The sequence below is a fragment of the Pusillimonas sp. ANT_WB101 genome, from assembly GCF_008369125.1.
Taxonomy (GTDB): Bacteria; Pseudomonadota; Gammaproteobacteria; order Burkholderiales; family Burkholderiaceae_B; genus Allopusillimonas.
The window spans coordinates 114,384-229,726 of the sequence record NZ_VOAY01000002.1 but is presented as its reverse complement, the minus strand read 5'-3'; the positions used below and the strand labels follow the sequence as shown (position 1 = coordinate 229,726).

The following is a 115,343-nucleotide window of genomic DNA, read 5'->3' as shown; positions in this document are numbered from 1 at the left end:
GCGAGGTGCCGACGCTTCGGCGATTGAGGCTCGTTTGAAAGCCGACGCCGATCATGAAATCAAGGCGGTGTGCATCGTGCACAATGAAACCGCCACCGGCGTGACCAGCAACGTTAATGGCGTGCGTGCGGCAATCGACCGCGCCAAGCATCCGGCCTTGCTCATGGTCGATACCATTTCATCGTTGGGTTCCATCGATTACCGCCACGATGAGTGGGGCGTGGATGTTTCGGTGGCAGGTTCTCAGAAAGGCCTGATGCTGCCGCCGGGCTTGTCCTTTAATGCAATCAGCGCCAAGGCATTGGCCGCCAGTGAACACGCGACGCTGAGGCGTTCGTATTGGGACTGGCACCCCATGATCGCCAGCAACGCCACTGGTTATTTTCCGTATACGCCCGCTACCAATCTGCTCTACGGCCTGCATGAGGCGTTAGAGATGATTTTTCATGAGGGGCTGGAGACGGTGTTTGCACGGCACCAGCGCCACGGTGAGGCGACCCGTCGAGCAGTGCTCGCCTGGGGCCTGGAAGTCCTCTGCGCCGACCCGGCTGAATACAGTCCGGCACTGACTGCAGTGATCATGCCGGAAGGCCACAGTGCCGACGCGTTTCGAAAGGTTGTGCTGGATCATTTCAATATGTCGTTGGGGCAGGGCCTCTCCAAACTCAAGGACAAAGTCTTTCGCATTGGGCATCTGGGCGACATCAACGATCTGTCTGTGTGCGGAACGCTTGCGGGCATAGAGATGGGCCTTGAGCTGGCTGGGGTGCCGCACAAAAAAGGCGGGGTACAGGCCGCCATGGGGTATCTGGCGCAAAACGCAGAGGTTAGATCCACAGCCGTCACCTGACGGACCGATTGCCCGCGAGAAGATTGCGCGGTCCGAGCCCGCAGGACGAAGAGCCTGCAGGCCTAAAACGAGGAGGAGTGACATGCGATTTTCAAAGCTATTACTAACGTCTGCAATGACCCTGGCTGTATTCACCATGGCGCCAGGAGCTCAGGCGGCCAAGCGGGTTCATGTGTCATATAACGTGGCCGAAGGGTCGAGTTGGGACAAGGGGGCTAAGGTATTCCAGAAGCTGGTAGAAGAACGCTCCAATGGCGATTTCAAGGTCAGCCTGCATCCCAATGCGGCAATGGCTGGCGGCAATGATCGCGTAGAAATGGAAATGGCGCAGGGCGGCGGTATTCAGTTCCTGATCAAATCAACAACCTGGATGACCGGGCTGGATCCCAAGTTTCAGGCGCTGGGCCTGCCGTGGTTGTTTCCTGATCATGAGACGGCCAACAAGGTCTTGGACGGCCCTGCAGGCGATGCTCTGATGAAAACCCTGGAAAATCGCGATCTGGTTGGTCTTGCCTGGGGGGTAAATGGCTTTCGCCAGGTGACTAACTCGCGCCTGCCGATCACGCAACCAGCCGATTTCAAGAATCTTAAGATCCGGGTGCCGGGAATACCGCTGTACCTTGCGATATTCAAGGAGTTGGGGGCGAACCCGACCACCATGAGTTTTTCCGAGGTGTTCACTGCGTTGCAAACCGGGACCGTGGACGGTCAGGAAAACCCGATGTCCTTGATCTCTTCTTCACGTTTTTATGATGTGCAGAAATACATGACCATATGGAACTATTCCTATGATGCCATCGTCTTCGCGACGGGTGCGTCATTCTGGAAAGGTCTGAGTCCGGAAGATCAAAAAATGTTCAAGGACGCCGCCCACGAGGCGATGGACGCCGAACGCAAAATCGTGGAAGAAGAAGATAAGATTTTGCCCGCCGAGTTGGAAAAGGCCGGTATGACGGTTACCAATCTAACCCCCGAGCAACTGGCTGTTTTCCAGAAGACATTGCAGCCGGTGTATGCCGAGTACAAGGAAAAACTGGGTGCCGATTTCGTTGAGCTGTTTGAAAACGGCGTAAAGCAAGCCAAGAACTGAGACAGATAGCCAGGGCATACTGGCTGCGGCTGGTGGCCCTGGCGAACTTTAGCTGATGCATCTCTCTTAAGAAAGAGGCATTTCATGAAGCAGATTACGCGGCCGATTTTATTCGCGTTCGTTCATATCGAGGAAGTCATTGTCGTGCTCTGCATGATCGGTATTGCAGTGCTGACTTTCCTTGCTGTGTTAACACGTTATGTGTTTAGTTTCTCTATCATTGGCGCTGATGAAATGGCCACGTTCATGTTTCTATGGGCGGCGCTGTTCGGTGCTGCGGCGGGCTTTAAGTACAACCAGCACGGCAGTGTGCCACTGCTTGCAAACCTGTTGCCTCGTGGGGCGCGCCGGGTTGCCGATTTGCTCGTTCTGCTCGTAATGGCAGGCTTTTTTCTGTTCTTAACCTGGTATACATGGCTGTTTCTTGCCCAGTCTTATCGTGTGGGGCAGACCAGCCCGGCTACGGGTATCCCGGTGTGGATCGTTAATGCCGGAATCTTTGTTGCGCTAGGCTTGTGCAGCCTGCGCTGTCTGATCGCCGTTGTGCGTGATCTGTCGGGGCGCTTGCGTTACCCCAACATGCCCAGACTGCCGGAGTAAGGCCGAATTATGGAACTCCCGAGCTCCGGCCTGCTTGCCTTCGTACTGTTCTTCTTGTTTTTGCTGGCCAATTTTCCCATATCAATTTCCCTGGGCTTGGCTGGTGTGGTCGCGTTTGCCATCTATGACCTGGCACCGTTTCAGACGCTACCCATGATTTTTTCGGGAGCCATCAGCTCTTTCACCTTGCTGGCTATCCCGCTGTTTGTCGTCGCTGGCGCGATGCTGTCCAAAACAGGGGTGGCGTCTCGCCTGATTACACTGGCGCAAGTCATTGTTGGTGAACTACCGGGTGGTCTCGCTATCACCGTCGTCGTTGCCGGCGCCTTTCTAGGCGCCCTCAGTGGCTCAAATATAGCGGCGATCGCCGCGCTGGGATTCCTCATCGGTGCCATGCACAAAGTGGGTTACCCCATTGGCTTTGCCACAGCAACGGTTGCGGCTGGATGCACATTTGGAGTCGTGATTCCACCAAGTATCAATCTGATTCTTTACGGTGTGATCGCCAATACCTCGATTCCGAAACTGTTTGCTGCAGGCATAGGGCCGGGCATTACGCTCGTCGGTGTGCTGTCCATTTACATCTACCTGGTTGCCAAGCATCGTCGTTACCCCATCGTGCCAGTCGAACGCAGCTGGCCGATTTTTTGGCGAACCTTGCGTGAGGCATCCTGGGGGCTGTTGGCGCCGGTGATTGTGCTGGGCGGAATTTATTCGGGCGTGTTTACCGCCACCGAGGCCGCCGCCGTAATGGTCGTCTACGTTTTTCTCGTTGATCGCTTTGTTTATCGCGAAATGAAGTGGCGCGAGTACCCGTACCTGATGCTGGAATCTGGCATCACGACCGGCGTGGTCATGCTGATTCTGGCCATGGCCTCCATCTTGTCATATGTGCTGATGATTGATGGGACTGCGTCCTTGATCCGTGACTGGCTGGTGCTGGTGAGCGGTGGCAGCAGGGTGATTATGCTGCTGTTGGTAAATTTTATTCTGGTTTTTGCGGGTATGTTTTTGGATCCGGTGTCGGCAATTTACCTGCTGGTGCCGTTATTTCTGCCAGCGGTGCAGGCGGTGGGCGTCGATACCATACATTTTGGCGCCATCATGACGGTTAATTTGTCCATGGCCCATATAACGCCGCCAGTCGGCCTAGCTTTGTACCTGGCCTCGCAGATTGCCGGCATACCCTTCACAACAGCGGCGCGCGCCGCCGTGCCTTTTGTGATCTGCGAAGTTATTGTGCTGATGCTGGTGACATTTATTCCAATTATTTCCCTAGGGTTTGTTTACTTGATCACTTAAGGAGTTCTGATGTGTGCGCACGTGTCGACACCCATTGATGTCGTCGAGGAAGCAACCATAGCAGGCTTGCAAAAACAGCTGCTGGCTGGCGAGTTGACCTGTGTCGGGCTGGTGGATGCCTATCTGGCACGCATTGCCCGCTGGGACCAAAACGGGCCGAAGCTGCGCGCTGTGCTGGCAGTGAACCCGGCGGCGCACGAGCTTGCGGCCAATCTGGATGCGACGCTGGCCTCTGAAGGCAAACTTTCAGGGCCTCTGCATGGCGTGATCGTGGCAGTCAAGGACAACTGCAATACGGCCGATATGCCCACGACGGGTGGATCCCTTTCGTTGCAGGGCACGGTAGCTGCAAAAGATAGCGCCGTAGTGCGAAAGCTGCGTGATGCCGGGGCGATCATACTGGCTAAAACAAACTTGCATGAGTTTGCCCTGGCAGGCACCACGGTCAGTTCTCTGGGTGGTCAGACGCTCAATCCTTATGATCTAACCCGCACGCCGGGCGGCTCTAGTGGCGGTTCGGGTGTGGCGGCAGCCATGAGTTTCGCGACCGTGGCCATCGGCACAGATACAGTCAACTCCGTGCGCTCGCCGGCGTCGGCCAATAGTCTGTTTGGGCTGCGGCCCACGCGAGGCCTGATCAGTCGCGCGGGTGTCATGCCCGTATCGCACACGCAAGACTCGGTGGGGCCAATGGCCCGAACAGTGTCCGACCTGGCGCGTGTCCTCGAGGTAATCGCAGGCTACGACGCCGAGGATCCCGTCACTGCGCGCTCGGTAGGCCGCACCCCGTCCACCTATGGCGCATCGCTACGTGACGATGCCTTTGAAGGCAAACGAGTAGGCGTATTGCGCAGCCTTATGGGGGGCGAGCCACAACATCAGCAGGTCAACGCAGCCATGGCTCGCGCAATACAAACCATGCGCGATGGCGGTGCGCAGGTGCTGGAGATCGATGATTCGGGTATTGATGCCGATGTTCTGCTGCGTGATGGTGACGTACAAAAATGGGAATTCAAACCTTTATTCGAGGCCTACTTGAAAACCTCGTCACAACGCGCTGTGCAGAACATGGACGATATCTTGGCGGGCGGCGGCTACCATCGAGAAACCTTGCAAGAGTTCCTGGAACAGGCCAATGGCGTTATCGATGCCGAGCACGATGTCGAGTACTTGCACCGACTCGCCGCACACGTTCGCCTGCAGGATCGCGTCTTGGCACTCATGGCCGAGCTTGCGCTTGACGCCTTGGCCTACCCTTTACAGAAATGCCTGGTCGTACCCATAAGCGTGGGTGGTCAGGCCGAACGCAATGGCATATTGGCTGCCCTGACTGGGTTTCCCGCACTGACTGTGCCCATGGGGTTTTCCACGCCTGATGCCAACGCGCCCTTGGGCGTACCCATGGGCATGGATTTGCTGGCCCGGCCTTTCGACGAACCCCTGTTGCTCGGGCTGGGATACGCCTTCGAGCAACGGGCTCGTGTTCGCAAACCACCCTTGCATACTTTATGGCCCGATTAAACATGTCGTGAGCCTGTTTCAGGGTCGTGCACAGTCCGGGTGCGCGGCACGATCCACAACCGGACCGAAGGAGACAAAGATGATCTATACAACTTCAAATCCGCAGTCCAGTATCTTGCGTCGACGCGTGATGGCTCTGGTTGCCGCACTGGGCGCAGCGGCAGCCTTGGGCGTGCCCAGTGTTTCTCAGGCGCAGGTCGAACTAAAACTTGGTCACGTCGGTAACCCGGGCTCACTGTTCCAGATAAGTGCCGATGAATTCGCCAAACGTGCGAATGAGAAATTAGGCGACAAGTACAAGGTCGTGGTGTTCGGCTCCAGCCAGTTGGGTGGCGATAAGGAAATGGTGCAAAAGCTAAAACTTGGCACCTTGGACATGGCGCTGCCCTCGACAGTAATGTCTTCCGAAGTTGATTTGTTCGGTATTTTTGAAATGCCCTACATCGTCAAAGATCGCGAACACATGAAGCGCATCGAAAAGGAGATCTTTTGGCCTAGCCTCGCGCCAGCAGCAGAAAAGAAAAACCTGACGATATTGGCGGTTTGGGAAAACGGCTATCGCCACATTACCAACAACAAGCGACCCATCGTCAAACCCGAAGACCTGCACGGCATTAAGCTGCGCACGCCCAAGGGTAAATGGCGCGTAAAGATGTTTCAGGAGTACGGTGCCAACCCCAGCCCAATGAGCTTTTCAGAGCTGTTCAGCGCCCTGCAAACTGGCGTAATGGATGGGCAGGAAAATCCGCTGACCCAGATTTATTCAGCCAAACTCCAGGAAGTACAGAAATACCTGTCTCTGTCCGCCCACGTATACACACCCGCCTATCTGACGGTAGGTACCAAGAAGTACGCCAAGCTGCCCGAAGACGTGCGCAAGATTCTCGAAGAGACCGCCCGCGAGAATCAGGCCTATGTGTATGAGCAGGCCGCAAAGGCCGATGAAGAATTACTGGGCAAGCTCAAGGATGCCGGCATGCTGGTCAATGAGGTCGACAAGGAGGCCTTCATCGCGGCCAGCAAGCCCATTTATGAGGAGTTCGGCAATGAGGTCGAAGGTGCGCAAGAACTTATCGTGCGTGCAATTGACCTTGGCAAGTAAATCGTGAGGTGACCCCGATGGACGCAGACATACCTGTAAGACCTGACAATCCCATGCATCGCTTTCGTAACGGTTACGGCAAGGTGCTGGAGTGGATAGTGGGCGCGCTGATGATCATACTGGCCGTCGAGGTGACCATAGGGGTTATCTTTCGATGGTCCGGAAACTCGCTGGTCTGGTATGACGAAACAGCGTCCTTGCTGCTGGCATGGCTTACGTTTTATGGGTCTGCACTGGCATCAGTGCGCCGCGCCCACATCGGTTGCCCAGAAGTGGTTGACGCCCTGCCTCCGCGGGGCCGACGCTACTTCAACATCATCGCACAGTTGCTCGTTATCGCGTTTTTTGCCTTGCTGGGGTGGATGGGCCTGGAAATCATGCCCATCCTCGCCGGAGACACCTTGGTGAGCTTGCCGTGGATGCCCGTCAATTTTGTGCATTCAGCCATTCCTATTTCGGCGGCGCTGATCCTGATTGCCGAGGTTATGCACCTTATTGATCTGATCCGCACACCAGATGATGCGGGAACGGCGTCGGCACTTTCCGATGGCCTGATCTGACTGGAGAACCCTCATGATCATGCTGGTTTTGTTTGGCGCTGTGCTGTTGTTGGTGCTTATGAATGTGCCGATTGCCGTGTCGTTGGGTATTGTTGCAGTTGTTGCCATGATAACCAGCCAGGGCATGGATATCTTGCCCAATGTCGCGTTGGTGACCTTTAACGGTGCGACCAATTTTCCGTTGCTGGCGATCCCGTTGTTCATTCTGGCTGGTGCCATCATGAACGCCTCAGGAATCTCTCACCGCCTTATTGCCTTCGCCTCCTCGATCTTTGGCTGGATACGGGGTGGACTGGCGCACGTGTCCATAGGTTCGTCATTATTCTTTGCTGAAATCTCCGGCTCGGCAGTGGCCGATGTGGCCGCCCTGGGCTCCATTCTCATTCCGGGGATGAAGGCGAAAGGTTATCCCGCGCCAATGGCGGCCGCCGTTATGTCGTCGGCCTCGACGCTGGCTATTATCATCCCACCTTCCATACCCATGATTCTGTATGCAGTAATGGCGGAAACCTCGGTGGTGCAGATGTTTGTGGCAGGGATTGTGCCGGGGATACTGGGCGGAGCAGGGCTGATGGGCGTTGCGTCGTTTCTTGCACGCCGCTACAACCTGCCGCGCGATGAGGCGTTTTCGATCCGGCGTGTGGCCCAGACTGCGCGCGAGGCACTGTGGGCCTTTCTGCTGCCCATTATTATTCTGGGCGGCATCTTTGGTGGTGTGGTTACCGCCACCGAAGGGGCAGCGCTAGCAGTCGTAGCAGCCCTGGTCGTAGGCTTATTCATCTATCGTGAGCTTAACCTCAAACAGCTGAAAAAAGCGATTCTTGAGGGCGGCATTCAGACCGCTATCGTCATGTTGCTGGTCGCAACCAGCGCCTTGCTGGGCACTTATCTGTCTGAGGTTCAGGCACCGCAGGCACTGGCACAGGCCGTCAGTGATTTTACGTCCAACAAATGGGTGGTACTGGCGCTGCTCAACGTCCTGTTTTTGTTTTTGGGTATGTTTCTGCATTCGGCGGCGGCCATTATTTTGGTCGTGCCCGTGGTAATGCCGTTGGTTCATATGGTTGGCATAGATCCCATCCATTTCGGGCTCGTGGTAACCATTAACCTGGGCATCGGTCAGCAGACTCCGCCGGTGGCCAGTGTGCTGATGGTGGCGTGCTCGATTGCCAAAGCCTCGGTGTGGGAAGTGACGCGGGTCAACCTCTGGTTCATCGGCATACTCGTCGCCGTACTGATGCTGGTGACGTATGTTCCCGTGACTGGGCTGGGCCTGGTTGAGATGTTTTATCGTTGACGCGACTAAAAAGGAAGCCTCATGTCTGATCTGATACAGGTGCAACACGATGGCCCTATCGTCACAGTTGTGCTGAACCGTCCTGACAAACTCAACGCCATGACGCGGCCCATGTGGCGACAGCTAGGTGAAGTGATCGATCAGTTGTCTGCCGATGACGCGGTGCGCTGCATCATCTTGCGCGGCGCTGGGGAAAAAGCCTTTTCTCCCGGCAATGATATTTCGGAGTTTCAGACCGAGCGCTCCAATAAGGCACAGGCCATTGAGTACGGGCGATTAATGCACACGACTGTACGTGCTTTAACGGAATGCCGGCACCCCCTGGTGGCGCAGATACATGGCATTTGTGTGGGCGGTGGCCTGGAGATTGCTGCGCTTTGCGATATACGTATTTGCGGTGAATCCAGCAGGTTCGGTGCGCCCATAAAAAATCTAGGGCTGGTGATGGCCTATCAGGAAATGGAGTCTATCGTGCGTCTGACTGGGCCAGATGTGGCCCTGGAGATTTTGCTTGAGGGCCGCGTGTTTGGTGCGGCGGAGGCCAAGGAAAAAGGACTGGTCACACGTATTGTGCCGGATGCGCAGGTGGCCGAACAGGCGCTGGCTGCGGCGCAGCGCATTGCCGAAGGGGCACCATTGGCGGCGCGCTGGCACAAAAAATTTGCCCGTCGTCTCGCCGACCCCACGCCAATTTCGGATGCTGAGTACGACGAGTGTTTCGATTGCTTTGACACTGAGGATTTTCGCATCGGCTATGCCGCGTTCCTCGCCAAGAAAACGCCGGCATTTCGCGGGCAGTAACTGAGGAGGCGCAATGTCTGAATCAAAGGCTCACAGCGGACCACTGGTTGGCATGCGCGTGCTGGAACTGGCCCAGATTATGGCCGGACCCACGTGTGGCATGATGCTGGCCGACATGGGCGCCGATGTCATCAAGGTAGAGAAGCTGCCAGGTGGCGACGATTCGCGTGGTTATAGTGAACCCCGGGTAAATGGCGTGTCAGCGCCCTTCATGATTTTGAACCGCAACAAGCGCGGCATAGGGCTTAACCTTAAACTACCCCAGGGTCGCGATATTTTGCTGCGTATGGTGCGCGATGCCGATGTTCTGACCGAGAATTTTCGACGCGGCACACTGGAAAAACTTGGGTTGGGCTATGACGTCTTGTCCAAGATCAACCCGGGCCTGATCTATTGTGCAGTGTCGGGCTACGGGCGCGACGGGCCCTATGCTGACAAGGCTGGCTTTGACCTCATCGCCCAAGGTTTTGCCGGGCTAATGTCGATTACCGGCGAACCCGGACGTCCTCCCGTTAAGACGGGCAATTCGATTGCAGATATTAATGCCGGGATACTCGCGGCCTCGGGCATTATGGCGGCCTATATTCATAAGCTGAAGACGGGCGAGGGTCAGGTGGTCGATACCTCGCTGATGGAAGCCGCAATCCAACAAACATACTGGCACGCGGCTTCGTACTTTGCCACGGGCGAGTCTGTGGGGCCTACAGGTTCTGCGCATTTGCTGACGGCCCCGTATCAGGCGTTTCGCACGCAGGATAGCTGGATCAATATCGGCGGGGCGAACCAGGCAAACTGGGAACGTATCGCCGAGGTGTTGGGTCATGCCGAATGGCGTGAAGACGTGCGCTTTGCCACCAATAGCGACAGGATGGCCAACTTGGAAGCACTGGTAGCGTTGATGGATGCGGTGCTGCAGCGGCAAAGCACAGCACACTGGATCGCGGCCTTTGACGCTGCAGGTGTGCCGGCCGGGCCCGTCCACACCATAGGCCAGGCGCTTTCACACCCACAAACGCTGGCGCGCAACATGGTCATCGATCTTGAACACTCCCAGGCAGGCCCGACCAAAGCCCTGGGATGCCCAATTCATTTTTCTCAAACACCGACCCAAGTGCGGCGGCCGGCACCTGTGCTGGGGCAACATACGCGTGAGTTGCTGCGTGAGGTCGGCTATGTTGATGCTGATATTGATGGGTTTGTTGCGGAGGGGGTGGTGGTGGATGCGGGGGGCTGAGTGAGTAGGAGAGGCTGAGCTAGTCGGCACCCACATCTGGCGGGAAGTGGCTGTACCGATTTGGGGCATGATCTAGGTCTAGATATTGTTCATAGAATACCCCCGTCCGAGATTTATGTATCTTATTCGGACGGAAGATAAGCCCATCAGAAATCATTGCACCGGCGCAGTAGTCAGAACCGATGCTTGATCTTGGCAGCCTTCATAATCCCATTTGCGGTATGTCGCGAGGCGCAGTTATTAGAAACAATTACGCTGATTGCGCCGTTACGCCACATCTGATGCGACCCCTTCTGACGCACATACAAAAAGCCGTGCCGTTTGAGCACGGCAATGACGCTTTCGTAGTACCCGTTCACGCAGTTGCCAATACCTCATGAAAGTTGAACCATGCTTCAGGGGTGCGGGGCGAACCGTGCACGTATTCTTCCATCAACATTTTCACAGCACCACTGGTTTCATGGATAAGTTCGTCGAGGGTTGCCGCTTCGACAATTAGGCCTCTGAGGTCGGGGCTGGTTGCGATAAAGACATTGGCTTCGCTGTCATGGTGGACATCAACGCGCAAAGAAATTGGAACGCCCAAATGGGCTACTATTTTCCAGAATGGTGATCCAACTTTATACATAGTTCCTCTCCCCGGCAATAATGCTCAAGCTATGTGTATGCATGCGGTAGGGACGATAAAGCAATTGCTTCTGCAGTGACCCACAAATGTTGACTCGTGCCTTGATTTACCGGCCGGGAGCCCGGCTGACCAGAACGATTAAGAAAGTATAGCATCGGTCGAATCCCATCAGAAACCCACCCTTTACACCTCCAAATCACCATCCCGCTGCACCAAATAGATCAGCACCAGCGCGATAGTGACTAGAAAACGAAATGCGCTCGGTACGCCATTCCATTGGTCGGACATCCACATGCCAAACCATTCGCCGCCTATCGACATAAAGCCAACCTGCCAAACGAAAAACCCCAACGATAAACCGGAGACGGCGACGTTTTTAGCCCGATTGAAGTCGTTCGCCGACGACTTTACTCGCTTGACGAGCCGATAAGCGCCGGCCCAGCAGAGCAGGGCGGTGAGGGCTTCGAGGGCAATAATAATAATATACGCGGCGTGATGCAAAGCCGGCAGGTCAATGGCTCGGTAGTGAATGGTCGAGGTAGGAAAGATGGTGTCCATGAGCAAGACATGCCGGACAAACTCGAAATTGCTTCCGTAGTCTGTCATGTTGCCAAAGGCCACCAGTGACGCAAAAAGCGCAATGCAAGCCACAAAGCCTATTTTTGAATATCGTATAAGCATTTCATCACGCCGATTTTAAATTCGCCCGATTGCCTTCAAGGCCCTTGATTGACCGCAGGCGTAACTAGAGATCAACCCGTCATAGTGTCGTTGGGCATTCATGTTTTTCTGGCTGTTCATGTGAGTATGCTGGATCAACGCGCTGGCGAAAACCCAAGGGTCGTGCAGGTACCTGAACTACACGCCTCGTTAATTTACCGCGTGTTTGCTGTGGCGTCTCGCCAAAGGCCTGACGGTAAGCCCGCGAAAATTCGCCCAGGTGTGTGAAACCGAAACGTGCAGCGGTGTCGCTGACCTTGCCGGCATCACCATCCTGCGACAAGGCTTGCTGTATGGCCTGCAGGCGTTGCATGCGCAGCCATTTCAATGGTGACTGCCCGCATTCGTCGTGGAACAAGGCTTGCAAGCGCCTGACTGACAGGCCGCAATGACTGGCGACCAGGGCCACCGGCAGGCGCTCACCCAGGTGCTCAAGCATATAGGCTTGCGCGCGCCGAATGGCCTGTGGCGCAGAGGGCGGTGGCACTGGCCATAAGTGTGCCGCCATGCTGTGTGGTTGGTGCAGCAGCAAAGTGGTGGCGAGCAACATCTCGGTTTGGGCCAGCAAGGCCGCTTGGGCAATACCCTGATTCTGGCCCACCAGCCCCGCGCATCGCGCCACCCATTGCAGCATGGGTATCAGTGCTTGCCAGCCCGCTGAATTCATGGGGATAACCGCATCGAAGCAAATGTCGGGGGCGTGTTCTTGCGCCGTCAGGCGACACCATGCGTCGGCAATGGCTTGCCGATCCAGGCGCAGCAGCACCTGTTCGTAATCGTGGCTGGCCTTGAAGTGAAACCGCCTGTCAGGGCTGATGAGGACTGCCCCTTGCGGCGACACATCGAGGCTGTGCCCATCGAAGTGAAACTGTGCCTGGCCCTGGGTGGGCAGCACCAGCAGGTAGTAGCCGTTAAGGCTACTGGGGTCGACGCTAACCTGCGCCCCATACCCGTAACGTAGCTTCAGCAGCGACAAATTGCCACAGGGCAGCACGTCGAGTTGGTTGTGGGTGATCTTGCCGCGCAGCACCTGAAATCGCGCCGAATTGAGTGCCTGGCAAACTAGCGGATGCGCCTCGTCAAAGTCGGCGGTATCGACGAGTCGATGCTGCTCGAACGGTACTTGGGCAAACAGAGATGCAATCATCTGACCTCACTAGTGCTGGGTGTACACATTTTGCTGGGCGGGGCATAGCGGTGCCCCTAGCCATGCATCATGAGGACCGGGGCGCACGCGCCCTGATATTGGTGCGGCGGGCTTCAACCTGATCAATATCGATAAAAAAGACAGCGCTTTTCCGATAGTGAATGGCGTGAAACCGATAGACGGCCTGGAGTCTGGGAGTGACCATAGCACATTCGCGCGCGGTGGCGGTATCGGATATTTGAGACTACGCCAGAAAGACGTGAAACACGCGGTGCTGATTCTTAAAGCATAAAAATTTGAAGCCCCTCTAAATTTTAAAAAGAACTATGAAGCATATATACGAACAACAATCCAAATCACGCTCCGTTCGTCATACCTTGCAGCCACGGCCTTTGAGCCAGGCCTTGGGGGCCTTGGGACACGGCGGGCGCATACTGTTGTTCGCGTCTGGTTCGTTAATACCGCTGGCGGCCGCTCAGGCGAACTTGCACTACGACTGTTCCAAGTCGACATCCAGCACAGAAGTTTGCACATTTTCTACAGATTCGACGACACCGCTGTGGGGGGCACTCACGTCAACGAATTCTACGCAAGGCCAAACAATAACGAATACCGCGAGTTTCAATATCAACGACAGCTACGTGGCTCCCGAGGCGATCAGCTCGGGAATAGAGTTTGGTGGAGAGTCTTTATACGGCATCAGGGTGGTAAATCAAGGAACTCACGGCAGTGACGATGGTAGCCAGAGCAATCGAGATGGAGGACCTGCTAGCGGGGCAATGCTAAGCACTAGCGGCTCGATCGTCCTTAACCTTGTAGATGCAACGCCATCCGGTATGGTGATCGGAGTAAGTGTAAGCAGCCTAGGGGGTGATGGGTTCGATCAGCCAAGCGATCACAATAACGGCGGAAATGGGGGGGCTGGTGGTTCTACGACTCTACAGAACTCGTCTGCTGTCACCATTACCGGCGGCACTCTGAACTCGGGTGTGGTGGGGGCATTGGTGGAAAGCCGTGGCGGCAAGGGAGGCAGGGACAATACCGCCGTCGTAGATTATTACGGCGGAAGCGGCGGTCAAACCCTGAACAGTGGCTCTGTTCAGTACGGCGTTGAAATGGATAACTACGCTGATGTCTCACTGGGAAGCGGCTCTAGTAATTTGCAGGGCGGCACGCGGGCATGGGGTGTCGCAGCTCAGAGCGTTGGCGGAGATGCCGGCTTATTCGATTCAAAGGGAAATGAGTCACCGATCCCCTATGGTGTCGGTGGAAATGCCTCGGGTGTGGACTTCTTAAGTAGCGGTAATGTCGACGTATTCTTGGCGAGCACATCGGATGTGCCTGATGGCGTAGTAGGCCTGCTAGCCAGAAGTATTGGCGGCCAGGGCGGTGGGAGCAACTGGAAGGGAGACGACGGGGGGAAGGGCGGTGACGCGGGGGTTGTAACGTTGAATGCAGGCCAGGCAGAGTTGAGTGCAGTCACGAATATCAATGTTGGTGTAAATCAGGCGGTGTCCGGGACAAGTGCAGGAATACTGGCTCAGTCCATAGGCGGAAACGGTGGTGAGCAATATTCTACTAACGCCTATGGTGGTAATGGCGGCAACGCCGGCCCGGTTGCGGTAGAGCTTTACTGGGTAGACCTCACCGCTACGGGCGACAAGGTGGCTGGTGTGACAGCGTACTCTTTAGGGGGCAACGGCGGTTCTGACAGCATGGACAGTTATCGCGACAGTGGTGGCAATGGGGGCACGTCCGGCACAGTGGCTGTTACGCTTAACGGCAAGAGCAGCCAAGAACAGACTAGTATATCCACCAGTGGTAGCGAAGCCATTGGTGTGTCAGCCCAAAGCATTGGTGGCTATGGCGGTTCCGCCGTCAAACAAGCGGGCGTGGGGCAGAACGGCGGGGCAGCGCAGATCACTGCTGATGTAAACAGCCAGGTGTCTACGCTTGGTAGCAATTCCATGGGCATGCTTGCGCAATCCATTGGTGGTGGTGGCGGCACGGGCGAAGACTTCACAAGCAGCTTGCCTGGAGGCAGTGGAAAAGGCGGCAATGGAGGCAATGGCGCCAGTGCCACCATTGCCTCTTCCGCAACCATCAAAACCCAGGGCCAGTATGGCCACGGCATGGTGGCTCAGTCTATCGGCGGGAGCGGCGGTGCAGGTGCAGTCGCCGACTCTATTGTGTCGCTGGGCGGTGCAGGTGGGGCCGGTGGTGCAGGGGGGGCTGCAACCATCACTGGCGCATCGAATGTGTGGACCTCTGGTGATTCTGCCATTGGCGTTATCGCGCAGTCGATTGGCGGTGGGGGTGGCACAGCAGGCTCGGCATCCGGCCTGTTTTCGATTGGCGGGTCTGTCAATAACTCGGGAAACAACAACGCGGGTACGGTAACCGTTACGGTTGACAGTGTTGATACAACGGGTGATGGCTCCATCGGCATATTGGCCCAGTCTGTCGGCGGCAGCGGCGGCAGTGGTGGCTCAGCAGTGGGCATTTCCTCTGTAGGCGGGTCGGGCAGCTCAGGCGGTTCCGGCGGCGAGGTGACCGTTAATGTGGGCTCAAACATCTCCACGCAGGGTAAGTATGCGTTGGGCCTTGTCGCTCAATCCGTGGGTGGAGGCGGCGGCAATGGCGGTGATTCATTTGCCATTTCAACAGCGGTTCCTGGCATTGCCATTGGAGGCAGAGCCGGGTCGGCCAGTTCGTCCAATAACGTTACTGTGCAAAACCTTGCTAACGGCCCAGCCAGCACGATTACAACCCAAGGTGATGGCGCGACCGCAATACTCGCTCAGTCGATCGGGGGTGGGGGCGGAAATGGCGGATCGTCGCAGCAGGATTCCTTCGAAGACCTTGTTTCGGTGTCCATTGGTGGGGCCGCCGGTGGCGGAGGTAACGGCGCTCAGGTCAACATTAATCTGAATGAGCTCACGGTGGCCACCAGTGGCATTAGCGCAGCAGGGCTCGTGGCGCATTCTATTGGTGGCGGTGGAGGCAACGGCGGCGCCGCTCATGGTTTTGATATGAACGTGGGGGTTAGCTTAGCTGTTGCAGTGGGGGGAACCGGTGGTTCAGGCGGCAGCGGTAGTGAAGTGTCAATTGATCTGGACAACGTTACGATCAGTACGGCTGGCGTTGGTGCAACGGGTGTCAACGCAAGTGTCAATGGCCAATCAGTGGCCGGGTCCGATTCATATGGCATTCTCGCGCAGTCAATCGGTGGCGGGGGCGGCAATGGCGGCAGCTCGGCCGCCTCTACGGTACCTATTGGCGTAACAATACCAGAGACCGATGTAAGCTTTGCCGTTTCATCCTCTACCTCTGTAGGCGGCTCGGGCGGTGTGGCAGGTAATGGCGGCGAAATCGATATACAACTGAACGACAATACGGCGATCTATACCGGAGGACAAGGCTCCCACGGTTTACTTGCACAATCCATCGGAGGAGGCGGTGGCAATGGCGGGGCATCGAAGGCGATGAGTACTGATATTGCCACGTCTTCCCAAAGCATCAGCGCCAATGTCAACGTCGGGGTGGGCGGCTCCGGCCAGGCCGGTGGAACAGGCGGCGTCATTAACCTGACCATGGGTTCATCAGCCACGATCACCACCTACGACGATCTTTCCAACGGACTGATGGGGCAATCAATCGGTGGCGGCGGCGGAAATGCCGGCGTAGGCAGCAGTAAGTCAGGCGGCATATCGCAGGGTGTGAACTTCAAGGCGGACGTGGGCGTGGGCGGCAAGGACGGCGCGGGCGGTTCGGGGGGCGTGATTACGGCTACGCTGCAAGATGGTTCGGTCATTAAGACCTATGGTTCAGGCTCACGTGGCCTGCTGCTGCAATCCCTGGGCGGCGGTGGTGGAGCAGCGCAAGGCACGACAGTCGATCTGGGTGGTTCATTGTCGACGGGTGGTGGAAGCGATGCGGTAGAAGACGAGCCAGATAGCGGAGGCGTAAAACTCACCGCTGCCGTGAGTGTGTCGGTTGGCGGGAATGGGGCTGTCGGCGGGGATGGAGGAGCCGTGACAGTGACAGGCAACGGTTCGATCAGCACCGTTGGAGGCGATGCGGACGGCATTCTCATCCAGAGTATTGGTGGCGGCGGAGGCCTGGCGGGCAATGCCGGCGCGGACGCCTCCGGTGGGCCGTCCAGCTATGCTGACCCGTCAGGTGGCGGCGATGATAATCCATCGGGTGGTGACGATCCTCCCAAGCCAGAGGTCACAGACCTGGGTAGCTACAGTCTTTCCGTTGCCGTCGGAGGCCAGGGTGGTGCAGGAGGCGAAGGGGGCGCCGTCGTCCTTAACTACTCAGGTGCTACCACTACCCAAGGCGACTTCAGTGATGCCATGGTCATACAGTCAATCGGAGGAGGCGGCGGCACGGGCGGCGCCTCTACGGCCAAAGGCGCGAAGGGCAGTTCGCAGGGAGTTGTCGCAGTGGGGGGGAGCGGCGGCGCTGCTGGCAATGGCGGCACCATTACACTGAACATGACCAGTGACCCAGCCAATCATCAAGGCACTCTTGCAACGTCAGGAGACGTAAGTTATGGCTTGCTTGCTCAATCCATTGGCGGGGGTGGTGGGCAAGGTGCCATTGCGTCGGACATCGTCACGAAGTCTACGGTAGAGAATCCATCCATTGTTGTGGGATGGGGCGGATCGGGTGGCAATGGCGGCAACGGCGGTACCATTAATATGAACGCATCCAATAGTGGGGTGTCGGTCGCAACGTCGGGCTATGACTCGCACGGTATTGTTTTGCAGTCTATAGGTGGTGGAGGTGGCACCGCTGCGATCGGTGGCGCGAGCCTTAGTGGCGCGACGAGCAATCCGCAACTTAGCTTGCAACTGGGCGGCGGCGGTCGTGAAGGAAGCAGCAGTGGCGGTGATGTCACGGTGAGCTCCTGGGTCAAGAGCCTTACCACGGGTGATCATGCCTTCGGCTTTGTGGCACAGTCCATCGGTGGCGGAGGCGGTATCGCATCTGCTGGTCCTGGTGCCAATATTCAGTCAGTCAACCTGGCTGCCCCCTTCACCGGTGACTCACTGCACGGTGGCAACCTGAGCATTGAGTTTGGTGCCAATAGCACTAACTCAGACGCAAGTTTCATTTCTACCAACGGGCGCGGATCGCACGGCGTTGTGTTGCAGTCCATCGCAGGCGGTGGCGGCATTGGTGGCGATACAGCCAATGGCCCATTGACTTTAGGATGGACGGACGGCGTCGTTTCGCCATCGTCAGGACAGGTCAGTGGCGATATCTCATTTACTCTGGGGGGCAGCGGTGGCGGAATCTATACGACCGGTGATGGCGCTCACGGCGTAATTGCGCAGTCTTTGAGCGCGCCCGGCGGGCTTGGCGGCAATAGCAAAGGCAGCTTCGCCGGTACCTTAGCCCAATTGAATGGCGGTGCCGGCGGCATTTCGGGCGGCATCACGCTGACATTAAATGGTAATGTGAATGTTCAGGGCGCAAACGCCTGGGGCGTTTTTGCTCAGACTTACGATACCCAGTCGGCTACACCCAAGCCCGTAAACATCACCGTGTCGGGGGATGTGACAGGCGGTGCGTCTGTGTCGAACCTAGCAACGGGTGGTGCAATCTGGATAGACAGCCCTGCTGCCAACACCGTGACGGTAAGCACCGCCGGCACAGTGAATGGCGCTCTGGGCCTGGCTGCCATCCAGCAAACCGGAAAGGGTTCAACCACCGTTTTGAATAGCGGTATCTTAAAGGGCAACCTGTTGGGTGCAGCCAGTTCAACGACGTCAGCCACCTTAACCAGTTCAGCCACATCAACAGCACCGATCTTACTGTCTAACTTCGGCACCTTCTCCAATGCCGACCTCGTGCAAGGCCATATCGTCAACCAAGGCCAGATGTTTATCGGCAAGACCGCCGACAGCGACACCATGCATGTTACTGGCGACTTCACGCAGGGCAGCCAGGGTGTGCTGCATTTGGCGACTGACTTTGTCAGCCAAAGCACCGACTTACTGAAAGTAGATGGGCACGCCAAACTCAGTGGACAGATCAAGGTGGTTGCCAGTACGCTGATGCCAAACCGTGAGCTGACGTTTCTGCAAGCAGCAAGCATTGCGCCAAATGCTGCGTTGAAGGGTGAGTCAGATCTGTTTACCTACCGAAGCCGACAGGTTGGCAACACGCTTGCAGTCTCGGCTGATCATGCCAGATTCAATGAAACCTCTGCGACGCATGGCGTAGCAGATAACCTGCAGGCCGTTGGCTCACACCTTCAAGAGGTTTGGGACCGAGGCAGCAAGCCAGAATTGGGCAAGCTGTACGCGGCTCTGAACAGGTCTGCACTGGGTGCGAAAGAGTATGCCAATGCATTGAACGACTTGTCGCCCGGCGTACTTGCTGCTCCTGCTGCGCTGAAGCAGGCCAGCATGGTCTCGTTCTCGAACTCTCTGATGAGCTGCCCTGCGTTTGAAGGCACCAGCACGCAGATGGGGGAACGCGACTGCGTTTGGGGGCGAATCACGGGCAATACAACACGATTGGACGACAGCCTGGGTACATCTGGTTTGAAATCTGAAGGTGTCATGTATCAGATCGGCACACAACGCAGCATCGCACCAAACTGGTTTCTGGGTGTGGCGGGTGCCTACGAAAACAAGACCATGCGTGCGGACGACGGGCGTCAGCGTGTAGAAGGAGACAGCGGCTATCTGGGTGTATCGCTCAAATACGAGAACGGCCCCTGGACCTTTGCGGGGGCCCTGACGGGTAGTTACGGTTCGTTCGACAACACCCGTCGCATTGCCCTGATGGGCGCACAGGCCAAGAGTGATTCAAAAATCATTTCCTTCGGTCAGCGCCTGCGCGCGGCATACACCTATGCCATGCCGCAGTCGTATATCAAACCTTTCATCGACCTGGACATCGTTCACACGCGTATGCCGTCCTTTGACGAACGCAACGCCGGCGCACTAAATCTGCATCTGGAAGGCGTGAACAAATGGTCGGCGGTGATTTCGCCCAGCGTGGAAGTGGGCGGGCGCTTTGACCTGAACAGTGGTTACACCGTGCGTCCCTATGCCAGCGTGGGGGTATCGTTTTCCACTACCGATAAATGGGAGTCACAAGCCCGCCTGACGAGTGCTCCGTCCGGCACTGATCTATTCAGGTCCACGCTGGAGACGGGGCGCATATTCGGCCGGGTATCGACCGGCGTTCAGGTGCTGAGCAATAAGGGTATGGACGTTAGCCTTCAATACGACGGGCTGTTGTCGAGCAAGGTCAATAGCCATTCAGGGTCGTTGAAGGCGACCTGGTCGTTCTGATTTCTGATGGAGTTATAAAGGCGGGGCATTACAGCGTAATGCCCCGTTTACGTTGGATGCCCCTGCATAGAGTGGTATTTGATCCTATTGTCATAAGTAGGGGGCTGGCCACTTTCGTATGGCACTGGCTCCCGATGCCTTTCGTGCGTCGTGCGTGACCTGGCTAAGTATTGCTGTTCTTCTGCAATATCAAAAAACGTTCCAGACTTTGCTGAGGTCAGTGGTCTGCAAGAGAGTGGTCTTGAGCTTGTCGATGTCCGTCTGAAAGCTAAGGAGCGACAACATATTCCCACTGACCAGTGCCGTCGCCTTTCAGGACTAGCTGGGCAGCATGGAATTTGTGCAGTGTGCTGCGGTGGCCTACGCTGATCAGGATGAGGTGGGGCAGGTGTTGGGTCACCAGGCGGTACATGGCATCTTCCAGGCCCTCATCCATGGCAGATGTGGCTTCGTCCAGTAGCGCCGCTTCTGGACGGGACAATAGCAGGCGTCCAAACGCTAACCGTTGCTGCTCGCCCAGCGACAGTATTCGGCTCCAGTCTGCGACTTCATCCATGCGGTCGGCCAGGTGGCCCAGCTGGACCAGATTCAGGACATCGCGCGCGGGGGTGTCATGGCCGACGCTTGATTCTACGGAGAACTCGTCTGGCAGGGCCTTTGGGTAGTACAGGGCGCTACGCAGTGTGCCCAGTGGCAGATAAGGCTTTTGCGACAGAAACAGAGTGTTATGTTCGGGGCGAAAGATACGGCCTTGGCAATGCGGCCAAAGGCCCGCGACTGCCCGCAGCAGGGTTGTTTTGCCCGCGCCAGAGGGGCCGCGTATTAGCAGCGGTGCACTGGGAAGAATCTCCAGGCTCAGCCCTGCAATTAACACGGTACCGCCAGGCGTTTGCACTGTCAGGTCTCGGATGGCAAGCTTGTCATTCTGCGCATGCAGTTCGGGGCGGGGCAGGAGCTTGGCCTGCTCTACCGCCTGATTGAAACCGCTCAAACGTCTGAGTGTTGCGCGGTACGTTGCGAACTGGTCATAGGCATTGCGAAAGAACGATAGGTTATCTTGCAATTGCCCGAAGGCTTGGGCTGTTTGCATCAGGTCGCCCAGGCTGATTTGCTTGGAGAAAAAGCGCGGGGCCTGGATGATAAATGGAAAGATCACCGCTGTCTGTGTAATTGAAAAATTGAATCCAAGAAATTTCAATGAACGATATACGATGGCCCATGCGTTGGCGATAACCTGCGCAAATCGGCTTCTAAGCAGGGCACCTTCCACTTTTTCGCCTGCATAAAAGGCAATGCTTTCCGCGTATTCGCGCAGGCGCACGAGCGCATACCGGTAATCGGCGTTGTAGCGCTCATTCAGGAAGTTAAGCTGAATGAGAGGTCGCCCGATCAAGATGGCAAATACGGTGGCGATGATTACATAGATAAACACCAAAAACACCATGCCGCGCGGGATTTCCAGGCTGCCGAGGGTCACCGTGCCAGATAACGTCCAGAGTATTAGCGTAAATGCAAAGGTGGACACCAGGGCATTGACGACGCCCATGGACAGCGTAAGCGAGCCCTGTACAAAGTCGGTAATGTCTTGCTGGATACGCTGGTCAGGGTTGTCGACAGGCATATCGAGATACTGGGTACGGTAGTAAGACTGATTGTCGATCCAGCGAGTCAGTTGTTTTTCGTTAAGCCAGATTCTCCAGTGGATGGTGAAGGCCTGTTGCAGATAGAAATCAAGCAGCGAACGAAATATATGGGTGGTTGCCAATATGGCAAATATCACCATGGCCATCCAGAAACCGCGTTCATCCAGCTTCTGCAGAGCGGTATACATGGTGTTGTACCAGTCTGAAAACAGTACTTGCAGCCGTACCGCGCATAGCGTCAGGAGCAGGATCAGGGCCAGCATGACGAGCGGGCGGACACTGCGGCGCGGCGAAAAGTATTCTGCCGACAGTTGCCAGAACTGTTGCCCCCATACTGTAAAACGCGCCAGCAGCCAGATGATGATGGCCCCGAATACAAGTGTAATGCCGTAGGCTTGAGCTATCCATATGCCGCTGTCCGCCAGAGCAGAGTGCCAATTTATCAATTTGTCAGGTACCAGTGATAGCGATTTTTTGGTTCAAGGTAAACACTGCAATACAAGCTACTAGAGTACGCCTCGCGCCGGGCCCATTAAGAGCAAAATAGCTATAACTTGATACACGAAAATTCATCGTTTCAACCTACTGCCTTGATGGAATCATGTTGTGACGTTTTGGGTTTTTGCATTGTATGTTTTTTTCAGAAACCTGCCACTCTTTAGCAGGCCAGCTTCATTTGGTGCGCCCCGCCATGACCTCGTCAGCGATATGGCGTGGCGTTTCCGCGTAATGCTTAAACTCCATCGTATAGCTGGCGCGGCCTTGGGTGGCAGATCGCAAGGTGGTGGAATACCCAAACATTTCCGACAAAGGCACTTCGGCACGAATGGCCTTGCCGCCACCACTTATATCGTCCATGCCCTGAACGGCGCCACGGCGTGAAGACAAATCGCCCATGACATGGCCGGCGTACTCTTCAGGGGTTTCCACTTCCACCGCCATAATGGGTTCCAGAATGACCGGGTCTGCGCGCTTGCAGGCCGCCTTGAAACCAAGGCTGCCGGCCGTCTTGAATGCCTGCTCGGAAGAGTCCACCTCGTGATAAGAACCAAAGGTTAGCCGCACCTTCACATCGACGACCGGAAACCCAGCCAACACGCCGCTGTTCATTGCATCGCTAATCCCTTTTTTAACGGCAGGGATAAATTCACGCGGGACCACGCCGCCTTTGATTTCGTCAAAAAATTCGAAGCCTTTGCCTTGCTCATTGGGTTCAACAGTGAGCACCACATGACCATACTGGCCCCTGCCGCCCGACTGACGTATGAACTTACCTTCTACCTCAGAGACTGTCTTGCGTATGGTTTCACGGTAGGCCACTTGTGGCCTGCCCACATTGGCCTCGACACCGAACTCGCGCCGCATACGATCGACGATAATGTCCAGATGCAGCTCGCCCATGCCCGAGATAATGATCTGGCCGGAGTCGTCGTCGGTGCGAACATGAAACGAAGGGTCTTCCGACGCCAGGCGCTGCAAGGCGACGCCCATCTTTTCCTGATCCGCCTTGGTTTTGGGCTCGACGGCCTGGGCGATAACCGGCTCAGGAAACGTAATGCGTTCCAGCGTAATGTGCGCATCAACATCGCACAGCGTGTCACCGGTGGAGAAGTCTTTCAAGCCAACGCAGGCTGCGATGTCTCCGGCACGGATCTCTTCTATTTCTTGTCGATCATTGGCACGCATTTGCACGATGCGGCCTATGCGGTCTTTTTTTTCTCTGATGGGGTTATAGACGCTGTCCCCTTTGCTGAGTACGCCAGAGTAAACACGCACGAACGTTAGCTGGCCTACAAAGGGGTCGGTCATCAGCTTAAAGGCCAGCGCGGAGAATTTTTCATCGTCGGCGGGCCGACGGCTGACGGATTTACCGTGTTCGTCAATGCCAGCAACGGGTGGAATGTCGACAGGGGAAGGCAGAAACTCGATGACGGCATCCAGCATGCGCTGCACGCCTTTGTTTTTGAAGGCCGAGCCGCACAGCATGGGCTGAATTTCTCCGGCGAGTGTGCGGATACGCAAGCCCTGAATAATCTCTTGCTCATCCAGACGGCCATTTTCCAGATACTTGTCCATGAGCGCTTCGCTAGCCTGAGCCGCTTCAGTAGCCATTTTTTCATGCCAGATCTGGGCCTGATCGAGAAGCTCAGCAGAGATCTCTTCGAATGCAAACTTGACACCCTGGGTGTCATCATCCCAGATGATGGACTTCATTCTGATCAGGTCCACCACACCGGCGAAATTGTGTTCTGACCCTATGGGCAAGACGATGGGGACGGGGTTGGCATGCAGGCGCTCCTGCATCATCTTGTGCACACGAAGAAAGTCGGCGCCAACGCGATCCATCTTGTTGACGAAGGCCAGGCGTGGTACGTGATTTTTGTTGGCCTGACGCCAGACCGTTTCCGATTGCGGCTGTACCCCGCTTACCGCGTCATAGACCATGACCACGCCATCGAGCACGCGCATGGAGCGTTCGACCTCAATGGTAAAGTCTACGTGCCCGGGCGTGTCAATGATATTGATGCGATGCTCGGGCAAAATGCCACCCATGCCCTTCCAGAAGCAGGTTACTGCTGAGGAGGTAATGGTGATGCCGCGCTCTTGCTCTTGTTCCATCCAGTCGGTGATGGCCGCGCCGTCATGGACTTCGCCCAGCTTGTGGCTGACCCCGGTATAGAACAAGATGCGTTCTGTAGTTGTGGTTTTGCCAGCATCAATATGCGCCGAGATACCGATATTGCGGTAGCGGTCGATAGGTGTCTTGCGGGTCATGGTGTCCCGACTCCTAGAGGTGTTTACCGCTAAGCATATACCTAGTTGTATCTTGTTGCTATTGGTCGATTATGTATGTGGCCGATGTGACGGTCGCGTTGCTCGTTGGTAAGCAGCCGTTATCGGGGGGGCGGTCTCTAGCGGCAGCTAATTGCTTAGCCAAGCCCAGTACGGCCTGGTCGACGCCGTCATAGTCCGACGCAGAAATGGTAACGCGCACGATGGATCGAGCCTCGCTGCCTTTCCAGGGGCGGCCCCGGTGCATCGTGGCCCGATTGTCCCAGAGCAGTACATCGCCTTCTTCCCATGTATGGGAGTAACGATATTCTGGCTGAGTAGCCTCGTCCATCAGGCGCGCAAGCAGTGCCTGTCCATCGTGCTCGTCCATCCCTTCGATAGCCCCGGCATGGGCGGCCAGGTACAAGGCGCGATGGCCATTTACGGGATTAAGCCAGGTAAGCGGTTTGCGCACGGGCGGAAGCGTGGCATGCTCTTGCTCACTCATCATGGCGGGGTCTATCTGGTTGCGCGACGTGGCATAGCTGTGGATTGCGACCTTGTCGATTAATTGGTCACGCGATGCTTGGTCCAGCCTGTTCCAGGCGGCTCTGGTCGAGACAAATTCTGTTTGACCGCCATCAGAAGGGATGATGCGCGCCGACAAGACGGAGGCGACAGCCGGCCAGGCCTTGAACGACCTATCGGTATGCCATAGCTGATTCGCCTTGGCGATGAGCAGCGCACGGTCAGATGGTGAAACCAGCTGACCATCAGGCCCTAAATTGTTCATGCGAGAGTAAAACGAGCCGTGCCCAGAGGACCCAACCTTGGTTCGCTCTAGCGCACCAAACGCGCGTGCGAACGTGGCTTGAATATCATCGGTGACGTTTTGCTTGCGCCACAATAATACGGAGTGCTCATCAAACGCGGCTCGTATTTTTGAATAAGCCGTAGCGTCACAGATAGCATCGAATAAATCCAGCCCTTTTACTTCGGCACCGAAATCAGAATGTAAGGGTACGAGTTCCATGTCTCACTTCCATCTTGGGTTTCTAATAGAGAAACTCTATCATCGTTAAGCTGGTGTGAGACTTATAAGCGGCGTGGTGTAAGCATTTACATATATGTGAAAATGAAAAGCATTTTCACTACATTAAATGGGTTTGCCTTCACAGCATTGCGATACCGGATCGAAGCTGTTCGAGGATGTCCTCGCACTTGGCATCCAGGCGCTCAACCGGGCCATGCACACCTATTGCAAATACCCTTCCAAAACGCTTTTCAGGCAGCAACATGGCGATGCTACCCGCGCCGTGCTCTAGCGTATGCTGAGAAATAATAAAACCGTTACGGCGCCCCTTTTGTATTTCTGGCAAAAGGGTATCAAGCGATACGCGTTTACTTGCAAGCTGCTCTCGAAAATTAACCCGGCGCACAATCAGGTCAATGTCTTCATCTGAGCGTAGCCCAAGCATTAGCCAACCTATGCCCGATTGCGCAATGGGCCGCGTCATACCAATTGGTATTGAGTACCAGATCGGCAATCGCGAGGGAATAAGATAAACGTATTGAACAAACAGATCGCTTTGCACGGCCAGGGTAATGGTTTCTCCACAGGCTTCGGAAAGCCCTTGCATCAGCGTCAGCACCTCTCCCTCACCAAACAGCGCACTGTGCACCCAGTTGCCCAGCGAGGCAACCCGCATTGTGGGCATATACGTGCGCGACACGCGATCGTAGTCAAGATAGCCCAGCGCAACCAGGCTTTTGAGCAGCGCTGAAGCACTGGAAGCCGGGTAGCCTAGTACGTCAACGAATTCCTTCAAGGCCATGGGGCGCTGGGTATCTTCAAAAGCCTCCAGAATTTCAAATACACGTTGGGAGGTTTTAATGGGTGTGTTAATCATGTTCTGATGGCGTTTTGGCAGCAGTGCGATGTCGTGAAGATAGCGTAGGGGGCTTGAGTTATTTTGATCATTGGTGGCTAAGCGGTATTGGATGGTGCAGGCAGGCAATCACGATAGAAATCGTCTCAAGGTAGGGCTGCCGGAATCGTTGGTATAGGCTTTGTCGGATGCAAACAGTGTGCGCTCGCCGCCACTGTGGGTGAGGATGCCGATAGACTCATTGTAGAGCCGTATAGTTACAAGCCGCCCATGGCAGTCGATTAAGAAAATCCATGTGTAGGGCCGTGGGCATACAAGCTACCAATGGCCTTCATTTAGAAAAAAGCCCACGATGCCGACACGACCGTGAACACTCACTATCTGCGTTTTCTGTCGCTACACTTCCTCGGAAAGTAATTGCTAAACAAGGCAGCCGCTAAATTCCCAAATAAGCTTGTCGTACGGCAGGATCATTAATCAGCGCTTGGGCTGGGCCGTTTTGCACGATATACCCCGTTTCCATGACATAGCCGCGATCTGCCGCAGAGAGCGCCAGATGGATATCCTGTTCTACGAGCAAGATCGCCACACCTTCGCGCTGTATGCTTACCAGTACGTCCATGAGTTGCTCGACGATAACCGGCGCCAGGCCCAGGCTCATTTCATCGACCATCATCAGCTTGGGTTTGGCCATGAGTGCCCTGGCCATGGCACATAACTGCTGCTCTCCACCCGACATGCTGCCTGCCAATTGGCGGCGCCTTTCCGACAGACGTGGGAAAATTTCGTACATTTTGTTCAAATCGCGTGCCACGTCAGCCTTGCCGCTACGCCGATAGGCACCCATTAATAAATTATCTTGCACGCTCATGCGGCCAAAGAGCTGACGGCCTTCCGGCACCTGCACCAAGCCCAGTGCAAAGGCCTGGTCTGCACCGGATTGCACTAGTTGATGCCCGTCCATCATAATGCTGCCGGTGCTGGGCAGCACGCAAGACAGCGCGCGCAGCAGCGTGGTTTTACCCGCGCCATTACTGCCCACCAATGCCACGACCTCGGCATGATGAACCTCGAGCGAGATATCGTGCAGTACCAGCATTTCGCCGTAACCAGTGCTTAGCCCCTGAACGGAAAGTAGAACGGGGGAAGAAATATCAGTTGTGCTCATGTGCGCCTCTTGCCCAGATACGCCTGAACGACAGCGGGGTCTGACAACACTGCATCCGTATTCCCTTCAGCGATTTTTTCCCCGTGATGCAATACGATCAGGCGGGTTGACAGACTTTTGATGGCCTTGATGACGTGTTCAATAACCAGCACGCTAATGCCCTGATCACATACTTTTCGAATAACGCCGATAAGCTCTTCGATTTCGACCATATTCAGGCCTGACATGACTTCGTCGCAGAGCAATACCTTGGGTTGCATGGCCAGCGCCTTGGCCAGTTCCAGACGCTTACGTCCGGGGCCGCCCAGCTCGTCGGCGCGTTGATCCACCTCTTTGCTCAGGCCAACAAAGTGCAGACAAACGCGAGCCTGTTCGCGCGCCAGCGCCAGTTTCGCCTGACCACCACCGCGCCCAAACAACGCACCAACGGCAACATTATCCAAGACGGAGAGCCCTGGAAAAGGCTGCATAATCTGAAAGGTGCGGCCGATGCCCAGTCGCGCGCGACGATAAGCTGCAAGCCCGGTAATATCCTTTTCCTGGAACAGGATATTACCGGCGGTAGGCTCAAGCGTGCCGTTGATCAGGCTGATTAATGTGGTTTTGCCTGCACCGTTGGGGCCAATTAAGCCCAGGATTTCTCCGGTTTCAAGTGACAAACTCACATCGTTGACGGCAACCAGGCCAGCGAATCGACGCGTAACATGACGCACTTCGAGAATAGCGCTCATAAGCGATGGTTCCGTATGTTTTCAATAAAGTAATGCCAGCCTGATTTGCGAAAATGGCGAAAAACATCAGCCAGGCCACGCGGCATCAGCACCACGGCGGCAACGATCACCACACCGAAGAACAGGCCGGCAATACTGGTTACTTCGCTGGATAAAATTTCAGAAAGCGCCGACAGGCTAAACGCGCCTATAACCGGGCCCAGCACGGTTCCCGGCCCGCCAAAGACAGCCATAATGATCATCTTGACGTTTAAGCTGATATCAAACGCGCTGGCGGGATCCAGAAACGTAATCCAATATGCATGAATGCCACCTGCCAGTGCGCTGAATACACCTGAAAGCGCAAAGGCGATCACTTTGTAGAGCGTGGTATTAACCCCCATGACGGCTGCCCCTTCTTCATTTTCACGTATGGCGATCAGACCAAACCCAAAACGGCTGCGCGTGAACCAAAATATCGTCAGGGTAATTAGCACTAATAACGCCAGTGCCAATTCATAAAACAGCGGGTCATTATTAAGCGGCGGCAATACCAGCCCAACATTGCTGCCCGCCAGCTCTACGTTAGACGTAATGGCGATCATGACCTGAGCCAGCGCCAAGGTGGCGATAGCAAAATAATGGCCTCGTAAACGAAGCACAGGCAAACCCAACAGCACCGCAAAAACCAAGGCCATCAGTGCACCCAAGGCCATGCCAACCCCAAACGGCAAGTGCCACTGCACCATGGCGATGCCCACACCATAGCTTCCTAAACCATAGAAAACAGAATTGCCAAATGACGCGTACCCTGTGTAGCCACCTATTATGTTCCAGCCTTGCGCCAGCACAGCCAAGAGCAGGGCATTGATGCCAAATTGCGTTAATACGTCATTGCCTAACAAGGGCACGCCCGCCAGTAGCGCAATAATGACGAGCAAGCCGGCAATGCGTAGAATTTTCATGTTGTACGCCCCAATAACCCACTGGGGCGAATGATAAGAACTAAAACCAGTATGCCGAAGCTGGCTACATCAGAAAAAGTCGGGCCAATATACAAGGCTGTCAGCGATTCAATAATGCCCAGAAACAGCCCACCTACGATGACGCCCAAGGGGTTTTCCAGTCCACCGATAATCGCAATGGCGAAGCACTTGGCTGTCAACGGCGCACCAATGTACGGGTTTATTTGCGATACGGTGCCGTAAAGCCCACCAGCAGCACCAGCTAACGCAATGCCCAAGCCAAACGTCATGGCATAAAGGTGGCGCGGCTCAACACCATACAGACGGGCCGCAACCAGGTTTTGTGCGGTGGCACGAATGGCACGGCCCAACCTGGTATGCAGCAGAAACAGCCACATTCCTACCGTTAATGCCAATGCCACCACAAAGGCAGCGAGCCGCACCACGGGGATGGTCACAAACCCCAGCGTCAGGCTGTTACCCGCGTACGACGGGTTGATGGCGCGAAAATCGGCTGTAAACACCAGTTGCGCCAGGTAGGTCAAGACAACTTCCAGGCCAAACGTTATCAGCAGGGTATTGAACATAGGCGCGCGCACAATCAGATTGAGTATGCCGCGTTGCAGCGCATAGCCTAATATGAACATGACCACGGCAGTAATGGGCAAGCCTAGAAAGGGGTCTATGCCCAGGTAGATGAATAGAAACCAAGACACATAACCACCCAACATAATGAATGCGCCATGTGCCAGGTTGACAATGTTCAGCACGCCCCACACCAGCGCCAGGCCTAGCGCCATGACGGCATACAGTCCCCCAAGAAGTATGCCGTTGACAAGAATCTGCACAAGCAAGTCCATGATGTCAGGCTCCAGGCAGGGTGTGAGTTAGCGAGCATTCCAGGCAGGCATGGGGTACTTGGGCGGTTGCACGAAGCCCTTGGCGTCGTAGACTTCAGCTACCTTGTCGTCTTGTACCTGTATCACGGTCTGCGGCAGGCTAATTTGCCCATTTTTTTGAAATGCGATGGGGCCATAAAGGCTGTCAAACTTAATCTTGGCCAGTTCGTCGCGCACTTTTTGCGGGTCTGTTGTTCCTACGTTTTCGATGGCCTGCACAATAGTTTCAACCGTGGCCACCCCAGACGCGGCATGATAGTCGGGGTCGTAGTTGTATTTGGCCTTGTATTCAGTAGCAAACTTCTGTGCATCCCCGAACCAACGGTCTTTCAGTTTGGCCGAAGGAAGCCACGCCGTCATGCCAAAGGCATAATTTGCATCGGCACCCAGCGCCTTGCGAAAGTCTTCGCTAGGAACGCCCACGGTGAAAGAATACATTTTGGGTGCGACAGCCAGGCTCTTGGCTTGCCGTACAAAGTTCAAGATCTCGGTTTCATGGCCGGCGACCAGTACTACGTCAACTTTCTTGCTTTTGATTTGCGAAAGCAAAGTGTTGAAATCGGTGGCATCTGAGCTATACCGTTCATCCATGGCAATATCAAACCCGGCGGCCTTGAGCATAGGGCGTGTGCCGTTGGCCACCGACACGTCGAACGCGTCATCAGCATAAAGCAGGGCAATAGTTTTAGGGTCAGGCTTAAGCTGCTTAAGCATCTTTATGGTGCTGCCAAAGTAATCGCTGGCCGGTGCCAGGGTGCCAAATATGTATTTGAAATTACGTGCAAAAATCTGGTCAGATGCACCACCACCTTGCACCATGGGTATTTTGTATTTTTCAGCCACAGCAGAATCGGCAATGGCGAAGTTGCTGGCAAATGGGCCCAGCAGCATATTGACCTTGTCCTGAGAAACCAGCTCGGTATATTGGCGTACGCTCAGGTTAACGTCAGACTGATTATCGTAAAGCTTGAGCGCTAGTTTTTCAGTTTTGTCGCCAACCTTTACGCCGCCAGCAGCGTTGATTTTGTCGATGGCTAGCTGATAAGAATCGCGATAATATCGGCCGGTGTTGGCCAGCGGCCCAGTTAATTGCACAGAAGCGCCCAGTACGATATCTTGCGCTTGTGCGCTGCTGACGGGCAGGGCAGCAAACAGCGCGATACTTAGGGCAGAAAAGAAAAAAGAAGTATTTCGTAGGGTCATGACATAGTCTCCTGAAAGAACATTTTGTCGTAGCGGACCCCCTCCGTTTACTGCATCCTCGTAACAAGTGTAGTACCGTCAGGCGGCTCTAATCCACTTATTATTGCTTAAACCTTAAAATAATCTCGGCCGTGATCTAACGAATTCAGCTCGTGTCAGGCCTCTATCGACGGCCAACGGTGCTTGGCTGAGCAGCGACATCATTGGTCATGCCCGGCAGGTGTTGCTCCCCCGAGCTATTAATGCGACGCGAATGAGTGGCTCGCCGAGCACTAGCGCGACTTAAGTTGCTACGATGCTCGCTTAGTACAAAGATGTAGCGAGGGCACATGGCAGCAAAGCCGTTGTGGGCCAGCCAAGCACGCATCGTACTCTTAGCATAGTCTTTGCACGGTGAGTTTGATTTGTCAGTTTTTGTCACATATTCAGGCTAGAATTCAATGCGAGGCAAAACCTCCGTTTTGCACCTTACTCTCATTTGTTGGGTTCAAAAATACATACAAATCGTAGCTAACGGCTCCCCCTGCACCGCATGATGACATACATATACCGGGCCTTTCTCAGATCGAAAGCTTCCCTCAAATTGGAGGTTTTTTGATGCTTGCCTCTTTGAAGAGAGCCGTTCTCGGCTCTTCTACTCTGGATTTGCGCCGGTTAATTTTATTGCTAGCCCTGATCAGTGCGTTTTTAATGCTGGCCAATAGTTTATTTGCTAGCTATCGCGTTCAACGGGAAGTATTAATCGAAAAAACGCTAGAGACCAATTACGTGTATGCCACGAAAGTGGCTCTCACTGTAGATGAGTTTCTGCATTCGGCTCAGCAACAGCTTCAATACGCCGCTGGCACAATTGCAAACCACTATGACGATCAGTCTTTTTTGCAGGCAGAGGCGGTGCGCTTAAAGCGGCAAACCGATAGCTTCAATTCCGTTGTAATCGTAGATGACACGGGCGTGGTTCGAGCAACAGATCCTGATCTTAGTATTACTGGAGACCAATTAGGGTCCGCTGGTGCGTTGCAATCTCTGGGCGAGCGCAAGCCTTTAATCAGCCCTCCGTTTGTTTCGCACACAGGGAAATTACTGCTTACCGTTTCTCAGCCGGTATTCGATGCCAGCGAAAATTATCTGGGTTATATCAGCGGCACTATTTATCTGGAGGAGCCGAGCACACTTAATCGTGTGCTCAGGCGCTCCTCTCATCGAGATCGGTCATACCTATATGTTATCGACAGCAACCGGCGCTTGTTGTACCACCCGCAAGCCGAGCGTGTCGGAACCATTGTGGGCGCGAACCTCGCCGTTGATGATATTGCTGCAGGCAAGTCTGGCATGATGCGTGTGATTAACAGTCAAGGCATTGATATGCTGGCGGGATATGCTTTGGTTGCAGGAACAGATTGGGGCATTGTGTTGCAACTTCCCGTCTCAGATACGCTGAAGCCGCTCAGCGAGCTGCTTACCCGCGTGCTGCTCAATGCATTACCGTTAGCTTTGTTGATTGCGCTGATCATTTGGCGGTTCGCACGGGCAATTGCACAACCGTTACGACGTCTGGCCGAAAGCGCAACCACAATGGACCGGCCCGAAACGACGTCAGAGATCAAACAGACATTGGCTTGGTATTTTGAAACGGCAAACCTGAAAAAAGCACTGTTAGCTGGTATTGAACTAATGCACGGCAAGATAAATAAGTTAAGCGAGGACGTACAGACCGATTCTCTAACTGGGTTAAGCAACCGAAGGGCCTTCGATTACGCCATCGAGAACTGGCGGGACGATCATCGTGCCGTCTCTCTCGTAACCGCCGACGTCGATCACTTCAAGCGTGTTAACGACACGTATGGCCACGATATGGGGGATGAAGTCTTGCGGCGCTTGAGCAATTTGATGCGGTCATGTTCGCGAAGTGGCGACTTACTTTGTCGAATAGGTGGCGAAGAGTTTGCTCTTTTACTTCCAGACACTGATCTCGCCGTGGCAGGCGACGTGGCTGAACGTTTGCGGCAATTGGTAGAGCGGACACCGTTCGACCCCGTTGGAAATATTACGATTTCATTGGGAGTAGCACATTGGCCATTAAATGTTCAAAGTATTGACGAGCTGCTGAAACGATCCGATGAAGCGCTTTACCGTGCGAAACGCAATGGACGAAACCGCGTTGAGACGGCAACGTGAAACTGCCTGTTATAACTTTGTTTGTAAGCCTTGAGGCGTTAGTGCTCAGGCCATAGTCTTTGATCGGGGTACCACTGGTCTGGCTGCCTGACGACGCCCTTGTTTCAAAACCTCCGAATAGAGCGCGATTGCAGGGTACCAGAAGATGCGGCAAGTTCACGCTACACGGCCGGCCTCGAACTATCACCCTCACCGGTCCGCATAAAGCCTCCTCTTTTCTGTTTCAACGTTTCTTTTCAGGTGGGGCAGACGCGGCAGATGCAGCAGATGCAGCAGAGGGAACAGGCTCGGCCATCCAAGCCCGTTCCTCTGCGACTATTGGCATCTGAATGACTCTTTCCGGAATTTCCCAGATGACCAAGTTGGCAGGGGTCTTTTCGAAGTCAGGGCTGCTGAAGTAGCTTTCGGCTGAAGCCCAAAAATCACCACCGTCCTTGGCAAAACTCGGTACTACAGTACCCAGGTCACTCTCTAAAAAGGAAGCGAACTCGGACGTTCGCGAATAGGAAGTACCGATCAGCGCCAAGCTCGACAGATCCACATCGCCGAAAAGGTCTTCGCCTTCATCCTGTGCGCCTTGATTGCCCTGAGGGCTGACGGGCGCTTGTGCGGTATCGATCATCGTAAATGTCGTTTGCGCTACCTGATCTGGCGCAGGTTGCAGTTGTACCGGCAACCAATCTATTCCAGCCAACTTGACCAGATCCCCAATTCGGCTTTGGGGCTGGCCATGTGCAAGTTTGAAATGACGGGTGGGCGTAATATCTACACCAGACGTGCGGACCAAATCAGCGGTTGCCCCAGCTGCAGCTTTGGCGCCAAGCTCGTTCCAATGCGTATCTGTGCGCAAAAAAACAGCCTCTTGGCCAGCCTTGGCGAAGGTCATCAGCGTTGATGTTGCGTCAACCACCTGCACCTGTAGCCCACGCAAACCCTCCACCCAAGTGTTCAGACGCGTGGCGATACTGTCAGGGCGATAAACGGCGCAAAGCTTCTGTTGTTCAATACGACTTTTGTCCGGAACAACCAGCACAAGCAGGTTAATACCCCGCTTGTGTAGCCTGTCACGGACTTCGACAACCGTTGCCAGCCGCGCGGCTGCGTTGTCCTTGGCTTTTGCATGCACAGTAAGCTCATCCGTAAGAAAGAGCCACCCAGGGCAACCTTGTCTGACTCGATCCCCTAAGTTGCCGAACAGCAACCAGCCACCGGCGCGTTCTATGTCAGCCAAAGCTTCAGTTACTGGAGCATGGGACAATTGATCGGCGATATGTCTGGTAGTCCTTCCATCCATGATTTGCCCAACTGACACCGGCGTGGCGCTCAGGTCCACTTTTCCAAACGCCCAGCCCCATAATATGGATGCGCAGGCTGCAGCCATTGCAATGATCAAGACCACACCCGCCACAGCTCTGGCTGAGCGTGGTGGCAAATCTGCCCATTTTATAGAGGTGTCAGGCGTTGTCATGACAGTTGGCGCTCAGAACTGAAAATACAAAAACGGCACGGCTTTTCTGCTAGCCACTAAAGCAAAAGCCAACAGAAAACCAGCGACAGGCCAAAGGTCTGCCACACTGAGTACAGTGGGAGGCACGCCCCGTCTAAATGTTTCGCGGAAATACGGAGCAACAATGCAAGCGATTCCCAGAGACATTGCAACGATATGGACGGCTTGTAGCTCTACGCGCAAAGCGTCACCCATCCCCCAACCGCTTAGTCCGAGCTGCACCGTGTAGAGCAGTTTGGCAGTCTGGAAATCCGCCGCCCGAAAGACAACCCAAGCCATGCAAACGAACACGATGGTCATCATACGTGACAACACCCTTGGCCCCGTTGGCCAATTGGCTTGGTGCCAAACACGGGCGATCGCCAATGCGAAGCCATGTGCGAGACCCCACAGCAGAAAATTCCAATTGTCGCTGCCATGCCACATGCCGGCGATCGCCATGGTAAGTATCAGGTTCACGTAGGTGCGACTGACGCCCTTGCGGCTGCCTCCCAGCGGTATATAGAGGTAGTCTCGTATCCAGGTGGAAAGAGATATATGCCAGCGCCGCCAGAAATCCTGGATACTCGTGGCCAGATAAGGGTGATTGAAGTTTTCCGGGAAGTGGAAGCCCAGCATTTGCCCCAGCCCTATGGCCATTGCACTATAGCCAGCAAAATCGAAAAAAAGCTGTAAAGAGTAGGCCAAACAGCCCAACCAGGCATCCATAAATGTCGGGGAGGGTAGGAGGAACGCAATGTCTACGAGTGGAGAAAGCGTGTCGGCAATCAACACCTTCATACACATGCCGACCATGAAACGACGAGCACCGGCAGAAAAGTCCACCCAGTCGAAACGACGCGACGCGAGCTCTTTTGCCATCCAGTCATAGCGCAAGATGGGTCCCGCGATCAATTGGCCGAACATGGCCAGGTAAGCGCCGAACCAGATGAACCGGCGTTGGGGCTGTACATCGCCACGATAGACATCGACCAGATAAGAAATGGCCTGCAAAAGTATGAACGACAGGCCTATGGGTAAGGCAATGTGCTGCCACTGCAGCGGCATAGTGCCTATCAGGGGTACGACATCGTTATACGTCTCCGCGAGGATGTTGGCATACTTGAACCAGAACAGAATCGAGGCGTCCACCACGATTAGCGCCGTCAGTACCCATAAACGGGCGCGCTGCGAAATGAATAGGCCGGGTGCCATAAGCAGGCCACCGGCCCAGGTCACGGCAGTCAGGCCGATGAGCAATAGCAGATATGCGGGGCTCCACCATCCATAAAAAATCCAGCTCCCGATGAGCAACACTGTATTGCGCCAGGAGTCCGGCGATACGGCGTAGACCAGCAAGAATAAAGGCAGGAAGAGTGCTAAAAACTCTAGAGAAGTGAAAACCACGCTAATCCAATCAGTTTGCCACTGCGTCCTTCACGTAGAAAAACCGATCTGCCGGGTCGCCAGGTGCCAGGAAAATCGAGTAGCGTTCTCCGGCAACTAAAGTGCCCATGTCGACGGGTTCCCCGACGGGGTTCCCGGCGCACACTAACTGCACCGCGAGCTTGACTGGATTAACTTGTCGGCGGGTGGAGGCATCTTTCGCGATACCTTCAAACAAATTAACGGTGCGTCCTGCCACTTTTAACGTGGCTGGCGCGCATTGCGCGTTCATGTTGTAGAAGACCACTGATGCTTTAATCGCGCTGAAGTCGTCGGGCGTTTCTCGCAGGGTCAGGGCTTGTAACGTACCGTTAACCGTGGTTCCCATAACTGTGATGAACTCGCCCGGCTTAAGTGTTAGATCCACATTAGCCTGGCTGTGATCCGTCAACAATTGACCGTTGATCTTGGAGCCTCCAGCCACCGATCGAAACTGACTGGCACGCTGCCCGGCATCCAGGCGAAGTTCTAATTTGGAGCCCGACGCAATGACGCGTAAACCCTTTGCGTCACCATCCACAAAACGCAGGAATGCAGAATCTGCTGATGGCCCAGTCGGATAAAGCTCGATCTCAGTCCCCCATGAGCCACTGCTCATGCCTAGGGTTAGCACCATTGCGACAAACACCCTCATGGTTTTCATCCGGTTCATTTTTTCTTTAATCCTTGCACCACTGGCATGGTTGCCAAGGTTTTGGCAATTTCGTCGCCCCAAGTCTGGTAGCCTGAAGCAGTAAAATGCTGCCCATCGGTCGTGGCCCACTCGCCGGGCTTGGATAGCGTAAGAGAGTCGATATACTCGCAAGGGGCAACGTTGTTTTTGAGGAAGGCCGATACTTGTTTGACACGAGCATATGTCTTTTTATACTTGCCCCCCTCGGTTCCCCAGGCTGGGCCTACCCAGGCGCAGGCGGTTTGGGTCGTGCCTATCGCTTTGGTTAGGGCCGTCACCTGCTGCCACACCCAGGCCTTGGGGAAGACATCTTTGTCATAGCCCGCCATGGCATCGCCCATCACAATCAGCAGCAAGTCGGGCTTATCCTTTGCCAGAAGTTCGACAATAGGCGTCGTGGGTGCCGTACGACCCAGAAGTTTTACCTTCTCGTCGCCCAGGCGTTCCGCCGCCCCGCATGTACCAGGGACAGTTTTGAGCCAGTCGTCGGCGTTTGTGCCGCAGACCCCTAAGGTGTGTACTTGCGCCCCTGCCCGTTCGAGGTCCATATGCAAGGACTCAATTAAATAATTGGGTGTCGTCAGATGGCTGTCGCCAATCATCAGAATGGTTAAACCAGCAAAAACGGATGTCAGCATAATTTAATTAACTTAGCGTTGAGGTGAGGTTTAGCGACCAAAGGTTTCTCCATAAGGAGAGCGATAGGGTTCCACGGGAAGGCTCATCAAGCCGGCTTGCGGATGAAAGTAGTAGCGCAGGTATAAGCCACCGGACCATTGGCGATAATCGCTGGCGTTATCTGCACCCGCCGTGGCACCCAACGCCCAGGAGGACGCCAGGCGGTACTCGGCAGACGCCCGCAAGTTATAGCCCACGCCCGTTTTGCTCTGTCCCCGATACATGCCATCGCTCAAGCCGCCCAGCTCTGGGCGATTGAGTCGGGCAAGTGCGGACTGGACTCCGGCCTGCATATTGGCATTGTTTGGAAAAAATGGAGCGTCCGCCTGCGAGAACTTTTGAACGCCAACTGCGCCGTCCACTCGCCAGGTCAGTCGACCTTGACGTTGCGCCCAAGTAAACGGCAGGCCAAGGCCATAATACTGCCTGGGGCTGAAGTAACCGCCATGGCCATACGTGAAGTGGCTAAGGTTTTCGTTATAGAACGTGGCGTTCAGGTTCACACCCGCAGTGACCTTGGTGTTGGGTTCATCGACCAGACGGAAGTACGTGCCGGCGTTGATTTCCGTACGTTGATTCGACGCCACGTTTTTGCCTTGCAGACTATGCCATGCCGCGCTGCCATATATCCCTGCGTCGCCAAAATCCTTGGACAGTGTCAAGCGTGCCCCTGTGGCGGAAACGCCACCCCATTCCTGGCCTGTGCGCTCGTCCTTCATGCCTGCAAACGACAAGACGCTATCGGTCACCGGTCGGCTCGACAGGTCCAGGCGGTAGCTGACGGTACCGGCGTTGTCCAACGTGCCATCAAACAAGACACCACCAGTAAACGACTGCTCCTGGAAGCCTAGCGGTGTGACGCCGGCATCCAGCGTTACGCCAGGCATTTCATAACCCACCGACAAGCCCACACCTTTTTGGTTCTTAGTGTTTGGTATCGAAGAATCATTCAAGAAGGCCTGTGGACCACCGCCGAATGTACCGCGCGCATAAGGGTTGCTGCTTAAGGAACCGCTGCTCAGTGCGACGGGCGTCACACGCACATTTGCTTTACCGTTGCCCACGGGGAAGCGTATTTCGACCGGCAGTTGTGCCTGCTCAAGCTTGCTCGTGCCTGCATCGCCACTACGGCTGTGAAACTCGGTTCCTACGCGTATCTCGGGGCTGCGTTCTTGTTGGATGTCATCCAGCTCACGGCCCAGTGGCGACATGGCTGCGCGGGCTACCTCTGCGCTCAAAGCTTGTTGATCCTGAGACGCTCCGGGCGCGAAGGGGTTCGCCGCAGTGCGCGCGGAAAGCGGAGCTGCCGCCAGCATCTGATCCGAAGATGATCCCGATCCGTATCTTTGTCCCATCCCTTGATCTTGCGCTGTTACCGGCCGCGTTGCTGATCCTGTGATGGGGTCTGCGATGTGACCCGTTGCAGATCCTGCTATGGATCTTGTTTTGGGTCCCGTTTCTGAACTTGGAATGTATCCTGTTTCTAGTCCTGTTCCCAGTCTTGACCCTGGCCCCGGTAGCAAGGGCGCGATGATGTCTTCAGGCGTTTGCGGTTGCGCAACTAAAGCGAAGTTCGGCGCACCGACGGCGGCGACTGCACTTGACTGAGAAGTTTCCAACGCCACGGCTTTTTTCAGCAGTTCCTCAGCCTCGGAGGTCTTACCCTGGGCCCGGAGCACGCGGGCTGCGCCACTAAGGATATCAATCTGTTCGGGTGCTAGCGACACAGCGATCCGCGCCTGGCGTGCTGCATCGCGATCATTTTTCAGTTGTTGCGCAACTTGTGCAGCCCCTAAATGCAGGATGGCGTTATCGGGATCGGATCGAAGTAAGTCTTCATATAACGCGGAAGCTTTGGTGCCATTTCCTGAGGCGGCGTGCATACGCGCCAGCGCCGCAATGGCATCAGGATTTTTGGGTTTCTTTGCCAGAACAGGCGCGAGCATATCGTAGGCAGCGGGCAGCTCTCCCCGTTGACGTAACGCGTCGGCCTGGCGTATGCGGTATGCGTCAGACAGATTTTCCAGAGATTTTCGCTGAGTGGTTGTCATCTGTTGGGTAGCCAATTGGCGCATGACGATTGCGGCCTCGACATCTTGATTCGAACTTAGCAAAAGGCCGGCATAAGTCAGCGAGGCATCCACGCTGCGAGCACCTCCCTGTTGGCGCAGCGGTCGTAGCACCGCCAGACCACGAGCTAATTCACCCATCTGAGCGTATGCGCGCGCTACAGCCCCCAGGGTTTCGATATCATTTGCATCTGCGCTCTGTTCGATTTGCACAAGCGTGGCCAAAGCTTCCGGCTTACGCCCCGCGCGACCAAGCTGCACAGCCTGCTGAATCTGGAGTTTGCGGCTGACCGACGTGTAGAAACTTTGCATCGGGGCAGTGCGTTGGCCAGTGGGTATACGGTTGAGCGTGCCATAAGCTGTCGCCAGGTCCCCGCGTTCATTCGCCATCATCGCGCTTACATACAAGGCCTGAGGGTCATTGGGGTTCGTCAAAAGCAAACCATCGATCAAGCCACGGGCGTCTTGCGTTCGGCCTTTTTCTTGATATAGCTGTGCCAGTTGATAACGCAACCATGGGTTGCCTGGATCAGCGCCCAAGGCGTCTTCGAGTGAACGGCGGGCCGACTCCACATCGCCTGACTGGCGTGCCACCTTGGCCAGACCCTCTAAGGCTCCGGCGCTATTCGGTTTGCGTCGCAAGATATCTTGATAAGCAGCCTTGGCTTGGGCTGTGTTGCCATCGTCCAATTGCAAGTCTGCCAACATCACGTTCGCAGCCACTTCTGTGGGCTGGCGCTTGGTCGCTTGTATTAGCAGTTTTTGTGCATCTTGGGTTTTGCCTGCCTGGCGCAAGGCGTCTGCCTGCTCGATATCATGCCAGTACTCAGCGGAGCTTAACGCTTGTTGCCAAGCTTGATTGCCGCGGCGCGCTTTTGTAAGGTACGTGCGAGCATCTGCCCAGTTGCTCTGGTGCATGCGCACTATACCCATGCCGCCTAAGGCCTGATTATCGTTGGGGCGTTTGGCTAAAATAGCCTCGAATTCCGCCTCAGCACGCGCCGTGTCACCCTGATCGAGCAACTTCATCGCGCGATCTGCACGGTCTCGTAAGGGGTCGGCACGCGGCACGCTTGCTGTTTTTGCGGCACGTGTAGGTTCGACCTTGCTCTTTGCACCCTGTTGCAACTGTAGGCGAATTTCTTGGTCATCGGGGTGTTTGACCAGGTACTGCTCGAGCAACGGGCGTGTATCTGCGTTCGGAGCGCCAAGCCATGTCAACGCATCGCGCCAGATCTCGGTGACTTCGCTACCGATGTCCTTGCGTTCGGCCAACACTGCCAGCCTTCTGATACCTTCTGGGCGAGTAGCTTCGTTACGAGCCAGATGGCGCGCCAGCGACAGGGCGATCTGCGGATCATTAGGCCACTGTTTAGCCAGTCGCTGTAAACCCGCAATTGCCTCGGGCAGCCCGCCGTTCGTATAGCCCAGGTAGGTGTAGTATTCCCATCCAATTTTCCCTTGCGGCGGTTGGCCACCCAAGGCTTTTTTGTAGCCCGCGATAGCCTGATCTAACTCACCTGAGGTTGCCTGCAAGCGCGCCTGCTCAAGAGCTTCCATGTTTTTGCCGGTGTGCAAAAGAATATCTTGTTCCAGCAATGGCACCAACAAACTTTGCGGGTTGGCTGACTTGAGCTTTTGCAAATAGCCTCGCGCATCGCCCAGCTGCTTGTCAGCCAGCTTTAGCGTAGCCAGGCCATACAGGGCCTGCGGATTGTCCGGGCTGATGAGGAGCAGCTTGTTCCAGGCCTCAGCCGCACGCGCGCCATCGTTGCGCGTCTGCCAGTAATTGCCCTGGTCAACCAACGTCTTGGTTGTATTGTCCTGGGCCCATCCTACTGTTGGCAAAAGCGCCACGCACAGGCCCAGGGCTAGTTGCTTGTACCGAGACATTCCTTCTCCCACGATATCGATAGCGTTCCATCAGGTTTGAAACGGAAATAGTTATTGATCCAGCCCATGCCAAACAGGCTGAGCACATAGTCGTAATAGGGCGGTTGGCCTTGCTGCGAGCTGTCGGATAGTACCGATTTACGGAGCATGGCGTCGACGCGTGTTTGTTGATGAGTGAGTAGTACCGACTGGCCCTTGGCTTTGAAATAAGGCATCAACGCAGCTGAAAAACCAAATGGGCCTGTACCTTTGGAGACCCCCGTCGTCATGTCGACCGATTCAGGCGGCACACCACCTTGATCTCGCGTCAAGGCAACCATGCCATTGAGTGCCTTCAACATACGTGAGTACAACGGATCTTCTGGAGCAGTCAGGCCAGCCCATAAATAGGTGCGAATGGCATCATAGCTGCCTACGGGCCCTTTGATGGGGTCTGTGATAAACAGTGGCGATGGATCGAGTACTTGGTAGGTGGCCCAGTCTGGTGCAAGCCCAAGAGGAGACACCGCCTCCATTAATGCCGCCGTGTTGTTGGCAATGCCACCCCAAGGGCCAGAAGGCGACTCGCTTTGCAGGCGTCGCAGCAAAGGCATGGGCAGATAGCTGGGATTAAGCTGCCAGGCATTGTCTTCATGCTTAATAAAATCGCGCCTGCCCGGCAATAACATCAGGCCAAATCCGGGCAGATCGGCCAACTCTTGTGACTCGACCAGTGCCAGTAAGGCGTGCGCCTGACGCGTGTAGTTGGGTTCTTGCCATAATCTACCGGCCTCCAGCAAGGCATATACAAACCACAGATCCGCATCCGATGCAGAGTTGTCATCCAGTACACGCCACGTATCATCGTCAGCCCGGCCCCATATCCAGGAAGGTAGTTGTTGGCTGAGATCGCCGGCCCCCAGGTTGTTGATACTCCATTCCCAGAGCCGGTCGAAAGTCGTGCGATCGCCGGCGACCAATGCAAAGAACATGGCGTAAGACTGCCCTTCGGACGAGCTGTGCTGCTTGTCGGTGCTGGCATCGAGGACGCGCCCACTGTCTTGAACGAAATGCGTACGAAAATCGTTCCAAAGTGGCCAATGTACGGTGCAGTGCTGCTGCGCCGACGCCAGCGGCATTTGACACAGCAGCAGCAACAAGGCGCACCATAGCCGCATGAGCCATGGATCATGACGAAGTAAGCAGTGACGGATTCCCACCATAGATCTCCGCTATGCGTGCTATCAGACTCGTCGCGGCTTGCGCCACAGACGCCAGCCGATAAACGCTGAAATTAATAGTAGAAGCACGGCCACAGACCCCAGCACGCGGTTGAATGCTGGCAGATTTGGCCAGTATTGAGCCACTGTCCATTCAATCTGCCGCCACAGACCTAACCTGCCGTTGGAGTAGGTGTACTCTGCAATCAATGGATTCAGCCGCTGCTCACGCACAACAACCAAGCTGCCCTGCAAACCTTGCTCGTAGCCCTTTTTACCCAAGAGAGCATTAACGGCGTAGGCCTGTCCTTGGGGCTCTCCGCTGGCGATCAGAACCACGCTTCGGCCGGCAGTTACGGGGGACTCGAACCCGGCAAACAACGCGTTGGCGCCTGTGCTGGTATATGCCAAATCAGTACGGACTGGCCGTTGAGATTCGCGCGGATCAGGCGTGATCCAGTCGCGGATTTTTTGCGTCAAGTCTGACGTGCCAAAGCGTTTGTTCTGGCCGCTAAGGCTTGCTGGCATGTATTTAGCCCAGTCGGATAGCCAGCCCTGTTCACCTGACGCAATGATGATCAAATCTTTATCGGCTTGTTCCAGTTTCGATTGCCCATAGGCCACCGTGACGTGTGTAGCTGGGTAGCCGGTTGACATGCCGAACCGGCCCATCAACGTTAGATAAGTAGTTACGTCTTCGGTGAATGGCTGGTCCGAGAGCACAACTGCTGTTTGGGACAGATCAGCCAATCTGGTAAACGGGAAACCGCTGTTGCCGAAAGCTGCCAGATCCGGCAAAGGGATAAAGTGTGGGTAGTGTGTCAAGTCTAACGTGGAATCGGGATCGATGCGTCCACGAACATTATCAATAATGATATCGCGACATGCGCCTTCTTTTACGTAGTCATACATGAACTTGAACTCAAGTTCAGAGCGCGACATCAAACGCTCCAACGGGATTTCCACCTTGGCATGAATGGGCAGCATCTCGTCGGATGACAGGCTCTTTAGCCAGTTCTTGTCATTGATTTGGTCTGCTGAACGCAGGGGAAAGGATTTCAGAAACTGCTCTTTCGCACTGATCAATAATGCAGAGTTCACCTGGCCCGGCTGTGGCGTATAGCGATAGCGTAAATCTACAGGCACTGGCTTTGCTCGCCAACCAAAGAGATCAGGCGGCAGTCGCAGCGGCAGACGCACCGGCGCATTGTTATAGCCAGTGGCACTCAGAGCCTGCTCGGAAACGAGCTCGCCGAACTTGATCGGGCGATCAGTCTGCAGCCAATTAGGGGCATCGTAAGGCTTGCGGGCAGAGAGCTGATCCAGTTCAGTAATAACCGCAACCTGGCCGGAGAGCGTCGCGCCACCGGTAACCAATGCTTGTGCGGCGCGTTTTATTTCTTCGTCATCGCGTCCGGCAATCAAGAGCAGTTTGCCAAATTCGTCGTTGGGATTAGCGGCTACGGCCAGCGTTGGTCCGGTAAAGGCATCCATGTGCCCGAAGCTCGCTGTGTTGCCCTTGACGAATACAATGCCATTTCCTTGGCGTGGATATCCGCCATCAAAATTGGCAGGAAACGAGGCACCACGATAGCCGGCCAGAGCGCCAAACCAGGAAGCGACCATTCCCGCTGATTCCATTACAGCGGCGTCTTTGTCGTTGCTAAAAATGAAGGGCAGGTCCAGAGGCCGCGTGTCCCGATAATCAAAGAAGGGCAGCGGCAATATCGATAGCTCTTCCGGTAAGGATATACGCTGCACCGCCAGATCTAATTGGCTTTTGTTACTGACGCTAGCCCACAGGCTGGAGTGCACTGGATCTTCGCATTCGAGGGTGTAGTGTCCGATAAGTTGCAGGCGCAGATGATTGAACTCAGTGATCAGCGAGGGCGGCAGCTCGACGCTGCGTTGCAGCGTTTTTCCTGCTTCGTCACGCGGCACCATCAACGTTGTCACCACCTCATCGTTGATCAATACATTAATGTGTGAAAGATCGCTCAGGAGCGCCGGCGAATAACTATAGGTCAGGTTAACCTTGGCCCCGGTGACGACTTCGTCCGCACGAATATTGAATGGAACACTATCGCTCCCATCTACGCCTCGCAGGTAGAACGGATAACGCGCGCCTAGTTGTTCGAGCGTGAGTTTGTACTGCGGCACCAGGGCTTTAGCTGTCTCGGTCTCGGGCACATGTTCGACTGCATCAGCCGGTGCTGGCGTACCATCCATCTGCGGCAAGCTTTGGGCGTGCGCGCCGGCTGCCAGTGAAAAGGCCAGCAAGACAATTCTTATTAGTGAAATGCCACAACGCGAGGGCACAGCGCAAACTGTCATTTGGTGTTCTCTCCTTCTATTACTCATCTGAGTCCTGAATTCGCAGACGTTGCCGCGCCCGTGCGTGCAAAATCGAATAAAAAACAGCCCCGGCCAGCAAGGCGCCGAGCAAATACACGGCAATCAGCGCCAGCGGATAGCGGCCGAAAAACCATAGTGTGGTTTGATAGAAACCCAGATTGCCGACGTAGTAGGTTCGGCCTTTGGACACAGACTCCACACGATTGTCATAAACAATCGATAGCCCGCCCTGCACGCGCTGCGCCTGTGCTTCATTATCAATGAGCAACTCGACTGCGCTAAGCAGTTGTTGACCATCTTTTCCCCGTGCCACGATGACGCTGCGGCTTGAGGATACGGGTGACTCGAAACCGGCAAAGTAAGCTGGACTCGAGCGCGCTGAAACCGCAGTTGGCGAGGGGTGTGTACGGGTGCCTAATAGGTTCGATAGCCGAGTTATGATGTCGCCCGGCTTCCAGCCTGAAACGGCAGCTGCGTGGTTGTCCGAACGTTCGGCCTGCGGTAGCCGGTCTGCCCATTGAGTTAATAAAGGCGATGGCTTACCTGACTCGATCAGTAAAATGTCTTTACCGACCAAATCAGCTGCCTCGGCGCCGTGCTTCACCTTTATGCCTGTCGCCGGATACCCAGTGACTCGCCCCGCGCGCCCCAGTAAAGTCAAAAGTGCTCCATACTCCGATGGGCCAGACTGTGCGGGCACAATGGCGATAGTCTCAGAGAGATCTGCCATGCGCGTAAAGGGAAAGCCTGAAGTGCTGAAGGCGGCGAGATCCGGCATCGCGATATGGTGTGGTATCCCCGACAGATCAATGGTGGATTCCGGGTCAATGGCGCTGCGCCGGCTATCCAACAGACTGTTTCGGCACTCCTCCTGGGGCGGTACCCGGTACCCAAATTGAAACTGCATACTTGCCAGTGACCCCAGCTTGTCTAGTGGAACATGCACTGTCCGTTGTATTGCGGAAAGATCACCACTCATCCATTGTTGGCCGGTTTTCATGCGGTCGGCAAGTGGGAACCGGGCAATATGGGTATGGTTAACAGAGACGTTCAGGGCCCCTTCGTCATCATCGGAAGTTGTCGATTGTTGATAGCGCAGCTTAATCGGCACGGTTTTGATACGCCAGTTGGACAGGTCAGGGGGCAGGTTCAGATTGATGCTGATAGGGGGTGCGGCACGCCCTCGCCGGGTCAGGTCATCAACCGGCAACAATTCGCCAAGCGTCACCGGCCGATTGGTGGGTAACCAGTTAGGAGCATCGTAGGGCTGGCGCGGCTCGACCTGCAGCTTGTTGAACTGCGCCGTAGCGCCACTTAACGTCTGAGCGCCCAGAGCCAAACCCTTTGCTGCCGACATGATTTCTTCGTCGTTACGGCCAGTGACTATCAGCATCTTGCCAGTCGGGTCATTTGGATTAGGACGTATCGTGACCGTAGGCCCGACCGGTTCGGGCAGGTTCATACCAGCCACCCCCTCTGCGGCACGGCCAATGAACACGGCGTTCCCGTGCTCGGGCAATTTATCTGTGCTCACAGGAAAGTGGGCACCACGATATCCAGCCAGGGCACCGAACCACGAGGCCAAAACGCCTGCGGCCTCCAAGCGCGCATCCGTAACACCGCTGATCACAATTGGCAGGTTCAGGCGACGTACGTCACGAGGATCGAAAAATGGGCTGGGTAACAAACCAAGCTCGTCAGGCAGAACCAAAGGCTCCACATCGAATATGAGGCGGCTTTGCTTGCCGATATCTGCCCATAAGTCTGGGTGGACGGGGTCTTCACAGCGCAACGTATAGTGCGCAATGAGTTGAATCGCCAACTGGTTATAGGGTTGCAAAAGCTGGGTGGGCAGATCGGCTTTTACCCTATTCCAGCCGTCTTCGTCATGTCGAGGCTCCGAGAGCGAGATCGTGGACACTACCTCGCCGTTAAGCAGGACGTTCAAATGTGACAGTTGTTCGATCAAAGCGGGCGAGCGACGATAGGCCAGGTCTAGCTGCAAACGCTTCACGTGCTGATCTGAGCGTATACCAAAGGGCAAACCCTGACGATCGTCCACGCCGCGCAGCGCCAAATCGTCATCAAGATTGCCAATTTGCTGAAGCGCGAGGGCATAGTGGGTACTATCTGGGCGCTTATCGGCACCGGCATAGATTGTCTGTGCCCGCACGGCCCCCGCAAGCAGCGCTATGATTAGCAGACCCAGACAAAAGTAGAATTTTGTCAAACGGACCTTGCCTGTATCTACCGCGAAGGCTGTCACCGCTCGGCCTCAGATTTAGAGACTCGCCCAGTCAGATTGCGTGCGTTGCGGCCAAACTCACGCCATGTCTCCGTAGCTAAAAGGCTAAAGCCACGCCAGCCAATAGCACTAATTTGCTTGAGAGCTTGCAACGGAGCATCAGGTACCGACGCATTCCAGACCCTCGCCCAAATATCTGCGCGGGCGAACGTCATTTGAGTCAACGCAATCTGCTGTGCAATCGAAAGGTCATCGAAACGCACACCCAGGCGATCATCCTTAACAAAGCGCGCGGTTGCTGGAAAGACCTCTTCTTCATCACCTCGGAACAGGGAAATATCCACTGCATCGCCAATTGCCAGCCCCATTGGAGCAGGCAATACCAGACCAAGACCATTCTGAGAGAAGTCGCTGACCGTACACGCGATACGGTGTCCATTAGGCAACCCCAACGTGGCGCGTAAATTAGTTCTGACGCGCGGCGACCCCCGTACTTGGCGTCGTTCGCCCGCAACCGCTATGCTGGCGCTGCAGATGACAACATTGTGCATGGTCCAGACCATATTAATCATGATGGCCAGTGCGTTGCTTGTGTCACCTTTGCCCCAGAGGAGCATAACGATGCCGACCATCATGCCGATGAGATTAAGACTCAACAAAATGATGTACGGCCGTGCCAACATCCAGTCGAAGTAGGAGTGTTCGTTTGTGCCACCCTTAGCGGTGACGTTGAACTTGGCGCTATCCGGTTTGAACAACGTCGCTATGGTAGGGCGCATTAAGTACCAAGCCAGGACTGACTCAAAAATTTCATTCCAAAGCGTGTGGCGGAACTTGCCCTGGATTCGAAAGTTGGTAAGCTGCGCATGAAGAATATGAGGCACGGCGTACACAACAATTAGCAGGGCGGAGGCATGAAATACATGTGCTCCAAAAAATAGGAACGCCAGTGGCGTCGTCAGGAACACTACGCGGGGCAGGCTATAGAAGAAGTGCAGCGCCGCACTTAAATAACAGATTCGTTGGCTGAAGGCCAGACCTTTGCCCAGCATCGGATTGTGACTACGGAAGATCTGTGCCATGCCTCGGGCCCAGCGTATCCGTTGACCAATATGCCGTGATAAGTTTTCGGTCGCCAGTCCCGCAGCTTGGGGAATCGCCAGATAAGCCGTATTAAAACCCAGGCGGTTCATCTTGAGTGCTGTCAGTGCATCTTCGGTGACGCTCTCGACGGCCATGCCGCCAACCGCCAGCAGGTGCTCACGACGCAGAACGGCACAAGACCCACAGAAAAAAGTGGCATTCCAGAGGTCATTGCCATCTTGTGTTAATCCGTAGAACAGATGGCTTTCGTTGGGTACATTATGAAAGATCTCAAGATTTTGCTCGAGTGGGTCAGGCGAAAAAAACACGTGAGGTGTTTGGAGCATGGCCAGATTGGGATCCTTCAGAAACCAGCCCATGCATATTTGTAAAAACGAACGACTGGGAATGTGGTCGCAATCAAAGATCACAATGAATTCGCCGTCTGTGCGGGCTAAGGCCGCGTTGATATTACCGGCCTTTGCGTGTTCATTATTATCCCGCCTCAGGTAACCCACTCCGGCCAGGCTGGCAAATTCTTGAAACTCATCACGTCGCCCGTCATCCAGCAGGTAAATGTTAAGCCGATCGGCAGGCCAGTCCTGTGACAGTGCGGCAAGTACCGTTTGACGCACGACACTTAGAGGCTCGTTATAAGTCGGAATATAAATGTCTACGTTCGGCCACACATCCATATTGGCGGGCAGCATTACGGGCTTGCGATGCAAGGGCCAGGCCGACTGGAAGTAGCTTAGCAGCAGCACCGTCAAGGCATAGAATTCTGCAAGCAACAGGCCATAGCCAAACATGCTATCCAGCCAAGTCTCGAAGCCCAGAGTATTCGTGACACGCCAATACATGTATCGCAGCGATGTCGCCACTGAAATAGACATTAGCACCAGCGTGATGTAACGCGCCGGCGATAATTTGTTCAGTGCATAAGCAATAGCGAACGTTAGCACTGCAAAGGCAAACTGGTAGCTCAGATCAAAGGGAGTCAGCACCACAGCCAGGCCCAGCAGGCCGGCAATTACCAAGCTTACGCCCCGGACCCATCCATGGCGCCATAAGGAAACACCAACCAGCCAGTTTTCAAACTTTTCCATCATCAGGACACCACGTAGCCATCGGTGGCGAGACGGTCAATAATCCCCTTGGCACAATTCAGAATGTCATGAGCAGCCTCGCTATGAGGGGCATACTCGAAAACACTCTGGCCAAAGGCTAGCGCTTCGCTAATCGCCTGATCGTAATGCACCGTCCCGATGAGGCGGTTGGCGAAGGTCGAACGCAACACATTCGCGACGTCTTTGCTCAGAAGGCGCGTCTGGTTCATTTGATTGATGATGACGCCATAATCGCGAAAATGTGGCTGGTGCGAGCTGTACGTTTCTATCAGCTTTAGCAGCTGTGGCAAGGTGACGTAAGAGCCTGCATCCGGCAACACGACCGCCACTACCTCTGTGGCAGCCGAGAGCGCTTGCATCATATAGACGGAGGCTCCTGGTGGCGTATCGAGTACTACGATGACATTGGGATCTAGATTGAGTCCGCACAAAGTATCGCGCAACCAATGAGGTTGTTGGGCCAATATTGACTCAAACGCAATGCGTTGCGTTTCGCTGTAAACCCCGTAAGGAATCAGTGACAGGCCTGATGCGGTGCGCCGGATGGATGCAGCTAACGATTCAGGCTGACTGGAGGCGTGCACCAGCCCCGTATCGTTGTCGAGATCAAGCGAAAAGTGGTAGCCCAAGCCGTTTTGAGGGTCTAGATCAATAGCGAGCACCTGGTGCCCGGACAGTTGAAGCGCCACGGCTAGGTTGGCTGAAATTGTACTTTTGCCTACGCCTCCTTTGGTCGAGAGGACCGAGAGGATTTTCATGGCTGATGCTCCAGGACAAGCAGTGACTGCTTTTCAAGAAACATTAGCGAGCTGCGCGAGAAAAAATGGGATACCGGCTTATCAGAAGAAACAGCGGCATGAGATCCACGAAGGGACGTGATGGTCATAGTGCGTTTCATTTCTGATTACCTACCAAGGCAGTAGCGGGCGTAATTAATACGGCCAAGGCTGGATTTAGCGTACTTTAACGCTCACTTATCCGCATTGCCTTTGCTCGACCACCCCAAAATATGCAACACAGAAAGGTAACATTAAATATTGCAAAACATTGTCAGGTTTTGTTAACATTCGCGATTTTTAACGATAAATACTTGTTTGTCCTAGTAGCAGATGTAGGATAAAAGAGACTGCGCATGAAGTCGAAAATACCAAATACAAGCAGAAATCAGCAAAGACCTTGGGCAAAAAACATACTGTCAGCGATGACTTTCATGCCTTGCGCAGTCGGCTAAATAGGGATTGCATGGATGACGCGGGCTTTGGCATCGGCTCATCAGGAGGCATTGGGAGCGACACCACCGTCTCATTCGTACGCTCCAGCCGAGCAAACACGGTACGCAGCTCAGTGGCAGCCACTGCGTCGCCACGAACATCTGGACTAGAACAGGTCGCCGGCGGCTCTGTGAGCTTGGCGGCAGTCGCCCGCACGGGCTTGTTCGCCTGTGGTTCGCATTGTTTTGGGGGCGCCTGGTTGGCAAAGGGTTGGCTGACCCTAGGAGGTGGCGTGATACCCAAGGAAGGCTGCTTGAATAGCGGCCAGCGTTTGCGCGCCTCAAGCTGCTCGTTGGCGCCGCTGATCTCACGATATTGATCAGCCGATTTTTCATCAAAAAAGGCAAATAAGTTTGTAATGTCGTTAGGGTTTTTCATCGTTAATACCATAGGACGTTTGGCCAGTAATGTGGGGCACCAATATGCTGAAGTGCGGGATGCGGCTTAGTGCACCGTTTATATTAGCGACCAAATTTATAGCTCAAAGCACCTGTGTCGCTGACGCCAACTTGTTGGACCTGCAGACCATCTCCAGCACCTAAGAACACAAACCACTGTTGATAAATGCCTTCTAGAAAGCTACCGACCCATTCCATGGCTTCTCTTCCAAATACGGCCTCTAGTGGTGCGTAATCATGAGTAATCGAAATGCAATCATGCTGTTCTTGGATTTTCACAAATCCCCAGCCCATGCGTGTCCAATGTTCATTTGCGGCTGCTTCTAAATCGATCAGAGTTTCACACGTGGGCAATACTAAATCTTGCCCGGTGTGTACACCAGCGTCTCGCATCAATTTACGTAAGGTGTCGCTCGGCGCCCAATTTTGCAGCGAAACGGCTAGTGAACGTAAAAACAATTCCCATTGCGCTCCCCGACGTTGGCTTTCCAGGTAGCTAATGACGTGGCTTTCCATCTTAATGTTGATTCCGGTTGATGCGGCGTATGCACACCGCTTGTGATGATCAGTCTGTTGGCTATAGGACTGCTTTGTTGGGTGTTAAAAGGCTAATTGTTCGAGCCTAATGCCATTTAGTAAACAGCCAAAATTATTTTTTTAAGATGCTAATAATAACCTCAAATTATTTCTAATAGTTGCTGGTCTTAATGCGTGTCTGTAACATTTGATTAACTAATCCGTTAACTGCTCGATGAATAAGTCGATTTGCCAACCGTCCTCGCACCGACGCTTCAAGTCCGTAGTGTCACTGTGTACAACTTCTTATTTTAAGCGGTAAGTTTGTTTAAAATGTTTGCAACGGTTCGCTTCTTCGTTAATTGTAATTTATGTTTTATTGTGTTTAATTAACCAACTCTTGGAAATCCACACAACCTTGGCCTTCTTCAATATGCGCGCGGTTAACGCGCATGTGTCAGCAGGTCGCGAAGAATGGTAGCGATCAAGGATATGGCCATCGTAGTGTGGTGCCTCTTGGTACGCGAGTCATACGGCGTCAATGATCTCCGCTCATACGCCGGGTCTTCCGTGTGGTGGATTTCAATAGCGCATTGCTGCCTGGCGGTAAAGACCAGGACATTACCGTAAGCCATGATACGTTTTCCTGCCTTGATCCTCGCGTATCCAGGGTTTTTATCACCGAGAACGAAGTCAACTTCCTGGCCTTTCCTGATTTGGAAGACAGTTTGGTGATATTTGGCGGCGGATATGGTTTTGACATGCTGCAGCAAGCGCAATGGCTGCATACTAAAGTGGTGTATTACTGGGGCGACCTGGATACCCACGGATTCGCGACTCTTGACCAGCTACGCAACCACCTGCCTCATGCCGTTTCTTTCCTGATGGATAGTGCCACCCTTATGGCACATAGGGAGCAATGGGTGACCGAGCCGCAGCCTATATTGCGTGATCTGCCACGCTTAACACTCCAAGAACGCGCGGTCTACGACAGCATCCGCTGGCAGCGGCTGCAAGACAATGTATACGTGCGGCTGGAGCAAGAGCGGATATCGTTCGGGTGGTTAATGCAGGCCCTGAACGATATTCGGCTTTTTACCCCTTAGGCCGTGCATCACTACGGCTCAACCGGCCAAAATTACTTTTGTATATCCGGTGCGACTGAAAGGCGGGCGGGCGCATTACGCTAGGCGACAGGCGGTGACTTATGGCGAGTCGGTCGATGTCGTGACGCTGTTTCCGCTTTGATGATTTTTCCGTGACGAAGACACATAAGTAAGCCGAATAATTTTGTTAAATTTGATTCATCGTAGTTTGACTGCGATTATTTAAGTCTAATTGAAAATTGACTTTAAATTAGAAAAGTTGTAAATATCGTAGTATGGCTACGATAGGTAAAAGTAAGTTAAATGCACTCTACACCCAGCTTGCGCCGGGAATGCCGCTGACATCGAACGATTTGGCTGCACTGGGTATCTCTGCAGACTTGGCCGTTCACTACGTCAAGGCAGGCTGGCTCACGCGTCTGGCGCGTGGGGTATATGCTCGGCCGAACGATACCGTGGCCTTGTATCCCAGTCTTTTGCTATTGCAACGTCGGTATACGGGGCTGCATGTCGGCGGCAAATCAGCTCTCGATTGGTACGGTGTGCGGCAGTATGTGTCGCAGCAGCCGGTACTGCATTTGTATGGCTGGACGGCAGGGCGTTTGCCTGCGTGGTTCATCGAGCGTTTTCCGGCTGAGTATCATCGCAAACGCTTGTTTACCGAGCAGCCAAACGCTTTGCTGCACGTTGGTCCCTTCGAGAAGCGCGATGGCGCGCCGCTGGTGTCGGCACCGGAGCGGGCGTTGCTGGAGTTGTTAAGCGAGGTAGGTGTGCGCCAGCCATTGCAGGAAGCCCGCGAAATTATCGAAAGTGCCTACAGCCTGCGTGCCGACGTGTTGCGTGAACTGCTACAGCATTGTACGAGTGTCAAGACCGTGCGGCTGTGCCTTCAGCTCGCACAAGAAGCATCGCTGCCATGGGTGGCCAAACTTGATCCGACTGCACTGCCCACGGGCAGTGCCCGGCCCTGGGTGTCTCAATCGGCCGATGGCATGCTGGTACTTAAACCATGAATCAGATTTATTTAGATACCGCACGTTTGTTGACGCATGTGGCGCCGCTTGTGTTCGTCGATGACACGTTTGCCTTGAAGGGCGGTACGGCAATCAATCTGTTTGTGCGTGACATGCCGCGGCATGAGGTGCTGTTTACGTCGCTGCAGGACATCCGGTAAGACTACAAGCATAACTTCCAGGCATCCGCTGGAAATGAATCTGTTGATATTTCACATCTGGCTATTTTATAAATGCTAGAATGCATGAAATATAAATGAAAAAACAGTCACATGGCTACCATCAATACTGCCACCGAGTCTGTGAAAGGTGGAGCTTCTCGCCTCGCAGGCCAACTCAAGCCGGGTCGTGTTTACCGACGCGAGGACTTGGCACGTCTTACTACGGCTGTGGACAGGCACCTGCGCCAGCTAGTGGCCAGTGGTAGGTTGAAAAAACTCGCCCAGGGCCTTTATCACTCGCCCAAACAATCCGCTTTTGGGCTTCTGCCTCCTGCAGACGGTCTGGTGGTGGAGAGCTTCCTGCGTGACAAAGATTTTCTCGTGTTTTCTCCTTCAGCCTACAACACCGTAGGTTTGGGTACCACGCAGTTGTATAACCGTACTCTGGTTTACAACCATAAACGTCACGGGGTCTTCACACTCGGAAACCGGCAGTTCGATTTTCGTATAAAGCCGCGCTTTCCCAAAAAGCTAAGCCCAGAGTTCCTGTTCGTCGATTTGTTGAATAATCTGGATGAGTTGGCTGAAGATCACGATGCTGTATTACATCAAGCACACGTCAAATTGTCATCTTTCGACTCTACCCGCCTTGAACGAGCAGTCGAAAACTATGGCAGCATGGCTACACGTAAGCGTTTTCGTGAGTGGTTGGATGGCTGATTTCTTGCACGATCGGCGAGATTTCGATCAGTTGCTTACGCTGGTAGCTGATGAGCGTGGCCTCGATCCTACGTTGGTTGAGAAAGACTACTGGATCATGCATTGTCTGTGGGGCTTGCAAGACCAGGGCTTTCAGTTCGAACTGAAGGGCGGAACCTCGTTGTCAAAAGGGTTTGGGGTCATCCACCGATTCTCAGAAGACATCGATATCCGGATCGAACCGCCGATAGGTATGGATGTGAAAACTGGCCGTAACCAGGATAAGCCAGCACACGTCGAGTCAAGGCGTACCTATTACGATGACCTGGCCACACGCATTCGTATTCCCGGTATTGTCGGTGTAGAGCGTGATACGGAGTTTGACGACAGCAAGATGCGTAGCGCGGGCATTCGCTTGATCTACACGCCGCGTGTGGCAACTCTGGCTGGCATCAAGGACGGTGTTTTATTGGAGTCTGGGTTTGACGACACAGCTCCAAATCGTCCGATAACAATTTCGTCTTGGGCGTTAGACCTTGCCCTCGAACGAGGGGTCGATGTATTCGACAATCGCGCAATAGATGTGTCTTGCTACGCACCAACCCACACCTTTGTCGAGAAGCTGCAAACCATCTCCACCAAGTACCGTCGATTAGATGAGTCTCGGGCGTTCCCTGCTAATTTCCTGCGACATTACTACGACGTGTATTGTTTGCTCGGCATACAAGAGGTTCAAGACTATTTGCAGAGTCCAGCCTATCAGAAACGTAAAGCGCAGCGCTTTCGCACTGGGGATGAGCAAGTAATCACCCGCAATCCCGCTTTCCTCTTGAGCGATACTGAACAACGTAAGCGCTTCGCTGAGCAATACCAGAAAACCAGAGCGCTGTACTATCAAGGGCAGCCTGATTTTGAAACGCTACTGGCCCGTATTCACCACTATCTTGATGTTATGTGAGGTGCGCGGTTGTACGCCAAGAGTATGAGAAATAGCGCTGCAGTCGTATAACGGTCGCGATTCTGTTGGTGTTGTTAAAACAAATGGTCCTTCTTCATCGACACGTTGAAGGTGAAGCCTTTTGCGCCTTCAAGGGTATCAGCGTAGGTTTTATCCATAAGGGTTCAAGCTTAGTAGTGTGCCGTCGGGGAGCTGGCTCATCCAACGTTTATTACTGCCCGTGCGCAGGGCATAGCAGGCCCAAGAGATTATCCACGTTCACAACGTCGGTTTCCCGCGCCCAGGTGAGGAACAGGCGAACGGCTTTCACGCTGGTGCAGCAAGCTAGCAACTGGCCGAGCAGTTCCTTGCATGGTGAACGCAGGCCGTCAAAGAGATTGCGTGCTTCTTGCAGGCTTTGCCTGGTACCGGCGTCGTACAGCATTTCCAGCACGGCGCGCTCGGCGACCGATACGCACAAGCCTTCGGGTTGGCCAGGCGGCGTGCCCAAGTTCTTGGCAGGCAGCGTATTGTCGGGCCAGTCGAAAAGACTGGCGTAGACGTAGCGCGCCGGAAAGCGCGCGGTGAACCAAGTTGGCGGGGTGTGGCGGACGGTTACCCCACAACACCAGCGTATGGCGGCTGCCCAGGTTGTGCCTGACACCATGCATGGCTAGGGCGCTCTTGCCCCCGACATAAAGGCCGGACACGTGTTGTTGGAGAAACTGCAATGCGCCATAGACGCTGAAGTTGTCATTGGGGAAGGCGTAAACGCCTTGAGCTAGGCGCACGAGCCATCCATTTTTGGCATAGGATGCGGCGAGCGTGGGCGACTCCCCAAGCGCGGCCAGGGTGGCCAAATTAAATGGCGCACCGCGTGGAAGGTCAGATTGCAGACGTTTGATCAGATTGTGTCTTTAATTTATATCCATAGATTATAAATAGCACAAAATCTAATCATTTTTTCGGGTTTTTACAGAAAGGATATGCGGCGACAGTCCTACGGGCAGTTCACGTTGTTGAGGTCGTTGACTGTAGTTATCCGGAATTTCTGGACAACTCAGTTTCGCTCCAGTTCGTAATCTAATGTCTGGCTATGTGCCGTACGGAAAAGCATAATTTCATGAAACTTCAACTCGGACAAGAAGCATCGCTGCCTTGGGCACAGTCAAGGCGTAGCACACTTACGTGTAGGGGTGGGGTTCGCGTAGTTACGCTTGACCATTTCGCACTTTAATTTCTTGAGCAGAGTTTGGCTGTATTTTTTTGTCGACTGCCTGTCCGAATATGAGAGCTGTCTACGGGGAATAAGTGTTTATTGTGGTCAATGGCTGGTACGACATACGTCCTTATTATTTATTTCTCAAGCGCAGGGATAATCGTTTGAATTAAATCGATGACTGTTTCGACAGCTGGCGTCAACGTGAGATGGGCGTGATGAATAATACTGCAGGTTAAATTCGCACCATCGGAATAAGTCATTGGAAGTTGTACTAATTGCCCTGACTGAACGGATGAAAAGATGGCCTCACGCGTTGAAAATAGCACTGTGTCGCCGGACATGGCAACGTCCCGTAAGGCGTCAATGTTGTTGCATTCCAAGGTAATAGGCAGCTGTTCACTATCTGTCAGTCCATATACTGTGGCAAGTTGTTGCCGGGCGCGCGGGGGCAGATCGGTGGTCGCTAAGCCGTACTTCATGACTTGTTGAGTTAGCGCTGATGGGGATACTTTCAATAAGGGGTGGTCGGCTCGAACAAATAGCCCCGCTGTTTGATTAGGTAAAGGTCGGGTCGCGTACTGCGACGATGGCGGCAAGCTGTGCGTAATGGCCACTACAAAATCTAGCTTCTTGCGGTCAAGCTTGTCGAGCAACCGGTGCCAGCTTTCTATTTCTACATGAATGCTAATGCGTGGGTAACCGACAGCAATTTGTCGTAATAAGGGCGAAAGAAATGCCGCAGCAGGGAAAACGCCTGCGCCAAAACGAACCTTACCTGTATTGTGGCCGCGCAACATGATGGCGTCGCGCTTAAGCGCATTTGCCCCAGTCAATAGATGCTCTACGTGTTGGAGCATGAATTGCCCAGACTGTGTTAGCGACACACCACCTGGAGTTCTATCAAAAAGACGCAAATCAAGCGTCGCCTCAAGAGACTGGATACTGCGGCTCAATGCAGATTGAGTTACATGAAGCCTTTGTGCCGCACTTGTATAGCTTTTTTCCTCGACTAGGACTGCGAAGTGCTCCAACTGACGAAGACTGAACATGATGATTTTTTCTCATAGAATCTTCAACTATTATGCATTTGATTCGTGGTCGTATCAACTCTATATTGATTTCTTGGTCGATTTCAGTGGTTTTGTTTATTTTTTTACTGACCGGCCATTTTAATTACATCGCACTGCGAAAAAATTATTACCACCCTAAGGGGGGAGACACTATGTACATAAAAAAAATGTTCTGTGCAATTCAGCAAATAGGCGTTGTCGGAGCTGTTTGCATCTTAAGTTTGACGTCAACCGCAGCTGTTGGCGCAAACGTAGAATGGCCCGCGCCTGGTAAGCCGGTGAACCTGATAGTTCCATTCCCTGCAGGATCAGGATCGGACACATTGGCACGCGCTATCGCTCATAAAGTATCGGAGCAGACAGGGGCCACTATCGTGGTCGACAACAAACCAGGTGCAAGCACCATCATTGGCGCCCAGCACGTGAGTCGTGCTCCTGCGGATGGCAACACGCTGCTTTACACCATAGTTGTCACACACACGCAGAACCCGCACCTGTTTAAAGATCTGCCCTATGACCCCTTCAAAGACTTCACACCCATCGTACAGGCGGTTCGATCAGCCACGGTTCTTGTTGCCAATAAGGATGCTCCGTTCAATACCACTGCAGAAATGATTGAATATGCCAAGAAGAATCCAGGAAAGCTTAATTTTGCTTCCTACAGTATCGGTTCGACCTCTCACTTAAATGGTGAGCTTCTGAAAATGAGCTCCGATATTGACATTGTTCATATTCCGTACAAGGGTACCGCCGACGCTACGGTCGCACTGATGGCAGGTGATGTGCAGATTTATTTTGATGGCACAGCAACCGCCGTTGAGAATGGCAAGGCCCGTAAAGTCAAACTGCTGGGGCCGGCTACAGATAAGCGACTGCGTGTGTTGCCTGACCTTCCGACGCTCGCTGAACAAGGTATTCCTGGGTTGGATATCGTGGGATGGCAAGGGATATTCGGCCCTGGCAACATGCAACCTGAACTGGCAGAGCGAATTGCATCAGTTTTTCGGGACGCATTGCTCAGTGAAAAAATCACCAAAATGGTTGAGACACAGGGTAACGAAATAAGCGGGGCTGGTCCTGAAGAGTTTAAGTCGATAGTCAAAAATGATTATCAACGATGGGGTGATGTCATAAAAAAAGCGAATATCACACTCCAATAAACCGTACGAGAATTATTACAAGGAATGACGATGCATGATCTTTTAGTGCGTGGTGGCACAGTAATTGATGGAACGGGAAGCCCGGCTTTTGTTGCGGATGTCGCGATAACTGATGGTCGAGTTCAGGCTGTTGGTACAGGGTTAGGCCCGGCTCGTCGCGAACTAGATGCTGACGGTTGTGTCGTTACCCCTGGGTGGGTAGATGTGCATACGCACTATGACGGCCAAGCTACTTGGGACCCTTACCTGAGTCCCAGCACCTGGCATGGCGTGACGACGGCAATCATGGGCAATTGTGGTGTCGGCTTTGCTCCAGTTAAACCCGATCGGCGGGAATGGTTGATTAAAGTGATGGAAGGCGTGGAAGATATTCCAGGCACAGTCCTATCTGAGGGAATTGAGTGGGAGTGGGAAACCTTCCCTGAGTATTTGGATGCGTTGGACCGGCGCCCTAAAGCCTTAGATATTGGTGCCCAGATCCCTCATTCTGCAGTTAGGGCGTACGTAATGGGTGATCGCGCCATCCATCATGATGAAGCTTCCCCTGCTGACTTGCGTGAGATGCGTGAAATAGTGCGCGAGGGGCTGTTAGCCGGCGCAGTGGGCTTCTCGACAGGGCGAACTTTTTTGCATAAGTACGATGGGCGAAAGTACCCTCCAGGTACTTTTGCCACTGAAGACGAGGTGATGTCGTTAGGTACCGTCATGGCCGAAGTGGGTCATGGAGCCTTTCAGATGACGAGTAATCATCCAAATATGGAACAAGAGATGCCGTGGTTGACGGCCCTTGCAAAGCATAATCAACTTCCCGTGCTCTTTAACCTGCAACAGACTGATGAGGCCCCCGATGTTTGGAAAACCATACTGGGCTTACTCAATGATGCTCAAACAAACCAAGTGCCATTATTTGCGGGTATCAGTGGGCGCCCACTAGGTATCTTGTTTTCCTGGCAAAGTACCTTACATCCTTTTATAGGGGTGAGTGCCTATAAAGCGTTAGGCTCACTTCCTTTCAAAGAAAAGCTTAAAAAGCTTCGAGACCCAGCAATTCGTGCACAAATCCTGCAGGAGAAAACAGAGCACCTAGACCGTCGTTCCGCGACGTTGTTCGGCAATTTTCATAAAATATTCCCCCTTGCAATCAATGGTGTTGCTGAGTATGAGCCGGCACCAGAGCACAGCGTTGCGGCAGTCGCCCGGCATACAGGGCGTGAACCTCTTCACATTATTTATGATTGGATGATGGAGAAAGAAGGTACTGCTATTTTATATTTTCCTTCGTTTAACTACTCGAATGAAAACTTGGACCATCTGCATGATCTATTGCAGCATGAAGGCACAGTAAATAGCTTATCCGACGGTGGGGCTCATTGTGGCTATATTTGTGATGTAAGCATGCCCACATTTATGCTGACACATTGGACTCGCGATCGCACGCGGGGGGCACACTTGCCCTTGGAATGGATCGTCAAAAGACAAACGTCTGACACGGCACGCATCTATGGGTTAACTGATCGAGGCATTTTGAAGCCAGGATTTAAGGCCGATATCAACATCATCGACATGGAGAAACTGCAGGTGCATGTTCCAGAAATGGTGTTTGATTTGCCGGCAGGAGGGCGACGCCTTGTTCAGCGAGCGGACGGGTATGTTGCGACGTTGGTGGCGGGTGAGCCTATTTTTCTGAATGGGGAAGCTACGGGTGCTTTGCCAGGCAAATTGTTGCGTGGCGGCAAAATACAAGGAGGGAAACATGCTTAATGTGGACGTTATTCAGGATCAAGCCCAAGCTGAGCGCGGTAGTATCGACGACACGGCTATTAACCAGCTTTTTGATAACGCGCGCACCTACCGAGACTGGTGGCCTACGCCTGTACCCTCATCTACGTTGAAAGAGTTGTATAGGCTTGCCGCATTGGGGCCAACCTCGGCCAACTGTAGCCCCCTGCGGGTTATGTTTGTGTGCAGTGAAGATGCTAAAGCCCGACTACTGCCCCTGGTCGACAAAGGAAATCGCGCGTCCACGAGCAGTGCTCCAGTCACCGCCATCCTCGCGTACGATCTGCGCTTTTATGATCAGTTGATTCATCTTTATCCTCATCAGGCCACTGCCGCGTCTTGGTTTAATCGATCCGATACCTTAATTGAACGCACCGCCCTGCAAAACAGTAGCCTACAGGGCGGCTACTTCGTTTTGGCAGCGCGCGCATTAGGGCTTGATTGTGGGCCAATGGGCGGGTTCGATGCTGAAGCGATAGCCAAAGAGTTTTTCCCAGACGGTTCATGTCGGGTTAATTTTCTTTGTAATCTAGGAAATGGTCGGGACACTTCTGGCTACGAACGCTTACCACGGTTGGATTTTATGCAGGCGTGTGAGCTCGTTTGATGGGCGCATCGGAGAGACTGCGCGACGGCGATGTAATGTTTGTCGTACCCATATTGGGCTTTATCATGCCTAATATGGGTATGTTTGACTAGATCTATTTATGTGATTTAGCTATGCGAATTCGGCCGAAACATGCGGGCCTTTCTACAGCAGTGGATAGGCACCTGCGTGAGCTAGTGACTAGTGGCAGGTTGAAAAAGTTCGCCCAGGGCCTTTATCACTCGCCCAAACAATCCGTTTTTGGGCTTCTGCCTCCTGCAGACGATCTGGTGGTGGTGACCTTCAGGCCCTTCCAAAGTGTGACGCGCCGCGTCACAAATGTCGTTCGGCACTCAATTTCGGCTTGACTGGTGCTACTTCGGGGTGAGTGCATCAACCATAAATATTCCTAAACGGGCAGGTAGAAAAAAATCCGGCTTACTTCTGAGCAGGTATAAAAATCAAATTTTCACCTGCGTCGCTAAATACCGCATCTCGAATTGTCGTCTCGCCTGTTTGCCAAGACCGTGCCGACTTTAATGCTATTTATTTTTTAGGGTGATTATCGTTCGGTTGCGAAGCCGAACTGTTGAGACCTGCGTCTTCCTCTAGCATGATTAGTGCCCCGATGATGAGAGCTTGCATACCCTGAATCAATTCAGTTTCCATCTCCGCTTCTTCCGCTGCACGGTCGGCTTTCACGGTGGGTTCTTGTCCTGCTACCGAATATACCGTGTCGCTTACGGCGATGCAGTGGAATGCCACCGTCGCAAGTAGCCAGCGTGATTTTTCCTCAGAAATTCCGTACGTACAGGCAATATAGCTCTGGTGCTCTCTGATTTTTGCGAGCATGGGTTCGGTTGCCGCCAGTCTGCGGATCACGTAGGGCGTTAGCCCGGGATGGGCCTTGACGAACTCTCGTATAGATGTCGTGAACGTGATCAGGTAATTTTTCAGTCCGTCATCGCCATTGCCTTCGCCCCGCGGAAGATCCCAGCGGGTGAAGATGGCCTCTGCGACCAGGTGTTTGAGCGCCTCAAGACTCGAAACGTGTTTGTAAAGCGCCATATGGCTGACGCCGAGTGCGGCGGCGACGCCAACAAAGGTAATGTTGGGCAAGCCGATCTGGATGCCCGCGTTAGCAATTCGTTCGCGTGTGATGGTAGGAGGTCGCCCGCGCGCTGCCACGTCTTTTGGTGTTTTCATGTCTGTTCCTTGCCTGATCATAACAATCCTGTATGCGGTTTGCATGACGTCTATTAATTAGTTTACTATCATGCAACAAATTGTTGGTCTTAGTGTTGTTAGTGATTTTTTGCCCAGTTTTCGGTCAAGCATTAGAGACCAATTGACTGGTACTGAGTCACTGCCTATTGTGCGGGCCAGGATGTTATCAGGGCTTAGTTGCACGTAATGGCCTGGCACTGCGACGGCCATTGTCAGCTCTTCAGGAGAGCACAAATTGACGTAGACACGTTCAGTGCAATAACGATCTGATTGCAATGGAATTTGCTTAATCCGCTGCTGCAGCAAAGTGGTGCCTGCAAGAACGGACGTATGTTGTTTTTTGATTCGAACGCTTGGTACGTCACATGTACAAGCGTGATTTCTGTGTAGCACGTCATCGACGGCGTCATTAACGGTTGTCGAGATTGATTGAGTACAGCGCAATGATTTAAACGTTCAAACATTAAAGGTAATAGTTCTCTATCTCATTATTGTTTTCATTACCGATTTAACAAAAACCATCTCCTCTACAGAAAGGATCCCGATATGCACACGCCGTGCCATCAGTACCACATCGTATGTTCTTTACTAGGAAGAACGAGTCAATACCCCGCATTCACCCTGAACCGCACAGCTTGCGCTGTGCGGATGGCATTGCTACTCGGACTGGCGTTCTGCACTTTAGTTGTGGCCACACCAACATTGGCACAGCCGAGCGGTGACGTGGCAGACGCGCAAGTAAAACAGACTCAAACATCTTCCTCTGACGATGTCGCTGCGTTGCCGAAGATCACGGTGCAAGGCCAAGAGGGGGGAGCCGTTCAGACTTATCCGGGTGGGCAAGTGACGACTGGCGGTCGCGTTGGGCTACTTGGCGTCATGGACTTCATGGAAACGCCATTTAACACCATCAGCTACACGGACAAGTTCATCGAAGATCTGCAAGCCAGGGACATCAGCGAAGTCATCTCCAAGACTGACCCGTCGGTATTTACCAGTGGTATTCCTGGAGAGAGCAATGAGAGCTATTCGATCCGCGGTTTTAGATCTGACGTGGGCGATGTGACCATCAATGGCTTGGCTGGCATGGCAGGCTATTACCGTAACTCTCCCGAGATGTTTGAGCGTATTGACGTGCTCAAGGGGCCTTCTGCGTTGCTCAATGGCATGCCACCCAAGGGGTCGGCGGGTGGCGCAATCAACCTGGTGACCAAGCGTGCGGGCGATGAGCCCTTAACGCGTCTAACGGGAACCTATATGTCGGACTCGCATTTTGGCGGCCATATCGATATGGGTCGTCGCTTCGGCGAGACCAAGCAGTTTGGCATCCGTTTCAATGGCGTCTATCGGGATGGCGAGACAGCGGTGAAGGCGCAGGATAAGAAAATTTCGATGGCATCCCTTGGACTGGACTGGCGCGGTGAGCGCGCACGCGTGTCGGCAGACCTGTACCACAGTAAAGATCGGGCAAATGGCTTAACCCGAGGCATGACGCTTGCCCCCGGCTTGCCATTACCTACGCCACCGAAGCCAGATGTGTCGTGGAATCCGCCATGGGCGTTCTATGAAACGACGGACAAAGGAGCCTTGCTGCGCGGTGAATTCGATTTGACCGATCAGCTGACAGCCTATGCCGCAGCAGGCATCAGCAAGACGGAGTTTAATTCCAATATGGGTTCGGGCCAAATTTTCAACCAGGCCGGTGACTTCCAGATCAACTTCAGCGGCGTATCCGATAAGGTGGAGCGGAAGTCGGCTGAGGTGGGGCTGATGGGCAAAGTTCGCACGGGTTCGGTGGGGCATCAGTTCGCGGTCAACGCCACCCATTACAGCGAAGAGTATCACCTTAACGGCTTTAGAAACCTGCTGCCCCAGGCCTGGGTGACTAACATCTACAACCCTGTGTGGGGTCCCGAATCTGCACGCCCCAGCAACATACCGAAGATCAGCAGAACCGAAACGCGTCTGACCAGTGTTGGCTTCGCGGACACCCTTTCGTTTGCTCAGGACAGAGTGCAACTCACGCTTGGCGCACGTCGTCAGGAAGTGATCAACGAAAGTTTCAACGGTACGACCGGCGTGCGCACAGGTAGTCGTTATAAAGAAAGCGCAACCACGCCGGCAGTAGCCGTCTTGGTCAAGGCAACCGATAAAATCTCGGTGTATGCCAACTATATCGAGGGCCTGAGCCAGGGCGCCATGGCACCCAACACGGCAGCCAATGCGGGCGAAGTCTTCGCACCCTACAAGACCAAACAGAAGGAAGTCGGCATCAAACTTGACCTTGGTGAATTCGCCCACACGGTCAGCCTATATGAAATCAAGCGTCCAGGCAGCTACAGCGATCCTTACACCAACGTCTTTTCTTTCGGCGGTGAACAGCGCAATCGGGGCGTGGAATGGGGGTTTTTTGGTTCACCAGTGCAAGGCGTGCGCCTGATGGGCGGCATCGCCTATTCAGACCCAGAAGTAACGAAAGCAGCAAGCCCTGCTAATCAGGGCAAGCAGGCTACAGGGCTACCCAAATGGCAGGCCAAGCTTGGTGTGGAGTGGGATATCCCGGCACTGCGAGCGCTGACGCTCACGGCGAACGCGACTGCGGCATCAAAGCAATACCTTAATGCAGATAACTCGTTATCGGTGCCTGGCCATACTGTGTTTGACGTGGGTGCCCGCTATACCACCAAGGTGTCAGGCCATCCGCTAACCTTGCGCGCAGCGGTCAACAATGTGACGAACAAGGCTTATTGGGCAAAACCACACTTCACGAGTCTGGCATTGGGCGCGCCGCGTACTTTCATGCTCTCGGCTAGTGTCGATTTCTGATCGTGTTTCGGAATTTTCCATTGATATCGCGCTTAGCTGCTGCCATTCTCGGTGGCTATACACTGGCGGCCTTGCTATCAGTCGCTGCGCTTGCTTTGCCCGTCCGATCGTCTGAAGCGGCTTTGATTGGCATGACGGCCAGTTTTCTGGTCTATGCCGCTGCGGTTATTTGGGTGTTTGCTGTACGCTCTGCCACCCGTGCCTGGGGAGGGCTGTTGGTGGCCGCTGTGCTGTTGCTGCCGGTAGCTGCTTGGGTTTGGTATGGGGGCGGGGCATGAGCGAACTCATTCAAAATACGCATCCACGACCGAAAACGGAGTCAGTAAAACCGGCACGGGCCGCCAAGCCTGCCGTCAAGCCGCGTGGCATACGTCAGTCCATGTCCGACCTGCATATCTGGACGGGCTTGCTGGCGGGCTGGATTCTGTACTCCATGTTTCTGACGGGCACGGCCGCGTACTTCCGCGAGGAAATGACGCGTTACATGCGCCCCGAACTGGTCGCTTCAGCGACGCTGCCACCTGCTGAAGTCGCGCAGCGCGTATTGGATAGCATACAAACCCGGACTCCCGCAGCCACGCAAGTCAGCATTACTCTACCCACTGAGCGCCAGCCGTTCGCCAGCGCCTTCTGGCGCGACCCCCAAGCACGGGGGCGCGGCATCGGTAATGGTGTGTTTGATGCCGAGACGGGTCAGTCATTGCAAGCTAGAGAGACAAGCGGCGGAGATTTCTTCTATCGCTTTCACTTCAATTTTCACTATATGTCCGCTTTGTGGGCGCGCTGGATTGCAGGGTTCTGCGCCATGTTCATGCTGGTGGCCATAATCAGCGGTGTTATCACTCACAAGAAAATTTTCACGGACTTTTTTACATTCCGCTGGGGAAAAGGTCAGCGCTCCTGGTTGGATGCGCATGCCGGGCTGTCTGTCTTGGGCCTGCCGTTTCATTTCATGATTACCTGGAGCGGACTAATCACTTTAATGGTGATGTATATGCCTTTCGGTTTACAGGCCTTGCCTTCGCAGGCGGATCGAACCGCCGTTGCCAGTGAAATGCGGTTCTTCATGCCCGCAGGCAAACCAGCGGGCGAGGCAGCAGCGCTTCTGCCTGTCGGCTCATTTATCCAACAGGCTGAACAGCGTTGGGGCCAGGGAGGCGTGGGTTCGATTCAGGTAAATAATCCTGGCGATGCCGCGGCTAAGATCGTCATTGTTCGACAACAGGCACTGCGAGTATCGACCACACCGCAGTACGTGGTGTTCGATGGTATATCGGGTAAGTTGCTGCAGTTCAAGGATGGCTCCGGCCCAGCGGCCACCTTCCAAGGTGTATTGTATGGCCTGCACTTGGGGCGTTTTGCCGACATCATTGCACGCTGGCTGTATTTCATCATCAGCATGGCTGGCACGGCTATGGTGGGTACGGGGCTGGTGCTATGGACGGTCAAGCGTCGAGCCAAGCTGCCTGACCCGGAAAAGCCTTACTTCGGCTTCCGACTGGTCGAGCGCCTGAACATCGCCGCCATTGCGGGGTTGCCGGTAGCCATGACGGCATTCTTCTGGCTTAACCGTTTGCTGCCGCTAGATATGGCGCAGCGGGCCACCTGGGAAATCCATGGCTTCTTCATCATCTGGGCCGGTACGTTGGCTTGGGCGTTGATGCGTCCAGCCAAGCGGGCTTGGGTTGAACTGTTCTGGCTGGCTGCGGCTCTGATGGTCTTGTTGCCGGTGTTGAATGTATTCACGACAGATCGGAGCTTGTTCAAAAGCCTGCAGGACGGCGATTGGCTATTTGCCGGCTTTGACCTTGCCATGCTGGTTTTTGCGGCTTTGCTTGCCTATTTGGCTATGTGCACGGCGCGCCATCAGCCCCGGACCAAGCCGGTGCGTAAGAAACGTTCCGCTTTAGCGACGCGTGCTTCGGCGCCCGGTTCGGCTGCAAGTGACTCAGTGACACCCGCCTCGGCTTCCGCAGGAGAAAATACATGATCGGCCAGGTTTTCTGGCTAACTCATGCCGTGCTTTTTCTGCTTGCGCTGGTGGGCTTTGCTTGCTTGGCGCTGTCAATGATCCGCCATCAGGAGGATCTGTTTGGCCACGCATTGAACGCGCTGCTCACCCGAGGCCTGCGTGCAGCGGGTTGGCTGTTTTTGTTGCTGGCTTTATGGCTGGCTGCAGCAAGCATGGGGTGGAGCTTTGGATTGACAGTCTATAGCGGCCATACCAGTGCTGCTGCGGGTCTGGCATTCATCGCACTGTTGGTTAAGAGCCATAACAGAGAGCGAAAGCGGGGCAGGCGTTAAGCGAAGGTCGCAGGTACCGTTATGAAACGAGTCGCCCTTTACTCCCCTTCGGCGATCGCGCGGCCAATGCCTGCTGTCGATCCGGTAACGATGGCCTTGCGGCCTTTAAGTTCGATCTTCATGCTGTTCTTTTCCAATAGTGTGTGCGTTAAGTGATCCATCCGCTGATCCGGTCTCGTCGCCGTCGACTGTCGTAGCCCACGCGAGCCTTTGGCTGGGCACGTACTCGGTCACGTCAATGTCGTTCAGTGCGTAGATGGCCAACGTCATCGAATCAAACCGCGCGGGCCAGACTACGTGGTCGTACATCGCTCACTGCTCTTTCTTGAATAGATCTTGAAAAATTAGCGGCGCCCAGCTCTTGTCCCGTGCCTGCACGAGCTGACCGCCTTCCGCAATCTTGCCGAGACTGATCGGCGCGTAGCCGAGCTTCTCGACCAGTGCGGCGACCGTCGCGGTCGCGCCTTCGTCGTCGCTCGATAGAAAGATCACCCGACGGCCTGCGGCGGTGGCAGGCTCCTGTTTGAGCACACCTGCGGGCAGATGGTTGAATGCCTTCACCAGATGCGCGCCAGGCAGCGCCTTCGCCACGATTGCTGAGGAAGGCAGGTTGTCCAGGTCGGACAGCGGCACACCATACGCATTGGTGACATCAATGACGATTTTGCCTTGCCACGTGGTGGCGGCCTTGGCAACTTCGCGGTGCGCCCAGAACGGCACCGCTAGGATGATTACGTCGGCCTTGAGTGCCTCCTGCAGCGTCATGGGAACAACCTTGTCGCCCAGCTCTTCGGCCAGCGGCGCGATGGAGTCTGGGCCACGCGTGTTGGCGATGCCGAACAAGATGCCGCTACGGGCAAATTGCAGCGCTAGGGCTTTACCGACGTTGCCGGTTCCGACGATGGAGTAAGTCATGTTGAATTCCTTGAATGAACGTTTATCAATCTCGAGGCCATCGTGGATTAGTTCGCCCCAGATTGCCCCGCACTGTTCAAATGATGGCGGACAACATGTATTTTTAAAAGAGGGGATATTTAGATGGGATCTATCTATATTTGAGATGTTAGGACACGTGACTGCTTAATGGCGGTAAGCGCACGTCCATGAGCGTGCTGTTGCTCGCCGACGCGCGCAGTCGTTGCGTCACCATCCACGCATGGGCTTTAACTACACTCGGTCTGGCCCGTTTCTGGTGGATGTGTCATCACTCTCATGAGCATTGACGGACAAACGCTTCAAGTGGTCGATGAGCCATCTTCCTGCTGGCCCAGGTGGCGCCGACGCCCGGTAACAAGCAGACATGGTTAATGCGAAGTCCTCACGCACATCGAGGAGCACCAGGCTCCCCACGGCAATGTCGGACTCCACCATGTGCCGAGGCATGCTGCCCCACCCAACGCCATCCCTGAGAAATGCGTGCTTGGTCGAAAGGTCTGCCAACCGCCACGTCGACGGAGATAAGACGCCGTAGTCTTTGCCGGACATCAGGCTCGAACGGTCAGTCAGCACGAGTTGCACATGCTTGGCCAGTTCGCGCTTGGGTATCCGGCCGCGAAACTTGGCCAGCGGATGCTGCGGTGACGCCACCATGACCAAGGGAATCTCGTCCAGGCGTTCACTGACCAGTGAGGGAAACTCGACAGGCAACGACGCCAGGATTCCAAGGCTGCAACGCTCATCCAGCACGGGTTGATACGCCGCGCCCAATCCCTCCACAAACAGTCGTAGCGGGGTCAACGGAAACTGTTCCGCGAATGACTTTGCCGCCGCTGCAATGGTAGCGGTCGGAAAGAACACGTCGACGACTACCGATAATTCGGCCTCAAGTCCTCCGGCCATGAGCTTGGCGCGCGCCTTCAGCGTATCGACCCCGGACACGATGTTGCGTGCGTCGGCGAGCAACAGTACACCTTCGGGCGTGAGCTTCGGAAAGCGTGCTGTGCGGTCAAATAGCGCGACGCCGAGTTGGGCCTCCAGGCTGCCGATCCACCCGCTTACTGCCGACTGCACGCGGTAGAGCTTGCGTCCTGCAGCCGAGAAGCTGCCTTCATCGGCTGCGGCGATGAAGGCCCTGATTTGGTCCAGCGAAACACCGTCCAGCATCGGAATCCATCCAAAATTTAGATAGTTTGAATCTAATTTTATCCACTTTTCAGATTCAACAGGAAATCCTATATTGGTTTGGACCTAACCACAAAGGCAAGGAAAAGCTGGCCGCTGGGCATGAACCGGCGCTGTCGCGAGTCGCGGCGCAGCGTGGATTGAAGATCAATCGATCTTTCTTGCATATACCGGAGTTTGTTGAGCAGCAATCCAAGCGGGTCGCCCCGCTCGGCAATCATCTCATCATGTTTATTAACCGCGCAATGAATCCGGTGAGCTGCGCTCGCGATCCCGGGACATTTACTTGGCGACGTGTTGAACTCAATGTCGTACTTGCGTTCTCGCCCTTCCAACCTGGCTGGGTGGCGTCAGTCCCGAGGCCTTTGAACGGGCCGCGGCGTGAGTTTGGAGAGTGTCGTAAATTCCTGGCATTCCAATATTGATTATGCAGGCCGAACCCAAGTCGGGATGTAAGAGCTTGAATACAATGTTAGCTTTTAGTGCTGACGAACATAAAAAAAGTTGATTGTTCATACTGCATGCAGTGCTTAGAATCATTGGACTTTGAATAATTGGGGGTCTTTATCATGGCGATTGATAGGCGTAGCTTCTTACTTGGTTCCTTAGCATCTGTCGTGTTTATTCCGCAGCTCGCTTCTGTCGTTCATGCAGCAGAGGTCACCGGTTACCCGGCCCGACCAATTCGTGTCATCGTTGCCTGGTCTCCTGGTGGGGCTACCGATGTTTTCGCCAGGATTGTTGCTGAGGCTCTGAGTAAAGAGTTAAATCAGTCGGTGATCGTTGAAAACCGACCGGGTGCCAACGGCACCATAGGCCAGAATTTTATCGCCAGTGCCGCGCCAGACGGATATAACGTCATTATCTCTACTAATAGTACGTTTGCTATTGCGCCGCATCTCTACAAGGATCTGCCGTTTAAGCAAACCGATTTTGCGCCGATTTCACTGCTTGGTGAAAGCCCGCTGGTTCTAGTGACGAAGAAAACGTTGAATGTCGATAACGTCGAGGATTTGATTGAGTACGCTAAGCACCACCCCGGCGAGCTCAATTTTTCAACGGGTGGCAGCGGCTCAACAAGTCATTTGGCTGCAGAGCTGTTTATGTCCGTGACAGGCACTGAAATGGTCCATATTCCCTACAAAGGTGGTGGTCCTGCCGCCATCGCGGTTGCGACCGAACAGGTGGATGTAGCGTTTTTGGATTTAGGTGTTGCTTTGCCTTTGTTGCGGTCCGATAGAATTGTTGGGTTGGGTCTGACTGGCACACGAAGGTCTCAGGAGGAGCCCGAATTAAAGACACTGGCAGAGCAAGGTCTTGGTGGTTTTGAAGTAACGACCACGTTCGCCATGTTTGCTCCTAGTGGGATTCGGGAGGAGGTTGGTCGTACTCTCTCCAAAGCCGTATCAGTGGTTCTGTCCGATAACGCTATTGAAATGCGACTGAGTAAAAACACTGTACAGATAATTAACCGGGGCAGTGCTGACTTGGCTAACTATGTTGCTGTGGAAAACCAGAAATGGGCCAAAGTCATCGAAGAAAGAAACATCAAGATATGATGGGCAAAGACGCTAATAGTTGGGTCGGCGCTGACCAGGATGGCATCGTTGTTATTGGTGCAGGAGCAGTAGGCTGTGCGACGGCTACATACATCGCTGAGCAAGGGCGCGACGTTGCTATCTGGTCGCCAACAGGTAAGCGACTGAGCATCGTAAATGAAAAGGAGGTCGAGTTTACAGTTACTCGGCAAGCTGGAAATAAGCTAGTAAGAGTTCAGGGTTTGATAGGCAAGGACGAGATAAGAAAATACCCAACAGTGATTGTTTGCCTCCCTGCTACTGCATATAGAACCGTCTTTGAAGATATTGTGGAGCACCTTGTTTCCGGACAGACAGTAATTATTAGCGGTGCGTTATCTCTTTCACCAGTTTGGCTCTACGAGCTGGGACGTAGGCATGGTGTCGAGTTGTGTGTGGTCGGTTGGGGAACAACATTGACCACCGCACACTTTCTGGCTGACGGGGTTTTGTACATGAATAGCCCTCGAGACGTGATCCCGATGTTTCCTGTCGGCACTAAAGATAATGGCAAACTGGCGTACGAGTTGTGTGTGAATATTTTTGGACGGCGGTTTTTACTAACTGCCACCTTGCTTGAGGCGACGCTAAGCAACATCAATCCGATTGCCCATGCCGCTGAAGTGATTCCAAATCTAACACGAATGGAAAAGGCCGAGGATTGGCCGCTGTTTGGCAATTTTCTTAGTGCAGGAGCGAGGCTTGCATCCGCGTTAGATGATGAACGCTTAGCTATTGCGAGTGCGTTCGATATCAGACTGCGAACGTTGGCTGAACATTATCGAAATTCTTATCATGTAGAAGGGAACACGCTCGCGGATGTCGTCGCTCAGATTGAGTCTACCGGACAAGGGCCATCTGGTCCTACCACGATCATGCATAGATACATATTAGAGGATATGCCTTTCGGTTTGGCGGTATTCGAGAAGCTGGCGCAGGCATGTAACGTTTCTGTCCCAGCAATCTCTGCCTGTTTAACGCTATTGAATATTTTCTATAGTCAGGACTTTAGAAAATCGAACGATTTGATCTTGGATCTTGATTTCGATACATTGTCTGACTATAAGCTATCTCTCTAACGTTTTAGAGATGGTTTCGCAAGACGATAATAAGCTTGTTATTTCGGGTCTGTGCTGAATTTTCTTTTTGCAAACAAAGACGATGTCAACATGTTCCAGAGCAGGCTCTACTGGCACTATCGAAAACATATTTGGTTCAGCCATAGCCCGTATTACACTGTCCGATAATAAGCCTATACCAATATTGCGTTTGATAAGACTTAGCGTTGTTGTTGCATTCGTTGCCTCAACGAGCGGGTTTATGTACTTGAGTTCGTGCTTATGTATTATCTGGTTGAAAAGAATACGTGTGTAAGTGGGATACGGAGGCAGTATCCATCTTTGGTTGACCAGATCCGACCAAGCTAAGGATTCCGTGCGTTTAGCAAGCGAATTTCCTCTGGCGCATACTACATTCCACGATTGTCTCAGAACTGTTTTTATAAAATATTCATTAAGCCCGAGACTCGCCAATTCTGAGGACGATTTCATCGTGATTAAAACATCGACCACGTCAGACTCTAGCAGTTTACTGCTATCTCCTAGTCGCTCTTCGTGGATTCTTACCCGATTGAGTTGAGGTTTTTGATAAAAATCCTCTAGCACTTGAGAAAGAAATGTCCATGCAATGAAAGGCGGCGTTGCTATTTTTATTGGCGTATCGCCATTTGCGGCATTGTCGATGTTCTGGATAAGTAAGCGTGTGTTGTCTAAAGTTCCCTTGGCATAGTCGAAAACCAGCGTGCCACTGTTGGTTAGCGTCATGCCGTTGGATGTTCTGTCAAATAGAGAGGTCTTTAGCAAGGACTCGATTTCGCGCAGGCTTTTACTGGCTGCTGCTGGAGTCATGTTCAATACCTTGGCAGCGGCTCTTAACGTACCATACTCGGCGAGTAAGCAAATTAGTTCTAGCTGCTTAAGCCGTAGCTTGGCAATCAACTGTCGCAACATATCCATGTCGGGTGGTTCTCCGGGGGGTAATCCTCCCATAAAAGGGACAAGGTAGAGTTTTCCAACAGCACTATTTAAGTAAATTTGCCTGAAGCCCTCACCTCACATCTTACCGACAGCCAACTATTCGCCATGCTGAAGAAAACGGAAGCCAGTACTCCCGTGCGAGAGCTTTACCGTGACCCTGGCATGAGTAGCGCCTCGTTCCATAAATGGAGCGTCAAGGGTTAAGTAGATCTTAGCTACAAGTGGTCATCTCACCACAGACACAAAATCTGCGTCTGTGGTGTCAGGCCGGCCCGGTTCAGGCGTTCTGATCAGCCGTAACTAGATGCTTAACGGTTACGCCACGATTGATGATCAACTGCAAGCTCTCCTCTGGGTTTACAAGTACGTTGATATCCTCAAGAGGGTCGTTCTGATAAGCAATAATATTGGCCAGCCCGCCTTCCAGGATTTCGCCAATACTGCCAACCCTGTCAAAGCATTCTGCGGCATTGACCGTCGCCTGACGGATCAGGTCGATGTTGCTGACGACTTTTGAGCGAATGCTAAATTCCTGCAGCTGGTGCCGCTGCATGGTACCCAGCAGATCGGATCCGTACAGCATCTTGACGCCCTTGTCATAGGCCATTTTCAGGGCGACGTTACCAGCCTCCAGCACCATGTAAATTTTTTCTTCCATCGAGGCCGGCAAACCGCTGGCCACGCCTTCGTTGGCCAGGGCCTGGTAGGTGATGAGGGTGGGTACCAGATATGCGCCGGTTTCGACAAAAAGATCGCAACATTCTTCATCAAGCAAATTGCCGTGCTCAATGGTCCTTACGCCGTTTTGGAGTAGGCGTTTGATGGCTCGTGCCGTGTAGGCGTGGGCCATGCAATAGATGTTTGCGGCCTCGGCCTCCGCGACGATCGCGCGTATTTCTTCTATCGAGAACTGCGTGCTGTCGATGCGATCGGTTGGCGATGAAACCCCGCCGGATGCCATGATCTTGATCTGTGTGGCCCCTTTGCGGATCTCGTCGCGCGCTGCACGACGCACTTCGGTCACGCCATCGACCACAACACCGAGCCCGGCACAGCAGAAACAGCCCTCAAATTCTCGGCGCCCTTTGGTTCGCACATCGCCGTGCCCCCCAGTTTGAGACAGTGCCTTGCCGCAAAACAGAATTTCTGGGCCCATCGCCGGGTTTTCCAGCGTAGCGGCTGCCAGGCCATAGTCGGCCCCGCCTGCATCGCGCACCGTGGTGAAACCGCGCTGCAGCATGCCGGAGAGGATTTCGGTGGACTTGATCGCTACATAGAAGGGCGACGAGATTTCGAGTTCGGCAAAGTCTGGAGTAATAGCCGTAGTGTGAACATGCGCGTCAATGAGGCCGGGCAACAGATGTAGCCCAGTGCAATCGATGATATTCGCATCACTCATACCGTCAGCGGCACTCGCGTCAGCGATTTTTTCGATCTTGTCACCCTTGATAATGATCGACCGATCGGTGTGATAGGTGCCAGAGCGGACATCCAGATAGCTGGCATTTTTTAGAACTGTATACATTCAGGTTACCTCATGATACTTGGCAGATAGGTGACGATGGCGGGAAAGAAATAAATCAGAACCAGGAAAACCGCGTCGCAAAGAATGAACCAGATGACGCCTTTAAATATGGTTTCCAGGCTGATGCCCGGCGGAGCAGTTGCTTTAATGACATAGACGTTTAGGCCGACGGGCGGAGTAATGAGGCCTATTTCGAGCATCTTCGTCAGCAATATGCCGAACCAAATGAGATCGAGATGGGCGACGTCGACCAAGGGCAGCAAGATAGGCAGGGTAAGCAACAAGATGCCGATCGAGTCGATGAACATACCCAGAATCAGGTAAATAATGATCACCGAGACCACGATCCACCACCGCTCTTCACTGAACGACAGAATAAAGCTCGTGAACGCGTCCGGCACGCCTGACAGGGCCAAAAACTTCGTGAAGAAAATAGACCCGATCATGATCAGGAATATGCTCGCCGTGCTATAGACTGCTTCATACACCGCGTTCTTCAGGGCTGTGCGCGACATCGTTCCCTTGACGGTGGCGATGATGATGGCCGTTACAGACCCGATGGCGCCGGCCTCGGTGGGCGAGAACCACCCATAGAAGATGCCAACCATCACAAAGATGATAAGTGTAGGCAGTGCCCATACCTGGGTAAACGCCTTCAGGATCTCTCGTCGTGAATAAGACTCGGTGGTTCCTGTTCCGCGGCCATAAAGCTCTGGGTTTATTTTGCAGCGGATGATAATCATGCTGAAATACAGCACAACGGTCAGTAGCCCAGGTAGCACGCCGGCCATGAACAACTGCCCGATGGACGTGTTTGAATACACGCCATACAGAATCAGCAATATGCTTGGTGGGATCAGCGAACCGAGGGTACCGGCTGCAGCAACCGTGCTGGTAGCCAGCGACGGGTTATAGCCGCGGTTGAGCATTTCCGGGACAGCAATCTTGGACATGGCGCCGGCCGTCGCAACGCTGGAGCCTGAAGCCGCTGAAAAGATGGCGCAGGCGGTGACGCTTGATATGGCTAGACCGCCGGGCAGTCGATGCAGAAGCATCTGCAGAAACCTGAATATTCCGTTAGTGAGTTTGGTCTCCGAGCATAGATAGCCCATCAGCAGAAACATAGGCGCTGCCGATAGCTCCCATTGACCAACGAAGTTATAGGGCGTGGAAGAAATGATGCTAAGGGCGACGTCCATGTCTGCCACGATGCCTATGCCGATAATCGAGACTAGGGCGAGGCTGACACCGATGGGTACACGCAAAAAGATTAGGAACAGCGCAATGGCTACGCCAGCGACACCAACTATTAACTGTGCGTCCATGCGTCTCTCTGAGATTTTGAAGCAAGAAGCTGCGAAAGAACAACCAGGCAAAGCGAGAAGAACGCGATGGGCAGCGCGAACTTAGCTGGCCAAATGTAAAAGGTGAAGTTTGCCATGGCCTGTTCGTGGAAGGACGCCGAATTAAAAGCATCTACGGTGGTTTGATAGGTTAGCAATGCATATAGGATCAGCTGGATAGTCAGATTAAATTTGAAAAGCGGGTCGGAGATCTTCTTGGGCAGTAGGTTGACCAAGATGTCGGTGGAAATGTGCTTGTCTTTATATTGCGTGTAAGCAAGCCCTGAGAACACAGCGAAAATCATGTAGTAAAACGACGTGAATTCAAGCGTGCCTTCTATGTAGATTCCCAAACGTCTCAGAACCACATCCAGAAACATGTGCGCAGCCATAAATATCAGCGCGAGGCAGGCCAAATAAAAGCCTGCCTTCGCTAGATATCGGCTTGTCGTGAACAAGACTCGCATTAATTACATGCCGTAGTTGGCGGGCAGCTTGTCGAAGATGTTGGTCATGAAAAGTGTCTTCATGTCATCAACGCTGTCTGTGTTCTTGTCGGCCAGAAGTTTCACCCACTTGTTATACGTGTTGATGAAGTCATCGAGAGTTTCCTTTGAATTCTGGACCTTGTATTTGTTCTCTGCCAAGTCGTAGACGTCGTTGAGCGATTTCTTGCGAAAGGCGTCGACAGATGCCTTGATGTCTGCAGGTGCTTCGGAAACGGTATTGCCTTTCCCTTTGGCAAATTCAATGGCGGCCTTGTCTTCTTTCTTGTAGTTGACAACGATGTTGGCCATGGAATAGGCAGAGGCTTCCTTAAACCATTGCCTTTCCTGGTCGTTCAGACCAGCCCAGAATTTCTTGTTAAACCCCCACTCAGGTCCAGACCAGTACACGCCCGTGGGAACCAGCACGGTATAGGGTGCAACTTCCCACAACGAGCGGGCTTGAAGGTCTAGCGGAGAATTACTGGCGCAATCCAGCGAGCCGCGATCCAGACCGGAATACATTTCACTGGAAGAGACGTTGACGGCGATGCCTTCGACTTGCTTCACCCAGTCTGCGACGGTAGAGCCAGCCGTGCGGATACGCTTACCTTTAAGATCAGCCAGGGAGTTGATGGGCTGGCGGCAAAACAACACATAAGGCGAGGTGGCGTAAGCACCCAGATAGACCAGGCCAGACTTGTTCCACTCAGCCAGTTGCACGGGGTTGTTCATGCTGAACTCCGACACAGCCGCGATCACCGCCATCTGGTTGTCGAAATTGAAGCCGAGTTCTTGCATGGCATTGGCCACGGGAAGCTCAGACGGCGTATAGATGGCAGGGTGGTGCGCCACCTGAACCACGTTGTCACGCAGGCCTTGCATGCTGGCATTAGCAGCCAATAAGACGGTGCCGGTGTAGACCTTGGCGTTTAAATCGCCACCAGAAATGTCCTTGAGATAGTCGGCCCAAGTCAGGTAGCCATAATGCGTAAATGGATGCTTCTGATCATAGAGAACGTTAGCTTTGAAGTTCTTGGCTGCAAAGGCAGACATAGAAAAGCTTGCACAGACCAGACCGATCAACAGTGTTTTAAGTTTCATTGTGGGTTCCACCAAGTTTGCAGTTGAGATTCAAACTGCGATATTCAGTGATTTTACGTGGGAGTGCAACCTAGGTGAAACCCCAGCGTCATAGGGTTAACACTTGGTTTTACCTTTTTGGATGGATGGGGTTGGGAAATGTTGGGTAGTGCTTCCGGCTGGTGTCGTTCTCGACGATTAGTTTGGTGTCACTCGGATCCTTGCTGTGAATCACGCGTTCCTTTCACCACGACGTACATGTTCTGCAAATAGAAGCTCATTACGAGCTCTCCAAGAACCCGAACTTGTACTCCCAACTTAGGCTTTAGGGTTTGTACCTGGTGGTATGTTGTCGTCGCATGCCTACAATACATTGAATATTTGCATGATTCATAGGAATAGGCCCTACATGGCTATCAAATGCATTGAAGATTTGCATCATTTTCTAAACGATGAGCAAAACTCTTCACGAGAGACGCGAATCGGAGACAAAGCACGACATGCGCTCAGAGATATGTTGCAGCATCCGGGTTTGGCCGCAGTAGATAGCATCTCATCTTTGGCGAAGCGTAATGGCGTAGATCCATCAACCTTGACGCGTCTTGGTAAACGGCTGGGGTTCTCAGGGTTTTCCGAGCTTCAACTGGTGTTTCGACGACACGTAGCCGAGACTCAGCCGTTTTACAGCGGGCGTGTACAGGAGCGCTTGGAAAGTATAGAGAACATCACATCAATGGAGTCCGTGCGGTATCACGCACAATCCGAGTGTCAAAAGCTGCTTTCGGCCAGTGAGTCACTTGACCCCAGCGCGCTTAATAGAGCTGTTGAAATGTTGGTAAGTGCCGAGCATGTATACGTACTGGCCTTACGTGCCACGTACGCTTTTGGTTATTTTTTTGGCAGTTATCTGGGGACCTTGCGCGACGACGTCACTATTTTGGCGGGCCCTGGTTCGCCGTTGACAGCGGATCTCGATCGCTTAACAAAAAGAGATGTTTTGGTTGCGATTTCATTTCGTCCTTATACGAGATCACTTGTGACCGCTGTCGACGTTATCAAGGAAATGGGTATCCCGATTCTAGCTATTACAGACAAAGAGTCAGCACTTGAGACATCGGACACAGAGGGAGTGACGCTGGCTCTTGATGAGCCATTTTATTTTGACTCCGCCACAGCTCAGTTTTTCATTATTCAAACCTTGCTTTTGACGTCAGCAAAGCGGCTAGGGCCCTCCGCAGTGGAAAAGGCAAAACGCCGAGAGCGCATCGATAAGGCCTTAAATATTGAAATCCACTGAGCGTCGAACCAGATAGCGGTGGCCCTATTTAAATCATCCAGGAGTAATTTCAAGTCATGAATACGTCGCTAAAGTCTGCACAATCCATTCAAAGCTTGATCAACGAAGCGTATGAACGTTATACGAGTAAGAATCCGCTGAGTCATGCACAAAATAAAAAAGCGTCTGGAGTCTTGCCGGGCGGAAACACTCGTACTGTGCTGTATAGCGCTCCGTTCCCCATCACTCTCGCGTCAGCTGAAGGCTGTTATATAACTTCTCTCGACGGTCATACTTATGTCGACTATCTGGGTGAATTTACCGCAGGTCTGTACGGCCATACCGACCCAATAATTCGAGAGGCAATAGAGACAGCGCTCGACAATGGCTGGGTTCGGGGTGGTCACATAGAACAAGAAGAAGATCTCGCACGACTTATATGCGATCGATTTCCATCAATCGATCTAGTCCGTTTTGCTAACTCAGGCACAGAGGCGAACTTGTATGCCATAGCCACAGCTCGGGCGGTTTCTAACAAAAATAAAATCATGGTGTTTGAAGGTGGATATCATGGTGGGGTTCTGACATTTGGCAGTAGTGCCAGCCCACTTAGAGTCCCATATGAGTTTGTGCTTGGTCAATTTAACAATTGGGATAGCACTGAAAGTCTTCTCGAAGAGAACAGAAATGACTTGGCTTGTGTGCTAATTGAGCCCATGCAAGGATCGAGTGGATGCATCCCGGCATCGCCTGAGTTTTTGTCAGCTTTACGGGAGTGGACATCAAAGCACAACATCATCTTAATCTTTGATGAGGTGATGACTTCACGCATGTCAGGCGGTGGACTCCAGGAAGTTTATGACATCCGACCTGATCTAACGACGCTCGGAAAATACATTGGCGGTGGTTTCAGCTTCGGTGCCTTTGGCGGGCGCGAAGACATTATGAGACGTTTCGACCCATCGAGCCCGAACTACTTTAGTCACGCAGGCACATTTAACAATAACGTTTTCACAATGTCAGCTGGGGCCGCAGGCTATGGCAAGGTTTTCACGCCCGATGTTGCGCGTGATCTTTCGAAACGCGGCGAGACGCTACGAGCACGTTTGAACAAGGTTGCTGCTTCAGCTACCTTCCCAATGCAGTTCACCGGTATTGGCTCTCTTATGAATGTTCACATGTGTTCAGGAGAAATAAAAAGCACGCGGGACACATCCGGTAGCAACAACGAATTACGTGATTTGTTTTATTTTGACATGCTCGAAAGCAACATCTGGCCCGCACGTAGAGGGATGTTGAATCTGTCCCTTCCGATGGGAGAGGTTGAGTTTGAGCGCTTGATCAACGCCGTAGAGATTTTTGTTGAAAAACGAAGAGGTGTGGCTACATGAGCGCCATTCAACTGAAAGGAATTTCAAAAGCGTTTGGTGGCAATCTGGTAGTCCACCCTACTGACCTGCAGGTTGAATCGAGCGAGCTAGTTACTCTTTTGGGGCCCAGTGGATCGGGGAAAAGTACGTTGCTGTCAATGATTGCGGGCCTATTAACTCCCACCAGTGGCCAAATTTTTATTGAAGGGCGAGATGTGACAAACGTTCCGCCCGCGAAACGCAATCTTGGCATGGTTTTTCAGAACTATGCGCTGTTTCCTCATATGACGGTATTCGATAATGTCGCTTTCCCGCTGTCGATACGAAAATTGGGCAAGAAAGATATCGACTACAAAGTAAAACGTGCTTTGGAAATGGTGCGTCTCGATGGCTTAGGTGATCGAAAACAAAGCCAGCTCTCGGGGGGGCAACAACAGCGTGTCGCATTGGCCAGAGCGCTGGTTTTCGAGCCGGAAATTCTATTATTAGACGAGCCGCTGGGAGCTCTCGACAAGAAGCTTCGTGAAGAAGTCCAATTGGAGCTTCGCCAATTGCAGCGTGATTTAGGTGTCACCACTATCTTGGTAACACACGACCAAGAAGAAGCCCTCTCATTGTCCACGCGTGTCGTAGTGCTGAATGCTGGTCAAGTACAACAAATCGCGACGCCTGAGGGGGCGTATAGGGATCCGGAGAATAAATTCGTCGCGGAGTTCATCGGCATAGCAAATCTTTGGCACGGCAAGGTCACAGAGGAAAACGACTCGACCTATATCAAGCTTCCGTGCGGGGAACGCTTAATGTGTCGACCCAACAAAGTGTTATCGGGTGAAGCCCATTTGCTCGTTCGTCCCGAGCATCTTGAGGTACACGAACAAAAAGAGGCCAAGGGGCTTAATGCGACCGTGACTGAAGTCGTGTATCTCGGCCAAACCACACGCGTGCACATGCGTACAGAAGCAGGGCTATCAATAGTTGCAACTACAACGGGAGGACGATTATTAGTTGAAGGGCAGGCCGTACGGGTTTCTTGGAAACCTGAAAACGCATGCCTCGTCCCTGCTTAAGCTCTTTGCTCATCACTTGGAAGTATTTCACTTGTATTAACTAAGGAGACTTGCATGAAAACTACTAAAAAACTCATGTTATCCATTAAGGGTTTAACACTTGCTTCATTAATCGTTGCGAGCACAGTCGCCGCAGCACAAGTCAATGAGATCAGAATTCTCGAATCAGGCGGCCCCAGTGGAGAATCTATCGAAAAGGCTTATGTCACCGGGTTCACAAAGAAAACTGGAATTAAGGTGGTGCGTCAAAGCCCAACCAGCCTCGGCAAACTCCAGGCTATGGTGCAATCTAAAAGCATCACAGATATCTTGGTGGAATTAGGCAGTACCAACCTGATCCTCGCACGTGCAACAGGTTTGATCGAACCTTTAGATTGGGACAAGATCAATCCCGATCCGATGTTTCCCGAAGCAAAAATGCCTGATGGTTTCGGTTATCAATATTTCTCAACCATAATGGCGTGGCCCAAAGATACTAAGCCCGTCAAAACATGGGAAGATTTTTGGAATATAAAGGATTTTCCGGGGAAGCGTGCGTTGCCCGATTATCCAGCCTATACACTTCCTTTGGCATTGTTGGCTGATGGTGTGAAGCCTGAAGATCTTTATCCGCTCGATATAGAGCGTGCGTTCAAAAGCCTCGAAAAAATCAAGGATAGCGTCGCCGTGTGGTGGCAAGCTGGCGCTCAGGCACCTCAATTACTGGAAGACAATGAGGTCCAGTATGCTGCGGCGTGGTCAGGCCGAGTCGTGGGGAACCCGAAGCTCGAGTCTACATACAACGACGGGTTGTTACAGGTCTCGTATTTTGTCGTTCCAAAAGGCGCAGATCCGGCCACAAAAGAAGCTGCGATGGGATTGCTACATGAAATGTCTAAGGCAGAAAATCAAGCCATTGCAGCCGAAGTTGTACCTTACACAGGAGCCAGTCCAGATATCGGAAGCAAGCTTCCTGCGGATAAAGTAAATCTCTACCCTACGTCGCCAGAAAACAGGAAAGTGCAAGCTTTAGCTGATCCAAGTTGGACTGCAGAAAATGCACAAAAACTCGAATTGCTCTGGCAGCAGTTCAAACTGGGCTTATAAGGAAAAGGGATGATGGCTATCGCCGCACGAAAGCGAGTAGCGTCAACGGTATGGATGGTAGCGCCATTACTCATACTAATGATCGTTGGGTTTAATCTGCCCATACTTATGATGCTGGGTAAGAGCTTATTTCGCGGAGAAAACCTAAGTTTTGAGGCCTACAGTAATCTCATCGAAACATCGGTTTATCTCAAAGTCTTGGGCAACACTTTTAAGATTGCTGTAATAACCACAGTGTGTTGTGTGTTGCTTGGTTACCCTCTCGCCTATTGGCTTCGAGGCCTTTCGCTTAAGTGGCAAATGATAGGCTTGGCGGCGATAGTCATCCCTTTTTGGATCAGTATCCTAGTTCGAACGTATGCTTGGATTGTAATTCTAGGCAACTCGGGAGTTATTAACCGCACTTTAATCAAGCTAGGGTGGATCGACACACCCATAAGCTTTCTCTACAACCAGTTGGGTGTTGTGATTGGCACAATCAACGTACTGCTGCCATTTCTAGTGTTACCCCTTTTCGCGTCCATGATGAAAATCGATGACGGCCTTATGAAGGCAGCGGAAACACTTGGCGCAGGGCGTATGACTGTATTTTGGCGAATCTTCTTTCCACTGAGTTTGCCGGCCTTAGCAGCGGGTGCCGTATTGGTATTCATCTTGACTTTGGGCTTCTACATTACGCCAGCGATCCTAGGTGGTGGACGGGTTCCAATGATTGCGAACATGCTAGACCTACTTATTAATCAAATGCCAAACTGGGAAATGGCGTCATCCATCTCGGTTGTATTGCTAGTATTCAGCATGGCTTTATTTGTTTTCTACCTGCGTTTCACTGCTGAGGAGAAGGCGATATGACGGCCCGGATTTCCACGTTGCAGCTATCGACGAGTAGCTCTATTCATGCGGATTTGTTAATCAGGCGAATTAACAAACTTGCCCTGGCGGTTGTTAGTATTGGTGCTCTGCTATTTCTCTTACTACCTGCCTTGATTGTTATTCCAATGTCGTTTTCGGAATCCACTTCGCTGCGATTTCCACCGGAAGGCTTTTCGTTCCGTTGGTACATCCAGGTGTTCTCGGACCCGTTATGGATTTCGGCCATTAAAACGTCAGTTGTGCTGGCGTTGATTTCAAGCAGCCTTGCATTGATTCTGGGTAGCTTGGCTGCGTACGGCTTGACTCGTGGCACGTTTAAAGGCCGTGACCTTCTCCAAAGTAATTTTATTTCTCCTCTAATTATTCCGGCAGTTATTCTTTCTGTTGCACTATATCTGGCACTTGCCTTCGTGGGCCTGCTTGGCTCTTTTGCTGGCCTGTTGATAGCACACACAATCTTGGGCGTACCCTACGTTGTTTTGATTATGTCGGTGGCAATTCGCAGTTTTGATAGCCGCATTGAGCAGGTGGCTTTCACTTTGGGGGCTTCCTGGCACACCATGCTGCTGCGTGTGTTGTTACCCAACTTGCTGCCGAGTGCGCTCGCGGCCTGGATTTTTGCTTTTGTCACAAGCTTTGATGAGGTCGTTGTCACCAAGTTTATTGCAGGTACTTACGAAACGGTGCCAAAGAAAATGTTTAATGAGCTTGTCCTTCAAGTAAATCCAGTGATCACTGCACTCGCAACGGTTCTTATAGTAATAAGCTTGATCCTGATCGCCATTGTTGCCAAGTTGAACCAAAAAGCACGGGCAAACACCAGTTACGTCTGAGGTAGACATGAATGTACAAAAACCATCAAGCCGGCCGCCTTTCGGCGGTCCAGTACAGTTTTTTTATCAGCAGCCTGGCGACGCTCGGCGTCCGGTCGTTGATCGGGGTGAGGGTATCTACCTGTGGGACACTACTGGAAAACGTTACATTGATGCATCATCAGGTCCGATTGCAGCCAACCTCGGGCATGGAAACGCACGCATAATAGAAGCTGCCGATGCACAAATGAAGAGGGTCGCCTATGCAAGTCGATTTTTCTTTGAGAACGAAGCGAACTCGCAACTGGCTGACTTGATTACGCAACATGCCGGGCCCGGATTGGAGCGTGCGTTTTTTGTGTCTGGTGGCTCCGAAGCGACAGAAAGTGCCATAAAACTTGCCAGACAATACGCTGTAGTGTCGGGTCAACACAGTCGTTGGAAAGTCATTTCCAGAAACCCAAGTTATCATGGGGCAACGCTTGGCGCTGTTGCGATCAGCGGTGATTTCGTGTCGGAGCGCATGTACGGCCCAATGACTCGACCCATGCCCAAGGTGTCTGCACCGTTTAGCTATCGAGTACCAGAAGGGCACACTGCGGAAAGCTATGCACTAGCCTGTGCAGACGAGCTAGAGCAAGTAATTTGCAAAGAGGGCGCGGAGTCCGTCCTGGCTTTTATCTTAGAGCCGATCGGAGGTCTGGCAACGGGCGCTTTGGTCTCCAGCGAGGCTTACTACCAGCGCATTAGACAAATTTGTTCTAAATATGGCGTTTTGCTTATCTACGATGAGGTGATGAGTGGCGTCGGTCGGAGTGGCGCGTTCCTTGCTGCCCACCATTGGAAGGGGGCTTCACCCGATATCGTTACACTCGCAAAAGGATTGGCCGCAGGTTATACCCCACTCGGCGCAGTTCTGGCGTCCAGTAGCATGGTGGACACCTTATCATCCTCAGGCGGGTTCATGCACGGCTATACCTACGCGTCTAACCCATTGTCTTGTGCGATTGGTTTAGCGGCAGTATCTGAAACAATCGAAATGCGCCTGGATAAAAATGCCGAACTTATGGGTCATCACATGATGGCTCGACTACGAGAGCTTAAAGATCGACGACGCATTATTGGCGATGTGCGTGGTAAAGGGCTTTTGATGGCGATCGAGATTGTTGCTGACCCAGAGAAGAAGCTCGCATTTTCGGCAGAAACGCAGGCCATAAAAAGGCTTGTAAACCTGGCGATGGAACGTGGACTACTTCTGTACTCGAGGCGAACGGCAGAAGGGGTTTTTGGAGAGTGGCTTATGGTGGCTCCGCCACTGATTGTGACCCCCGAGCAAGTCGATACTATCGTGGATCTATTGGATCAGACGCTCGAGGCTTTTGAGTTGGCTTGTTAACGTGTGTTGGCCGGAACTGTGCCGCCATATTGACCAAGGCGTCGAGGCCAAACAGGTTGATCTTGCCTCGCATCAGATCAGAAACGCGTGGCTGAGTCACGCCCAAGAGCTTGGCTGCTTCTGCCTGGCTTATCTCTGTCCGTGCGAGATGGTTCTTGAGAGCGGTCATTAGGTTAGACCGCAATTTCATGTTCTCTGCCTCTTCAGGGGTGTCTTCAATTGCGTCCCAGACACTATCGAATTTTTGCTTGCTCATGTCGAATTAAATAAAATTATGTATATTTCTACAAGGTGCTTGCCAGCCAGGTCGACCGCATTCATAGTCTCCACGGAAGTTCACATTAAATCCCTCTTTCACACTTTTGATTCAAATTAAACATTGCTTTGATATGGGGGGTTGATATGAAAGCAAACTTTAAAATGAATCGGATCAAAGGTACATACGCTACTTCCACCACGCTTAGCCCTGTCTGACAGATGATGCGCATAATTGGTGAGTTGTTTTGTCTATGCAATACGCTATACCAAGCCTGCCCTGATATTCGAAGGTCAACTTGACCTGCCGACCGCCGTCAGACTGAACTGTCAAGGATTCCTTGACAGTTGCCTCAGGGGCTATCCGACCGCAATAACTGCCGCCAGCTTGGTGCTTGGAACAGGAATGTTGGGAAGGTCACTCATGGAGTATTCCTGTTGCGGTTGAAGCTAAAGCTGTATAGGAATGGTGACTGGGCCGTCATTGACCAAGCTGACCTGCATGTTTGCGCCAAAGGTTCCAGTTTCGACAATGGGATGGCGTTTTCGGGCTGCTTCCACAAAATAATCGTACAGTTCTTCACCCATTTTTGGATGGGCAGCGCCGCTGAAGCCTGGCCGGTTGCCGCTCCACACGTCGGCAGCCAGTGTGAACTGGCTGACTATCAATAAGCCGCCTTCAACGTCCTGGACGCTGCGGTTCATCTTGCCAGCGTCATCACTAAAAATACGAAGTTTAAGCAGCTTGTTCAACAAGCGGTCGGCGGTGGCTTTGGTATCGGCTGTTTCGGCGCAAATCAGCACCAATAACCCCTGGTCGATACGGGCTGCAATATTGCCGTCAATCGAGACAGAGGCTTGGCTGACGCGTTGGATGACTGATTTCATGGTTTCATCTTAACCGGTCCTCATACAGCATTTCCAGCACGGCGAGTATCGATCCTAAGCGGCCGTGAGCCATACAGGCAGCAGCAAGGATTACTGCGATACCGCAGAACAAGGGTTTAATTGAGGAACACGTGAGCATGTATTCCTCCGGATATTTATTCGCCGTTCGAGGTGATGTTGGCATCGTGTCCACATCCATCCAGGGCTGATTGTTTGCGTCGATTATATTTAAGGGAACGCTGCTCCTTGTTCTCAAAACGGGAATTGTGTTTTTCCTGCCGCCCTGCGTCCCGGTCGGTATGGTTGCCTATACTTTCTTACATTATCGGAGCTCACTGACGGGTATGTCTTCGCAACTATTTACTTCTTATACGAGTCGCAGCGTCGTGCTGAAGAACCGGATTGGCGTCTCGCCTATGTGCCAGTACTCGGCAGAGGATGGGATGCCCAATACCTGGCACACCGTGCACCTCGGTAGCCGTGCGGTGGGTGGGGCCGGCCTGGTCTTTGTTGAGGCTGCTGCGGTGGCTGCGGATGCGCGTATCTCGCCCGCTGACATTGGCATCTGGAACGATCAGCAGGCAGCGGCGTTCCTGCCTATTGCTCAGTTCATCAAAAGCCAGGGCGCTGCACCCGGCATACAGCTGGCGCATGCTGGGCGGAAAGGGTCCACGCAGGTGCCATGGGTAGGGCGCAAGGCGGTGCCTGCAAGGGAAGGGGGCTGGGCGACCTATGGGCCCAGCGCGCTGTCCTTCAACGATGTGTATACCGAGCCTCAGGCGATGAGCGCAGCAGATGTCGACAGGATCATTGATGAGTTCGTTCAGGCTACTCGCCGCAGTGTAAAGGCGGGTTTTGAAGTGCTTGAACTGCACATGGGTCATGGATATTTGTTGCACCAGTTTCTTTCGCCGCTAGCAAACCAGCGAGATGACGAATATGGAGGCAGTTTCGAGCACCGGACGGCATTTGCGCGAGAGCTGGTCGCTGCAGTACGGGCTGTCTGGCCTGAGCATCTGCCTCTTTTCGTGCGGCTGTCGGTCACGGACTGGCTGGATAACGGCTGGGATGTTGCGCAATCGATCAGGCTGTCCGCCGCGTTGGCGAAGCTGGGTGTGGATGTGATTGACTGCTCAAGCGGTTCCGTTGTGCCTGAGTCGCGTGTTGTTCAGGCGCCTGGTTATCAGGTGCCGCTGTCAGCGGCGATCCGTAAAGAGGCGGCTGTGGCGACTGCGGCGGTCGGGAAAATCACCGATGCACGTCAGGCGGAGTCCATTCTTGAGGCGGGCGAGGCAGACCTGATCTTCATGGCGCGGGGCCTGCTGGTTGATCCTTACTGGCCATTGCGCGCACAACAGGAACTTGAAGGCGACGCCGTCTGGCCAGTACAGTACCAGCGGGCGGTCAATCCCAATGCGCCCAGTTATTTTGTGCCGCGGGTGTTGTCGGTAAGTGGCCTACAGCATCCCCGCCATGCTCGCTGGCGTGCTGACCAACGCCGTCGGGCTGGGCGCCGCAGCCACCTATTACGGCTGGGCACTGGTTGTGCTTGCGGTTGGTAATCTCATTGACTACAATTGTGGTAAATTCATTCGGATTATATAAAGACCGTTATGAGCACCGTATCCGTACGTATCGATGAAGATCTCATTGCTTCAGCAAGAGTTGCTGCCAAGGCCGAGTTTCGCACTGTCCAGGGGCAGGTGGAGTTCTGGGCAAAGGTAGGGCGCGCTGCGCTTGATAATCCTGATCTTCCTGCCTCTTTCATCGCAGAAAGTTTGATGAGTATGGCGGAGCCGCGGGAAGACAGTACGCCGTTCGTACCACGCGAGCGTGAAGGAACATGAGTTGGAAGGTTTTGCAGACCCGGCGTTTTACGCGAGTCTACAAAAAGCTTCACGACACGCTTGTGAAGGATGTGGACGCTGCCATTGGCAAGGTGGCTGAGAAGCCGGATATTGGCGAAAGAAAGAAGGGTGATCTGGCGGCGTTATGGGTGCACAAGTTCCGAAGCCATGGGCAGCTATATCTGCTGGGCTACACGAGAGACGACAGCGTACGCCTGGTCTACCTTGAAGCAATTGGTCCTCACGAAAATTTGTATCGCGATCTCAAGCGTTAGGGAGCGGTTGGCCATTTTCGTCGTTCACCCATCGCTCCGTCCACATAGCGGCTTAAACGCGCACTTGAGCCTGGGACTGCATCTGCGGCGATACCGAGAGCCAGGTATACGGCCTTGTTGCTGACCACGCCGTCGCTGCGGATCTTGACCCGCAGCGCATTGAAGAACACGACCGGATACATCCCTTCCAATGGGCGACTCTGCCAAGCCATTGCCTCGGCCATGACTTCGTCGTGCCAGGAAGCACATTCAAATATTCCTTCGTAGCGAACCCTTTTGCTTACCCAAAATCTTTAAAAAGCAGTAAGTCGTTACCATTTTTCCGATGGTTCCGAATAGCTTTGTTGCCACCGGTAAATGCCATGGGGCCGTTTTGCCCTTCACCCGTGTACTCAAAAACGCCATCTACCCAGTCGTCATGGTGGCCATAGGCTTTTCCACTTTCACCAGAAAATAAAAAACGACCGGAAAATCTTTGGGTGTCCATATGCCGGCTTGACGTTGAACAGCTGACGATGTATTCCCAAGAGCAGTTGGACGGCATTGCGGCAAAATTAAATACCTGGCCGAGAAAAACTCTGGGGTTTAAAACCCCGGCCCAAGTGTTTAATGTAGTGTTGCACTGACCGGTTGAATCCGTCACCACTAAAAAATGGGGGGGTTACCGAATCAGTTCCGCCGGGAACAGTGCCACAGGTTGTGGCACAAATAAAAAAGGCCGCCTCTGAGTAAACAAAGACGGCCTTTCGGAATTGGTGCCGGGGCCGGAATCGAACAAAGCCCGCAACGCCAATATTTACAAGGGGTTCTGGAATTCTTTAGTTGCAGGGGTACACCCCGGGGGACTCTCGACATAAATGTTGTATAGAAGCAATGACTAGTATTGTGCTGGAGGCCCAGCACCTGATTTGCACCAAGGTGGCTGGACTCCAGGATACTTATAAGTGCGTTAGGTTCGAGGATGCAAGGCTCAGCATCAGCAGGCGAGTGCCTTATTGCGTTCGATAAGAGCATGCACACTTGCGGCAGTGATCCCACTGGATCGTTTTCCGATCTTGATTAGTACCAATTGGCCTTCGTTCACGAGTCGATAGATCGTGGACCTGGAAACCCCGAGCTTGGCCTCGGCTGTATGTATACGGTAAAGAAGCGCTTGGTCGGATGGCTGCGAGACTTTGTTTCTGCCTGCTGAGTGCTCAGAAGGCTGTTGCTGGGACTGTTGCTGCATGGTTTCCTCCATAAAACCTTGGGAAGCACCCCGGGGCCGTATGCCCCAAGATGCTTTCCAAAGCAGGCGCGGTCAGCGCCTTCGTGGCTGATTCGCCAAGATGCCGCGATGGGAACCAGTTGCTTTGATCATTTTCGGTAGAGCCCGTCGCTGATCCACTATCGTGGTTCGTCGGGGTGCTGAAAACTGCGATCTTTCCCGCTGTCATCGATGGATTACGCGCCATCTATCGAATGTGGTCTGCCTTTTGGCAGCATCGGCGTCCGTTGTCACGGATCGTCATCTACTTCCCTCGGTTAATGCCAGTCGCTACCAGCCCAAGAGAGAAACGATTTTTCACCTGCTTTACTCCTACCCAGGTGCTTGTTGCCCCGCATGATGCTGGCGACACGGGTAGCCGCGCACTCGCACCGCCCGTTACAGGGCAGGGCGCGGTATTTATCGGTGTTGTGTTGTTAAAGAGCGAGCTTGTTATAATCATTACGTAACTACCAATTTGAGTCAACACATAAGTACTAATAAATCGCCATATAGAAGTGTAAAGTACTTAGAAATACAAAAAATTCGCCTTGGGCTGACACAAAATGAAGCGCCCTGGTTCGCAGTGGAACGCAGGGCGCTTCGGGTATTTTTTATTGTTTGTTTTTGTATCTTGGGTGATAGCTGAGGACTTAATCCAACAGATTGGCTGGTTGATGCTTAATCGTGATCTTTGGTGTGTTTGGCTTGTTGGCCAATCTTCATCTTTATGTAGTCACCGATATCCTCCAAAACGGGGGCCGGCAATTCCTCCAATGTATACCTAGAGGTTTCCGGCCATGGCCATTCCATTTCAAACATCTCACCCTTACCCGTGACAAGCCACTCAGCGCGGATGTGAAGGGCTGCAGCAATCCAAACGATGTGACGCGAGGACTCATTGCGACCGTTTTCAATATGGGCGATAGCGCTTTGGCTTATAGGGGGCTCGAGGAGGTTGGCCAGTGCTTCTTGGGATAGGCCGCGCTTCTTACGTGCGGCCAGTAAGCGTTCGCCAATGCTGCTTGTAGGGCTCGGCGTCATGGGGTTCTTGAATTGATGGATGCATTGTTGAGGAGTTGTAAGTTTATATGTAATTTAAAAACATTGCTTGTCTAATGAGTACTGAGCTGCGTTCTATTAGGTAAGTACTCAGATTGAACTATTGTGGCATTTAATGATACGGCGTAAGAGGAAATAATTGTCAAGAGATGGGTACGTGACTCGTCATCCACTTAAAGTTTGCGATCTCATGTCAGATCCTCAGCCCGTAGCTGCCTGTGCAGCAAAGACTATCACTCACCAAGTGCAAGTTATGTGTGTTGAAGCGCACCGCACGTCCAAAGCAAGCCCTCTATCTCAACCGATCGTAATCGTCTGACGAGACCTCAAGCTTTCAGGCTCCAAACAAGTTCTTTTCATTTCTTGTGATGATGTCTAGCTATCGCGAGGGTACAGATACACGGTTCTAGATGTATTGACAGAGGGGATATGCTGCAGCCCACTATTTAATAGATGCACCTACGCAGAATATTTGATAAAAATAATTTATGAAAACACATGTAAATAATTCATTAGAATTTATACTTCTTGTCTCCTAAAATAAATTTAAATCTTAACGGGGGATATTTAAATGAGTTGGAGCGTAGCTTCAGACGTTGGCGGGACGTTTACTGATATTGCTCACGTAGACGACGATTGTGTACTTCACACTGCAAAGGTAGCGTCGCAGGCGGACAACTATGGAAGGGGCGTCATCAATGGCATCATGATATTGGCATCAGCGCAAAACTACAAAATTGAGTCGCTTAAAGAAGTGCTTCATGGCTGTACGGTCGCGACGAATGCCATCCTTGAAGGTAAGGGGGCCAAAACAGCTTTAATTACAACGTCCGGTTTCAAAGATGTGCTTGAACTAAGACGGATCCGTGTGCCACGGCTTTATGAGCCACTTTATGTTAAACCTCTTCCTTTGTGCCCTCGAGATCTACGCTTTGAAGTTACTGAGCGTATCGGTGCTGCCGGTAACGTCATCCAGGAATTAGATAAGAATGAGGTGGTCGAGCTTGCGCGGCAACTCAAAGACATGGAAGTGGAGGCTGTGGCCGTGTGTTTTCTTCACTCCTACGTGAATGACGCACACGAACGCATGGTTGGGGCGATCTTGAGGGAACTACTCCCGGACGTTTTCGTGACGCTGTCAGTTGAGGTACTTCCACAGATTCGAGAGTACGAGCGTACCTCCACCACAGTAATTAACGCCTATGTTGGTCCCCCGGTGAAGGGCTATCTGGATAGGTTAGATCATGAGTTGCAAGAGCGTGGGACTTATGCCCCCGTCTATGTAATGCAGTCCTCTGGTGGCCAGCTGCACTCTGCGACTGTCAAAGAAATTCCCGCTCAGATTGTTGAATGTGGTCCTGCTGCAGGGGTGATTGCCGCTCAGTATGTTGCAAAAAAGATCTGTGAAAATAATGTTATTACCTTTGACATGGGGGGTACTACAGCCAAAGCGTCGATGATCGAACAAGGCCGGCTGACCTACTCCGACGACTATGAGATAGGGTCAACAATGAGCTCTCCAGGTACGATCGCCGGTGGGGGAGGATATGCGCTGGGATTACCTGTCATTAATATTGCTGAAGTAGGTGCAGGCGGTGGCTCTATTGTTTCTTTAGATAAAGCAAATGCGTTGCGCATTGGACCTCAAAGTGCTGGAGCCTTTCCGGGGCCTGCTTGCTACGGTAATCAAGATGAGTACGTTACTGTTACTGACGCAAACGTGTTGCTTGGCTATTTGAGTCCAATTGCTTTGGCGGGAGGTGCAATCGAAATAGATGCCAAGCTATCGGAAAGTGTATTAGGTCAGCGGCTGTCCACTAAATTTAGTCAAAAAATGACTACTCAAGAGATTGCCTTTGGAATTCATACACTAGCAAATGAAACCATGGTTAAAGCAATCAAAGCGGTCACGACATATCGCGGGCGCGACCCTCGGGATTTTACGATGATTGCTTTTGGTGGTAATGGAGGCATCCATGGCGTGGGTATTGCTCGCAGTTTAGGAATAAAGCGCGTCATTGTCCCTATATGTGCAGGAGTATTTAGCGCAGTCGGTTTGGCTGTTGCCGAGCGTAAGGTCACAATCGCTGCAGCGCATCTGGTTCCTTTGTACGGTGCTTCAGAACAAGCTGTTGCACGGCTTTATGACGAATTGAGCCAAAAAGGCTCACGTTTGTTGAAGTGTGAGCATTACCAAGCAACCACCGTTAAGCAACTGGATTTGCGATTAAAGGGGCAAGCTTTTGATCTCACCATAGACTTGGGAAGTGATCAGTTCTCGCCCGATCGAATTGATGATATTACGAAGCGTTTCATTGAAGAGTACGAAATTCGCTACAGCCATGCGCCCGACAAAAACTCTGTGATCGAGATTGTCGCTCTTCGCATGATTGTTACGGATTCAACGTATGAACCTCCAAAAACGTTGCTCATGAAAGACGAAGAACCGCGCGTTATCGCTCAGCGGAATGTTTACTTTGGCGATGGTCAACACGACGATGTAAACGTGGTCAATCGATCATTCGTTCGTCAACAACCCGTTAAGGGCCCCCTGATCATTGAAGAGTACGAAGGAACCACAATTGTTCCGCCAGATGCTTACGTAAGATTGGACGAAATGCGCAACATTGTTATTGATTTTCGAGATTGAGGTACGTACAGATGCATACTGATAAGTTTCAGCTGGAGATCATTCGCAATGCACTGGAGATGATTGCCGAGGAACTCACCTTAACAATTATTCGTACGGGGTACTCAAATATCGTGCGAGACAGCCTCGACTTCTCTACGGCTGTGTGCGATAAGCACGGGCGCACACTTGCGCAAGGATTATGCACCCCTATGCATATGGGTGCCTTTGAAGATGCGTTGGCTTTGCTTATTGAAAAAGAATCGAAAGACTTGGCCGATGGCGATGTGTTTCTGATGAATGACCCGTATGTAGCCGCTGGGCAGCACCTTCCAGATATCTACGTTGTTAAGCCAGTTTTCTTTAACAATGATTTGTTGGGGTGGGCGGCTACCCTTGCTCACCATTCCGACGTCGGCGGAATTGTTGCCGGCTCAAACGCTCTGGGGGCAACAGAAATATGGCAAGAGGGTTTGCGTCTTCCGATCTTGAAGTTTTATGCCCAAGGAAAACGAAATGAAACGTTGTGCGATATTATCAAGCTCAACGTTCGAACGCCTAATTTGGTAATGGGCGACCTGGAAGCACAAGTTGCCGCTTGTCATACTGCAGACGCGACATTTAAGGAGCTGTTCGAGCGCTATGGTGTGGCCACACTCGAACATGCTTTCGAGGATTTGCATAACTATGCTCAAGCGTTGGTCGAGGCGGAGATTGAGGAAATGCCCGATGGAGTTTACCAATTTACGGATTATTTGGATGGCATCGGTGACAACCCTCAACCGGTAAAACTGCAAGCGAAAATCACTATTTCAGGTAACCGAATAAATATCGATTGGACGGGTTCGTCTAAACAGGTTGATGGTGGCATAAATTCTACTTTCCCGTTTACCAAAGCATGCGCGTACGCCGCTGTTCGTTCGGTCATGAACTCTGATATTCCTAACTGTAGTGGCTACACTCGAGCCATAACAGTCACAGCACCCGCAGGGACGGTTGTAAACCCTGTATTGCCTGGAGCGTGCGGTGCGCGAGGGATTACTGGGTATCGACAGATTGATTGCTTGTTTGGTGCTTTAGCTCAAGCCTTGCCCGATAGGGTTGCCGCAGATAGCTCAGGCGGGTCAACTCTCCCGACGATTTCGATGTTTGAGAACGGGCAAGCGCTCATATTTTGTGAAACAGTGATGGGAACAAACGGAGGATCTGCTCACAATGATGGGCAGGAAGGGGTTGCCCACGTGGGTGCCAATCAATCCAACGTACCGGTAGAAATGATTGAACAGTCCTTTCCCATTCGAATTGAGGAGTACGGCTTTGTTACGGACAGTGCCGGCGCGGGGGAGCATCGAGGTGGCATGGCAATTCGCCGGACGTACAGAATATTGTCGGATAGCGCGAAGCTAAACATTCGATCAGATAAACGCAAGCATCGTCCTCACGGGTTGTTTGGTGGATATGAAGGTTCACCATCGTCCAACTTGATTGTACGTGCCGACGGTAGTAGCCAAACATTGCCAGTAATGTTGCGAGAGCCAGTGTCCGTCGGAAAAAATGACTTGTTCGTGCATGAGATGCCTAGTGGCGGCGGCTACGGTGATCCGCTCAAGCGTCCTGTGGAAAAGGTGCTTTCAGATGTGCGCCTCGGCGTTGTCTCACCTGAGCGCGCCGAAAAAGATTATGGTGTTGTCATAAATAGCGTGGCTAACGAGTGGACTGTTGACACAGACGCTACGAAAGCGTTGCGCAATTAATAAACTGAACGGGGGTTGACATGTTGAAGTATAAAATTTTTCCGAAGATGATTGCTGCTGCTGTGCTTGGCACTCTGGCATTTAGTGCGCAGGCCGAGCTGTCCAAGATTCGTTACGTCGGAACCTGGAGCAACTTATCGCTCTATAAAGATTTCGAGAAGCCATTTTGGAGCGAACTAGGCAAGCACATAGATCAGGAAGTTGAAACGACTGTAGTCCCTTTTGATCAAATGGGGCTGAATGGAAGCGAGGTTTTTCGCATGGTCGCGCAAGGCACATTTGATGTTGGTACAACGACTAATGCGTATGTGCTTGGGTCTGCTCCAGAGCTGGAGGGTGTTGAGTTTCCGATGCTGATGACGACTCCCGAAGAGTCACGAAAAATTGCCGAACTCTATCGGCCCGTACTAGCTAAGACTGCTAAAGATCGATTCCGCGACAGCGAACTATTGGCTGTGAGTAGATGGCCTCAGCAGGGTATCTTCTGTAATTTCCCCATTCACCGCCTTGCCGATCTGAAAGGAAAAAAGGTTAGGGTCTCGGGTGGGACACACTCAGAATTCGTTGAAGCGCTCGGTGGATCGCCCGTGAATATTAGCTTCAGTGAAACCACGGGAGCACTTGAGCGTAAAACTTTGGATTGCGCTGTAACTGGTGCAATGTCGGCCTATGCAGTCGGATGGCATGAAGTGGCCACACACTATTTGCCGGCTCCAATTGGTGGGTGGGGCTACAACATGACGCTCATGAACGGCAAGGTTTGGCAATCACTGTCAGACGGACAAAAGGGCGAACTAAAGACAAAAATAAAAGAGCTGTTCGAAATCCCTGCACTGGAAGCTGCTGAGCAGGATTATGTCGTGGCATTAAACTGTTTATCCGGTCGCGCAGACTGTCCTAAGGGTAAAAGTGGAAATATGACAATTAGCGAATTGATTCCAGAGGATATTGAATTATCAAGAAAAATTCTGATCGAGATTATCCTTCCTAGCTGGAAAAAACGTGTTTCGGCCGATACGTTTGATGCATGGAACAAGACAGTTGGCGATTACCTACATCTCGAAGTTAACTAAACTACTTGTGGCATAGAGGGCGCGTTGTGCATAATTCCAAAAGTTCAGCCATCATTGACGGCGTGCTTAAGTTTCAGCAGCAGCTGACGTTATGTGTGCTTATTGCGCACGCGCTCGCATTTCTTCTGCTTGTGGGAATAATAATGTATGAGATCATCATCAGATACTTTGGGTACTCCACCGTTCTTTCTGTTGAGTTCTCGGGATATATGATGGCTACACTTGTTTCCTGGTCAGCTTGCTACTCTTTGTTTGAAAAGGCTCATGTACGCATTGATATCTTGTATCAAAGGCAACGCCCAATTATTAAAAGCATACTTGATGCAGTATCAATGATTTGTTTTGCGAGTGTAGCTATCGCCGTGGCATGGAGCGCGATGAACTTAGCCGTTGATTCTTGGGAATTCAAAGACGTTTCAAGCTCGATTTTGAGGGTGCCACTCTGGATTCCGCAAATCTCGTGGGCATTGGGATTTCTATGGCTGGCAGTTTGCAGCGTTACTCTTTCGTTGAGAATTCTCCTTGCACTTAAGCCGCATCATCGTGAAGAGATTTCCTTGCTTGCTGGAGCAACTGACGAAACTTTCGTGTAAAAAAACCTAAAAGACTAGATCATCATGCTTGTTGTTGCCGTTTCAGTTTTGCTTGCACTTATGCTCGTAGCCATTCCTGTGGCTGTGGCGCTCATCATGGTTGCATACACCCTTGGATGGGGTTTTTCGGATTTCGCGTTTTACCAAGCCATTGGTGCTGTTTTGTGGTCTAACTCTAACAACTATACGCTGCTTGCTATACCACTTTTCATACTGATTGGAGAGCTTTTGGTGCGATGCGGCAGTGCGAGCAAGGCGTATTCAGTAATGGAAGCGTGGCTGTCGTGGTTGCCGGGTGGATTGATCCATGCAAACATTGGTGCGTCAGTTTTGTTCTCGGCAACAACAGGATCGAGCGTAGCCACAGCGGCAACCATAAGTACGATCGCATTACCTGAAGGCCGCCGCCTAGATTACAACGAAGGCATTTTCTGTGGCGCCATTGCAGCCGGAGGTACGTTAGGTATCTTGATTCCACCATCCATCAGTTTGATTATTTATGGGGTGCTTACTGAGACTTCCATTCCTAAACTCTTTGCTGCAGGTTTGGTTCCGGGACTGCTCCTGGCAATTTGCTTTTCAGCTGTAACATGCCTTCTTGTTATTGTTAAGCCTACGTTAGTTGGGAATAAAACAAGAAAGTATTCCTGGAAGGAACGCTTGCTAGGGATGCTACACCTAACACCGATGATCTTGCTTTTCGTCGTGATGGTTGGGTCGATTTATACTGGCATCGCAACACCCACCGAAGCAGCGGCAGCTGGGTTGGTTGCGACACTGATCATTGCTTTTTCATCACGACGGTTTAGATTAAAGCAGCTCGTGGAAGCGTTACTCAGCAGCTTTAAAACTACCGGTATGATCATGCTCATCGTATTGGCATCGTACTGCCTGAACTATGTGTTATCGATTATCGGAATTAGTGACAGAATCGAAATGTTATTTTCTGATCTGGACGTATCGCCGATGACAACTCTCTTAATCGTCGCGTTGGTATATTTGCTTCTCGGGTTTTTTATCGAAACATTGTCTTTGATGGTGCTGACGTTGCCCATGCTGGCACCGATCGTTTTCGCACAAGGATTCGACAAAGTCTGGTTTGGCATAGTGGTCATTTTGCTGATTGAAATGGCTCTCATTACTCCACCGGTAGGATTAAATCTGTACGTAGTTCAGAGCACCCGTAATAGAGGCAGCATTATTGAGGTTATATACGGCGCGATTCCTTATATTTTCGCAATGTTATTGATGCTGATATTATTGATCATCTTTCCAAGCATCGCCCTTTTTCTTCCCGGTAGGATGTGATGGTGTCAGGTAACATGCAAAAAGATTCATGGCAGCGATCTGATCGACCAGTTGTAGTTGTCGGTGCGGGAATTGTAGGCCTAACCACTGCCGAAGCGTTGGTCGCGTTGGGGCACAAGGTGATTGTAGTCGAGCAGCGTGGGGCTGCAGCACAAGGAGCTAGCAAGGCGAACGGCGGACAGTTGTGTAGTGCTTTTTGCTTGCCATTTAACGCCCCGGGGTTTTGGACTCGTCTTGTGAACATATCCAGAACACCCAAAGGCGTGGGGTTTAACTGGAGCACCGCAACTTCACAGCTTGATTGGGGTGTCGCGTTTTTCAATCAAAGCTCCAACGCAAAGTATATAGATAATGCCACACAATTATTATCTCTAGGACGTCTCGCAGAAAGGAAATTTGAGGCGTTACTCGCTCGTTACCAATTAGATTTCTGCTATGAAAAAAATTGTGGAAAATTATATTTATATAAAGAAATGGATGCACTTCGCTCATGGGCTCAACTGTTGAGTGTGCGTGAAAATCTGGGTTTCCATATTAGCGTTTTGAATAAGAGTGAATGCATCGATATTGAGCCTGTGCTAACACATTCATCCTGTGAGTTTGCTGGAGGGATTTTTGTTAAGGAAAGCAGTATGGGTGATTGCGAAATGTTCACGCAGGTTCTAGCCGATAAGCTCCAAGAAAAGGGCGTTAATTTTGTCTATAATTATGACGTCAAACGGCTTCTTTTTGAGGACGGGCGTGCGTGCGGCGTTGAATCAGGTCAATCGTCTAAAATAGTCGGGGCTGCTGTTGTGTTAGCCGCAGGCCTCGAGGCAAGGAGTCTATTGCCAGAAACTATTCGTAAGCGCTACCCTATAGCACCCTTCAAAGGATACAGTGTCAGTATTCCTGTGCGCAATAAGCAGCTGCCAACTGGGACGGTCACTGATGGAAGTCGCGCAGTTGCCGTAAGTGTATTGGGCGATACGATTCGTATATCGGGTGGAGTGTTTCTGGACGCTAGTCCAGAGGTTGATAACCATCAAATTAGAAGAATAATAGACACAGCTCGTCGCTGGTTTCCGGCAATTGGGGAGCACGATCTTTCCATCATTAAGCCGTGGGCGGGTCACCGACCAACGACGCCAACAGGAGTGCCGTATGTTGGCGCAACATCCGAAGCTGGATTATTCGTGAATTTTGGTCATGGAAGCTTTGGCTGGACGCTATCCCCGGCTACCGCATCGATCGTATCTGAACAGTTGGATGACTACCTGAAATTGTGATTCAAATCTCCAGACTAATCGACTAGTCCTTAGATCCATAAATTTCATCACAGCGTTGTGACGCCCACTCGCTTAAACGACGCCTGGAGGGTGCCGATGGATCATTTGGATATGCTGTGGAGAAAATCAGCGGTTCCAGTTGGAAGGTCGTGTCTAAGACTGTGAGTCTGCCTTCTTTAATCGAACGATTCAAAGTGGGCTCAGGTAAGGCTGCTATCCCCAGTCCTTCTTCAGCAAGTCTAATGCATGTTTCCAGCGAGGATACTCCATTTAGTTTCAACGTAAAGCCGGCTCGGATTAATTGCTGTCTTATATTTTGGTAAGGAATGGTGTGCTTATCGAAAGTAAAGATATTAAACTCCTGTAAATCTCCGTAATCAATCTTTGTTCTTTCTAGTTTCATTAGTGGTGCAGCTGCTAAAACCATATCGAAGGTACAAAGCGGGTCAATAACCAACGAAGAGGAGGGAGGCGGAGTTATCAGAAAAGCAATGTCTAATTTGTGCTCAAGTAAATCATCTAGTAGATGCTGAGAGGGTGCCACGCGGAGGTCAAAGCTGATTGCGGGATAGCTCGAAGTGATGTGCGCGATAAAATTCGGCAGCCACGTTTGAGCCATTGAGTCGGATGCTCCGAAACGAATCAAACTTTGGGTGCCTTCAATTCCCGAAATTTCCACAATCGCTTGTTCTTTTAGTCGTAATAAGTGCTCAGCATGAACGAGCAGGCGATGCCCATCACTAGTAAGCTTCGCACGGTAGCCATCTCGGTCAAATAATGTTGTCTTCAAAAACTGCTCAAGCATTCGAATGCGGGCTGAAATTGTTGGCTGCGTTGTATGAAGATAATCTGCAGCCTTTTGAAATGACCCATATTTGGCGATGAGATAGAAGCTGTGTAGTTGTTCAAATGTCATATGCAGTGCCTGTCAGGATAGAGAGAGTACGACGGAATATGTGCTTTCTGACGTTCTTCATTCATGGACCGTATCTGAGTTCTTCTCAGATTCAGTTAGACGACACAGTGGTTGATCTACATGAAGGTGAACCATGGAACGCTGACGTAGGTTAGTGTATACCCGCGTGAAATCGTTCAAAACTGTACCTATAATTCGATGTGTGGAAATTGAAGAGTTAACAGATGGAGCGGTCACTTGGAAGCAACTGAGACCGTATGATTGGGACCAGGTTTGACCGGAGTTGCGCGGAAGGGATTGAGTGCTTACCGGCAATGTAAGTCAATGAGGCATGGTGGCTGGGATCAATCGAGCCGTTTTTGGGTCGTAGACGACTTCGTTAATTGATCCATCGTGTATGCGTTGAACTGCCTCATCGATTACCACCAGGGGCACAAGAAACCATTCGCGTGGTCGTACAGGATGTCCGAAGCGATCATGAATCGTGAGATCTAACTGCGCAGGCGCAAATATACGGTGAAACAGACGCTCTAGTTTTGTGCGGTTGATCTCGGCAAGTTTATACGTCGCGATCACTTCTACATCGGCTAATAGATAGGTAGCATCATGCGAGGCATTGGCAATACGAGTTTCTACCTTTCCGCCCGTAACCCCGATCTTGTGAATGAGTTCACGATGCTCGGCGATGAACGGATGTTCAGATAAACTGCGTAGCACGTAAATTGTGCCACTTTCAAGGTCATCTTCTTCCCAGCTTTCGCTGAATAAGGGACCGACATTTGGATCGGTCAGACGGCGTCCAGCGTCGTCTTTGTACAGTGCTCGTTGAAGTGATCTGCGCAACAGGTTGCTTTCAGTGCCGTTCGAGTAAATGACTCTGAGCCGTGCATCACTTTCACCATTCGGAGCTTTGATGGTTTCACCCGTTTCGGCGACATATACGAGCTGTCCGCCAAGAATAAAAAAGCCACCATCGACAATGCTGGCGTCCCGGCCAAATCGACGTGTTTGGCGGCGTCCGGCATCAAGGTCTTCCTGGGCTGCTTCAAGGAGAGGTTTGAACTGCTCAAAATCTTTGCATGGAGTCCGATTTGCAATCTCCTCGGCAGCTTGCCGTTCTTCGTGGGAACTGACGTGCTTGAGCACAGTGATATCGTCTTCAGCAACTGCAGTGACTCCAAGCTCTTCCAGCAGGCTCTCATCATCCAGCGTGTCGATCGCGGATAGCCGAGTTCCAGTTGAAGCCTTTAGCAGGCCGTCAGTATCCATTGGGGCAAGCAAAGCTTGTGCCTCAGGCAAGGCCCGCAAGCGATCCAGGCGCACAGCGTAGAGACGTTCAAAGATGTCGCGGTCATCTCCATGGAGTGGTGCGTGCCCGTTAGCGGCAAAGAACCGCTGTATATCCTCAAAGCCTGCAATAATCCGCTCTTCACGCGGTGTATGTGTGGCTGTTTTTTGTGGTGCGGTATCGACGCCCAGGGCATCTAATAACTCATCATCCGATAATGTAGCCATCTCTATCCCTTAATGTTCCTCAGCAGATTTTTGCTGGGAACGGTATCGTGCGAATGCGGCCACCCCTTCAGCCATGCGCTTCTCCCACACATCGGGGGAATTGATGTCGGGCAAACGACCTCGTTCTTGCTTAAACTGTAAAGCCCGCTGTGCCAGCTCACGCGCCTCGTCATACGGGATGCTGACACGCTTTGCGGCAACGCTGGCTTGCACCTGGCGCAGTGTCTTTTCGTCCATCGCTTTGGCCAGAATAGCGTAGGCAGCCTCGAACGGATTAATACGGTCGATCAGGTCAATGTCCAGGTCACGCACATTCACAAATTTGCGCACGCCGTGAATCAGCGCGAGGCTCCCTCGACCATCTTCTGCGGCAGCTTGATTGCCGTCAGTCAACTGCTGCTTGGCTTGTTGAGTAATCGTTAACGCGGCAATGGCGTGTTGACGAATTGCCTCCTGATCCGTATTGCTAAGTTCGGGGTAGAGATCACGCACAATTTTACCCATACGTAACTGTGTCAGCTCTTCGGGAAGGGTGTTTTCACGATCAAATAGGCCGCGCTCTAAGGCAGACTTGTCTTGGACGAAAGCGGTGATGACTTCGTTCAAGTCTTCCTGGCAGACCCGGTTGGCTTGAGCGCTTTGAGGCATAGCGAGCCCGTTGATTTCGACGTGATACTGGCCTGTTGTTTCATTAACACCGACGTTGGTGCCGCCATCAATATAACCGTTTGGGCCATAATCAAAACCGTTCTGAACGCCCGCGTTTTTTGGTGTGAATTCGAACCGTGGAGCTAGTACCTGCTCCATAAGCAGACTGGCTGCGATGGCCTTTAATGTGTCGTTTATCGCCTCTGTGACGGCTGCCTCCGAGGCATCGGGTTCGGCAATCAGGTTGGTGAAGCGTGTTTTTTCTTTACCTGGCGCATCTCGTGTTGCACGTCCTATGATTTGGACTATTTCCGTCAGGCTGCTGCGATAGCCTATGGTTAGGGCGTGTTCACACCAGATCCAGTCAAACCCTTCTTTGGCCATGCCAAGGGCAATGATAATGTCGACATGGTCGCGATTCTGGCGCTGCGTTGGATCTTTGAGGGCATTCAGTACATAGGAGCGCTTTGCCGCATCGCCGTCATCGACCAGGTCAGCAACTTTTATTACATGCCCGCCTTGTTCGGCTGGCAGCTTGATCAGATGAAACCCCGTGGCCGGATCTACGCCTTGCCAGTCGCCTAGCGAGTCCATGATTTCTTCGACTTCCTTGTGCTTGTCTTTCAAACTTTCCCGGGAATTTACATTCGGGATATGCACGATGGTTTTGAGTGCGGGGTCCAACACCTTCATGATCGCATCGAGGTAGCGACCTGTGTAGAAAAAATAGCCTATATCCAATGATTTCAGATATTGATAACCATTGAGCTGTTCATAGTAGGTGTAGGTCACGGTTTCGAACCGTGCTTCATCCTGAGGGCCAAGCACCGCTTCGGCATCGCCACGAAAATACGAGCCCGTCATGGCGATAATGTGTGTCTTGTCGTTTTCGATAAATTGCCCGAGCTGGTTGCCTAGGCGGTTATCGGGGTTGCTGCTAACGTGATGGAACTCATCAATTGCAAGCAAGCGATTATCAAAAGCTGCCAGCCCCAGGTCGTCCACAGCGAATCGAAACGTTGCATGTGTGCAGATTAGTATTTGATCGTCACTAGCAAGAAACTGGCCTACGGCTTTCACCTTGGATTTAGCCACCCGTAGTTCGTCCACGCCGGGTACATTACATAAGTTCCATTGCGGCTTGACGACCCAGTCTGCCCAGAAACCAAAGTCTTTTAATGGCTCATCGGCGAAGCTGCCTCCTATCGAGCGTTCTGGGACAACGATAATAGCTTGTTTAAGACCCTGGTTGTGTAGCTTGTCGAGTGCAATGAACATCAATGCACGCGACTTGCCTGAGGCCGGTGGCGACTTAATCAACAGGTATTGTTCGCCGCGCTTGGCGTAAGCACGCTCCTGCATAGGGCGCATGCCCAGCGCATTGGCGTTACTTGACGCTCCAGTATGGGCTGTGGCAATGGAGACGGCGGGAATTGTTCTTTTATTTGTCGGGTTCTCTACCGTGTTCATTGTGCTGTTTTCCTTGTGTTACGGGTGGGTGACGGTACAGCCGTCATCTTGGTATAAAGATCGAATAGCTTTTCCAGCCGTTCGGTGTCATTACGGAAACGACGTCCGATATAAATGCGCTCCAGCACTTCGTCATTTTGCTCGTGAGCACGGCGTAGGTTCTCTGGCATGCTGTCGGCGACATATAAGTCAGCAATAGTCGCCGGGAAATGGGCCTCTCGTGCGAGTAGAATGTTTTCAGCGCATCGCGTCAGGTCGATCTTGTTTTGTTCGGTGAGCAGTGGAACGGGAAAGGTGTTCCAGCCAAGTGTGTTGGAGTAGCGGAAATCGGTTTTCATCTTGCCGCAGACAGTCGCAATCCAAACCAGATGGATACGCGAAGCGATGATAGCCATATTCCAGAGAGGGGCATCAAAAAGTGCAAACGCTTCGCTTGTCACTGTGGATCGACTATCAATTAAACCACTCGGTAGGAGTGGACGGCTTTCAGACGAGGTTCTGGGGACAGTAATTGTCCAATTTTGAGAAATATTCATTTCTCGCATCTGGTGAGCTCGCGTCGCCATTTCGTTGGCACTTTTGTCGCGGCTTGCTAGGCGTATGGCGCGTACGCCTTCAATCCGCTGACGAATTGGCTCAATACCCATGGCTTCGTCGAGATGCTTATCTTCGATCCACAGACAATAGCGCTCTAAGCCTCGTATAAATTCAGCAGAACCGTAAATGCGTCGAAGAAAGCGCGTTCGCTGCTGAGTCGAAAGCCCAAGTTTGTTCGTCTCGTTTTTTGACAGCAAAAGGTGGCCACCGTCAACCGGCTTATTGCCAAAGCTCATCTCTGATAGTGCGCTTAGTGGCTTGGATGCTCTTTCAACGATGACATTGGGCCCAGGCACCAGATACGCATTAATGTTATCCGCTACCTTGATCTGCAAGTTTCCGTCACTCTGGCCGTTTGCTTCCGAGTACAGTCGACGCGTAGTTCCGGCATTTCTAGAAATACCAACAATTGCAACTGTTACTCCAGCATTATGGCTAGCTAGGTTCGCCCATTTGAACGAAGTATGGGCAAATTGTATTTCATGACCAGTATCGAATATCAACGGCCATAGTATGGGCACTTGCTGGCCCTGACAGATTGAGTTGGTCGATACAAAGGCGGAGGCCGCATCGGTTTTGGTGCCGTAGTCTGCAGCCTTCATGAACCAACCTGCAACGTAGTCCAGCGACTTCCAAGATTTACTGCGAGCATTGAAAATTGCTTTTAGATCAGCTTTTTGTTCCTCGCTCTGCCATGTTGAGCCAAGGTAAGGTGGATTGCCGCAAATGTAGGTTTCGCCACCTTCGTTGTCAAAGTCAATTTCAGGTTGATCTAGCGGTGTATGAAATAAGTCATTAGCCACCATCTTCACCTGGTTGCCGGTTGGTGGGCACAGGCTTAACCAGTCGAGCCGCAGCGCATTGCCGCAGGTGATCCAGTTCATGGCGTTAAGCGGCAGGAATTCTGCCAGAGCCTGGCGTTGGCCCCGATACTGCACATCACACTGGTATTCAGCAATGATCAGTGCGAGGCGGGCAATTTCGGCAGGGAAGCTAAGCAACTCAATGCCGCGAAAATTGGTCAATGGTATTTCAGTTTTTAGCCCTGGCTCACCGCGCCGTTGATTGATCTCGGCTTCGATCTGACGCATCTGTTTATAGGCTATCACCAGGAAATTTCCGGACCCGCAAGCTGGATCGAATACGCGAGTCTTGGCCATACGTCTGCGTAGATTGAGCAGTATGCGGGGATTGTCACCAGCTGCATTTAGCTGTTCGCGCAGCTCATCCAAAAGCAGAGGGTTTAGTACTTTCAAGATATTAGGCACGCTGGTGTAGTGCATGCCCAAGGCGCCGCGCTCGCCTTCGTCGGCTACCGCCTGAATCATCGACCCAAATATGTCTGGATTGATTTCACGCCAGTTCAGTTGGCCCGAGTGTAGTAAGAAGGTGCGTGCCATACGAGAAAAGCGGGGCACATCGATGCTACCGGAAAACAGCCCGCCATTAACATAGGGGAAGGCGTCTGCCCAGGCGGGGGGCTTGTCCGCGTTACGCTGAGTAGCACTTAGGTTCATTGCATGAAATATTGTTCCAATGACCTCATGTGTATTTGCTGCATCCCGCTCGCTCATTTGATCAACGGTACGGGTAAACAGTCCTGTTTCCTTGAAGATCCCGGTGTCTTCGGCAAAGAAGCAAAAAATCAACCGTGCCATGAAGTGGTTCATATCATGGCGGCGCTCTTCGGTTGCCCAGTCAGGATTATCCTTTAGCAATTCGACGTAAAGCTTATTAAGACGTCCTGTGGCGCGCACGTCGATAGGGTTATCTTTAATCTCCTTGATCGTGGAGATGCCCGCCAAAGGCAAAAAGAAACCAAAATGATCAGCAAAGTTACGGTAGTCGGGCGCAATGGTCTCACCAGATACCAGATCTTCAGCTTCTAGTGTTCGTCCGTCAGTTGCAAGTATGAATTTTGCTTTTGCCGTCGTGGTTTTAGGACTGGCCCGTAGGGCATTTAATGTTTCGCTGACAGCACCGGGCTGGCAGGTGGCAACGTGGATATTATTGCGTTGAAGCACGCCATTTGGCACGTCGGACGCGTTGGTATTCCCTTTGCGCAGGCGATCTATGGTTGTTTTCTTATTTCCAAAGGCCGCCAGGAAGGCAAATGGGAACTCCTCACCATCAAAGGGTTGGGATGCCAGATCCGATACGGCTGCTTCAATCTCTACTGCATTCATGAGTTATTTGTACCAGATGGTAGGTGCTTTCATCTTCTATTGGTTGAGTCGTGACCAGTTGATTAGCTAATCTTCATCAAAATAATCAGTATCAATTTTTGGGATCATCAATGACCGTGACGTTACGCCAACCTCATAATCCATCATCAAATTGACCAAACGTAAGCCGTCAACTAAAACTATGCCTTCAACGGACTTGCCGAAGTCGATAGCTTGGGCTGAGAAGCCTGATGTCGTAATAAATACGCCGCGTTTCGCTTTTTGACCGGCTAATGCGCCATAAAAGGCTTGAAGGTCAGGGCGTCCGACAGTGCCTTGCCAGCGTTTGGCTTGTACGTAGACTTTCTCTAGACCGAGCTTGTCTAATGAAATCACCCCATCGATCCCGCCGTCACCAGAGCCGCCTACCTGTTGTAAATCATTACGATTTGCACCGTAGCCGAGTCGATGAAGCACATCAAGCACAATAACTTCAAAACGCGTTGGCGATACTTGTGAAAGACTTTCTAAGAGATTGGCAGCTGTGGCTTCGCGTAATTCCTTCCATGCTTGATCAAGCAGATCGTCTGGACTGATTGTGCTCGTTTGAACAGCGGTAGCTGTCTGTGCTTTGGTTGCGAGTGGGGCTCCATCCTCAATTGCTCGTAGTCTGACATCTTTGAAGCCAACGGCAAGATGCTCGATTTGTTCGGCTGAGAGCGGGGCCGGGTGAGCTTGAACATACTGAATGCCGTTGTTATTCAATTTCCAGTGACCACGTTTCACGTCATCAGAAAATCCTGCCCGTTTTAATCGGTCATAGGCCCAGCCTGCTCGGTTCTTGTAAACCGCTTGGCCGCTGTTCAGGGTAACTTGTCGTTGTTCTAGAGTTAAGCCGAGCGTATCGGCTGCAGCCTCATGAACTACTCGTGCGGGCGCACCATCAGTGTTGATAGCTAGGTATCGAAAAATTGGTTCTATGAACTGGTCGTAGGTAGGTACGGGCATCGGTATTCACTGGTTTTTACGTAGATTGGCCTATACGCATTGCAGCTGCGATGCGTACTTATATAGTGGCTTATACAGCCATAGTAAGGCCGTTCTGGGCATACGGTCGTTGCGATTGGATTGTATCCCGATGTCTACCCCCCCCGCCCCAGGATCGGGTTCAAGCTCCATAGGGCTTGGGCCTTGTGACCGCTGACAAACAACTTTTCAAATACAGACCGCCATCAGGCGGTAGGGGCGCTCGCCGCGCGGGCCAGCATTCGCAATCAGTGCATATCGGGCTGTCGTTCCCATTGCCCTGAGTGCGCCGCCCAAAACACCGACTGTACCGCCAACCGTGTCCGCTGCCCTGGCTTTCGCGGCATGAACGGCATCCTCCCCGCCAGGCGGGTCCCCTCCATATATTCCACGGTCCTGTTCATCAGCCCCGGCCAGCAGTTCAGCACGGCAAGGCGACGAACTCACGGCAACGGCGGCAACCCCGCAGGAACCGTATTACTGCGAACGCCGAAAACCTACGATCAGGCTCGGAATCTTCGGCCCCGGTCAGCAGGAAAACCAATTGGCTTTTGAAGGATAGGATTATGGAACACGTTAACCACACTGCAGCTTTGGGCTATGACAACATGAACGCAGGGCAAACGCTTTATGTGCGCAGCCCGTCGGGTCGGTATCAGGCCGCGACTGATTCGCATGTACTGGCCGCCGCACGGATTGCCGCTGAAAGTTTGATCGGTGACCGGGCTGACATGGGGAACCCGAACGCAGTAAAACGGTATTTTCAAGCCAAACTGTCGGGCATGGGGCACGAAGTCGCCGCTGTGCTGTACCTGAATAGTCAGTTTAAGGTGATCCGTTACATGGAAATGAGCCATGGAACGCTGACGCAGGCCAGCGTATACCCGCGTGAAATTGTTAAAACAGCACTACGCTTGGATGCGGCAGCCATCATCATGTCACACAACCACCCAAGCGGCATACCTGAACCCAGCGAGGCCGATCTGGCACTGACGCGACACTTAAAACAAGCCCTGGCGCTAGTTGATGTTCGTTTACTGGATCACATCATCGTTACAGGGCGGAACACGACATCGTTAGCGGAATCGGGCCAAGTGTAAACCTGGAGCAGGGCGGGTGAGAGCCCGCCTGCACAGGTAGACGCCACGCGCTCCGGCGTCGGTTGGACTTGTGCTGACGCACAAGTAGTTATCTGTTTTCTTCCTTCTCAACAAAAGCAGCCCGTCCCGGTGTACCGGGACGGGCATAGCGGCTTGCTGGTGCAAGCTGGATACAGCTGCGTAACTGCCTTCAATTTAGATCACCGCTTCGGTGATGGTGGCGCTCGCTGCGCGGGCTGCTGCCGGGTTGTGCGTACTGACACCGCAAGCCTGGTCCTAAGAGTTTCATCGCCCTAGAACGCCGACTGTATCACTACGTTCCGGCGCTTCAAGGGGGTGTTCATAAAACCCGCTGCGCGACTTTTACAAACCTTCCCCCCTTTCCGCTAGTCATTGCGTGATTCAGCACGGCAAGGGCGATGGAACTCACAGGACTGGCGGCAGAACGCGATAGGACCAGCACACAACCCGGCAGCAAAAACCTACAAACGGGCTCAAGAATCTTCAGGCCCGGTCAGCAATGAAATCACTACCGCGCCACCGCGCACTTTTTGAAGGAAGGCGACATGAACCACTACGAAGCAAAACAAGCAGACCGTAAGGCCAAGCTAGAGGCCAGGGCAGTGCAGGCCGAGGCACAAGCTGCAACCACCTATGGCCGTGCAAAGCAAATGGGTGAAGCGATTCCATTCGGACAGCCGATTTTAGTTGGCCACCACAGCGAAGGCCGAGACCGCAATTATCGGCAGCGGATCCACAACACGTACGGCAAAGCCTTTGATCTGCAAAAGAAGGCTGACCACTATGTGCAGAAGGCGGCTGCTGTAGGCGATGGGGGAGTATCCAGCGATGACCCTGATGCAATAGCAAAACTCATGCGCCAGGCGGAGCAACTGACAGCAAATCAGGAACGCATGAAAAAAAGTAATCAGGTGATCCGTAAGCATAAGGGCGATGCAGAGAGCCAACAGCGTGCTTTGCTTGAGCTGGGATACTCGGCAGAAAGCGCACAGAAGCTGATGGCACCGGACTATGCCGGACGTGTGGGCTTTCCGTCTTTCACCTTGACCAACAATAACGCGAACATTCGCCGTATTGGGCAACGGATCAAACAATTACAGGCTAACCAGGAGCGTGCGCCGGTCAGCATACAGGGGATGGGGTATGCATACGCCGAGGACGTGGAAGAGAACCGTGTGATGTTTATGTTCGAAGGCAAGCCGGAAAAAACCACCCGCGAGATGCTAAAACGCCATGGTTTTCGGTGGAGCCCAACCCGTGGCGCGTGGGTGCGTCAACTGAACAACGCCGCTATATGGCAGGCAAAAGCTGTCATGCAGATTTTGAACGGCTCGACCAACAACTAAACCGAAGCCCCAGGCTGCCTTATCGGCCTGGGAAATTTGTCGGCGAGCACGCCAAACCACTACTAGGAGCAGCAACATGGCATCAGTCAACAAAGTTATCATCATCGGCAACTTAGGTCACGGTCCAGAAATGCGCTATAGCGCGGATGGGTCCGGGATCTGCACCATTTCCGTTGCCACATCGACAAGCTGGAAAGACAAGGCGACAGGCGAGAAACGAGAAGAAACCGAATGGCATCGGATTGGGTTCTATAACCGCTTGGCAGGAATCGCCGGAGAATACCTGCGCCATCTGCGGCTGGTGGCGCTGCTGTCGTGGCCGACGATATATCGTTCAACCTGGCAGGTGCGGGACGCAGCTGGCTGTGCATGTAAGAAGGTACTACCTAAATCTAAAAGGCTGGGGAGTTTGAGGGCGGTTGATTTCTAGCGAGATTCAACAGGATGAGAAGATGCTTATCAAAGTCGCTAGCCGTGAGTAGCTCAGTTGTTCTACTGCATACAATTTCCAGGTCAGTCTTTTGAATTTTTAAGCGATGAATGGCTAATGCTAGTGCGAACTCCAAAGCAGCCTCTCCCTGGGGTTTGTTCCTGGCCGAGAATATTTTTAATAAAAACTCACGCATGAACCCGCTTTCTTCATGAGTAGCGGAATAATTAAGTTCAGACGGGTACGCCTGCCTTAATAGTGATGCTTGAATTATCCCGTCATTAAATCTATTGAAATTTTGAGGATCAAGTATCACATGCTGAACCGTATCCGAATGCATGCAATACCTTTCGTCCATCTTCTTATCTGTGCGGGCGTGTTCGAGAATCGCACCTATGGTGGCGAGCACGAGCGCTACGTGCTGGCTCCCTTCTTTATAACCTTCAGGCCAGAAAAGGAAATCTTTTCTCAGGCCTAGCGAAGCATTTCCGATAGCAGTAGGTAACAAAGCTGCTTCACCCAAACCAACGTTGACTTGACGGCTATGCCTGTAATCGAACAGTGGCTTCAGGGCTGGATGAGTTCTATATAAACTCTCTTCGCGTTTCAATGACTGGTGCATGGCTGAACCCGTTGCCAGGCAATTCCAAAGGTTAAAGCCGTTTGTTCCGTCTTTCGTATTGCTTAAATTGGAACGGAGAAATTTCGATTCACTTTTTTCCGCGCAAACTTGTAAGCCGATTAAATATAATTTGCTGCCCTCATGGCGTGCTCGTAGATCTCTTGAGATGCCTAACAAAGTGTGGCCTTGTCCAATGACCGCCGCGAGAATAAGCAAACCCCGTTTGCTGTCTAACGTATCTAGGTGACGCTCATAAGTGTCACTGCTATGCATTCCCCATGGAAGTTCAACCTTGAATTTTTTTAAATAATTTCTACATTTCCTGGCCAATGTGAGACTGGCCGAATCATTCTGGTAAATGATTCCTTGGATCGACGCTGGCACTTTGGATCGCAGTTCTTTCTCAAGCCATTTCTGAAACGTTCTATTTTTAACCAACAACGTACCCTCTGCGTAGAACGTCCGTCTTCTGCCGTTAGGCGTCGCAACATCTACATTCAGAAAAGGTAAGCTCCAGAACTGTTGAGCAAGATCTTTTGTGGTGCTTAGCGGGTGGTGGTCTCGCGATAAGGTTACTTTTTTTAACGGCATCTGCTCTTGCTGAAACCGCTCTCCTAGGGTGCGAAGCCCCCTTGTCCCCAAAGTCGGTATCGCGCCATGCTCTGCCCAATTGTCTGGTCGTTCAAAAGTAAAAATAGCGTTTTCGTCACCTACGGCGCCTTTGAAGGTCGCCAAGGTCACTACATCATCACTCTTACACCGTGTTTTTTCTATCCATTTCTGTTCCAACGATAACGAGGATGACGCTGAGATAATGCAATACGCCGTGCCTGGCATGGGGGAGTCAATCTTGTCTAGTCCATCATGAGAGTGGAAACTGACGATCCTTGGAATGATATTATTTGATTGAGATCTGCGCAGGAGTTCGCGTAGGGCATACGCCACGCTGGAGATTCCCATCGTATCGATATAGATAGTTTTAAGGTTTTCTCGCTTGCCCATCCTGACAAGTAATGCGAGGGCGAGAAAATCCACCACCTGGCTGTGAGATAAGACCTCCTCTGCACGAATGAAGTGGCTTGCACTGTCTCCGGACGGCTTCTGAAAGTGGTAGCCAGGAGGCGCGGGAATTACTATCTTTTTTGATGTGAAGATTTGTTGAATACCTGCTTTGAACATGTCAGCCAAGACGTCCGTCTCTCGCAGTTTCCCAGTGATGAAGTCTGCCAAAGGCATACTCTCCACGACTTTCGTTTCGACGTTTTTTTGATCGGGTCCGATTGTTGCGGTATAAAGCCCCGTTTTTGTCCCTAACCGTTTCAAGGCGCCCTGCAACGCATCATCGCCCAGGATGCTCTGCATCTCACTATCATCGCCGTCAACATTGAGCAAGATGATCCCGTCTGGATAAAGCACTTCCTGCGCCGCATCTTTTATTGCCTCTGCAACGTAGATAGCGGGGGTAGACCCAGGGGCCTTGAACAGTACCTGAAAGGTATATCCGCCGCACGACCAGGAGAACGTGAACATGGAGTTCATGTTAGATCCCCACTTATTGGAATAACGATCGTATAGGTGGTGCCTGGCAGATAGGCTTGCTCTTGGTTGTCAGGATACCAATGCTCCGGCACGAAGCCGTCTGTGCGAGTGTTTAGAAAATTTTGATAGAAAAATACTCTGCCCGTGCGAAGCGCCATGAACGCACCGAGCTTTTTCAATGATTCAACAGAGTATCCAAGGCCTCGTCCTACGCCGTTAGTTTTTTTGGTTGTATTACCGACGACAAAACACTCCCGAACAAACTCAAGTTCGTCCTCGAAGGTGAGGCTATTGATTGAACGGCTACGCTTCTTAACGGCCCATTGACGGGCTAGACCAGGACCCGTGTCGTATATCGTGAATTCTAGAAAGCGCGTCGAGCCGAGCGACTTTGTTCTGTCCGAGTGCGGCTTGGCATACCCGGCGTGTACGCGAGCAACCCGTTCTTGATTGACTTCGGGCTGGACACTATGCCTTTTCTGTCGAATAGCGGCTAGTGCCATATAGCGAGAAAGGTGAACGTTAATATGCGTTTCCTTTTTATCTTCTCGGTATTCAACCGTTCGAGCAATAATGCCGCGAACATTGCCGCTTGTGTAAGCGTTCCCTTGTTCATCGCTTCGGGCATGCTCGTGTGTGTTTGAAAATAGCTCATAGACCACAGAGGATATGAAATTTAATGCCTCGGGCGAAAGTCTGCGTAGGGCTGCCGGTTCAAACGCAGCAATCGCGTTACGGGTCAGGTCAATAAAATCGCTGGGATTTCGCAATGAGGCTTCATCGTCGCGGCTGTATAGGGGACCAATATATTCGTTGACGGAGCCATAAAAGCAACATAGGTGTGCTCCCCGAGTACCGCTTGTGTCACGAAATTCGTGCCTTTGCATGGCGTGAATGACAGGAATCAAATAACGTCGCGCTTCGCTTGCACTTGCGTTGAAACCCTGAGCTCCTTTGATGTGATCCGCAAAGTAAATTGCAGCACTTCCGTGTGGCTCTTTGGCAAGTCCAGTCAGTATTTTTTCTACTGGCTGTCCTGCCACCTGGAGCGTGCGCTCGCTATGCGTCCTGGACCATAGCGCGAGGAGTTGAATAACAAGCCCAGTAACGGCAAACCCTACGTCTGGCGGTATTTTTCCTGGTACTTGAATAACGTCCGCATCAGCAAGTTCAAGTTTCGTGATGTGATCTGAAACAAAGTCGAGTGTGACGTTGCGAGGAAGTCTAAGCATAGAGAAAGAGGTGACTGAGTGGTCCAAGGCATTGGCCGGATCGAGATTTCTCGGAACTATTTGGCGCTTCTCGTTCGGATGTGGTTTTAGTTTTTACTTGTAGCGATTGTAACCAATCGGCTTTGGGTTACGTGGCGGCGGAAACTTCTAGTGATTAAGATTTTGGTATGCAATTGATGTTTGCGTCTTCGGCTCGCCGGACTGCGCTGCCCTAAGTTTGCTGTTCGCTCATCCCGAGCCGGGACGGGCATGGTCTGACTTACGTATCGCTGACGCCTGCCTGCAGGCATTTGGCAACGATTGTTTGTGGTTGATAGGGTGGGGCGGTCTTGCTCGGT

Annotated in this window: 89 protein-coding genes and 5 pseudogenes (1 of these 94 only partly in view); 46 read left to right on the top strand and 48 right to left on the bottom strand. The window is 52.6% G+C overall.

Features of this window, described 5'->3' with window-relative positions; genetic code table 11:
• From FQ179_RS10015 to FQ179_RS09970, 10 genes are all read left to right on the top strand, one after another.
• A protein-coding gene (locus FQ179_RS10015; protein WP_149397170.1) for an alanine--glyoxylate aminotransferase family protein crosses the window boundary here: on the top strand, nt 1-850 show its 3' portion. The gene continues 356 nt to the left of window position 1, outside the view; the window shows 850 of its 1,206 coding nt (coding positions 357-1,206); its start codon lies off the left edge, out of view; the stop codon is at nt 848-850.
• Nucleotides 851-932: 82 nt separating this feature from the next.
• On the top strand, nt 933-1,940 hold the full coding sequence (locus tag FQ179_RS10010) for a TRAP transporter substrate-binding protein (RefSeq protein ID WP_149397169.1): 1,008 nt from the start codon (nt 933-935) through the stop codon (nt 1,938-1,940).
• An 84-nt stretch (nt 1,941-2,024) separates the two neighbouring features.
• Entirely contained in the window at nt 2,025-2,540 is a 516-nt protein-coding gene (locus FQ179_RS10005; RefSeq protein ID WP_149397168.1) for a TRAP transporter small permease, read from the top strand.
• Between the two features lie 9 nt (nt 2,541-2,549).
• A complete protein-coding gene (locus FQ179_RS10000; RefSeq protein WP_149397167.1) occupies nt 2,550-3,842 on the top strand; it encodes a TRAP transporter large permease in 1,293 nt (430 codons plus the stop codon).
• 9 nt (nt 3,843-3,851) lie between these two features.
• Entirely contained in the window at nt 3,852-5,363 is a 1,512-nt protein-coding gene (locus FQ179_RS09995; RefSeq protein ID WP_149397166.1) for an amidase family protein, read from the top strand.
• Nucleotides 5,364-5,442: 79 nt separating this feature from the next.
• Complete coding sequence (locus FQ179_RS09990) at nt 5,443-6,465, top strand: TRAP transporter substrate-binding protein (protein WP_223146230.1); 1,023 nt, start codon at nt 5,443-5,445, stop codon at nt 6,463-6,465.
• A gap of 17 nt (nt 6,466-6,482) precedes the next feature.
• On the top strand, nt 6,483-7,025 hold the full coding sequence (locus FQ179_RS09985) for a TRAP transporter small permease (RefSeq protein WP_149397165.1): 543 nt from the start codon (nt 6,483-6,485) through the stop codon (nt 7,023-7,025).
• A gap of 13 nt (nt 7,026-7,038) precedes the next feature.
• The gene (locus FQ179_RS09980) at nt 7,039-8,322 is read left to right on the top strand and encodes a TRAP transporter large permease (protein ID WP_149397164.1); all 1,284 of its coding nucleotides are present in this window, start codon (nt 7,039-7,041) and stop codon (nt 8,320-8,322) included.
• A gap of 21 nt (nt 8,323-8,343) precedes the next feature.
• Entirely contained in the window at nt 8,344-9,123 is a 780-nt protein-coding gene (locus FQ179_RS09975) for an enoyl-CoA hydratase/isomerase family protein (protein ID WP_149397163.1), read from the top strand.
• A gap of 13 nt (nt 9,124-9,136) precedes the next feature.
• Nucleotides 9,137-10,357 (top strand): CaiB/BaiF CoA-transferase family protein, encoded by a 1,221-nt coding sequence (locus FQ179_RS09970; RefSeq protein WP_149397162.1) that lies wholly within the window; start codon nt 9,137-9,139, stop codon nt 10,355-10,357.
• A gap of 173 nt (nt 10,358-10,530) precedes the next feature.
• Here FQ179_RS09970 and FQ179_RS22910 read toward each other — a convergent pair whose 3' ends face one another.
• From FQ179_RS22910 to FQ179_RS09950, 4 genes are all read right to left on the bottom strand, one after another.
• Entirely contained in the window at nt 10,531-10,686 is a 156-nt protein-coding gene (locus tag FQ179_RS22910; RefSeq protein ID WP_370459868.1) for a type II toxin-antitoxin system HicA family toxin, read from the bottom strand.
• Between the two features lie 26 nt (nt 10,687-10,712).
• A complete protein-coding gene (locus FQ179_RS09960; protein ID WP_149397161.1) occupies nt 10,713-10,985 on the bottom strand; it encodes a DUF1902 domain-containing protein in 273 nt (90 codons plus the stop codon).
• Nucleotides 10,986-11,168: 183 nt separating this feature from the next.
• A complete protein-coding gene (locus FQ179_RS09955) occupies nt 11,169-11,666 on the bottom strand; it encodes a DUF2165 family protein (protein ID WP_149397160.1) in 498 nt (165 codons plus the stop codon).
• 79 nt (nt 11,667-11,745) lie between these two features.
• A complete protein-coding gene (locus tag FQ179_RS09950) occupies nt 11,746-12,852 on the bottom strand; it encodes an AraC family transcriptional regulator (RefSeq protein WP_149397159.1) in 1,107 nt (368 codons plus the stop codon).
• A gap of 326 nt (nt 12,853-13,178) precedes the next feature.
• On the opposite strand from FQ179_RS09950, the gene FQ179_RS09945 reads away from it, so the two are divergent.
• On the top strand, nt 13,179-20,174 hold the full coding sequence (locus FQ179_RS09945) for an autotransporter outer membrane beta-barrel domain-containing protein (protein ID WP_149397158.1): 6,996 nt from the start codon (nt 13,179-13,181) through the stop codon (nt 20,172-20,174).
• A gap of 268 nt (nt 20,175-20,442) precedes the next feature.
• Here FQ179_RS09945 and FQ179_RS09940 read toward each other — a convergent pair whose 3' ends face one another.
• The 9 genes from FQ179_RS09940 to FQ179_RS09900 form a co-directional block, all read right to left on the bottom strand.
• A complete protein-coding gene (locus FQ179_RS09940; RefSeq protein WP_370459859.1) occupies nt 20,443-22,263 on the bottom strand; it encodes an ABC transporter ATP-binding protein/permease in 1,821 nt (606 codons plus the stop codon).
• A gap of 226 nt (nt 22,264-22,489) precedes the next feature.
• On the bottom strand, nt 22,490-24,592 hold the full coding sequence (gene fusA, locus FQ179_RS09935) for an elongation factor G (protein WP_149397157.1): 2,103 nt from the start codon (nt 24,590-24,592) through the stop codon (nt 22,490-22,492).
• Between the two features lie 58 nt (nt 24,593-24,650).
• Nucleotides 24,651-25,622 carry a TauD/TfdA family dioxygenase gene (locus FQ179_RS09930; protein ID WP_149397156.1) on the bottom strand — a complete coding sequence of 324 codons (972 nt, stop codon included), beginning with the start codon at nt 25,620-25,622 and terminating at the stop codon, nt 24,651-24,653.
• 139 nt (nt 25,623-25,761) lie between these two features.
• Entirely contained in the window at nt 25,762-26,499 is a 738-nt protein-coding gene (locus FQ179_RS09925) for an IclR family transcriptional regulator (RefSeq protein WP_149397155.1), read from the bottom strand.
• Between the two features lie 415 nt (nt 26,500-26,914).
• Nucleotides 26,915-27,646, bottom strand: coding sequence for an ABC transporter ATP-binding protein (locus FQ179_RS09920; RefSeq protein ID WP_149397154.1), 732 nt, complete (start codon nt 27,644-27,646; stop codon nt 26,915-26,917).
• On the bottom strand, nt 27,643-28,377 hold the full coding sequence (locus FQ179_RS09915; protein ID WP_149397153.1) for an ABC transporter ATP-binding protein: 735 nt from the start codon (nt 28,375-28,377) through the stop codon (nt 27,643-27,645). Before FQ179_RS09915 ends, FQ179_RS09920 begins: the two co-directional genes overlap by 4 nt.
• Nucleotides 28,374-29,321, bottom strand: coding sequence for a branched-chain amino acid ABC transporter permease (locus tag FQ179_RS09910; RefSeq protein WP_149397152.1), 948 nt, complete (start codon nt 29,319-29,321; stop codon nt 28,374-28,376). Before FQ179_RS09910 ends, FQ179_RS09915 begins: the two co-directional genes overlap by 4 nt.
• Nucleotides 29,318-30,181, bottom strand: coding sequence for a branched-chain amino acid ABC transporter permease (locus FQ179_RS09905; protein WP_149397151.1), 864 nt, complete (start codon nt 30,179-30,181; stop codon nt 29,318-29,320). Before FQ179_RS09905 ends, FQ179_RS09910 begins: the two co-directional genes overlap by 4 nt.
• 27 nt (nt 30,182-30,208) lie before the next feature.
• On the bottom strand, nt 30,209-31,423 hold the full coding sequence (locus tag FQ179_RS09900; protein ID WP_149397150.1) for an amino acid ABC transporter substrate-binding protein: 1,215 nt from the start codon (nt 31,421-31,423) through the stop codon (nt 30,209-30,211).
• Between the two features lie 597 nt (nt 31,424-32,020).
• Between FQ179_RS09900 and FQ179_RS09895 the strand changes: the two genes are divergently transcribed.
• Complete coding sequence (locus tag FQ179_RS09895) at nt 32,021-33,601, top strand: diguanylate cyclase (RefSeq protein WP_149397149.1); 1,581 nt, start codon at nt 32,021-32,023, stop codon at nt 33,599-33,601.
• A 223-nt stretch (nt 33,602-33,824) separates the two neighbouring features.
• On the opposite strand, the gene FQ179_RS09890 is transcribed toward FQ179_RS09895, so the two are convergent.
• From FQ179_RS09890 to bcsD, 12 genes are all read right to left on the bottom strand, one after another.
• Nucleotides 33,825-35,069, bottom strand: coding sequence for a cell division protein FtsQ (locus tag FQ179_RS09890; RefSeq protein ID WP_149397148.1), 1,245 nt, complete (start codon nt 35,067-35,069; stop codon nt 33,825-33,827).
• A 12-nt stretch (nt 35,070-35,081) separates the two neighbouring features.
• Nucleotides 35,082-36,494 (bottom strand): MBOAT family protein, encoded by a 1,413-nt coding sequence (locus FQ179_RS09885; protein ID WP_149397147.1) that lies wholly within the window; start codon nt 36,492-36,494, stop codon nt 35,082-35,084.
• Between the two features lie 10 nt (nt 36,495-36,504).
• Complete coding sequence (locus FQ179_RS09880) at nt 36,505-37,185, bottom strand: alginate O-acetyltransferase AlgF (RefSeq protein ID WP_149397146.1); 681 nt, start codon at nt 37,183-37,185, stop codon at nt 36,505-36,507.
• Nucleotides 37,182-37,844, bottom strand: a complete 663-nt coding sequence (locus tag FQ179_RS09875; RefSeq protein ID WP_180121155.1) for an SGNH/GDSL hydrolase family protein — start codon at nt 37,842-37,844, stop codon at nt 37,182-37,184. Before FQ179_RS09875 ends, FQ179_RS09880 begins: the two co-directional genes overlap by 4 nt.
• A gap of 30 nt (nt 37,845-37,874) precedes the next feature.
• Nucleotides 37,875-41,846, bottom strand: coding sequence for a cellulose biosynthesis protein BcsC (locus FQ179_RS09870; RefSeq protein WP_149397144.1), 3,972 nt, complete (start codon nt 41,844-41,846; stop codon nt 37,875-37,877).
• Entirely contained in the window at nt 41,825-43,048 is a 1,224-nt protein-coding gene (bcsZ, locus tag FQ179_RS09865; protein ID WP_255474937.1) for a cellulose synthase complex periplasmic endoglucanase BcsZ, read from the bottom strand. Before bcsZ ends, FQ179_RS09870 begins: the two co-directional genes overlap by 22 nt.
• Before the next feature lie 21 nt (nt 43,049-43,069).
• Nucleotides 43,070-45,379: a cellulose biosynthesis cyclic di-GMP-binding regulatory protein BcsB gene (gene bcsB / locus FQ179_RS09860; RefSeq protein ID WP_223146229.1), complete on the bottom strand. Its 2,310-nt coding sequence runs from the start codon at nt 45,377-45,379 to the stop codon at nt 43,070-43,072.
• A 19-nt stretch (nt 45,380-45,398) separates the two neighbouring features.
• Entirely contained in the window at nt 45,399-47,630 is a 2,232-nt protein-coding gene (gene bcsB / locus FQ179_RS09855; protein ID WP_188074573.1) for a cellulose biosynthesis cyclic di-GMP-binding regulatory protein BcsB, read from the bottom strand.
• Nucleotides 47,631-47,662: 32 nt separating this feature from the next.
• Nucleotides 47,663-49,837, bottom strand: a complete 2,175-nt coding sequence (gene bcsA / locus FQ179_RS09850) for a UDP-forming cellulose synthase catalytic subunit (RefSeq protein ID WP_149397142.1) — start codon at nt 49,835-49,837, stop codon at nt 47,663-47,665.
• Complete coding sequence (gene bcsQ, locus FQ179_RS09845; protein WP_149397141.1) at nt 49,837-50,613, bottom strand: cellulose biosynthesis protein BcsQ; 777 nt, start codon at nt 50,611-50,613, stop codon at nt 49,837-49,839. Before bcsQ ends, bcsA begins: the two co-directional genes overlap by 1 nt.
• Before the next feature lie 450 nt (nt 50,614-51,063).
• Nucleotides 51,064-51,504, bottom strand: a complete 441-nt coding sequence (bcsR, locus tag FQ179_RS09840) for a BcsR/BcsP family cellulose biosynthesis protein (protein WP_149397140.1) — start codon at nt 51,502-51,504, stop codon at nt 51,064-51,066.
• A gap of 83 nt (nt 51,505-51,587) precedes the next feature.
• Nucleotides 51,588-52,040, bottom strand: coding sequence for a cellulose biosynthesis protein BcsD (gene bcsD, locus FQ179_RS09835; protein ID WP_149397139.1), 453 nt, complete (start codon nt 52,038-52,040; stop codon nt 51,588-51,590).
• Nucleotides 52,041-52,612: 572 nt separating this feature from the next.
• On the opposite strand from bcsD, the gene FQ179_RS09830 reads away from it, so the two are divergent.
• From FQ179_RS09830 to FQ179_RS09810, 5 genes and pseudogenes are all read left to right on the top strand, one after another.
• A complete protein-coding gene (locus FQ179_RS09830; protein WP_188074572.1) occupies nt 52,613-53,146 on the top strand; it encodes a DUF2220 domain-containing protein in 534 nt (177 codons plus the stop codon).
• A 275-nt stretch (nt 53,147-53,421) separates the two neighbouring features.
• The gene (locus FQ179_RS09825; protein WP_149397137.1) at nt 53,422-54,159 is read left to right on the top strand and encodes a type IV toxin-antitoxin system AbiEi family antitoxin; all 738 of its coding nucleotides are present in this window, start codon (nt 53,422-53,424) and stop codon (nt 54,157-54,159) included.
• Nucleotides 54,156-54,290 (top strand): annotated as a pseudogene (locus FQ179_RS09820) (nucleotidyl transferase AbiEii/AbiGii toxin family protein); the annotation flags it as partial. The gene FQ179_RS09825 and the pseudogene FQ179_RS09820, both read left to right, overlap by 4 nt.
• A 141-nt stretch (nt 54,291-54,431) precedes the next feature.
• Nucleotides 54,432-55,040, top strand: coding sequence for a hypothetical protein (locus tag FQ179_RS09815; protein ID WP_255474936.1), 609 nt, complete (start codon nt 54,432-54,434; stop codon nt 55,038-55,040).
• The gene (locus tag FQ179_RS09810) at nt 55,033-55,977 is read left to right on the top strand and encodes a nucleotidyl transferase AbiEii/AbiGii toxin family protein (RefSeq protein ID WP_149397136.1); all 945 of its coding nucleotides are present in this window, start codon (nt 55,033-55,035) and stop codon (nt 55,975-55,977) included. Before FQ179_RS09815 ends, FQ179_RS09810 begins: the two co-directional genes overlap by 8 nt.
• A 150-nt stretch (nt 55,978-56,127) precedes the next feature.
• Here FQ179_RS09810 and FQ179_RS09805 read toward each other — a convergent pair.
• Nucleotides 56,128-56,864, bottom strand: a pseudogene (locus FQ179_RS09805) (type IV toxin-antitoxin system AbiEi family antitoxin domain-containing protein).
• Nucleotides 56,865-57,312: 448 nt separating this feature from the next.
• Nucleotides 57,313-58,227: a LysR family transcriptional regulator gene (locus FQ179_RS09800; RefSeq protein ID WP_255474935.1), complete on the bottom strand. Its 915-nt coding sequence runs from the start codon at nt 58,225-58,227 to the stop codon at nt 57,313-57,315.
• Nucleotides 58,228-58,259: 32 nt separating this feature from the next.
• Between FQ179_RS09800 and FQ179_RS09795 the strand changes: the two genes are divergently transcribed.
• Genes FQ179_RS09795 through FQ179_RS09785 form a run of 3 tightly spaced genes read left to right on the top strand, consistent with a single transcriptional unit; the run spans nt 58,260 to nt 61,794 of the window.
• Nucleotides 58,260-59,408 carry a tripartite tricarboxylate transporter substrate binding protein gene (locus FQ179_RS09795; protein ID WP_255474934.1) on the top strand — a complete coding sequence of 383 codons (1,149 nt, stop codon included), beginning with the start codon at nt 58,260-58,262 and terminating at the stop codon, nt 59,406-59,408.
• Nucleotides 59,409-59,438: 30 nt separating this feature from the next.
• Complete coding sequence (locus FQ179_RS09790; RefSeq protein WP_149397134.1) at nt 59,439-61,169, top strand: amidohydrolase family protein; 1,731 nt, start codon at nt 59,439-59,441, stop codon at nt 61,167-61,169.
• A complete protein-coding gene (locus FQ179_RS09785) occupies nt 61,162-61,794 on the top strand; it encodes a malonic semialdehyde reductase (RefSeq protein WP_149397655.1) in 633 nt (210 codons plus the stop codon). The genes FQ179_RS09790 and FQ179_RS09785 overlap by 8 nt, the downstream gene beginning before the upstream one ends.
• A 525-nt stretch (nt 61,795-62,319) precedes the next feature.
• Here FQ179_RS09785 and FQ179_RS09775 read toward each other — a convergent pair.
• Complete coding sequence (locus FQ179_RS09775) at nt 62,320-62,979, bottom strand: TetR/AcrR family transcriptional regulator (RefSeq protein WP_149397132.1); 660 nt, start codon at nt 62,977-62,979, stop codon at nt 62,320-62,322.
• Nucleotides 62,980-63,648: 669 nt separating this feature from the next.
• Here FQ179_RS09775 and FQ179_RS09770 point away from each other — a divergent pair.
• Genes FQ179_RS09770 through FQ179_RS09755 form a run of 4 tightly spaced genes read left to right on the top strand, consistent with a single transcriptional unit; the run spans nt 63,649 to nt 68,130 of the window.
• The gene (locus FQ179_RS09770; RefSeq protein ID WP_370459858.1) at nt 63,649-65,826 is read left to right on the top strand and encodes a TonB-dependent receptor; all 2,178 of its coding nucleotides are present in this window, start codon (nt 63,649-63,651) and stop codon (nt 65,824-65,826) included.
• A 20-nt stretch (nt 65,827-65,846) separates the two neighbouring features.
• Nucleotides 65,847-66,104, top strand: a complete 258-nt coding sequence (locus tag FQ179_RS09765) for a DUF3649 domain-containing protein (RefSeq protein ID WP_255474933.1) — start codon at nt 65,847-65,849, stop codon at nt 66,102-66,104.
• Nucleotides 66,101-67,816, top strand: a complete 1,716-nt coding sequence (locus tag FQ179_RS09760) for a PepSY domain-containing protein (RefSeq protein WP_149397129.1) — start codon at nt 66,101-66,103, stop codon at nt 67,814-67,816. The genes FQ179_RS09765 and FQ179_RS09760 overlap by 4 nt, the downstream gene beginning before the upstream one ends.
• On the top strand, nt 67,813-68,130 hold the full coding sequence (locus FQ179_RS09755) for a DUF3325 domain-containing protein (protein WP_149397128.1): 318 nt from the start codon (nt 67,813-67,815) through the stop codon (nt 68,128-68,130). The genes FQ179_RS09760 and FQ179_RS09755 overlap by 4 nt, the downstream gene beginning before the upstream one ends.
• Nucleotides 68,131-68,168: 38 nt before the next feature.
• On the opposite strand, the gene FQ179_RS22445 is transcribed toward FQ179_RS09755, so the two are convergent.
• From FQ179_RS22445 to FQ179_RS09740, 3 genes are all read right to left on the bottom strand, one after another.
• Entirely contained in the window at nt 68,169-68,291 is a 123-nt protein-coding gene (locus FQ179_RS22445; protein WP_255474932.1) for a hypothetical protein, read from the bottom strand.
• Between the two features lie 151 nt (nt 68,292-68,442).
• Nucleotides 68,443-69,045: an NADPH-dependent F420 reductase gene (locus tag FQ179_RS09745; RefSeq protein WP_149397126.1), complete on the bottom strand. Its 603-nt coding sequence runs from the start codon at nt 69,043-69,045 to the stop codon at nt 68,443-68,445.
• A 252-nt stretch (nt 69,046-69,297) separates the two neighbouring features.
• A complete protein-coding gene (locus FQ179_RS09740; protein WP_149397125.1) occupies nt 69,298-70,233 on the bottom strand; it encodes a LysR family transcriptional regulator in 936 nt (311 codons plus the stop codon).
• 635 nt (nt 70,234-70,868) lie between these two features.
• Here FQ179_RS09740 and FQ179_RS09730 point away from each other — a divergent pair.
• Nucleotides 70,869-71,810, top strand: coding sequence for a tripartite tricarboxylate transporter substrate binding protein (locus FQ179_RS09730; RefSeq protein WP_188074571.1), 942 nt, complete (start codon nt 70,869-70,871; stop codon nt 71,808-71,810).
• Nucleotides 71,807-72,907, top strand: a complete 1,101-nt coding sequence (locus tag FQ179_RS09725) for an NAD/NADP octopine/nopaline dehydrogenase family protein (RefSeq protein ID WP_188074570.1) — start codon at nt 71,807-71,809, stop codon at nt 72,905-72,907. Before FQ179_RS09730 ends, FQ179_RS09725 begins: the two co-directional genes overlap by 4 nt.
• Here FQ179_RS09725 and FQ179_RS09720 read toward each other — a convergent pair.
• The 5 genes from FQ179_RS09720 to FQ179_RS09700 form a co-directional block, all read right to left on the bottom strand.
• A complete protein-coding gene (locus tag FQ179_RS09720) occupies nt 72,896-73,843 on the bottom strand; it encodes a LysR family transcriptional regulator (protein ID WP_188074569.1) in 948 nt (315 codons plus the stop codon). The genes FQ179_RS09725 and FQ179_RS09720 overlap by 12 nt on opposite strands.
• A gap of 298 nt (nt 73,844-74,141) precedes the next feature.
• Nucleotides 74,142-75,389, bottom strand: a complete 1,248-nt coding sequence (locus FQ179_RS09715) for an amidohydrolase family protein (RefSeq protein WP_149397120.1) — start codon at nt 75,387-75,389, stop codon at nt 74,142-74,144.
• Between the two features lie 5 nt (nt 75,390-75,394).
• A complete protein-coding gene (locus tag FQ179_RS09710) occupies nt 75,395-76,714 on the bottom strand; it encodes a TRAP transporter large permease (RefSeq protein ID WP_149397119.1) in 1,320 nt (439 codons plus the stop codon).
• Nucleotides 76,699-77,112: a TRAP transporter small permease gene (locus FQ179_RS09705; RefSeq protein ID WP_188074568.1), complete on the bottom strand. Its 414-nt coding sequence runs from the start codon at nt 77,110-77,112 to the stop codon at nt 76,699-76,701. The genes FQ179_RS09710 and FQ179_RS09705 overlap by 16 nt, the downstream gene beginning before the upstream one ends.
• Nucleotides 77,113-77,202: 90 nt before the next feature.
• Nucleotides 77,203-78,321, bottom strand: a complete 1,119-nt coding sequence (locus tag FQ179_RS09700; protein WP_149397117.1) for a C4-dicarboxylate TRAP transporter substrate-binding protein — start codon at nt 78,319-78,321, stop codon at nt 77,203-77,205.
• Nucleotides 78,322-78,709: 388 nt separating this feature from the next.
• Here FQ179_RS09700 and FQ179_RS09695 point away from each other — a divergent pair, with 388 nt between their 5' ends.
• Genes FQ179_RS09695 through FQ179_RS09665 form a run of 7 tightly spaced genes read left to right on the top strand, consistent with a single transcriptional unit; the run spans nt 78,710 to nt 86,180 of the window.
• Nucleotides 78,710-79,597, top strand: a complete 888-nt coding sequence (locus FQ179_RS09695; RefSeq protein ID WP_188074567.1) for a MurR/RpiR family transcriptional regulator — start codon at nt 78,710-78,712, stop codon at nt 79,595-79,597.
• Between the two features lie 56 nt (nt 79,598-79,653).
• The gene (locus FQ179_RS09690) at nt 79,654-80,967 is read left to right on the top strand and encodes an aspartate aminotransferase family protein (RefSeq protein WP_149397115.1); all 1,314 of its coding nucleotides are present in this window, start codon (nt 79,654-79,656) and stop codon (nt 80,965-80,967) included.
• Nucleotides 80,964-82,013, top strand: a complete 1,050-nt coding sequence (locus FQ179_RS09685; protein WP_149397114.1) for an ABC transporter ATP-binding protein — start codon at nt 80,964-80,966, stop codon at nt 82,011-82,013. Before FQ179_RS09690 ends, FQ179_RS09685 begins: the two co-directional genes overlap by 4 nt.
• Nucleotides 82,014-82,067: 54 nt before the next feature.
• A complete protein-coding gene (locus tag FQ179_RS09680) occupies nt 82,068-83,099 on the top strand; it encodes an extracellular solute-binding protein (RefSeq protein WP_149397113.1) in 1,032 nt (343 codons plus the stop codon).
• Between the two features lie 9 nt (nt 83,100-83,108).
• The gene (locus FQ179_RS09675; protein ID WP_149397112.1) at nt 83,109-83,951 is read left to right on the top strand and encodes an ABC transporter permease; all 843 of its coding nucleotides are present in this window, start codon (nt 83,109-83,111) and stop codon (nt 83,949-83,951) included.
• A complete protein-coding gene (locus FQ179_RS09670) occupies nt 83,948-84,805 on the top strand; it encodes an ABC transporter permease (RefSeq protein WP_149397111.1) in 858 nt (285 codons plus the stop codon). The genes FQ179_RS09675 and FQ179_RS09670 overlap by 4 nt, the downstream gene beginning before the upstream one ends.
• Nucleotides 84,806-84,812: 7 nt before the next feature.
• The gene (locus tag FQ179_RS09665) at nt 84,813-86,180 is read left to right on the top strand and encodes an aspartate aminotransferase family protein (protein ID WP_149397110.1); all 1,368 of its coding nucleotides are present in this window, start codon (nt 84,813-84,815) and stop codon (nt 86,178-86,180) included.
• On the opposite strand, the gene FQ179_RS09660 is transcribed toward FQ179_RS09665, so the two are convergent.
• Together FQ179_RS09660 and dtd are read right to left on the bottom strand one after the other, a co-directional pair.
• On the bottom strand, nt 86,128-86,436 hold the full coding sequence (locus tag FQ179_RS09660) for a helix-turn-helix domain-containing protein (RefSeq protein ID WP_149397109.1): 309 nt from the start codon (nt 86,434-86,436) through the stop codon (nt 86,128-86,130). The two genes, FQ179_RS09665 and FQ179_RS09660, sit on opposite strands and share 53 nt — an antisense overlap.
• A gap of 449 nt (nt 86,437-86,885) precedes the next feature.
• Nucleotides 86,886-87,323: a D-aminoacyl-tRNA deacylase gene (gene dtd / locus FQ179_RS09655; RefSeq protein ID WP_149397108.1), complete on the bottom strand. Its 438-nt coding sequence runs from the start codon at nt 87,321-87,323 to the stop codon at nt 86,886-86,888.
• Between the two features lie 299 nt (nt 87,324-87,622).
• Between dtd and FQ179_RS09650 the strand changes: the two genes are divergently transcribed.
• Genes FQ179_RS09650 through FQ179_RS09640 form a run of 3 tightly spaced genes read left to right on the top strand, consistent with a single transcriptional unit; the run spans nt 87,623 to nt 89,445 of the window.
• On the top strand, nt 87,623-88,885 hold the full coding sequence (locus FQ179_RS09650; protein WP_370459857.1) for an NADH:flavin oxidoreductase/NADH oxidase: 1,263 nt from the start codon (nt 87,623-87,625) through the stop codon (nt 88,883-88,885).
• A 51-nt stretch (nt 88,886-88,936) separates the two neighbouring features.
• Complete coding sequence (locus FQ179_RS09645) at nt 88,937-89,170, top strand: ParD-like family protein (RefSeq protein ID WP_149397106.1); 234 nt, start codon at nt 88,937-88,939, stop codon at nt 89,168-89,170.
• Entirely contained in the window at nt 89,167-89,445 is a 279-nt protein-coding gene (locus FQ179_RS09640; RefSeq protein WP_149397105.1) for a type II toxin-antitoxin system RelE/ParE family toxin, read from the top strand. The genes FQ179_RS09645 and FQ179_RS09640 overlap by 4 nt, the downstream gene beginning before the upstream one ends.
• 85 nt (nt 89,446-89,530) lie before the next feature.
• Here FQ179_RS09640 and FQ179_RS09635 read toward each other — a convergent pair.
• Both FQ179_RS09635 and FQ179_RS09630 read right to left on the bottom strand, forming a co-directional pair.
• A pseudogene (locus tag FQ179_RS09635) lies at nt 89,531-89,678 on the bottom strand (transposase); the annotation flags it as partial.
• 47 nt (nt 89,679-89,725) lie between these two features.
• A complete protein-coding gene (locus tag FQ179_RS09630) occupies nt 89,726-89,932 on the bottom strand; it encodes a hypothetical protein (RefSeq protein WP_149397104.1) in 207 nt (68 codons plus the stop codon).
• A gap of 22 nt (nt 89,933-89,954) precedes the next feature.
• On the opposite strand from FQ179_RS09630, the pseudogene FQ179_RS22905 reads away from it, so the two are divergent.
• Nucleotides 89,955-90,071, top strand: a pseudogene (locus FQ179_RS22905) (IS30 family transposase); the annotation flags it as partial.
• Between the two features lie 1,301 nt (nt 90,072-91,372).
• On the opposite strand, the gene FQ179_RS09620 reads toward FQ179_RS22905, so the two are convergent.
• Nucleotides 91,373-91,735: a helix-turn-helix domain-containing protein gene (locus FQ179_RS09620; RefSeq protein ID WP_149397103.1), complete on the bottom strand. Its 363-nt coding sequence runs from the start codon at nt 91,733-91,735 to the stop codon at nt 91,373-91,375.
• Nucleotides 91,736-92,324: 589 nt separating this feature from the next.
• Here FQ179_RS09620 and FQ179_RS09615 point away from each other — a divergent pair.
• Genes FQ179_RS09615 through FQ179_RS09590 form a run of 6 tightly spaced genes read left to right on the top strand, consistent with a single transcriptional unit; the run spans nt 92,325 to nt 100,378 of the window.
• On the top strand, nt 92,325-94,403 hold the full coding sequence (locus tag FQ179_RS09615; protein WP_149397102.1) for a hydantoinase/oxoprolinase family protein: 2,079 nt from the start codon (nt 92,325-92,327) through the stop codon (nt 94,401-94,403).
• 11 nt (nt 94,404-94,414) lie between these two features.
• Entirely contained in the window at nt 94,415-96,136 is a 1,722-nt protein-coding gene (locus tag FQ179_RS09610) for a hydantoinase B/oxoprolinase family protein (protein ID WP_149397101.1), read from the top strand.
• 20 nt (nt 96,137-96,156) lie between these two features.
• Nucleotides 96,157-97,209 carry a TRAP transporter substrate-binding protein gene (locus FQ179_RS09605; RefSeq protein WP_149397100.1) on the top strand — a complete coding sequence of 351 codons (1,053 nt, stop codon included), beginning with the start codon at nt 96,157-96,159 and terminating at the stop codon, nt 97,207-97,209.
• 26 nt (nt 97,210-97,235) lie between these two features.
• Nucleotides 97,236-97,802, top strand: a complete 567-nt coding sequence (locus tag FQ179_RS09600) for a TRAP transporter small permease subunit (RefSeq protein WP_149397099.1) — start codon at nt 97,236-97,238, stop codon at nt 97,800-97,802.
• A 24-nt stretch (nt 97,803-97,826) separates the two neighbouring features.
• On the top strand, nt 97,827-99,110 hold the full coding sequence (locus tag FQ179_RS09595; protein ID WP_149397098.1) for a TRAP transporter large permease: 1,284 nt from the start codon (nt 97,827-97,829) through the stop codon (nt 99,108-99,110).
• A 14-nt stretch (nt 99,111-99,124) separates the two neighbouring features.
• Nucleotides 99,125-100,378, top strand: a complete 1,254-nt coding sequence (locus FQ179_RS09590; RefSeq protein WP_188074566.1) for an FAD-dependent oxidoreductase — start codon at nt 99,125-99,127, stop codon at nt 100,376-100,378.
• Between the two features lie 22 nt (nt 100,379-100,400).
• Here the strand turns inward: FQ179_RS09590 and FQ179_RS09585 are convergent, their stop codons facing one another.
• The 5 genes from FQ179_RS09585 to FQ179_RS09560 form a co-directional block, all read right to left on the bottom strand.
• On the bottom strand, nt 100,401-101,294 hold the full coding sequence (locus tag FQ179_RS09585) for a LysR family transcriptional regulator (RefSeq protein ID WP_149397096.1): 894 nt from the start codon (nt 101,292-101,294) through the stop codon (nt 100,401-100,403).
• A gap of 321 nt (nt 101,295-101,615) precedes the next feature.
• Nucleotides 101,616-102,809, bottom strand: coding sequence for a GIY-YIG nuclease family protein (locus tag FQ179_RS09575; RefSeq protein WP_149397094.1), 1,194 nt, complete (start codon nt 102,807-102,809; stop codon nt 101,616-101,618).
• A gap of 9 nt (nt 102,810-102,818) precedes the next feature.
• Nucleotides 102,819-104,927: a DEAD/DEAH box helicase gene (locus tag FQ179_RS09570; RefSeq protein WP_149397093.1), complete on the bottom strand. Its 2,109-nt coding sequence runs from the start codon at nt 104,925-104,927 to the stop codon at nt 102,819-102,821.
• Nucleotides 104,924-107,710, bottom strand: a complete 2,787-nt coding sequence (locus FQ179_RS09565; RefSeq protein WP_149397092.1) for a DNA methyltransferase — start codon at nt 107,708-107,710, stop codon at nt 104,924-104,926. The genes FQ179_RS09570 and FQ179_RS09565 overlap by 4 nt, the downstream gene beginning before the upstream one ends.
• Nucleotides 107,711-107,776: 66 nt before the next feature.
• Nucleotides 107,777-108,697, bottom strand: a complete 921-nt coding sequence (locus FQ179_RS09560; protein ID WP_149397091.1) for a restriction endonuclease — start codon at nt 108,695-108,697, stop codon at nt 107,777-107,779.
• Between the two features lie 584 nt (nt 108,698-109,281).
• Here FQ179_RS09560 and FQ179_RS09555 point away from each other — a divergent pair.
• From FQ179_RS09555 to ssb, 3 genes and pseudogenes are all read left to right on the top strand, one after another.
• Nucleotides 109,282-109,815, top strand: coding sequence for a RadC family protein (locus tag FQ179_RS09555; RefSeq protein WP_149397090.1), 534 nt, complete (start codon nt 109,282-109,284; stop codon nt 109,813-109,815).
• A 566-nt stretch (nt 109,816-110,381) separates the two neighbouring features.
• On the top strand, nt 110,382-111,182 hold the full coding sequence (locus tag FQ179_RS09550; protein WP_149397089.1) for a DUF3560 domain-containing protein: 801 nt from the start codon (nt 110,382-110,384) through the stop codon (nt 111,180-111,182).
• Nucleotides 111,183-111,258: 76 nt separating this feature from the next.
• Nucleotides 111,259-111,537, top strand: a pseudogene (gene ssb, locus FQ179_RS22705) (single-stranded DNA-binding protein); the annotation flags it as partial.
• A gap of 37 nt (nt 111,538-111,574) precedes the next feature.
• On the opposite strand, the gene FQ179_RS09540 reads toward ssb, so the two are convergent.
• On the bottom strand, nt 111,575-113,773 hold the full coding sequence (locus tag FQ179_RS09540; RefSeq protein ID WP_149397087.1) for a hypothetical protein: 2,199 nt from the start codon (nt 113,771-113,773) through the stop codon (nt 111,575-111,577).
• Entirely contained in the window at nt 113,770-115,032 is a 1,263-nt protein-coding gene (locus tag FQ179_RS09535; protein ID WP_149397086.1) for a hypothetical protein, read from the bottom strand. Before FQ179_RS09535 ends, FQ179_RS09540 begins: the two co-directional genes overlap by 4 nt.
• Nucleotides 115,033-115,343: the final 311 nt, after the last annotated feature.

What these genes read in the sequence shown, in the direction of transcription:
- FQ179_RS10010 (WP_149397169.1), top strand. Translation starts at nt 933, where the DNA reads ATGCGATTTTCAAAGCTATTACTAACGTCTGCAATGACCCTGGCTGTA.
- FQ179_RS10005 (WP_149397168.1), top strand. Translation starts at nt 2,025, where the DNA reads ATGAAGCAGATTACGCGGCCGATTTTATTCGCGTTCGTTCATATCGAG.
- FQ179_RS10000 (WP_149397167.1), top strand. Translation starts at nt 2,550, where the DNA reads ATGGAACTCCCGAGCTCCGGCCTGCTTGCCTTCGTACTGTTCTTCTTG.
- FQ179_RS09995 (WP_149397166.1), top strand. Translation starts at nt 3,852, where the DNA reads ATGTGTGCGCACGTGTCGACACCCATTGATGTCGTCGAGGAAGCAACC.
- FQ179_RS09990 (WP_223146230.1), top strand. Translation starts at nt 5,443, where the DNA reads ATGATCTATACAACTTCAAATCCGCAGTCCAGTATCTTGCGTCGACGC.
- FQ179_RS09985 (WP_149397165.1), top strand. Translation starts at nt 6,483, where the DNA reads ATGGACGCAGACATACCTGTAAGACCTGACAATCCCATGCATCGCTTT.
- FQ179_RS09980 (WP_149397164.1), top strand. Translation starts at nt 7,039, where the DNA reads ATGATCATGCTGGTTTTGTTTGGCGCTGTGCTGTTGTTGGTGCTTATG.
- FQ179_RS09975 (WP_149397163.1), top strand. Translation starts at nt 8,344, where the DNA reads ATGTCTGATCTGATACAGGTGCAACACGATGGCCCTATCGTCACAGTT.
- FQ179_RS09970 (WP_149397162.1), top strand. Translation starts at nt 9,137, where the DNA reads ATGTCTGAATCAAAGGCTCACAGCGGACCACTGGTTGGCATGCGCGTG.
- FQ179_RS09960 (WP_149397161.1), bottom strand. Translation starts at nt 10,985, where the DNA reads ATGTATAAAGTTGGATCACCATTCTGGAAAATAGTAGCCCATTTGGGC.
- FQ179_RS09955 (WP_149397160.1), bottom strand. Translation starts at nt 11,666, where the DNA reads ATGCTTATACGATATTCAAAAATAGGCTTTGTGGCTTGCATTGCGCTT.
- FQ179_RS09950 (WP_149397159.1), bottom strand. Translation starts at nt 12,852, where the DNA reads ATGATTGCATCTCTGTTTGCCCAAGTACCGTTCGAGCAGCATCGACTC.
- FQ179_RS09945 (WP_149397158.1), top strand. Translation starts at nt 13,179, where the DNA reads ATGAAGCATATATACGAACAACAATCCAAATCACGCTCCGTTCGTCAT.
- fusA (WP_149397157.1), bottom strand. Translation starts at nt 24,592, where the DNA reads ATGACCCGCAAGACACCTATCGACCGCTACCGCAATATCGGTATCTCG.
- FQ179_RS09930 (WP_149397156.1), bottom strand. Translation starts at nt 25,622, where the DNA reads ATGGAACTCGTACCCTTACATTCTGATTTCGGTGCCGAAGTAAAAGGG.
- FQ179_RS09925 (WP_149397155.1), bottom strand. Translation starts at nt 26,499, where the DNA reads ATGATTAACACACCCATTAAAACCTCCCAACGTGTATTTGAAATTCTG.
- FQ179_RS09920 (WP_149397154.1), bottom strand. Translation starts at nt 27,646, where the DNA reads ATGAGCACAACTGATATTTCTTCCCCCGTTCTACTTTCCGTTCAGGGG.
- FQ179_RS09915 (WP_149397153.1), bottom strand. Translation starts at nt 28,377, where the DNA reads ATGAGCGCTATTCTCGAAGTGCGTCATGTTACGCGTCGATTCGCTGGC.
- FQ179_RS09910 (WP_149397152.1), bottom strand. Translation starts at nt 29,321, where the DNA reads ATGAAAATTCTACGCATTGCCGGCTTGCTCGTCATTATTGCGCTACTG.
- FQ179_RS09905 (WP_149397151.1), bottom strand. Translation starts at nt 30,181, where the DNA reads ATGGACTTGCTTGTGCAGATTCTTGTCAACGGCATACTTCTTGGGGGA.
- FQ179_RS09900 (WP_149397150.1), bottom strand. Translation starts at nt 31,423, where the DNA reads ATGACCCTACGAAATACTTCTTTTTTCTTTTCTGCCCTAAGTATCGCG.
- FQ179_RS09895 (WP_149397149.1), top strand. Translation starts at nt 32,021, where the DNA reads ATGCTTGCCTCTTTGAAGAGAGCCGTTCTCGGCTCTTCTACTCTGGAT.
- FQ179_RS09890 (WP_149397148.1), bottom strand. Translation starts at nt 35,069, where the DNA reads ATGACAACGCCTGACACCTCTATAAAATGGGCAGATTTGCCACCACGC.
- FQ179_RS09880 (WP_149397146.1), bottom strand. Translation starts at nt 37,185, where the DNA reads ATGAACCGGATGAAAACCATGAGGGTGTTTGTCGCAATGGTGCTAACC.
- FQ179_RS09875 (WP_180121155.1), bottom strand. Translation starts at nt 37,844, where the DNA reads ATGCTGACATCCGTTTTTGCTGGTTTAACCATTCTGATGATTGGCGAC.
- FQ179_RS09870 (WP_149397144.1), bottom strand. Translation starts at nt 41,846, where the DNA reads ATGTCTCGGTACAAGCAACTAGCCCTGGGCCTGTGCGTGGCGCTTTTG.
- bcsZ (WP_255474937.1), bottom strand. Translation starts at nt 43,048, where the DNA reads ATGGTGGGAATCCGTCACTGCTTACTTCGTCATGATCCATGGCTCATG.
- bcsB (WP_223146229.1), bottom strand. Translation starts at nt 45,379, where the DNA reads ATGACAGTTTGCGCTGTGCCCTCGCGTTGTGGCATTTCACTAATAAGA.
- bcsA (WP_149397142.1), bottom strand. Translation starts at nt 49,837, where the DNA reads ATGATGGAAAAGTTTGAAAACTGGCTGGTTGGTGTTTCCTTATGGCGC.
- bcsQ (WP_149397141.1), bottom strand. Translation starts at nt 50,613, where the DNA reads ATGAAAATCCTCTCGGTCCTCTCGACCAAAGGAGGCGTAGGCAAAAGT.
- bcsR (WP_149397140.1), bottom strand. Translation starts at nt 51,504, where the DNA reads ATGAAAAACCCTAACGACATTACAAACTTATTTGCCTTTTTTGATGAA.
- bcsD (WP_149397139.1), bottom strand. Translation starts at nt 52,040, where the DNA reads ATGGAAAGCCACGTCATTAGCTACCTGGAAAGCCAACGTCGGGGAGCG.
- FQ179_RS09825 (WP_149397137.1), top strand. Translation starts at nt 53,422, where the DNA reads ATGGCTACGATAGGTAAAAGTAAGTTAAATGCACTCTACACCCAGCTT.
- FQ179_RS09815 (WP_255474936.1), top strand. Translation starts at nt 54,432, where the DNA reads ATGGCTACCATCAATACTGCCACCGAGTCTGTGAAAGGTGGAGCTTCT.
- FQ179_RS09810 (WP_149397136.1), top strand. Translation starts at nt 55,033, where the DNA reads ATGGCTGATTTCTTGCACGATCGGCGAGATTTCGATCAGTTGCTTACG.
- FQ179_RS09800 (WP_255474935.1), bottom strand. Translation starts at nt 58,227, where the DNA reads ATGTTCAGTCTTCGTCAGTTGGAGCACTTCGCAGTCCTAGTCGAGGAA.
- FQ179_RS09795 (WP_255474934.1), top strand. Translation starts at nt 58,260, where the DNA reads ATGCATTTGATTCGTGGTCGTATCAACTCTATATTGATTTCTTGGTCG.
- FQ179_RS09790 (WP_149397134.1), top strand. Translation starts at nt 59,439, where the DNA reads ATGCATGATCTTTTAGTGCGTGGTGGCACAGTAATTGATGGAACGGGA.
- FQ179_RS09785 (WP_149397655.1), top strand. Translation starts at nt 61,162, where the DNA reads ATGCTTAATGTGGACGTTATTCAGGATCAAGCCCAAGCTGAGCGCGGT.
- FQ179_RS09775 (WP_149397132.1), bottom strand. Translation starts at nt 62,979, where the DNA reads ATGAAAACACCAAAAGACGTGGCAGCGCGCGGGCGACCTCCTACCATC.
- FQ179_RS09770 (WP_370459858.1), top strand. Translation starts at nt 63,649, where the DNA reads ATGGCATTGCTACTCGGACTGGCGTTCTGCACTTTAGTTGTGGCCACA.
- FQ179_RS09760 (WP_149397129.1), top strand. Translation starts at nt 66,101, where the DNA reads ATGAGCGAACTCATTCAAAATACGCATCCACGACCGAAAACGGAGTCA.
- FQ179_RS09755 (WP_149397128.1), top strand. Translation starts at nt 67,813, where the DNA reads ATGATCGGCCAGGTTTTCTGGCTAACTCATGCCGTGCTTTTTCTGCTT.
- FQ179_RS22445 (WP_255474932.1), bottom strand. Translation starts at nt 68,291, where the DNA reads ATGGATCACTTAACGCACACACTATTGGAAAAGAACAGCATGAAGATC.
- FQ179_RS09745 (WP_149397126.1), bottom strand. Translation starts at nt 69,045, where the DNA reads ATGACTTACTCCATCGTCGGAACCGGCAACGTCGGTAAAGCCCTAGCG.
- FQ179_RS09740 (WP_149397125.1), bottom strand. Translation starts at nt 70,233, where the DNA reads ATGCTGGACGGTGTTTCGCTGGACCAAATCAGGGCCTTCATCGCCGCA.
- FQ179_RS09725 (WP_188074570.1), top strand. Translation starts at nt 71,807, where the DNA reads ATGATGGGCAAAGACGCTAATAGTTGGGTCGGCGCTGACCAGGATGGC.
- FQ179_RS09720 (WP_188074569.1), bottom strand. Translation starts at nt 73,843, where the DNA reads ATGGATATGTTGCGACAGTTGATTGCCAAGCTACGGCTTAAGCAGCTA.
- FQ179_RS09715 (WP_149397120.1), bottom strand. Translation starts at nt 75,389, where the DNA reads ATGTATACAGTTCTAAAAAATGCCAGCTATCTGGATGTCCGCTCTGGC.
- FQ179_RS09710 (WP_149397119.1), bottom strand. Translation starts at nt 76,714, where the DNA reads ATGGACGCACAGTTAATAGTTGGTGTCGCTGGCGTAGCCATTGCGCTG.
- FQ179_RS09705 (WP_188074568.1), bottom strand. Translation starts at nt 77,112, where the DNA reads ATGTTTCTGGATGTGGTTCTGAGACGTTTGGGAATCTACATAGAAGGC.
- FQ179_RS09700 (WP_149397117.1), bottom strand. Translation starts at nt 78,321, where the DNA reads ATGAAACTTAAAACACTGTTGATCGGTCTGGTCTGTGCAAGCTTTTCT.
- FQ179_RS09695 (WP_188074567.1), top strand. Translation starts at nt 78,710, where the DNA reads ATGGCTATCAAATGCATTGAAGATTTGCATCATTTTCTAAACGATGAG.
- FQ179_RS09690 (WP_149397115.1), top strand. Translation starts at nt 79,654, where the DNA reads ATGAATACGTCGCTAAAGTCTGCACAATCCATTCAAAGCTTGATCAAC.
- FQ179_RS09685 (WP_149397114.1), top strand. Translation starts at nt 80,964, where the DNA reads ATGAGCGCCATTCAACTGAAAGGAATTTCAAAAGCGTTTGGTGGCAAT.
- FQ179_RS09680 (WP_149397113.1), top strand. Translation starts at nt 82,068, where the DNA reads ATGAAAACTACTAAAAAACTCATGTTATCCATTAAGGGTTTAACACTT.
- FQ179_RS09675 (WP_149397112.1), top strand. Translation starts at nt 83,109, where the DNA reads ATGATGGCTATCGCCGCACGAAAGCGAGTAGCGTCAACGGTATGGATG.
- FQ179_RS09670 (WP_149397111.1), top strand. Translation starts at nt 83,948, where the DNA reads ATGACGGCCCGGATTTCCACGTTGCAGCTATCGACGAGTAGCTCTATT.
- FQ179_RS09665 (WP_149397110.1), top strand. Translation starts at nt 84,813, where the DNA reads ATGAATGTACAAAAACCATCAAGCCGGCCGCCTTTCGGCGGTCCAGTA.
- FQ179_RS09660 (WP_149397109.1), bottom strand. Translation starts at nt 86,436, where the DNA reads ATGAGCAAGCAAAAATTCGATAGTGTCTGGGACGCAATTGAAGACACC.
- dtd (WP_149397108.1), bottom strand. Translation starts at nt 87,323, where the DNA reads ATGAAATCAGTCATCCAACGCGTCAGCCAAGCCTCTGTCTCGATTGAC.
- FQ179_RS09650 (WP_370459857.1), top strand. Translation starts at nt 87,623, where the DNA reads ATGGTTGCCTATACTTTCTTACATTATCGGAGCTCACTGACGGGTATG.
- FQ179_RS09645 (WP_149397106.1), top strand. Translation starts at nt 88,937, where the DNA reads ATGAGCACCGTATCCGTACGTATCGATGAAGATCTCATTGCTTCAGCA.
- FQ179_RS09640 (WP_149397105.1), top strand. Translation starts at nt 89,167, where the DNA reads ATGAGTTGGAAGGTTTTGCAGACCCGGCGTTTTACGCGAGTCTACAAA.
- FQ179_RS09630 (WP_149397104.1), bottom strand. Translation starts at nt 89,932, where the DNA reads ATGGACACCCAAAGATTTTCCGGTCGTTTTTTATTTTCTGGTGAAAGT.
- FQ179_RS09620 (WP_149397103.1), bottom strand. Translation starts at nt 91,735, where the DNA reads ATGACGCCGAGCCCTACAAGCAGCATTGGCGAACGCTTACTGGCCGCA.
- FQ179_RS09615 (WP_149397102.1), top strand. Translation starts at nt 92,325, where the DNA reads ATGAGTTGGAGCGTAGCTTCAGACGTTGGCGGGACGTTTACTGATATT.
- FQ179_RS09610 (WP_149397101.1), top strand. Translation starts at nt 94,415, where the DNA reads ATGCATACTGATAAGTTTCAGCTGGAGATCATTCGCAATGCACTGGAG.
- FQ179_RS09605 (WP_149397100.1), top strand. Translation starts at nt 96,157, where the DNA reads ATGTTGAAGTATAAAATTTTTCCGAAGATGATTGCTGCTGCTGTGCTT.
- FQ179_RS09595 (WP_149397098.1), top strand. Translation starts at nt 97,827, where the DNA reads ATGCTTGTTGTTGCCGTTTCAGTTTTGCTTGCACTTATGCTCGTAGCC.
- FQ179_RS09590 (WP_188074566.1), top strand. Translation starts at nt 99,125, where the DNA reads ATGCAAAAAGATTCATGGCAGCGATCTGATCGACCAGTTGTAGTTGTC.
- FQ179_RS09585 (WP_149397096.1), bottom strand. Translation starts at nt 101,294, where the DNA reads ATGACATTTGAACAACTACACAGCTTCTATCTCATCGCCAAATATGGG.
- FQ179_RS09575 (WP_149397094.1), bottom strand. Translation starts at nt 102,809, where the DNA reads ATGGCTACATTATCGGATGATGAGTTATTAGATGCCCTGGGCGTCGAT.
- FQ179_RS09570 (WP_149397093.1), bottom strand. Translation starts at nt 104,927, where the DNA reads ATGAACACGGTAGAGAACCCGACAAATAAAAGAACAATTCCCGCCGTC.
- FQ179_RS09565 (WP_149397092.1), bottom strand. Translation starts at nt 107,710, where the DNA reads ATGAATGCAGTAGAGATTGAAGCAGCCGTATCGGATCTGGCATCCCAA.
- FQ179_RS09560 (WP_149397091.1), bottom strand. Translation starts at nt 108,697, where the DNA reads ATGCCCGTACCTACCTACGACCAGTTCATAGAACCAATTTTTCGATAC.
- FQ179_RS09555 (WP_149397090.1), top strand. Translation starts at nt 109,282, where the DNA reads ATGGAACACGTTAACCACACTGCAGCTTTGGGCTATGACAACATGAAC.
- FQ179_RS09550 (WP_149397089.1), top strand. Translation starts at nt 110,382, where the DNA reads ATGAACCACTACGAAGCAAAACAAGCAGACCGTAAGGCCAAGCTAGAG.
- FQ179_RS09540 (WP_149397087.1), bottom strand. Translation starts at nt 113,773, where the DNA reads ATGAACTCCATGTTCACGTTCTCCTGGTCGTGCGGCGGATATACCTTT.